Origin of the sequence: Paraburkholderia nodosa (assembly GCF_001718195.1) — a bacterium.
Lineage (GTDB): Bacteria > Pseudomonadota > Gammaproteobacteria > Burkholderiales > Burkholderiaceae > Paraburkholderia > Paraburkholderia nodosa_A.
The window spans coordinates 1-113,033 of sequence record NZ_MCNV01000015.1 but is presented as its reverse complement, the minus strand read 5'-3'; the positions used below and the strand labels follow the sequence as shown (position 1 = coordinate 113,033).

Here is a 113,033-nt window from a genome sequence, read left to right as displayed (position 1 = left end):
GGCTCTTCAACGGGTTGCTGATCACGCGCCTGCATGTCCCGGACCAGCTCGCGACACTCGGCACGCTCTTCCTGCTTGCAGGCCTGCAACTGATTCCCACCGGCGGCCGCTCGCTTGCGAGCGGCACGATCCTGCCCGACGGCACCGAAGCGAGCGGCACGTTCCCCGATGCGTTCCTCGCGCTAGGCCGCGCACGCCTCCTCGATGTGGTGCCGGTGCCTGTCATCGTGCTGCTCGTGCTGACTGCGCTCGTCTCATTCGTCATGGGCTCCACGCGCTGGGGCCGGGTGGTCTATGCGATCGGCGGCAACGAGACGGCGGCCCGGCTGGCCGGTGCGCCAACGGCCCGCTACCGGCTCGCGGCTTATGTCGCTTCCGCGACGATCGCCTCGCTCGGCGGGCTGCTCATCGCCGCGCGCGTGGGCCGAGGCGACGTGAGCGCGGGGCATTCGTTGCTGCTCGATGCGGTGGCGGCAGCGCTGGTTGGCTATGCGGTATGGGGCGCGAAGCGGCCCAATGTTCCGGGCACGGTGATCGGCGCGGTGTTCGTCGGCGTGCTGCTCAACGGGCTCACGATGCTCAACGCCCCGTATTACCTCCAGGACTTTATCAAGGGCGCATTGCTGGTCGTGGCGCTGGCGTTCACGTTCAGCATCGGGCGCCGGGCGGAAGGGCGCAACTGAAGCCGGCAGACGCCCGGCAATTTCGTGGTTAGCGAGTTACACAATCTGATCGAGCGGAGCAAATCATGGCAGAGACACTGGCAGGCAGCGAGACACTGGGCGCCGCTCCCGTAACGGAGGCCGCGCATGTGATTGCTACGGAAAACGAAGCGATCGCTGTCGCAACGGAGCTGGCCGCGCGGCTGGCCGTTGGCGCGGCGCAGCGCGACAGCGAGCGGCGCCTGCCGCACGAGGAGATCGAGTGGTTTTCGCGCTCGGGGCTGTGGGGCATTACGGTGCCCAAAGCGTATGGCGGCGCTGGCGTGTCCAACGTCACGCTCACGGAGGTCGTCAAGATCATTGCGGCTGCGGACCCGTCGCTCGGGCAACTGCCGCAGAATCACTTCGGCCTCGTCGATGTGATCGCCCTGACGGGCACCGAGGAGCAAAAGCGCGAGCTGTTCGGCGAAGTCATCGCCGGCAAGCGCTTTGGCAACGGCTTCTCGGAAAAGGGCACGAAACACGTGCTCGACCTGAAGACGCGCGTGCGCCGCGACGGCGATCACTACGTCGTGGACGGCACCAAGTTCTATTCGACGGGCGCCCTGTTCGCGCATTACGTTCCCGTGCTCGGGCTCGACGAGGACCGCAGGGGCTGGCTCGCCTATATTCCGCGCGGCACGCCAGGGCTCAGCGTGGTCGACGATTGGTCCGGTTTCGGCCAGCGCACCACCGCGAGCGGCACCGTGACGCTAGAGAACGTGCGCGTGCCGGCAAGGCTCGTGTTGCCCGCGCATCGCGTGTCGGAGCAGCCCACGCTCAACGGTCCGCTCTCGCAGATCATCCAGGCCGCCATCGACGCAGGCATTGCCCGCGCGGCGATCGAAGACACGGTCGCGTTCGTGCGCTCTCGCTCACGGCCGTGGGTCGATAGCGGCGTCGAGCGCGCAAGCGACGACCCCCTGACGATCCGCGAGGTCGGCAATCTGCATATCCAGCTGCATGCCGCCGAGGCCTTGCTCGAGCGTGCGGCGCGTGTACTCGACGAACTCGCCGCAAAGGGCGAGACGACGGAGGACGACGTGGCGCGCGCCTCGGTCGCCGTGGGCGAGGCGAAGGTGCTCACGACACAAGTCGCGCTGCTGGCCGGCGAGAAGCTGTTCGAACTGGCCGGCACGCAGTCGACGCTGGACGTGCACAACCTCGACCGCCACTGGCGCAACGCACGAACGCACACGCTGCACGATCCGGTGCGCTGGAAGTATCACCTTGTTGGCAATTACTACCTCAACGGCGTCAAGCCGGCACGTCACGCCTGGAACTGACCCTATCGCACAAACGGGAACGTCATGAAGACATCGATTCAACGGCTCATTCGCAACAGAGCGCTGGCGCTCTGCACGGCGGGCCTGTTCGGCACGCTCACGGCGCAGGCGGCCACCCTGGCGGGCGCCCCGGCGCCGTTCGACAAAGGCGGCGTCAAGATCGCGCTCGTTAATTATCTTTCGGAGGGCGACTTCTTCCAGGCCTACGAGGCGGGCGCGCAGAAGCAGGCGAAGGCGCTCGGCATCGACCTGCGCATTTACGAAGGGCGCCAGGACGCGGCCGAGCAGCGCGACCAGATCCAGCAGGCGATCAATCTGGGCGTGTCCGCGATCATCGTCAATCACGGCTTGCCCGAGTCGCTCAAGGACGTCGTGCAGCAGGCGCTCGACAAGGGCATCAAGGTCGTCGCTTTCGACGTCAATCTGACGAACCCCAAGGTCCCGCAAATCGAGCAGAGCGACAGCGACCTCGCTTCGCTGCTGCTCGCTCAGGCCGTCAAGGACAATGGCAACGCGTTTTCCGCGGGCTACGTGTACGTAGCGGGCTTTGCGCCGCTCGACCGGCGCGACGCCGTCTGGCAGGCGTTCAAGCACGAGCATCCCGGCATCCAGGAAAAGGCGCGCTGGGGCACCGTGGACAATCCGATTGCGCAGTCGGTTGCCAATCAGGCGGCTGCCGCCTACCGCGCGCATCCGGATATTCGCGTGGTCATTGCCCCCTATGACGAATTTGCGCGCGGCGCCAATCTCGCGGCGAATGAATCGAACGTGGCGAGCAAGGTGCGGATCTACAGCGCGGACATCTCGACTGCCGACATCGAGGCGATTCGCGCGCCGAACAGCGCGTGGGTCGCCACCGCGGCGACCAACCCCGCCGTGGTGGGCGCCGTGTCGGTGCGCGCCGCGGCGCTCGACGTGGCCGGGCAGCCGCTCGACCATCACATCCTCGTGAAGCCCACGCTCGTCACGCGCGACGATCTTGTAAAGAACGATATCCACACCATTGCGGAACTGGGGGCGAAATTCCCGGCATTCCGGGCCAGCGACGCGGCGACGGCGAACTGGATTCCCGTCGATCAGTAACCCTGATGGCGGCGCGGGCTGAGCACCCGGCGAGTTGCGCCGGGTTCCATTCCCTTCACTCCGCTGCTTTCGAGTCAATGCGGCGCGCGAGAATATTCGTGCCGACGAACCGCGCAATGACCCGCGCCACATCGGCGGGCGCTTCGAGCGGCGACAAGTGTCCCGTTCCGGGCAGGATGTGCAACGCCGCGTGCGGGATGCGCGGCAGCAGTTCCGCCTGCAGCGTCGCCACGCGATCGACCTGGTCGAGTTCTCCTGAAATGACGATGGTCGGCACGTTGACGGATGCCACCGCCTCGGTGATGTCTTCGCCCATGGCTACGTTCGGCCAGGCCGCCTTGGCCTGCGGCGCGGCCTTCAGGCTGTCCTCGATGACTTGCTCGCGGCGGGTGGCGTCGAGCGATTTCGCGGTCAGCACGTGGTCGATGACGTATTCGACCGATGCGCGCGATTGATACGCGCCGGTCAACGTCGCGCGCTGCTCGTCCGACAGGACCATCGGCGACGGCGGCGAAGGCGCCACGAGCACGAGACCTTCGAGCCCGCCCGGCCGGCGCGATGCGATCAGTTGCGCGACCTTGCCGCCCATTGAATGGCCGACAAGCACGTAGCGCTGCAGGCCCAGCGCCTCGATGACACCCTCGGCATCTGCGGCGAGATCGGCGATGCGGTAGCCGTCAGCCGGCGCCTCGGAATCGCCCCAGCCGCGGTGATCGGTGGCTACGATCCGATACCGGTCGGACAGTTCGCTCGCTACATCGTCCCATGTGCGCGACGAGCCGCCGTAGTAGTGCAGGCACACCAGCGCCAGCTCGCCGCTGCCTTGCTCCTTGACGTGAATCCGTGTGCCGTTCGACTTGATTTCCATTGCCAGGCTCCTTCCCGATTGGGTGATGGATGCATGGTAGATTCAATCCTTGGGTTCGATAATTGCCGTTGCAGTGTCGTCAGTCGATAATCGGATTATCGAATTGGAGGAACCAATGGACCGACTGACGAGCCTTGGCGTCTTTGTCGCCGCCGTAGAGGAGGGTAGCCTCGCCGCGGCGGCGCGGCGCTTCGGGCTGTCGGCCGCGATGGCCGGCAAGCACGTGAGCGCAATCGAGGCCGAACTGAATGCGCGGCTGCTTCAGCGAACGACCCGGCGCCTGAGCCTGACCGATGTCGGCCGCACCTACTACGAGCGCTGCAAGCGGATTCTCGAAGCGTTCGACGAAGCGAATCGGGAGGCAAGCGATTCGCAGGGCACGGCGCGCGGCGTGCTGCGCGTCGCCGCGCCGGTGACGTTCGGCGCGATGCATCTGGGCGGAGTCGTCGCGCGCTATCTGGAGGATCATCCGGACGTGAATGTGGAGGTGCTGCTGGGGGACCGCTACGTGGATCTCATCGATGCGGGCGTCGATGTCGCGATCCGGATCGGACGGCTGCAGGAACCGGGACTCGTAATGCGCCGGCTCGCAGCGTGCCGGATGGTCGTGTGTGCGTCGCCCGCGTATCTCGAGCGCCATGGCACGCCGCGCACTCCCGACGAGTTGCGGCGCGCGCAGCGCCTCGCCTTCAGCGAGGCGGTGTCGGTGGGCGACTGGACGTTGCTCGATGCGCGCCACCGCGCACACGTCATCGACGGGCCGTGCCGGCTGGCGGCCAACAATACGCAGATGCTGCTCGGCGCGGCGCTGGCGGGTGCCGGCATCGCCTATGGTCCGACCTTCGTGTTCGGCGAGCACCTCAGGCGCGGCGAACTGGTGGCGCTGCTGCCGGACTATCGCGCGACGGAACTGGCGATTCAGGCGGTGTATCCGGGCGTGCGGCGCATACCGCTCAAGGTGCGCCGGTTCGTCGATTACCTCGCCGAGACGTTTGGCGACGAACCGCCGTGGGATCGCAAGGCGGTGCCTTAGGCGAGCAGTATCGAATGGCATGTGCCGGCCGCGGTTGAATGGAGTTGTCGCCTGGCCGACAATCTTTCGGGGAGTTCGCACGCATCATGAGGACTCTCTGGAGTTCACCAAACCAACCAAGGAGCGTCGACATGGCTTCACCCTGTGTCAATGTCAAGAACGACGTGTCACCCGCCGAATGGGAGGCGCGCGTCAATCTGGCAGCTGCTTATCGCCTCACAGCGTTGTTCGGCTGGGACGATCTGGTGTTTACCCACATCTCGGCGCGCGTGCCCGGCCCGGAGCATCATTTCCTGATCAACCCGTACGGCATGATGTTCGAGGAAATCACGGCGTCCTCGCTGGTGAAGATCGACCTCGATGGCCGCAAGGTGAGCGAGTCGCCGTACGACATCAATCCCGCTGGCTTCACGATCCATAGCGCCGTGCATGCGGCGCGTGACGACGCGCATTGCGTGATGCACACGCATTCGATCAACGGCGTGGCCGTGTCGGCCCAGGAGGCGGGACTGTTGCCGCTCTCGCAGCAGTCGCTCGGGGTGTTGGCGTCGCTCGGGTACCACGACTATGAAGGCCTTGCGCTGAACGAAGCCGAAAAACCGCGTCTGGTTCGAGACCTCGGCGACAAAATGTATCTGATGTTGCGTAACCACGGGCTGCTGACCGTCGGAAGCACGCCGGCGGACGCCTTTGTCGCGATGTACTTCTTCGAGGCGGCCTGCATGATCCAGGTGCGCGCGCAGTCGGGCGGCGCAAAGCTCACGCCAATCGCGCAGCCCATTCTCGACGGCTTCAGGCAGCAGATCGTGGCAGTGACGCGGGGCGTCATGCCAGGGGCGCTCGTCTGGCCCGGTCTGCTGCGCCGGCTCGATCGAGCCTATCCGGGGTATGCGGACTGACGTTCGAGGCGACGCGATGCCCGATCACGCCCTCGATTGACGGCATTGCGATGGGCCGGTTAGGCTCGGGACCATGCGCCCATCCAAAGTCGATCTGAATCTCTTCGTCGTGTTCGAGGCCGTCTATCGAACGCGCAACCTTACGCGTGCGGCGGAGTTGCTCTTCATCACCCAGCCCGCCGTGAGCAACGCGCTGGCGCGCATGCGCAAGGCATTCGACGATCCGCTGTTCGTGAGCACGCCGGCGGGCATGATGCCCACGCCCGTTTCCGAAAACATCATCGGGCGCGTGCGCGAGGCACTGCAGTTGCTCGATTCGAGCACCCATGCCGGTGAACGCTTCGATCCGGCCTCGTCGCAGCGAACCTTCCGGCTCAGCATGAACGATCTGACCGAGACCATGCTGCTTCCTGCGCTGGAAGAGGTGTTGCAGCGTCTTGCGCCCGGCATCCGCATCGAGAGCTACTTCACGACGCGCCGCGATGTGCCGGAAGCGCTGGCGAGCGGCGCGGTCCACCTGGCGATCGACGCGCCGCTCATCGACGATCCGTACCTGGAGCAGGAACCGATGGGCCGCGACCGTTACGCGTGCATGCTGCGCGAGGGCCATCCGTTCGCGAAGAAGAAGCTCACGATCGACGACTACCTGCGCTTCGGCCATATCCATGTGTCCAGCCGCCGGCAGGGACCTGGTCTCGTCGACACCGAACTCAACAAGCTGGGACTTCGGCGCACCATCCAGACCCGCGTTCAGCATTATCTCGTCGCGCCCCTGATCGCGATGCGCACCGATCTCGTCCTGACTGCGCCGCTCATGTTGCTCAAGCGCTATGACGCACGCATCCTGGCGCTGCCGTTCGATCTCCCCGATCTCGAGACGCATGGCTACTGGCACCGCAGCGTCACGACCGATCCGGCCCATCGCTGGCTGCGCGAGCAGATTGGCCGTCTCATGCGCAAGCAGCGTCCATAGGTGTCACGAATCGTTATGGCGCGGTATCACCAGAATAAATTTCCTGAATAGCCAGTGTCCCGGTATCGTTTGCGTCATGTCCAGACGAGGTTGGCATGGCGGAACTCTACCTGGTACGGCACGGGCAGGCGTCATTCGGCGCCGAAAACTATGACGAGCTTTCCTCTTCCGGCGTTACCCAGTCGCGCTGGCTGGGCGAATATTGCGCGCAGGCGGCCCTGACGTTCGATCGCGTCGTGACCGGTACGATGCGGCGGCACGCGCAAACCGCCGACGCCTTGCTCACCGCGATGGGCGGCGCGACAGTGGAAGTCGTGCAGGACGCGGATCTGAACGAGTACGATTTTCACGCCCTCTTTTCCGCGCTCGGCGAGAGCGGACTCGCGCCCGGCCTGCTCGCCGAAGGCTCGATGAAGTCCTTCTACAAGGGGCTCAAGCAGGTCTTGCAGCTTTGGTCCGAAGACAAGCTGCCCGGACGCATTCCCGAGACCTGGGGGCAGTTTCAGGCGCGCTGCGAGCGTGCGCGTCTCGCCATTCAGCGCAGCGGCGGCAAGCGCATTCTGGTGGTGAGTTCGGGCGGACCGATCGCGGTGTTTGCCCAGCAGGTTCTGCAGGCGCCGGCTGCGGCCGCCATCGCGCTCAACATGCAGATCCGCAACAGCAGCGTGAGCCAGTACGTCTTCAATGACAGCGCGATGTCGCTGGTCACCTTCAACACCTTGCCGCATCTCGAACAGGCCGAGAGGCGCGAACTCGTCACCTATGGCTGATTCGAATCCGGATTCCCGCTCCATGATGAATGCAAGTCTTCAGTTCGATGTCGATGCACTCGCGCGCTATCTGACCGCGCACGTGCCCGGCTTTCAGGGGCCGATGGTCGTCGAGAAGTTCGCCGGCGGACAATCGAACCCCACGTTTCTTCTCGAGGCGCAAAGCGGCCGCTATGTGCTGCGGCGTCAGCCGCCCGGCGAACTGCTCAAGTCCGCGCATGCCGTGGACCGCGAATTCCGCGTGCTGAGCGCGCTCGGCGATACATCGGTTCCTGTTGCGCGGGCCTTGCATCTTTGCGAGGACCGCGACGTGATCGGCAGCCTGTTCTACGTGATGAGTTTCGAAGAGGGCGAAATCTATTGGGATCCAGCGTTGCCCGCGCTGCCCGTTGGAGAGCGCGGCGCCCTGTACGACGCGCTGATCGGCACGATGGCGGCTTTGCACGATGTGGACGTCGAGGCTGTTGGCCTCGCCGACTACGGCCGCGCGGGCAACTACTTCTCACGACAGATCGAAGTCTGGACGAAGCAATATCGTGCGGCGCAGACCGACGACCTCGACGGCATGGAAGCGCTGATCGACTGGCTGCCGGCGCATTGTCCGGCCGAAGCGGGCAAGCCTTCGCTCGTGCACGGCGACTTTCGCATCGACAACCTCATCTTCCACCGCGGCACGCCGAAGGTTCGCGCCGTGCTCGACTGGGAACTCTCCACGCTCGGCAATCCGCTCGCCGACCTCGCGTACTTCTGCATGTGCCTGCGGCTGCCGCCGAAAGGCCATATCGGCGGTCTTGCTGGCGTGGACCGGGCGGCGCTTGGGGTGCCGGACGAGGCCGCGATCGTCGAGCGGTATTGCGGCTTGCGGGGAATCGGATCGATCGGGAACTGGAATTTTTATCTCGCGTTCAGCTTCTTCCGGCTCGCTGCGATCGCGCAGGGCGTGAAGAAGCGCGCGCTGGGCGGCAACGCATCGCATGAGAGGGCGCGCCAGGTCGGTGAAATGGCCGGCGCGCTCGCGAAGATGGGCGTCGACGTCACCTGACGCCTGGCGTTCGACGCGGATACGCGAATACATTGAGGAGACAATTGTGACTACTAATTTGTTCGATCTGAACGGAAAAATTGCGTTGGTGACTGGCGCGAGCCGTGGCATTGGCGAAGAGATTGCGAAGCTGCTGGCGGAGCAGGGCGCCCATGTGATCGTGTCGAGCCGCAAGCTCGACGATTGCGAAGCCGTGGCGCGCGGCATCCGGGAAGCGGGCGGCAGCGCCGAGGCGTATCCGTGCCACGTGGGGCGTCTCGACGACATTCAAGGCGTTTTCCAGCACATTCGCTCGAAACATGGCCGGCTGGACATCCTCGTGAACAACGCGGCGGCGAACCCATACTTCGGCCACATTCTCGACACCGATCTTTCGTCGTTCGAAAAGACGGTGGAGGTCAATCTGCGTGGCTACTTCTTCATGTCGGTCGAGGCGGGCAAGCTGATGCGCGAGCACGGCGGCGGCGCGATCGTTAACACGGCTTCCGTCAACGCGCTGCAGCCAGGCGACAAACAGGGCATCTACTCGATCACCAAGGCCGCTGTAGTCAACATGACGCGGGCATTCGCCAAGGAGTGCGGGCCGCTCGGCATTCGCGTGAATGCGCTGCTACCGGGTCTTACCAAAACGAAATTTTCCGGAGCCTTGTTCGCAGACCAGGCCATGTACGAAAGCTGGATGACGAAGATTCCGCTGCGCCGCCATGCGGAGCCGCGCGAGATGGCCGGCACCGTGCTCTATCTCGTCTCCGACGCGGCGAGCTATACCAACGGCGAGTGCATCGTCGTGGACGGCGGCCTGACGGTTTGACGATGGGAGCGGCGCGCGTCATCGACCTACGCGCCGCATGACATTCACCACGATTCAAGGAAAAGCAAGATGGACTTTGCCTATAGCCCGAAAGTCGAAGCGCTGCGCACGCAGTTGCGCGCGTTCATGGACACGCATATCGTGCCGCGCATCCACCAATGGCATGAAGAAGTGAGCGCGGGGCAGTACCCCGTTTCCTTCATGGAAGACCTGAAGGAGAAGGCGCGTGCCGAAGGCCTCTGGAACCTGTTCCTGCCGCATCTGCGCGACGACGAGCCAGGCACGCGGTTGACCAATCTCGAGTACGCGCCGCTGGCCGAGATCATGGGGCGCGTGTCGTGGGCATCCGAAGTGTTCAACTGCAATGCGCCGGACACGGGCAACATGGAGTTGCTCCATATGTTCGCCACGCCCGCGCAGCGCAAGAAGTGGCTCGAGCCGCTGCTCGAAGGCAAGATCCGCTCGGCGTTTGCGATGACGGAGCCCGCAGTGGCGTCCTCGGACGCGACCAATATCACCACGTCGATTCGACTCGACGGCGACGACTATGTGATCGACGGCCGCAAATGGTTCATCACGAACGCGGCGCACCCGAACTGCCAGTTGTTCATCGTCATGGGCAAAACCGACCCGGAGGCGCCCGCGCACCGTCAGCAAAGCATGATTCTCGTGCCGCGCGACACGCCGGGCGTGAAGATCATCCGCAATATCACGGTGGTCAATCACACGGCGCCCGAAGGCCACTGCGAGATCGAATTCAAGGGCGTGCGCGTGCCGCGTTCGAATCTGCTCGGCGAAGAAGGCAGCGGCTTCGCGCTCGCCCAGGCGCGTCTGGGACCGGGGCGCATTCACCACTGCATGCGTTCGATCGGCGCCGCCGAACTTGCGCTTGAACTGATGATCGAACGCGCGCAGGCGCGCACGGCGTTCGGCAAGAAGCTCTATCAGCACGGCTCGGTTGGCGAGTGGATCGCGAAGTCACGCATCGAAATCGATCAGGCAAGGCTCTTCGTGCTGAAGGCGGCCTGGATGATCGACAACGTGGGTGCGAAGGAGGCGCGCAAGGAAATCGCCATGATCAAGGCACTCGTGCCGAGCGTGCACACGGCCGTATGCGAGCGCGCGATGCAGACCTTCGGCGCGATGGGGCTGAGCCCTGATACGCCGCTGGCGGATAGCTGGACCTGGGGGCGTGCATTGAAGTTCGCGGATGGCCCGGATGAGGTGCATCTCCAGAGCATTGCGCGCATGGAGATCAAGGCGCGGCCGTATGAGCCGGGCCATGAAAGTCCTTACCTGACGCGTTAGCGAGGGGGCTCGCGATCGCGTTGGGACGCGCCCAGCAGCGATCGCGTTTCCTCAGCAATTGACCGTTGCTGTGACTGAACTCATCCAGTTAGACACCCGGGCGCCTACGTAGGGCGATCACTCGATTTCAGCGCGCGCGCTGCGCTCGAGGTGCGCTTCGCCTTCAGCGATCAAGTCGGCGCCCATCTCCAGCACCTCGGCGAGCCTGAACAGCAACTGTTCGCGCCACGCCTCCTCCTCGTCGGCAGACGGGGAAGGCTTCGCGAGGCTTTCGATCAGCGAGTTGGCCGTTTCGACGAAGGGCAACCCACGGCGATAACTCAGGACGGCCACCCTCGCGTCATCTGTCGCGCCCTGCAGCGCGTGCAAATACGCATCGGTATGTTGCGTCGGTGGCAACTGCATTGCCGCGGTGAGCTGGTCAATGCGTGACTGCCCATGTGAGCCGAGGTTCAGCGCGCGCTGCTGAAGGTTCGCATACTGCTCACGCAGTTCGGTTTCACTGAGCATTGGGGGATCCGCTGGTTCCATGTTCATGGGCGCCATTTTACGGTAGGACCATGGAGTCGCTTGCGCAGCGGCCCGATGACCGGATCGGACCCTGAGCCGACGTAGACCGCTCCCAGAACCGGGCATCGAATCCGAGCAAAGCCGACATTCAGTCAATTAGAGCGTCTACTTCAGTCTTCTACAACCAGTAGGCGGCTCGTACGCCCGCTAGCTCTGTTCCCGATACCGGTCGTGCTGCCTTCGGGCCGGCCGCGTGTCCGAAAGCGTGTGGCATTCGTTGCCGTTCTCCCGCCGCTTTTCAGGCGTGATCGCTGCGTTTTCTGAATTCCTCGCCGACGATACGCATGCTTTCCGCGACTGCGGGATATCCGCGATAGGGAATGACGTTTAGCAGCGTTTCGACGATTTCCGCCTGCGTCGCTCCCGCCGTCAGCGCCGCATTCGCATGGACCCGCAGCGGCGTCTCCGTCGCTTTGCTTCCCACCGCGGCGAGCGCCGAGCATGCGGCAAGCTCGCGCGTCTTCGCGTCGAGCTCGGTACGGCTGAAGATGTCGCCGTAGGAGTGCTCGACGATCGCGCGGCCGATATCCGGGGCCAGGTCGTTGAAGCTGTTGACCACGGCCTCGCCCGCCTGGGCAGAAGTCGTGGCGAGTGTCGCCAATCCGCGTTCGCTGCGAGCCTTGCGAGTTTCGGAGACGATGGCACTCGCGCGTACCCGGCCGCCTGCTCGTTCTTTCTCTTTCTGCTCCGGCTTCGTGAAGACGGCGTTCGCAACCCCAAAGGCATTTAAAGCGCTCGGGAACCCGGCATAGACGGCCAGTTGCATCAGGGCTTCGGTGATCTCGGTGCGGGACAGGCCCGACTTGAGCCCGGCTTCGATATGAAGGTGGAGCAGATCGCTGCGATTGCCAGCTGCCGCGAGCATCGAGATGATCGCGATCTGTCTTGCCTTTGGATCGAGTCCCTCGCGAACGAAGATCTCACCGAACACGAACTCGACCGCCCAGCGGGAGAGCTCGGGTGAAGTGCCTTCCAGCTTTTCCATGTACTCATCAGGATTAGCCATCAAGTCGTCGAGCACCTCGAGACCCCGCTGATATCGCGCAGTGCCATCGTCGGACACTGGGGCTATCGGATCGAAAGCCAGACCGCGCTCCAGAAAGATCTCGCGAACGATGCCCACGGCGTTGATCGAGACCGGAAACCCCAGGATGGCAATCGCCTGGAACAGCATTTCGACCAGTTCTGCCGGCTCTCCGCCGGTATTGAGGAAGCCGGTCATGTGATATTTCAGCTGCGGCTGCACGCTGCCATGGGCCATCAGCGCGGCAACGGTGGCGATCTGGCGAAGGCGCAGATCCAGCCCCGGCCGCGACAGGATGTCTCCATAGGCAAATTCAACCGTGAATCGTGCCAAATCCGGGGCAACCTGCGCCAGACGGTGGACCGGGATATCATAGCCCGCGCGACCGATCCTCTTCAGCACCTCGATACCCCGGGAATGACGTTCTGCACTGGTTTCGCCAGCGGAAGCACCCAACAAGGCCGTCATGCCTGTCTGAGCCGTAGATCCATTCGTCGGTGTTTCGCCTTCGGCCGCTGCCAGCGTTCCGGCTGCGGCGATCCTCTGCAGAAAGTCCCTGCGCTTGCACGTATCCATGTCTGATTTGCTCCTTCTCGAAGTCAGTGGAACGAAGCATACGGGCAGGAAGATGCAATGGGCCAAGACCAAATTCGTGATACCTTTTCTGCATGAGGATACGAATCGATCTACGCCAGTTGGAGTGCTTCGTTGCAGTGGCGGAGGAAGGCACCTTCCGCGCCGCGGCCGAACGACTGCACATGTCACAACCGCCTCTAAGCCGCCAGATCAAACAGCTCGAGAGCGAACTCGGGGTGACGTTGCTCAATCGCGATTCGGCGGGCGCGGAACTTACGACGGCGGGCAGCGCATTTCTGAAGGGGGCAAGGAAGACGCTGCTTCAAGCCGCAGAGGCGATCGAAACCGCACGACGGCATTCGAAGGGAACGCCCCGGCAGTTCAGGGTCGGTTATACCAAGGTCTTCGACCCGGAGGTCTTTCCTTCCCTCGAGCCTGCCTTCAAGAAAGCGGTTCCTGGCGGGTCGCTGGCTTTCGTTGCCGCCATTTCCGTCGAGCTTATCCGGCGCCTGCAGCGTGGCGCGCTCGATGTCGCCTTGATCGGACTGCCCAGCGCAACAGGGGAGCTTGTGGTTGAACCGCTGCACAAAGAGCCGCTGGTCGCGGTAATCCCCGTGCGGCATCCGCTCGCGCGGCACAAAGTTCTGTCGATCGCGCAGTTGAATGACCAACCCCTGTTCTGGCCGCAGCGCCGAACAAATCCCGGATTCTTCGATCACTACGAGGAAGTGTTCGCGAAGCTCGGACATGCGCCGAGCCGCAGACTGACGGAACCCGCGGATCACCACCTCCTGCTGGCCGAAGTGGCAAGCGGACGGGGCATCGGCTTCATACCGAAGTCGATGACGAAGGTGCGGCGCGCCGGTGCGACTTTCAGGCCGCTCAAGGAAGGGGAATTCTGGATCGGATTCGGCCTCGCCTACAGGAATGCGCAACACGCATCAGAGTTGGATGCGTTGTTACGCATCGTGCGGCGCAAAATGGCGTTGCTCCCTTAGGGCATGGAATAGCCACGGCCGTGCCGTTCGTCCTGTGTCGCTTCTGGCGCTGGGACGGCGCCCAGTGGACCGTCTGGGAAAACCGTGTGCCGGATAAGGAAGACGTCGTGTGCTGGTGCGCCGAGCGCTTCTAGCGAGTAGAGAGAGCTCTCGCGAACGTCTGCTTCGCGGTGAAGTGCACCTGGCGATCGAGTGTCCGGAACTGGCGGCGGATTCAACCGTTTCGCATGCGTGCAACTAATGCGACCAGGCGAGCACTCATTTCCTTGGCCGGCAAGTGTGCGAGCCAGCCGTGACCAGGAAGCAGCCATTCGAAACGATACATGGCGAGCTTGCCGAGCGATTCGGTGAGCTCGGCCCATGAGTACCAGCACGCGTCCCTGAATGCGACGAGGTCCTGCTCGCGTGGGCTCCAGGCGAGCGAATCACCGGAGCAGAGAATGCGATCGTCGAGGAGATACACGACGCTACCCCGCGTGTGACCGGGCACGGGGACTGCCTGTACGCCGGCCGCAATGGTCGGCGCCGACACGTCGTCGAGTAGATCGGTTGCATAGGGGGCAGCCGAACTGTCCTCCCGGTGAATCCAGACGCGCGCGCCGAATCGACGCGCGTATTTGTCCGCGTCTGCGACGTCGTCGCGATGCGACAAAAGAATGTGTGCGATGCCACCGGCGTCGTCGAACCATTTGACGAGCTCGGCCGTGTAGCGCGGTGAGTCGATCAGCAGATTGCCGTCAACGCGCGAGGCAAAATACGAATGTGCACCAAACGATGAGCGTGAGTTGAATCCACAGCGCCACACGCCTGATGTGATTTGCTGCGGAAAGATCACCGCGTTCGGACGAAGCTGCTTCGTTTCGCTGCGTACCGATGCCGTTGGGCATACGAACGCCGCCCGCCAGGCAGCAAGCTGCTCTTCCGGCGTGCCTGGCTGGCGAACGAAGATACTTTTGTCGTTTCGCTCGACGATCAGCCCAGGCGCGACATGACGCGATGCACCGCAATTGATGCACGCTGTGTCGATGTACCACTCCCCTGGGGCGGAGTCGGTATTACGTGGTGGCTTCATTCGATGCTCGGGTCCTGACAACGCATGGCAAGCTCACAGTCCCATCATAGACCTTTCAACCACAAGGACACGACCGGAGCAACGGGAGGAAGTCGGAGCCGCGACCTTTGTAGCGCTTCACCTCTTGACTAACCGTTATTGCACGGTATTGGGGCCGCCTGCGAAGGTGCCAGAGGGCGACCCTGCTGTCTTGCTTGCTGCTCGCTCTCAGAAAAGAAACACCCGCCCTTGCGGACCAACGACTTCATCTCTTCGCTTACCGAAATGCCTGCCGGATTCCCAACGCAATCATGAGCCCACCACATGTGAGGTCGATCCATGACTTCGCGCGTCGATACGCCGTCGCAATCGCCGCGTGCGATAGGACGAGCGCGACTGCTCCGTACCAGCACGTCGCTGTTGCACCGACGGTAGCAAGCATCGCGAAAAACGTCGGCATGGGAACGTGCGTGGGCACCGCTGAGGAAAACACCGCCGCATAAAAGGCGATGGACTTCGGGTTCGCGATATTTGTCGCGATACCTTGCAGGAACGCGGCACGAAACAGAGGCGCCTTCGTTGGGTGACGTGTTTCGGAGGGGGTTGCCCGTGCCGACACAATGAGCCGCACCCCGAACCAGATCAGATAGGCCGCGCCAGCAAGCCTGATACCGACAGCGAGCCACGGGAAAATAGCGAACACCATGCCGATACCAAGAATGGCGCAAGTCGCCCAGAACAGATTCACCGTCACGATCCCGGCGACAAGCGCGAGCGCGTCGGAGCGTCTGCCGGCTACCGCCTTCTGAGTGATTGCGACGAAGTTCGGCCCAGGTATGACGACAGCTGCCGCATAGACGGAAAAGACTGTCGCAATAGCAGACGAAATAACCATTTGTAGCCTCAGTGAATTGGCCAGCCAGTATTCTGAAGCAATTCACGACTGCCCGCTGTTGGCCGCATGGGCTGCGGAACATCAAGGGGAGTCAATCTGGGCCATAGAGGATGCCACGCACCATAAACACGCCGCATTCAACGCATTGAAAGTGCGGTTCGCCGTCCAGCCCGTGCCCATACGACCTGAACCGACATACGTGAATTCTGCCTTTCCATTTCCTTTCACGACTAGCCGGTGCGGATGCGCGCGCAATGCGCGTCAGCGTTGCCGGTCTGCTCGCATCTACATGGCTCATTCATCAGTTCCTGCGAGTTCACCCTTGCCCGACCAGGGAAGTGTGTAGCCCTATAGGACGGCGCAGAATGCGCTTCGACTTATGAATTCCCTGTGGCGAGCTTAGGGAATGATTCTTAAGGCTTCCTTATCTTGCAGTCGTGACAATGTCCCCTGGCTCCAGCGGATGACTCGCCGATGCCATTGACATGCTGGCTGACGCGAGCGCCTACGCGACAGGTTTGCTAGCGATATCGCGCACCGGCTTTTCAGGCGCCGGCGTGCGCGACTGGGTGACATCGTGTTGTTCTCTTCGGCGTCTGTCCGTCTCACGCAGTTAAACAGCGAGGGCGATTTGCTCGCGCAGCCAGCGATGCGCGGGGTCGCGATGCGAGCGCTCGTGCCAGAGCATGCACATTTCGTAGCCGGGTACCTCGACAGGCGGTTCGACCACGCGCAGTGCCGTGCTTGCGCGCACCAGCCGCCACGGCAGCATCGCTACCAGGTCGCTGCGTTCGAGTACGGAAATGACAAAGAGGAAGTGCGGAACGGAGAGCACGACGCGCCGCGTGAGTCCGGCTTGTGAAAGCGTTTCGTCGGTGATGCCGCGAAATCCGCCGCCATCGGGCGAGACGATGACGTGCTCCAGTGCGCAGAACTGCTTGACGCCCGGACGGAGCTTGAGGCGCGGATGGTCCGCGCGGCCCGCGAGCACGTAGCGCTCGGTGAAGAGCGCGCGTCGGCGCAGGTTCTCGGGTGCGTCGCTGGTGGTGTGGAAGGCCAGATCGATTTCGCCCTGCGCCGCCTGCTTCGCGACGCGCGCCGGCGCGAGTTCCACCACGGCAAGGCGCGTATGCGGCGCGGCCTCGCGCAAGCCGCGCAGCGCCGGCAACGCGATGGTGGACTCGCCATAGTCGCTCGCGGCCACGCACCAGGTATCGTGGGCGCTGGCGGGATCGAACGGGCTCTCGGGCGCAATGGCGCGCTCGAGCGACTCGAGTGCCTCGCGCAGGGGTTCGCGCAAGGCGAGCGCGCGTGCCGTAGGCTGCATGCCGCGTGGGCCTGGCAGCAGCAGTGGATCGCCCAATATCTCGCGCAGCCGCGCGAGATGCACGCTAACCGACGGTTGTGAGAAGTTCAGGCGCCGCGCCGCGCGCGTGACGTTGTGCTCGGCGAGCAGCACGTCGAGCGTGACGAGCAGGTTGAGGTCGAGGCTGCGCAAATTAGCGGACATAATGGCTGGTATTCTCGTTATTCATTTTCACTATAGCAGCCGGGCAACTAAGCTGGGTTCGTACCACATCACGGAGCCCTCCCCATGAATATCCTGCTCGTCTATGCGCATCCCGAGCCGAAGTCGCTCAACGGCGCGCTCAGAGATTTCACCGTGCGGCGTCTCGAGGCGGCGGGGCACGCCGTTCAGGTGTCCGACCTCTATGCCATGAACTGGAAAGCGGCGCTCGACGCTCAGGACAGCGTCGAACGCCGGAGCGACACGCCGTTTGATCCGTCGCTCGATTCGAAGCACGCTTTCGAGAACGGCCTCCAGACCGGGGACATCGCGCAGGAGCAGGCCAAACTCGTGTGGGCCGATACGCTCATCCTGCAATTTCCGCTCTGGTGGTTCTCCATGCCTGCCATCCTCAAGGGCTGGGTGGAGCGTGTTTTCGCGTACGGCTTCGCCTATGGCGTGGGCGAGCACTCCGACGTGCGCTGGGGCGACCGCTACGGCGAAGGAACGCTGGCCGGCAAGCGCGCGATGCTCGTCGTGACGATGGGCGGCTGGGCGTCGCACTACGGGCCTCGGGGCGTGAACGGCCCGATCGACGACATTCTGTTTCCGATCCATCATGGCGTGCTCTATTACCCGGGCTACGACGTGCTGCCGCCGTTTCTCGTGTATCGCACGGGGCGCATGGACGAGGAGCGCTATGCGCAAACACGCGACGCGCTCGGCGCTCGCCTGGATGCGCTGGCGCAGACCGAACCGATCGCGTTCCGCAAGCAAAATGGCGGTGCGTATGACATTCCGGCACTCACGCTGCGTGAGGACGTTGCGCCGGAACGCACGGGGTTTGCCGCGCACGTTGCGTAAGAGGATGGGGCGGCGTTCGCGGGCCCCGCGTTCAATCGGAAAACGATCCCCTGGCGCCCCATGCGCCGGTCGTAGCTGGCGGGCGTCATGACCACGGTGCCCGGTGGCGCCGCCTAGTAGGGCATCCCGCCAGTGGCGGCAGACAGGCCCAAACGCCCGCGAGCGCGAGACGCCTCGATGCGGAACCGGCCGTTGAACGTAATTGACGCTCACCTCTCGGACTCATCGTATTTTACCTCACGCATCCATCGTTCGAATTCCTAAAAGCTGACCGCCAGCCCGAACGACACGCCGCGCACGTTGTGGCCAAACACATAGCGGACCATCGCCCGCGTTCGGGTAATGATGACGGGATACGCGCTGCTGTCGAGTTCCAGGCCCACGCCCAGCGAAGTGAGTTCGTTGAAGCCGAGCACCCCGGCGCTGTCACCGAAGTAATGCGAGTAGGCGAACTCCAGCACGTAGCGCACCGGCTTGTCGAGCGCGTGCCAACCTGTCGGCGCGCGCCAGCGCGTCCAGAGGCTCACTTGCTGTGCCATCGCAGAACCCTGAACGGCTTCAGAACTCCCGCCGAAGCTGCGCAGGTAGATATCGGTCGCGCGTAGTTCTGCATCGATTTCGTAGTTTTCTCGGTAGTGCTCATAGTCGAGCATGAGCGAGCCGCCGTAGCCATACGCGTCCAGATAGCCGTTATTGAGGAACTGGAGATTGCTGTCCGTGACATGGTTGAACAGCGTTTGTCCGATTCGCAGATCGCTGGAAACACGGCCAATCGTGCCGTTTATGATCGGGCGAAACACGAGTTCGTTGGTGATGCGGAAGTCCCAGCCAAGCCCCACCGTGCCGCTGAAGGTATTCCACCTGGTGGGCACAGCGCGTGTCTCGGTTCCGTCGGTCGCGATGAACGTCGGGTCGTAGCGGCTATAGGCGATCGTGCCTTCCATGTACAACGGAAACGACCGGCTCAGCGTGAAACCACCGCCTAGCTGTGTTTGCCCGAAGCCCGGGTTGCCGGTGGTGCCGTTGTTGATCGAAAGCGAGCTGGTGGTGACGTCCGGCACCGTGGTGTAGGTCATGATGGACAGCACGGCGTCCGCATGCTGCTTGATGTTGCCGCCTATCACGGTCTGGTTCGACAGCTGGCCCGGTACGTTCTGCGCGTGCGCATGCCACGGCAGCACTGCGGCGAGCATCGCCACGCCAGTCTTCACTAGCGCGATGCGCAGTTGCAGCCAACGGACGGTGGTGTTCGTCATGTTCGATCCTGCCGGGTCCCGATGCCCGATTGGGTCTGATTGCACCTGCTCGAATTCGCTTAAAGCCTTCTCACACCCGATTGCGCATGGCGTGAGGCCGCCTTCACGCCGACCAGTCCGCGCAGTAGCAGGCCGCCCAGAAGCAGGCGCCGCCCCGGTTCCAGCAGAATTTCGCGTGCGTTCGGGGCATGGTCCGCGCTCGTTGACGCATCGTTCATGGCGTATTCCTCTTGAGTGCGGTTGCGCCGCGCCGTGCGAAACGCTCGACTATCTGCAGCATCAGACACGCGTAAGCGGTGACGGCGAGAAAGAGCGCCATGCGCACGGCAAATGCGCGGTACACGTCCTTGCCCGCCACGCTGTCCTCGACCGACTGACCCAGCAGAATGATCATGGTGACGAGACTGTTCAGCCAGAAGCCGGACGAGTAACGCGTAGGGCGGATGCGATATAGCTTGCGCGCCACGAGCAGACCGAACAGCAGCATCCAGAGATAGAACATCCAGATATTCACGAAGAGCCTGAGCGCAAACCAGAACGCGACGGCGAGCAGTCCGCCGAGCGCCGTGGAGCCGAGCAGTTCGCGCGCTGCGCTGCGTGCCGACGTGGTGCAGGTTTGCCTGCCGAGGCTCACGGACTTCATGATGATCGGCATGTAGCTCGCGGGGTCGTTCATCGCCAGCAGCCAGGCGGGCATGACCACGAGCGCGGCCTGCAGGGCGATGCGCGACGCTGCGTCCGGCGGCATGACGCGCGCGGCGGGTTTGGCGCCCGCACCCGCGGCGCCGGGCTCGGGAAAGAGCGCGTGACTCAGGACCGAGACGAGCACCGCGAGCAGCAGTCCCTTTACGAGCGCGCCGACCACTGTGGCCGCGAGTTGCTGGTCGGCCACGCCTGCCGCGCTGATCATCGTGAGGCCTGCCGCGAGGAATGTCGCCACGAGATTGTTGCCGCCACGCAGGCCGGCGCGGAACGCCAGGAAGAGACAGAGGCCGACGAGCAACACGCCCCCGAACGCGTAATAGCGCAGAACGGGGACGAGCAGCACGCCGCTGCCCGTCGTGAGCGCAACGACTACGGCGAGAGCGAGCGCCGCCTTGAGCGAAAGCGGCCGGTTCTGCGTCGCCAGCAGAAAGACGGCGAGCACCGGCGCGATCACCGGAATCGGAAAGTCGAGCGCGAAGCTGATGGCAAGCGTGAGCGCCGTGCCGGAGGCCACGCGTAGCGCGCGGCGGCCGGGAAGCGATGGGCTCGTTTGCATGGGCGCCCCTCAGTAGACGTAGGAGAGCCAGCTCATCGCGCGCAGGAACACGCGGCCGAGCGGATTGAGCGGGTTGCCGGCGCTCGGAAACGCCATCACTTCGGCCTGCCCGCCCACGCGAACGTTACGCAGCCGTGCGCGCTCGTCACTGTCGAACTCGACGATCACGGGAAAGCGTTGCGCGGGCCGCAGCCAATCGCGGCTATTCTGCACGGTCGGCAAGGTGCCGGGCGGTGTGCTCTGTCCCACGCTCACGCCATAGCCGATGCTGCGGATGCGTCCGGCGAACACTTCGCCCGGCAGCGCGTCCAGCGCGATGGCGACGGGCGTGCCCGCATGGAGCCGGCCAAGATTGTTCTCCGTCATGTCCGCGCTGACCCAGACATCGCGAATGGCGATCAGCGTCATGACCGGATTGCCCGCGGCCGCGAACTGGCCGACTTCCGTGCGCAGGTCGGTGATGACCCCGGCCGAGCGCGCGCGAATACGCGTGTTGGCGAGATCGAGTTCGGCCTTTTCGAGCGCGCCCGCCGCGCTGCGCAACTGGGCGTTCTCTGCTTCGTTGCCGCCTTGCTGTTCGCGTGCGCGTTCGACTTCGGCCCGGGCCGCTTCGACCTGACTTTGCGCCTGCTCGTGCGTCGCGCGCGCCACTTCGAGCCGCCGCAGCGAGACCGTGCCCTCGTCTTCGCGGTACAGCCGTTCGAGCCGGTCGCTGTCCTGGCGCGCCTTGACCTCGTTGGCGAGCGCCGCGCGCAATGAGGCTTGCGCCGACTCGACGCCTGCCGTGCTCGCGCCGATTTGCCGCCGCGTCGATTCGAGGTCGGCGCGCGCGCGGTCGGCGGCAATACGGTATTGCTCGCTGTCGATTTCGAACAGCACGTCGCCTGCGTTGACCTCCTGGTTGTTGTGCACGAGCACGCGCGTCACGCGTCCCGACACTTCTGCCGCAACGGGCACGACGTAGGCAGCGATGCGCGCCTGCTGCGTATAAGGCGTGAAGCGATCGGCAAGCAGATACCAGATCAGGCTGACGACAATCAGGATGACAATCCACTTGAGCGCCTTGCCGGAGGGGTCGGAAGCCGGCTGCGTCTCGCGCGGGTTCGAAGGTTCGGACGCGCTGCTCATCGTGTCGGACCGCCCTGTCGGTTGCCGGCACCCTGCGCGGCAGCGGGCGACGCCGGTTCGTCGAGCAGGTCGCCCCAGTCCGTGCGTCGCTGCATCTGGGCGCGGGTCGCGGGATCGATGAGCGGCTGATCGAGATCCCAGCCGCCGTCCACGGCCTTGTACAGCGCAATCAGGCTGCTCACGGCGTTGCCGCGATTGACGACGAACGCGTCTTGCTGCGCGGAGAGTGCGCGCTGCGCGTCGAGCACGCGCTGGAAGTCCGAGTACCCTTCGCGATAGATCGTATTGGCGAGCGTGAGCGAGCGCTGCGCCGCGCCTTGCGCGTCGTGCAGGATCGTGTCGCGCTGCAGCGCCGCGTTCAGCGCCGTTGCGGCGTCGTCGGCTTCGCGCGCCGCGTCGCGCACGGTGTCCTGATACGCGACGATCAATTGCTGCAGACGGGCGTCCTGCACGCGCACGTTGTTCGTGATGAGGCCGTGATCGAACAGGTTCCATGTGATGCTCGGGCCGCCCGCCACGCCAAGCGTGCTCGGCGCGCCCGCAAGCGAACTGGCGCTCCAGGCGAGTGAGCCAACGAGCGAAATGGACGGATACAGGTCGGCCTTCGCCACGCCGATCAACGCAGATTGCGCGGCCATCTGCTGCTCCGCGGCGCGTACGTCCGGCCGGCGCAGCAACAGCTTCGCGGGCACGTCCTCCAGCACCGCACGGTCGACGAGCGGGACGAAGCCTGCCTTGGCCGGCTGCACGTCGAGCTCCGGCAGCGGGCCGGGGGGGCGCCCGAGGAGCACGCTAAGCGCGTGACGCGCCACCGCGATCTGGCTTTCGAACACGGGAACGCTGCTCAGCGTGCCGAGATACTGGGTTTTCGCCTGCTCGAGATCGAGCTCGTCGGTTTCGCCGCTCTTGAAGAGCTTTTGCGTGATCTCGTAGCTGCGCTTTTGCAGTTGCGCGTTTTCGCGCGCAATGCGCAGGCGCGCTTCGGTCGTGCGCAGCGTGAAATAGGTGTCCGCGACCTGCGCGTGAACGAGCACGAGCGCGTCCTCGCGGTTGTCCCGGGCGGCGAAGAACGAGGCATCGGCCGATTCGATCGCGCGGCTGAAGCGCCCCCAGAAGTCCAGCTCCCAGCCGATGCTGAAGCCAAGACCGTACTGAAAGTACGCACCCGAACGCGGGTCGAAACCGTCGTGGCGTTTGCGCGCCGAGGCCAGCACGTCGGCGTTGGCCTGCTGCACCTGCGGGTAACGCCCTGCGAGCGCGATGCCGAGTTGGGCGCGCGCCTCGATCACGCGCAAGGCGGCGATCTTCAGGTCGCCGTTGTTCGCGTCGGCCGCGGCAATCAGCTGTTCGAGATTTTCGTCTCCGAATACACGCCACCATTGCCGCGCGTCGGGTTGCGCGTTGGCTTGTGCCGCGATCGACGTGACCTGCTCGATCGACGCGCTGCTCCAGTGTTCGCTCCAGCTTTCGCGTTGCGGCTGAAAATCGGGGCCCACGCGCATGCACGCGCCCATTAGCGTGCTCAGGCAGCAGGCGCCGAGCGGGAGCCAGTAAGGGCGCTCGCAGAGGATCACAGGGCGGCCTCGCGGCTCAAGCCTGCTGTTCTTCTCGTGCGTGCTCGGCTTGCGGCTGGTCTTTCACCCAGCGCCAGAACAGTTGATAGCCGACGGCGAGCATCACCGGGCCGATGAAAAGGCCGACTACGCCGCCCGTGACCATGCCGCCAATCGCGCCGATCAGCACCACGGGCATCGGCACGGCCACGCCGCGGCCAAGCAGCAGCGGCTTGAGTACATTGTCGGCGAGACCGGCGACGAACTCGTAAACGGCGAAGACGATGGTCGCCGTGCTCACGCCCTGCGTCATGATCACGAAGATAATGACGGGCACGGTAATGAGGGTGGCGGGCAGCTGCATGATGCCGATCAGCAGCACGGCCAGCGCGAGCAGGCCTGCGCCGGGAATGCCCATCACGATAAAGCCGACGCCGATCAACACCATCTGGATGAACGCGATGCCCACCACGCCCTGGGCGACGGCGCGAATCGTGGCAGTGCAAAGGTCGGCGATTTGCGGGCCGTTTTCCGGGCCGGAAACGCGCGACGCGATCTGCACCATACTGCGATAGCCTGACTCGCCGTGGGCCATGAGAATGCCCGCAACGATCAGGGCTACGAAGAAAATCAGCAGCGCGGCGCCAAGCCCGGTGATCGTGCCGAGCAGCGCAAGGCCAGCCGCCTTCAGTTGCGGCGCGAACCGCTGCACGAGACCGGCGATGTCGGTCGACGCCTGCATCCAGAAGTCGTATACGCGCTGACCGACGATTGGCCAGTGAGCGATCGAGTCGGCGGGAGGCGGGATATGAAACGTGCCGCCCTTCGCGACGCTCATGGCATGTTCGATCGAATCGGCGACGGCGACACCGAGCAGCCAGGTGGGTGCGAGGATCACGGCGAACGCCAGGAGAATGATGAGCGTGGCGATGAGTCCATCCTTGTGAGGGAAGCTGCGCTGCAGCTTCGTTTGCAGCGGATAGAGCGTGACCGCGAGAATCACGGACCACACCATGAGGTCGAGGAACGGGGCGAAGATGCGAAAGCAAAACATCGCCAGGACGGCAATGAGCGCGGCGCGAATCAGGACATCGAGCAAATCCCGGGACTGCGCCTTCGGCGTTGATCTAGTGGGCAGCAGCATCGTTTGTGTCTCCTCGCTGACCGGGCGTGCAATCCAGACGCGCCCAGGCTCCTATCGCGTTCCGGCGAGGCCCGCCGGAATTCCAGGTAGTACGAGAAACTGTCCGCCGACGTTGCGCTCCTTCCTGGCATGACCCCGTGACAGGGAGCACGACTCTACGATGTTTGCAGTCGCCTGTGAGTTGTGCGGAGCGCGTCGTCGAATTGAGTCTATTACACGCACTGAAAAGGGACAATGAACGCGCGGCCCGCTTTGGACCGGCGAAAAAAGTGGTTAGCAGTGCGCTGAAAATGGCGTCATGCGCGGGTTGCGTTTCTGATTCTGATTCTTGTTTGCAGGCCTCAATGCCCCGGACCACTCGAAGGCTCGCAACTGAGAATGAGTCGATCGCCGTCGCCCGCACCGGGAGCCAGTGCGGCGTTGTGGAATTCATGACCGCCGCAGCGCCACTCGGCGAGATAGTCATTGCGACAGCCGTCTGACTGCGCGGCGACCATCGACACCGGATAGCTGCAGGTTCGCAAACCGTCACAGTGCGCGGCGAGATCGCGCGTGACATTGCCGTGTGGCGCGCCGCAGTTGCTGCCGTAAGTGCCGGAGACGATAGCAATCGTCGCTTGATTCGCGGCGCTCGCCGCAGACGGGATAACGAGCCCTCCAAGGCTGACGGCGCCCCATGCGAGCGTGAGGGCGATTGCGGTTGCCTTCATGATGCACCTCCCAGGCCGGCGTTGCGCATGAGCGCTGGCGCGGCCCACCCATCCATGTTTACAGAGTAGTGCGGTAGCGCCGGAGGGCAAGATAGTGCCCGGCGATGGTGCGGGGCTTCGTTGCAGTGCACCAGCAGCAGTCACCTGAAGCACACGATTGGTGGCGCGCAGTCGGTCGCCGTTTCGCGAGCTACGCGCGCTGCGTGGGCCGTGAAACCCGCGCCAGCCGGGCGTTATGCGGGGCGCGCGGTTTGCATGTGGGGCGGGTGGCATACCTATTGCTTTGTCGCTACCGGAGCCAATGACGGCTCCAATGAATTGCATCATCGTCCCGCGGTGCGCGGGATCATTCGATCGTGCGGGGCAACGGCGTCCCGAAGCGGCACTCCACGGCACAGCGTGCGTGGCGGGTGCGCTTCGGGACGCTTTTTTTATGCGCGTCGCACAAACGCCGTGGTTCTGACAAACACCTGGCGATGCGATTTGGACAACTAAAGATGACCATGCGGGAACCGATACCTGACATCTCTGCGGAAATCGTCGGCGAACTGATCAATCTGGCCGGGCGCCAGCGCATGCTCTCGCAGCGCGTGGTCCTGCATGCGCTGCTCGGCTTGCGCGGCGACACGGCCGCGCTCGTCGTCGCGCGCGACTGCCTCGACACGTTCGCGGCTTCGCACACGCGGCTAGTAGACGGTGACGATCATTTTCCCGGCGTGTTCTCGACGGCGTTGCGCGAACTCTACTTCGGCGCGCGCAAGGCCGACGAGCGTATACGCGCGTTCATGCAACTCGCTGCCCACGCGTGCGCGTGCCTCGAGCGCTCAGTCCAATTCGCAGCGGCCGATAGCGGGTGCGAGGCAGCCGTGACGGAACTCACCGCTGCCGCCACGCCGCTGCTCGAACTGTTGCAAGCGCTGACCCAGGCGTACCAGGACGAACTGCGTAGTGTGGAAGCCGCCGCGGCGAAGCGCCAGGCCGGCATTGTCGACGAACTCGCTGCCATTTCACTGCGCGCGAACATCGTCGCGCTCAATGCACGGGTGGCTGCCGCTCGCGCCGGCCAGTTCGGCCGCGAATTCGCGGTGATCACGGCGGAACTCGCGCACGTAATAGGCGAAATGGACAGGCTCGTGCAGGGCGTGGTCGGCAAGCCCGAAACGCACAATAGCGCGCCCGAAAGACATTCTGGATTGCGAAATCAACGGATGCATGCCCGCCTGGCGGGTTGAGATCCACTATTGGGGAGAACCTCGTGAAAGACCTGGTAAGTTCGCTCAAGAGCGGTAACTGGCGCGCGCTCGTCGCGTGCTTCCTGTACTTCGACACCGGCTTCACGGTGTGGGTGATGTTCGGCCCGCTCGCGCCGTTCATCCAGAAGGACATTGCGATGACGCCGGGCGAACTGGGCCTGCTCGTGGCCGTGCCGGTGCTCGGCGCGGCGATTCTGCGCGTGACGCTCGGCAATCTCTATCAGGCCTACGACGGCCGCCGTGTCGCGCTGATGGGCATCGCGCTTTCCGCCATCCCCGCCGCCGTGCTGCTGATGATGCCGGGCACGCCGTCCTATACCTTGCTGCTCGTGCTCGGCGTGCTGCTCGGCGTGGGCGGCGCGAGCTTCGCCGTGGCGCTGCCCATGGCGGGCAGCAACTATCCGCCGAAGGTGCAGGGCCTCGTGCTCGGCCTCGCCGCGGCCGGCAATATTGGCGCCGTGCTCGACGGCTTCCTCTTCCCGGGCCTCGCGAGCCACTATGGATGGGCGCGCGCCACGGGCGCGGCGCTCCCGCTGCTCGCGCTCGCCGCGACGGCAGTGATCTTCTGGGCTCGCGATCTCGGCCAGAAGTCCGGCAGCGCGCCGCAGGCGTTGCGCTCGTTCGGCATCACGCTCGCCGGGTTGATCGCGCTCGTGCTTGCCGTGCATGCAGGCTTGTTCGGCGCGGGCAAGACCGGTGTTCTGCTGCTGCCGGTGCTCGGCGCGCTGCTCGCCATCGCCGTGTTGCCGCGCCACTATCGCGCGGTACTGACCGAAGGCGACACGTGGGTCGTGATGCTCGTGTACAGCATCACGTTCGGCGGCTTCGTCGGCATGTCGTCCTATGTCTCGACGCTGCTGATTTCGCTCTACCAGGTGCCCAAGCTCGAAGCCGGCGTGATGATGTCGCTGCTCGCGCTGACGGGTGCGATGGTGCGCCCGCTCGGCGGCCTGATCGCGGATCGCATTTCGGGCGTGCGCGCACTCGTGGTGCTGCTTGCCGCGATCTCGGTGTGCGACTTCGCATTCGCGCTGTGGATGCCGCCGTTCGCCGCGGGCATTGCGCTGCTCGCCTTCACCTACGTGTGCTTCGGTCTCGGCAACGGCGCGACGTTCCAGCTCGTCCCGCGCCGCTGGCAGGGCCGCACCGGGCTGATGTCGGGCATCATCGGCGCGGCGGGGGGAATCGGCGGCTTCTATCTGCCGGTCATCATGGGCATTGCCAAGGAGAGCACCGGCAGCTACCAGATGGGCTTCGCGACGTTCGGCCTGATCGCGGCGGCCGCATTCGGACTCGTGGTGCTGCATCGCGCACGCTGGCTCGAATGGGCGCTGCCCCAGGAGCCGGCGATGGCCCAGGCCGTCGTGCAGGGCGCCCAGGCGAGCGCAAGCAACTGAGAACTGGGTCGTTAGCAGGATGCGGCCCGCGCGTGAGCGACGGGCCGCCAACGCGTTTACGCGCGTCGACGCAGCTCTTCGATACTCGATTCGTGCGAATGCACGCCGAACGACGCAGGCGAAATCGCGAACGAAGCCGCCTCGCCAATCGCGTTGCCGACGAGGATGATGGCGGGGCTGCCGAGGCCTGCTGCACGAGCATGCGCTGCGATCGTGCCGAGCGTGCCCGTGACGCGCCGCTCGTTCGCGCTGCCCGCCCACTGCACGACGGCGGCGGGCGTCGTTGTGGGCAGCGCGCCCACGAGCGTTGCGCACAGGGACTCGATGCGGCTCATGCCCATATAGATGGCGAGCGTCATGCCCGTCGCGGCGAGCGCCTGCCAGTCCGGTTCGCTGTGGTCGCGCAGATGCGCAGTCACGAAGATCACGCCCTGGCAATGATCGCGATGCGTGAGCGACACGCGGAGTCCCGCCGCTGCCGCGAACGCCGAGGACACCCCGTTCACGATTTCCACCCTCACGCCCGCCCGGCGCAGCGCCGCGAGTTCTTCCCCTGCGCGGCCGAACAGCAGCGCGTCGCCGCCTTTCACCCGCACTACGTGCAAGCCGCGGCGCGCGTAGCGCTGCATCAGCCGCTCGATGAAGGCCTGTGGCGTGGACCGGCAGCCGCCGCGCTTGCCCACGCGGATCACGCGGGCCTGCGGCGCGAGCGTGACGATTTCCGGACTCACGAGATCGTCGAGCAGCACGACGTCGGCGCTCGCGAGCACCTTCGCCGCCTTCAGGGTGAGCAGGTCGAGATCGCCCGGACCTGCGCTCACCAGCGTGACCTTGCCTTCGTTGCCCGTCATCATCGTCGTCTTCCTTTGTATTGGCGCACCGCATGGGCAGCGCCATAAGACAAATGGCGTCCGCTCGCCGCTTGCGACGAGGGGACGCCATTGTCCGGTGTGTTCGAGTCGAGGCGCGAAGCGCGGCCTCAGGTTGCATGCCCGGCAACGTTGCCGGGCGCTCGGGCGCACGCAAGTTCCAGACCAATTTACGCGCGCTCGCGCCGCCCGTCCGTGGGCGCCGGCCACAATCGACGACGCCGCAACCTGCACGCCCAGGGCGCACAGTCAATGTGCTGCAGGGCACCAATCTTGTGCTGGCCTGCATCACGATGCGCGCGCGGGCGTTGTGGCGGACGCCCCGCTCACCAGCCGCCGAACTCCGCCGGACGGGGCGTTTGCACGGAATGCGCGCAGATTGGCACAGTGCTTGCGTATTGCTTCGCAGCAAGTGCCACGCGAATCAATGAGGATTCGGCCGCAAGCAGTAGCGCGGCGCACAAGGGTTTCGTATTCAGGACAACGGCGTCCCCCGAATCTGGCTTCGCGCAAGCTGGAATCGCGGGACGCCTTTTTTATTGGCAGGGGCTCAGCATGGTGCAAGCAACGAACGAAGTGAACAGCTCGGCCGCGATGGAGATCGTCGTCGTCGGCCACGGCATGGTGGGCCACAAATTTCTCGAGTGCATCCTTGCGGACGGCGCGCCCAACGCGCGCGTGACCGTGCTCTGCGAGGAACCGCGCCCCGCGTACGACCGCGTGCACCTCTCCGAATTCTTCGCAGGCAAGTCGGCGGGCGATCTCTCGCTCGTAGCGCCCGGCTTCTTCGATCGCGAGAATGTGCGTCTCGTGCTGAACGCGAAGGCGGTGTCGATCGATCGCGAAGCGCACACCATCGAGGTGTCCAACGGCGAGACGCTTTCGTATGACAAGCTCGTGCTGGCCACCGGCTCCTCGGCGTTCGTGCCGCCCATTGCGGGCAACGATCGCGCCGATTGCTTCGTCTACCGAACCATTGACGATCTCGAAGCGATGCAGGCGCGCGGCGCGAGCGCGAAGTCGGGTGTAGTGGTGGGCGGCGGTCTGCTCGGTCTCGAATGCGCAAAGGCCCTGCGCGACCTGGGCCTCGAGACGCACGTGGTGGAATTCGCGCCGCGCCTGATGGCGGTGCAGGTCGACGACGACGGCGGCCGCATGCTGCGCGGCAAGATCGAAGAACTCGGCGTGAGCGTGCACACGCAGAAGAACACGCTGGCGATCGTGGACGGTAAAACGGCGGACGGCGCAACGGCCGCCAACCGCATGCAGTTCGCCGACGGCACGCACCTCGATGCCGACATGATCGTGTTTTCGGCCGGCATTCGCCCGCGCGACGAAATCGCCCGCGCCTGCGGCCTCGAAATCGGCGCGCGCGGCGGCATCGTGATCGACGACCAGTGCCGTACGAGCGACGCGAACATCTACGCCATCGGCGAATGTGCCCTCTGGCAGGGGCAGATCTTCGGCCTCGTCGCCCCCGGTTACGACATGGCGCGCATCGCCGCCAGGGCGCTGACGGGCGAGGCATCGAGCTTCGCGGGCGCCGACATGAGCACCAAGCTCAAGCTGATGGGCGTGGACGTGGCGAGCATCGGCGACGCGCACGGCAAGACGCCCGGCAGCCGTTCCTACCGCTACGCCGACGAGCGCCGCCAGGTCTACAAGAAGATCGTCGTGTCCGATTGCGGCAAGAAGCTGCTCGGCGCGGTGATGGTGGGCGACGCGAGCGAATACGGCACGCTGCTGCAGATGATGCTCAACGGCATCGAGTTGCCCGAGTCGCCCGAATTCATGATCCTGCCGCAGGCCGACGGCAAGGCCAAGCCCGCGATCGGCGTGGAAGCGCTGCCCGACGCCGCACAGATCTGCTCGTGCAACAACGTGTCGAAGGCGCAAATCTGCGCGGCCGTCCAGGAAGGCGCGACGACCATCGCCGCGGTGAAGGGGGCGTGCAACGCTGGCACGTCGTGCGGCGGCTGCGTGCCGCTCGTCACGCAGATCATGAAGTCGGAGATGAAGCGCCAGGGGCTCGCCGTCAATAATCACCTTTGCGAGCACTTCCACTATTCGCGCCAGGAGCTGTATCACCTCGTGCGCGTGGAAGGCATCAAGACCTTCGGCGAACTGCTCGCGAAGCATGGCAAAGGCCTGGGCTGCGATATCTGCAAGCCGGCCGTGGCCGGGATTCTGGCGTCCTGCTGGAACGAATTCGTGCTGAAGAAGGAGCACGCGAGCCTGCAGGATTCGAACGACTACTACCTCGCCAACATTCAGCGCGACGGCACGTATTCGGTGGTGCCGCGCATGCCGGGCGGCGAGGTCACGCCGGAGGGCCTCATCGCCGTGGGTCAGGTGGCGAAGAAGTACGGCCTGTACACGAAGATCACGGGCGGCCAGCGCGTGGACCTCTTTGGTGCGCGCGTCGAGCAGTTGCCTTTCGTCTGGGAAGAACTGATCGCCGCCGGCTTCGAATCGGGGCACGCATACGGCAAGGCCCTGCGCACCGTGAAGTCGTGCGTGGGCTCGACGTGGTGCCGCTACGGCGTGGGCGACTCGGTGGGCTTCGCGATCGAACTCGAGAACCGCTACAAGGGTCTACGCGCGCCGCACAAGATCAAGTTCGGCGTCTCGGGCTGCACGCGCGAATGCGCGGAGGCGCAAGGCAAGGACGTCGGCATCATCGCCACCGAGAAGGGCTGGAACCTCTACGTGTGCGGCAACGGCGGCATGAAGCCGCGCCATGCGGAACTGCTCGCCGCCGATCTCGATCAGGCTACCCTGGTGCGCTACGTCGATCGTTTCCTCATGTTCTACGTGCGCACGGCCGACCGCCTGCAGCGTACGAGCGTGTGGCGCGACAACCTCGAAGGCGGCCTCGACTATCTGATCGACGTGGTCGTGCACGACAAGCTGGGACTCGGCGCCGAACTCGAAGCGGAAATGCAGCTCGTGGTGGACACCTACGAATGCGAATGGAAGAAGGCCGTGACCGATCCTGAAACGCGTCGCCGCTTTCGCCACTTCGTCAATAGCGATGCGGGCGACCAGCACGTCACCTTCATCGAAGAGCGCGGCCAGATTCGTCCGGCTACGCCCGAGGAGCGCACGCAGGTCCCGCAAGCGGCGCCGCGATACGAGCGACATGAGGCGCTGTCCGGCATTCCCGTCGTCGTCGAAGCCGTCTGATTCCCTTTCATCGAACCGAGGAGTACGAAATGAGCAACGAACATAGTCAAGGCAACTGGGTTCCCGTCTGCACGCTCGACGACATCGTGCCGAACACCGGCGTGTGTGCGCTCGTTAAAGGCGAGCAGGTCGCCGTGTTTCATGTCGACGACGGCGACGCGCGCGTGTACGCCATCGGCAACTACGATCCGAACTCGCACGCGGCCGTGCTCTCCCGCGGGCTCGTGGGCAGCTTTGGCGAGCGCGTCGTGGTGGCCTCGCCCATCTACAAGCATCACTTCGATCTGTCCACTGGCGAGTGCATCGAAGCGCCGCAGCATTCGGTCAATGCGTTTCCCGCGCGCGTGGAAAACGGTCAGGTGTGGATTGCCGCCTGACTGGCCAGGTGCCGACTGAAATGACAAACGCGCGGCGCGCAGGATGCGCCGTGCGCCCCGAATCCGTTTCAAGCTGATATCGATCGACCGCATGAGCAGCGAGAGCGTAAAGAGCGTTTGCCCGTACTGCGGCGTAGGCTGCGGGATGGTCCTGCACGTCGAGGACGGCCAGGTCGCGAAGATTTCTGGCGACGCCGAGCATCCGACCAACTTCGGCCGCCTCTGCACGAAGGGTTCGTCGGCGCACGTGGCGCTGCGCAAGTCGGGGCGCCTCGAGCGTGCCTTCGTGCGCCACGCCCGCGACGAGGACCCGGTGCCGCTGCCGCTCGCGCAGGCGATCGCCGATACGGCGCGCCGGCTGCGCTCGACGCTTGATGCGCACGGCCCCGACGCGCTCTCGTTCTACGTTTCCGGGCAGATGTCGATCGAGGCGCAGTACCTCGTGAACAAGCTCGCCAAAGGCTTCGTGCGCACCAACAATATCGAGTCGAACTCGCGCCTGTGCATGGCGAGCGCGGGCAGCGGCTACAAGCTCTCGCTCGGCGCGGACGGGCCGCCGGGTTCCTATCAGGACTTCGACCGCGCCGACCTCTTCTTCGTGATCGGCGCGAACATGGCGGACTGTCATCCGATCCTGTTCCTGCGCATGATGGAGCGCGTGAAGGCGGGCGCGAAGCTCATCGTCGTGGACCCGCGCCGCACGGCGACCGCCGAGAAGGCGTCGCTGTTCCTGCAGATCGCGCCGGGCACCGATCTCGCGCTGCTCAATGGCCTGCTGCACCTGCTGCACAGGAACGGCCACACCGATGCGGACTTCATTGCACAGCACACCGAAGGATGGGACGCGATGCCCGCGTTCCTCGACGACTACACGCCGGAAAAGGTCGCCGAAATCACGGGTCTCGCCGTCGACGACATTCGCCGCGCTGCGCAGATGATTGGCGAGGCGCCCGAGTGGATGAGCTGCTGGACCATGGGCCTGAACCAGAGCACGCACGGCACATGGAGCACCAACGCGATCTGCAACCTGCATCTCGCGACGGGCAAAATTTGCCGCCCCGGCAGCGGTCCGTTCTCGCTCACGGGACAGCCCAACGCCATGGGCGGGCGCGAGATGGGCTACATGGGACCCGGCTTGCCCGGTCAGCGCACGGTGCTCGCGCAAGAAGACCGCGCGTTCGTCGAAGCGGCGTGGGGCGTGGCGCCCGGCACGCTGCCCGTGAAAGTGGGTGGCGGCACCGTCGACATGTTTTCGCGCATGGCCGCGGGCGAGATCAAGGCGTGCTGGATCATCTGCACGAACCCGGTGGCGAGCGTTGCGAACCGCCAAACGGTGGTGGCGGGCCTGAGGGCTGCCGAACTGGTGATCGCCCAGGACGCTTTTCTGGACACCGAAACGAATCAGTACGCCGACGTGCTGTTGCCCGGCGCGCTCTGGGCCGAGGCCGAGGGCGTGATGATCAACTCCGAGCGCAACATGACGCTCATGCAGCAGGCCGTCGAGCCGCCGGGCGAGGCGCTGCCCGACTGGCAGATCATCGCGCGCGTGGCCTGCGCGATGGGATTTGCGCAGGCGTTCAGCTACGCGAGCGCCGCCGAGGTGTTCGACGAAATCACGCGCTTCGCGAACCCGAAGACGGGCTACGACCTGCGCGGCGCGAGCTACGCGAAATTGCGCGAAACGCCGCTGCAATGGCCCATCGCGCCGGATACCGCGAGCGATCGCAACCCGCTGCGCTATGTGAACGACGGCGTGAGCCAGACGCTCAAGGAAAACGCCGACGGCACGCGTCCCCACATCGCATTCGCCACGCCGCACGGCAAGGGCGTGTTCTTCGCGCGTCCGCATGTTGCGCCTGCCGAACTGCCCGATGGCACGTTCCCGGTCGTATTCAACACGGGTCGCCTGCAGCACCAGTGGCACACCATGACGAAGACCGGCAAGGTGCCGATGCTCAACAAGCTCAACCCGGGCCCGTTCGTCGAGATTCATCCCGAGGATGCCGCCGCGCTCGGCATTGCCGCGAAGGACCGCGTGGAAGTGCGCTCGCGCCGCGGCCGCGTGGTGTTGCCCGCCGTGGTGACCGAGCGTGTGCGTCCCGGCAACTGCTTCGCGCCGATGCACTGGAACGACGTGTATGGCGAGGAGCTTTGCGTGAACGCGGTCACGAGCGACGCGATCGACCCGATTTCCCAGCAGCCCGAACTGAAATTCTGCGCGGTCGCGCTCTCGCGCGTCGGCCCGCCATCCGCGCCGCGCGAGACCGCGCGCGTACCGGATGGCACCGATGCCGCCGTTGCGTCGGGCGCGTTCGACGCCAGCGCGCCGAAAACCGCCAACCCGTCTCAGGAACTCGACATGTCCCGTATCGATGCCTTTTCGACGCTACTCGGTCTCGACGACGTCGCTGCGCCGCAGCTGGACGACGCGCAACGCCAGTATCTCGCGGGCTTTGTCGGCGGCCTGCGCGCGTTGCGGGCGGCCGAGCCCGTTGGCGTGCCCATGCTGCCCGCGCACGCGCCGTTTCCCGCCGACACACGCGTGTGGCTGGACGGACTGCTGGCGGGCCTCTTCAGCCGCGGCGAGCCTGTCGCGCGCACGGCTGCGCTCGCCGTGCCGGGTGCACCGGAAGAAAAGCCGCATGGCGTGCGCATCGCCCATACGCGCCCCAAGGTCGTGCTGCTGTGGGCCTCGCAGACGGGCAACGTCGAATCGCTCGTCGAGCAATACGCGACGCAGCTGATGGAATCGGGCTTCGAGATTCGCACGGCCTGCATGGCCGATTACCCGCTCGGGAGCCTCGCCAAGGTGCAATACGTCCTCCTGATGACGAGCACGTTCGGCGACGGCGACGCGCCCGACAACGGTGCGGCCTTCTGGAGTGCGCTCGCGGCGGACAACGCGCCGCGCCTCGGCTCGCTGCGCTTTTCCGTGCTCGCCTTCGGCGACCGCAACTACGACGCGTTCTGCGGCCACGGGCGCAAGCTCGACGCGCGCCTCGAGGCGCTGGGCGCCACGCGTCTCATGGAGCGCGTGGATTGCGACAGCGAATACCAGAGCGCCGCCGACGCCTGGCTCGAGCGCATTGTCGTGCGCATCAAGCAGGAGGACGCGGCGCTGCACGCGGTGCCCGCCGACGGTTCGATTCCCGAGGTGCTGCCAGGCTGTGCGGCGACGAAGGCACGCCCGGCCGCCTCGAAGCTGCTGAAGAACGTGCGCCTGAACATGAAGGGCGCGACGAAGGACACGCGCTACTTCTCGCTCGCAACGGGCGAGGCGGGCCTCGACTACGAAGCGGGCGACGCGCTCGGCGTGTGGCCCACCAACTGTCCCGCGCTCGTCGACGAGTTGCTGGACCTCACGCGCCTCGCCGCCGACACGCCGGTCGCCGTGAGCGGCCACGGCGAGATGCGCCTCGGCGAGGCGCTCGGCAAGTACTACGAGATCGCGCGCCCGAGCCCCGATGCGCTCGCGTTCATTGCGGCGCGCACGCGCTCGCGGGGCCTCGCCGAGATGCTCGACGATTCACGCAAGGGCGATCTGCGCAACTGGCTGTGGGGCCAGCAGCTCGCCGACGTGCTCCACGAATATCCCGTCGACATGAGCGCGCCCGAACTGCTCGGCATGCTCAAGCGCCTGCAGCCGCGGCTCTATTCGATTTCGTCGAGCCCGAAAGCCCATGCCGGCGAAGTGCATCTGACCGTTTCGGCCGTGCGCTACAACAACGGCCGCCGCGAGCGCAAGGGCGTGGCCTCGACCTTCCTCGCGGACCGCGCGCAGGAGGGCAGCGTCCCGGTGTTCGTGCAGAAGAGCACGCATTTCCGGCCGCCGCGCAACGGCGACGCGCCGATGATCATGGTCGGCCCCGGCACGGGCGTCGCTCCCTTCCGCGCCTTCCTGCACGAGCGGCAGGCGCGCGGCGACACGGGCCGCAACTGGCTCTTCTTCGGCGAGCAGCACGCAGCCACCGACTTCTACTACCGCGACGAACTCGAGCAAATGCGCAAGGACGGCCACCTCGACCGGCTCGACCTCGCGTTTTCGCGCGACCAGAGCGAGAAGGTCTATGTGCAGGACCGCATGCGCGAGCAGGGCGCGCAGCTATGGGGATGGCTGCAGGAAGGGGCGCACCTCTACGTGTGCGGCGATGCGAGCCGCATGGCGAAGGACGTGGATACGGCGCTCAGGGAGGTAGTGGCGGACCATGGCGGCATGAGCGCGGAGGCCGCGCACGACTACGTCAGTGCACTCGGGCGGGACAAGCGTTACCTGCGCGACGTCTATTGAAGGGGCGCGGCGCGGCTTCGGACCGGCGCTGCACGCTCGCCACGCTGCTGCCTTCGGCGGTGCTGCGCGAGCATCGCGGGCTCGTCACGCTGCCGGTCACGCCGGCGTTGCCACAGCGCACCGTCGCGCTGCTCAAGCGGCGGCGGGCATCGAGCACGCTCGCCGCCAACGCGTTTTCGGACGTGCTGCTCGCGTCGATTTCACAGGAAGGCCTGGGCGAAGCCTGAGGCGGCTTTGGGTTTCCTCGTCGGCTCAGGGTTGGTCGGACGAAAGCAGGTTGTGGAAGAAGTCCACGGCGTGCTGGCGCGTCGACATGGTCCCGAGCGTGGCTGCCGGGTCGAGCCCAGAGCGCCGCGCCGTGCCGCTCACGAGACTCTTTTGCAGGTCGTTGAGCGGGCGGGCGAGATTGGTGGCGATGAACCCGGAAGCGGGCGGCGCGGCGATGGCCGGCAGGTCGGTGCGCGGCGCGTCCAGCGTGAGCAGCGGAGCGAGCGTGGGCGCGGCGGCCACGCGCTGGCTCGCGAGCATGTCGGCGGGCGCGATGCCGAGCCAGTCGCGCAGTGTGGCGAGAATCGACGTGTGGTCGTAGGGTGTGGCGCCCGGTGAGCGGAACACGGTGCCCGGTGCGATATACGGCGACACCACGACCGCCGGCACGCGTACGCCGAAGCTGTCGAAGGCGAAGTTCTGGTCGCCGGGATTGCTCGCGGCATCGGGCGCTACGGCGTTGGCGGGCGGCAGCACGTGGTCGTAGGTGCCCCCGTGCTCGTCGTAGGTGATCACCAGCAGCGTTTCGGGCCATGCGGGCGACGTGCTCAACGCGTGCCAGATGTCGTAGAGAAAGCTCTCGCCCGCATAGACGTCGTGTGGCGGGTGCTGGTCGTTGGGGTCGAGCAGAAAGCGCGGCTCGATGAACGAATACTGCGGCAGCGTGTTGTTCTCGCAGTCGGAGACGAAGTTGCTGAAGCGCTGGAAGTTGGCCTTATATTTCGCATCCCATAACGTTGGGAACATGGTGAGCGTGAGCGACGGCGCGACGAGGGCGGCGCTATACACGGCCCAGCTCGTGCCCATGTCGCCCAGCACGTTGAAGATGGTGCGCACTTGCCAGTCGAACGGGTCGGGCGGCGCACCGTTGTCGACGTGGCCGTTCGACGTGCCCGCGTGGGCGAAGGCGCGGTTCGGCCAGGTCTGGCTCGGCACGGGAGCGAACCAGGCGTCGCAGACGGCGTATTCGCGCGCGAGCGTCGAGAGCACCTTCAGCTGATCCGGGCTGTGGCACTGCATGACCTGGCTCGCGTCCGTCGTCGCGGTCGTTTCGTAGTCTTGCACGAAGCCCGACATGGGCGTCGCGCCTGCCGCGTTGCCGAGCAGTTGCACGCGCACGTTCGCGAACGTTTCCTGCGGATCGGGGTCGGGCAGCGTGGCCGTCGAGGCCGGCATGGTGGCGGCGATGGTGCCGCCGGCCTTCGTCGGGTTGCTCAGGCCCATCGTGAGCCCATCGAATGGCCGTTCCGCGCTGGCCGCGGGCAGGAAATGGGTGGGGCTGCTGCCGTTCGTGTACAAGCCGCCAAGCATTGTGTCGAACGATCGGTTCTCGAACATCACGACAACGACGTGCTTGATGTTCTGCAGGGACATGGGCTCTCTCCGTCACGCGGGTTTGACGAAGAATAGTGGTGCAGGCGGGTGGATTCGGCAAGGTTCGGCAACCCTGAGAAAACGGCCGACGCCTTGGGGGTGCCTTCGGGCGTACCAGCTGCACCCCGCGACCGCCGCCGGCCGATCCAGCGGGGCGCCCATCCCTGTGGGATAATGACGAGTTCTGCCCAGAGCGCAGCTCAAGAGGTTGTTCGCAAGGGCGTGCGTGGGGCCCTCAATCCCGTGGCCCGCTTCCTTTCTGCGATTTTTCTTCTACAGCCACAATGCCCGCATACCGTTCCAAAACCTCCACCGCCGGCCGCAACATGGCAGGTGCGCGCTCCCTCTGGCGCGCCACCGGCATGAAAGACGAGGACTTTGCCAAGCCGATCATCGCGGTCGTCAACTCGTTCACCCAGTTCGTTCCCGGCCACGTGCACCTGAAAGACCTCGGCCAGCTCGTTGCGCGCGAAATCGAAGCCGCGGGCGGCGTGGCCAAGGAATTCAACACGATCGCCGTCGATGACGGTATCGCCATGGGCCACGACGGCATGCTGTATTCGCTGCCGAGCCGCGACATCATCGCGGATTCGGTCGAATACATGGTCAACGCGCACTGCGCCGACGCCATGGTCTGCATCTCGAACTGCGACAAGATCACCCCGGGCATGCTCATGGCCGCCATGCGCCTGAACATCCCCGTGATCTTCGTCTCGGGCGGTCCGATGGAAGCGGGCAAGACGCGCCTCGCGAACCCGGTCACGAAGGCCATCGAAGTCAAGAAGCTCGACCTGATCGACGCCATGGTGATCGCGGCCGACACCAAATACTCCGACGCCGAAGTGGCCGAAGTCGAGCGCTCCGCCTGCCCGACCTGCGGTTCGTGCTCGGGCATGTTCACGGCCAACTCGATGAACTGCCTGACCGAGGCGCTGGGCCTCTCGCTGCCGGGCAACGGCACCGTGGTCGCCACGCACGCGGACCGCGAACAGCTCTTCAAGCGCGCCGGCCGCCGCATCGTCGAACTCGCGCACCAGTACTACGAGCAGGAAGACGAGCGCGTGCTGCCGCGCTCGGTGGGCTTCAAGGCGTTCGAAAACGCCATGACGCTCGACATCGCCATGGGCGGCTCGACCAACACCATCCTCCACCTGCTGGCGATTGCGCAGGAAGCGGGCATCGAGTTCGGCATGGCCGACATCGACCGCCTTTCGCGCGTCGTGCCGCAGCTCTGCAAGGTCGCGCCGAACACGAATAAGTACCACATCGAAGACGTGCACCGCGCCGGCGGCATCATGGCGATCCTGGGCGAACTCGAGCGCGCCGGCAAGCTGCACACCGACGTGCCGACCGTGCACACGCCGACGCTCGGCGACGCGCTCGCGCAATGGGATATCACGCGCACCCAGGACGAGGCGGTCAAGACGTTCTACATGGCTGGCCCGGCCGGCGTTCCGTCGCAGGTCGCATTCAGCCAGAACACGCGCTGGCCGAGCCTCGACTCGGACCGCGCCGAAGGCTGCATCCGCTCGTACGAGCACGCGTTCTCGAAGGAAGGCGGCCTCGCCGTGCTGACCGGCAACATCGCGCTCGACGGCTGCGTGGTGAAGACCGCGGGCGTGGACGACAGCATCCTCGTGTTCGAAGGCACGGCTCACGTGACCGAATCGCAGGACGAAGCGGTGGAAAACATCCTCGCCGACAAGGTCAAGGCCGGCGACGTGGTGATCGTGCGCTATGAAGGGCCGAAGGGCGGCCCCGGCATGCAGGAAATGCTCTACCCGACGAGCTACATCAAGTCGAAGGGCCTCGGCAAGGCGTGCGCACTGCTGACCGACGGCCGCTTCTCGGGCGGCACTTCGGGCCTCTCGATCGGCCATTGCTCGCCGGAAGCGGCGGCAGGCGGCGCGATCGGCCTCGTGCGCGACGGCGACAAGATCCGCATCGACATTCCGAACCGCACGATCAACGTGCTGGTCTCGGACGACGAACTCGCGCGCCGCCGCGAAGAGCAGAACGCCAAGGGCTGGAAGCCGGCGAAGGCGCGTCCGCGCAAGGTGTCGGCGGCGCTGAAGGCCTACGCCAAGCTCGTGATGTCGGCAGACAAGGGCGCCGTGCGCGATCTTTCGCTGCTGGATGATTGAGATTGCAACGGGCTTCGCGCCCGTCGATCGGCAGATCAGTAAAGCCGCTCCCCGGAGCGGTTTTTTTTGGCTGGCGCATCACGGATTCGCGGGAAAGGGCCAGGGCGCCGAGGTTCGGTCAAGCCCGGGACTGGACCGTACGTTTGCCTGAAGTTTTCATAACGTTTACGGAGAACTTACCGATCGTGCCCTCGTTTGAAAAATTCTGTAACGCTTCGTAATACTGTGATATGTTTCATGACCTCGACGGCTGGTCGAATCCTCGCAAGAACGTTCGTACCGGTCGTCGAATGACTGTTACTGTTCCGTGACGTCCCGTGTATCGAAGATCGGTGAGTGAGGCAATTTTTTCTAAGGACTGCGATGTATCTGCGCAGCACATTCCACCCTCCAGCATTCGGATCATCATCGGGCGCAAATCGCAACGCCGTCACGGCTGCATCGGTTGCCTCCGCGTTTGAGCCATTCACGAAAACGGATCGCGGTCAATGACACCGATTCCCGAGTTTTTCCAACTCTTGTCCAGGGCTATTCCTGGGAGACGTCCCGATGCCCTGTTCCGGAAGGGGCGCGTGCTCATGTACGCACTGCTTCATCCGTTTGCAGCTCGCGTCTGGTTGAGTGCGCTGGCGGCAAACTCCCTGCTTGCCGAGATTGTCGTCCGTAATCGTCGCTATCTTGAACGCCCCTTTCGCCGCTTCGTCCAGGCGGACATGCGTGCCTGCGCGCGTGCCGAGCTACTGTGCGGACATTTTCGGGTCGTACGGGAACGCTTCGGCGACGATCTGGTGCGCAGCCTCTACCTGAATTCGGAAGACGTGACCTTGGCGTCGAGCGGAAGGTACGCCATCGTCGTGAGCGAGCCGGTACGTTGTTGGCGCGAAGGGTTGCTGAGCGTCGCCTGGCGCGACGTGGTCGATCGCGTCGATCTTGCGTGGGCGACAATCAGTTTCGAGTGGCACGCCGAAGCGGGGAAAATCGGGGCGCTTATCGGCGGCCTGCAAGGACCTTCCGGCGCGGCCAGGGAGCGGGTGCGTGAGGCCACGCGCGAATGCCATGGATTGCGGCCCAAGGCTGCTGTCATGGAGGCTGTCTGCGAATTGTCCAGGATGGCAGGGGTGGACGTGCTGACTGGCGTGACGAAGAAGACGCACGTTACCGACTCCAGGCGGGCTCAGATACACGCGGACTATGATGGCTTCTGGCAGGAATTGGGTGGCGTCGAACGCAATGGGCGATATGTACTGCCGCTTCGCCTGCATCACCGCGACGTCAGCGAGGTTCCGTCGAACCGGCGTGCTGCATTCCGCAGGCGACAGACGCTGATTGCAGATTTACTCGCGCAGATCCCTCGGGCGATGGATGCTGGCCTGATTGAAGAGGTCATGCCGCCGCATCTGGGTCAACCAGATTCGAACAAGCAACTGCTGGATCTTGCTGTGGCTCTGGCAACCGATCGTTGCGACCTGGAGCCGGGCCCTGCTCTCGGAGAGAGCGATCCGACGCGGGACGATCGGCCAGTCGAGCAGAAACTCGCCGCCTGATATCGGCCGTCACAATCAACCGGGCAAAAAAAATCGAGCCTCCCACAGTAGTGTGGGAGGCTCGATTCGTTTGGTGGCACGTCCCCCGCGCAATGCACGGGGGGCGGGGTCCATCCCTTACTTCGCAGCGGCTGCGAGTACGGCGTTGAACGTCGCGCTCGGGCGCATGACTTCAGCGAGCTTCGCGAAGTCAGGCTTGTAGTAGCCGCCGATATCGACCGGCTTGCCCTGAACCGCGGCCAGCTCGCCCACGATCTTCTGCTCGTTCTCGGCCAATGCCTTCGCCAGCGGCGCGAAGTGTGCCGCGAGTTCCGCGTCATCCTTCTGTGCGGCCAGCTCTTGCGCCCAGTACATCGAGAGATAGAACTGGCTGCCGCGGTTGTCCAGCTCGCCGGTCTTCGGCGACGGGCCCTTGTTGTTGTCGAGCAGCTTGCCGGTGGCGGCGTCGAGCGTCTTCGCGAGCAGCTTGGCACGCGCGTTGTTCGTCTTGATGCCGAGGTCTTCCAGCGAAACGGCCAGCGCAAGGAATTCGCCGAGCGAGTCCCAGCGCAGGTGGTCTTCCTGAACCAGCTGCTGCACGTGCTTCGGAGCCGAGCCGCCGGCGCCCGTTTCGTACATGCCGCCGCCCGCCATCAGCGGAACGATCGAGAGCATCTTCGCCGAGGTGCCCAGTTCCATGATCGGGAACAGGTCGGTGAGGTAGTCGCGCAGGATGTTGCCCGTGACCGAGATCGTGTCCAGGCCGCGGATCACGCGCTCGAGCGTGTAACGCATCGCGCGGACTTGCGACATGATCTGGATGTCGAGGCCGGTCAGATCGTAATCCTTCAGGTACGTTTCGACCTTCTTGATCACTTCGTTTTCGTGCGGACGGTACGGGTCGAGCCAGAACACGGCCGGCGTGTTCGAGTTCTTCGCGCGCGTGACGGCAAGCTTGACCCAGTCGCGGATCGGCTCGTCCTTCACGAGGCACATACGCCAGATGTCGCCTTGCTCGACGGGCTGCGTGAGCGCTTCGAGCACTTCGCCCGTGGCGTTGTCGACGATGCGCGCCGTGCCGTCCTGCGGGATTTCGAACGTCTTGTCGTGCGAACCGTACTCTTCAGCCTTCTGCGCCATCAGGCCGACGTTCGGCACCGTGCCCATCGTGCGCGGGTCGAATGCGCCGTTGGTCTTGCAGAAGTTGATGATTTCCTGGTAGATGCGCGCGAACGTGCTTTCCGGAATCAGACACTTCGTGTCGGCCGGGCGGCCGTCGGCGCCCCACATCTTGCCGCCTGCGCGGATCATCGCGGGCATCGAAGCGTCGACGATCACGTCGTTCGGTGCGTGCAGGTTCGAGATGCCCTTGGCCGAGTCGACCATGGCGAGCGCCGGACGGTGCTCGTGGCATGCGTGCATGTCGCGGATGACTTCTTCGCGCTGCGATTCCGGCAGCTTTTCGATCTTCGTGTAGAGATCGACGAGGCCGTTGTTCACGTTCACGCCGAGTTCTTCGAAGAGCTTGGCGTGCTTGGCGAACGCGTCCTTGTAGAACACGCGCACGGCGTGGCCGAACACGATGGGGTGCGAAACCTTCATCATGGTCGCCTTCACGTGCAGCGAGAGCATGACGCCGGTCTTGCGCGCGTCTTCCATCTGGTCTTCGTAGAAGGCCAGCAGGTGCTTCTTGCTCATGAACATGCTGTCGACGATTTCGCCGGCTTGCAGCTTGACCTTCGGCTTGAGCACGATGGTTTCGCCGGCCTTCGTCACGAGCTCCATGCGGACTTCGCGGTCCTTGTCGTTCGTGATCGACTTTTCGCCGTGGTAGAAGTCGCCGTGCTTCATGTGCGCGACGTGGGTGCGCGAAGCCATGCTCCACTCGCCCATGCTGTGCGGGTGCTTCTTCGCGTAGTTCTTGACCGCGAGCGGTGCGCGGCGGTCCGAGTTGCCTTCGCGCAGCACCGGGTTCACAGCCGAGCCGAGGCACTTCGAATAGCGCTTCTGGATAGCCTTTTCTTCGTCGGTCTTCGGATCTTCGGGGAAGTCGGGGACCTTGTAGCCCTTGCCCTGGAGTTCCTTGATCGCGGCGACGAGCTGCGGCACCGATGCGCTGATGTTCGGCAGCTTGATGATGTTCGTTTCCGGCAACTGCGTGAGACGGCCCAGTTCGGCCAGATTGTCCGGCACGCGCTGTTCTTCCGTGAGGAATTCCGGGAACTCGCCGAGGATACGGCCCGCAACGGAGATATCGCTGGTCTCGACGTTCACGCCGGCCGGCGCAGCGAAGGTGCGGATGATCGGCAGAAACGCGCTGGTGGCGAGCAGCGGCGCTTCATCGGTCAGGGTATAGATGATGGTGGGTTGCTGGGTACTCATCGGCTTCTTGGCGGGGTTCAAAAACGGGGTGATAACACCACCGGCTGCGCGCAGTCGGCGAAACACCTGGATTTTGCCTCAATTTGCAGCGGGCTGGGGACCTGGCGTGCCTATATTTCATATCGTGGAAAGCGCTTGCGCAATGTTAATTGACCAGAAAGTCGGCGCGTTTGCCTTGATCGGCTGGCCCTGCGCCGAAAACGTTTCCGTGCCGGAGCCCCGTTCTATAAGGCTTTGCAAGGTGAGACCGACGATTCGGAGATGGCTCTCCGGTTTTGTGGATCGTACCCTTGATTGACTGTCAAGCTGGTAAAGACCCTTGTGAAAAGAGAAGTGAATCGGGGAGTCTTATATAAGAATTTTGTCCTGCGGGCCTCGCCGAAGTCTCTGAAAACGGTTGCCTTGCTAATCAATTCGTGGTTTCATTGCTGCCATGTTCGATCACTGCCTTTACTTCAATTCGTCGGCGCTCGCGCGGTTGGTCGAGCGCGAGTGGAGTGCCGCTTATGCGCCGTTCGGCCTCACACCCGCGCAAGGCTTCGTGCTGCGCGTCGTGCTGGCGAAGCCCGGGTGCCTCGCGAGCGATGTCGCACAAACGCTCGGCATCGCGCGGCCCACTGCGACGCGCCTCGTCGACAACCTGTGCGAGAAGGACTTGCTCGAGCGCCGCCAGGGCGAGGCCGATGGCCGCGAATGGGGACTCTTTCCCACGGCGGGCGGCACGGCGCTCGACGGCCCGATCAACGGCGCGAGCGCCGACGTGGCGCGGCGCCTGCGTGCGCAAGTCGGCCCGGACCTCTTCGAGTCCACGGTCGCCGGCATGCGCAAGATACGCAAGGGACTTGCGTAATGCGTTCGCGCCTTTTTTAAACCTCGAATGATTGTCTTGCTAATCAATAAGGAGAAGAGCGATGAGCGAAGCGGCGCTAAAAGGGACAGGGGAAGAAGCCTGGCGTTGGGCAATCGGCGTGACGATCGCCGCGCTGGCAGTGGGTGGCGTGGTGGCGGCGATTCTCGCGATGCCGCGCGCCGTCCAGGCGAACAACCGCGCGTGCATAACGGCCTACGCCAACGATCTGCACGCGGATCTCGCGGCGTTCGCGCAAGACCCGGCGTGGCAGGCGCAATACGTCGAGGCAATCACGGCGTGCTCGCGTTGAACGGGCACGCCGCGCGCCGCGACGTTACTTGCGGTTCAGGAACGCGAGCAGGTCGGCGTTGACCTGCCCGGCCATCGTCGTACACATGCCGTGCGGGCCGCCCGGGTAAATCTTGAGCGTCGCGTCCTTGACGATCTTCGCGGAAAGCTTGCCCGCGTCGTCTATCGGCACGATCTGGTCGTCGTCGCCGTGCAGGATCAGCGTGGGCACGTCGATCTTCTTGAGATCTTCCGTGTAGTCGACCTCGGAGAACTCATGCACGCAGTCATGCAGCGCGAGGATGCCGCCCCACATGCCCTGCTGCCAGAACGAGTCGATCACGCCCTGCGAGACCTTCGCGCCGCTGCGGTTGTAGCCGTAGAACGGCACGGCCAGGTCCCTGAAGAACTGTGAGCGGTCGTCGATCACGCCCTTGCGGATGCCGTCGAACACCTCCTTGGGCAGACCGCCCGGATTCTTCTCGCTCTTGATCATGATGGGCGGCACCGCGCCGATCAGCACCGCGCCCGAGACGCGCTTCGTGCCGTGGCGGCCGATGTAGCGCGCGACTTCGCCGCCGCCCGTGGAATGGCCAACGAGCGTGGCGTCCTGCACATCGAGCTTGTCGAGCAGGTCGGCCAGATCGTCGGCCCAGGTGTCCATGTCGTTGCCCTTGGCGGGCTGATCGGAGCGGCCGTGGCCGCGGCGGTCGTGCGCGATCGTGCGAAAGCCGTTTTGCACCAGAAAGAGCATTTGAGCGTCCCAGGCGTCGGCGGTAAGCGGCCAGCCGTGGGAGAACACGACGGGCTTGCCGCTGCCCCAATCCTTGTAATAGATCGACGTGCCATCGCGGGTGGTGAAGGTGCTCATGGAAACTCTCCAGTTTCTTTTACAGCATCACAAAGCAGGCAGACGCCGACGCATTGGCGCGCGGTCGCGCTTCGCGCGGCGGTTCGTGGCGGCGTCCAGGGATGGGCAATGCGGGTGGAACGTGCCGGTGCCTGCGCGTCATGCAACGAGGCAGGGAGGACACGTGGGCCAGTATAGAGAGAACCTATGCGCGATGACGTGAAGTTGCGCGCGCCTCGCTGGTGCCGGCAACGATCACATGCGTGTCGTTGGCGCGGCAATCGGGCTTCCTGGCGGGTTGGCCAGTCTGGTCTAGTCGTCTTCCGTCGTCCACCGCACCGACGCGCTGCACCGTTTGAAACTGCGTCGAACGGCGATACGCGATAATCGCCCTTTATCGACTCTCGCCTGACTCGTATGTCGACGCCTGAACCGGTCGCTTCCGGCCAATCCTGGTGGGGCGTGCTCGTCCTGGCGCTTTCGGCCTTCATTTTCAACACGACCGAATTCGTGCCGGTTGCGTTGCTCAGCGCCATTGGGGACAGCCTGCACATGAAGCCGACCGACGTCGGCCTCATGCTGACGATCTACGCGTGGACGGTGGCCGTGGCGTCGCTGCCCTTGATGCTGCTGACACGCAACGTCGAACGCCGCAAGCTGCTGACCTGGATATTCGCGCTCTTCGTCGTCAGCCACATCGTGACCGGCGTAGCGTGGAACTTCACGGTGCTGATGGTGGGCCGAATCGGTATTGCCTTTGCACACGCCATCTTCTGGTCGATTTCCGTCTCGCTGGTGGTGAGGCTCGCGCCGCCCGGCAACAAGAGCCGGGCGCTCGCCATGCTCGGCATGGGAACCTCGATCGCCATGGTGGCGGGCATTCCGCTTGGGCGCGTGATCGGCGAGACGCTCGGCTGGCGGCAGACCTTCTTCGTCATTGCGGGCGCGGCGGCGTTTGCGCTACTCATGCTGCGCGTGATGCTGCCCTTGCTGCCGAGCCAGCAAACGGGCTCGTTCAGCAGCGTGCCCGTGCTGTTCAGAAAGCCGATGCTGGCCTCGCTGTATCTGCTCACGATACTCGTCGTGACCGCGCACTTCACGTCGTACACGTATATCGAGCCCTTCATTCACTCCGTGGGCCACGAAAGCAGTCAACGCATCACCTATATCCTGATTCTGTTCGGCAGTGCCGGTATTCCCGCGGCCATCTTCTTTAACCGGCTTTATCCGCGCGATCCGGCTCAGTTCCTCCAGGTGGCTGTGATCGCCGTGTGTGCGTGCCTGCTCGTGCAGTTTCCCGCCGTGCTGAGCATCATCACGTTGTCCGTTCACACGCTGGTGTGGGGCGGCGCGATCGTTTCCTTCGGCCTTGCCATGCAGGCATGGGTGCTCAAGCTCGCGCCCGAGGCCGCGGACCTCGCGGTCTCGATCTATTCCGGCCTCTATAACGTGGGGATCGGCGCGGGCGCGCTGCTCGGCAACCATATTGCCAATGGCTTCGGCGTGTCGTGGCTCGGCAGTTTCGGCGGCGTGGTGGGTGGTCTTGGGGCTGGAGTATGCTGGTTCGCATTGCGCATGTATGCGCGGGCGCATCCATCCGCGCACTGATACACCGCGTGCGGCGACGAACTCGCGCGCCAACGCTTTCGCGAGGCGTTCACAGTGGCGTCACGGACGGCGTCTCGCCTTCTACGGGAGGAAACGTCAGCTCCACGGCAAAGCCGCCGCCGGCGGGAAACGCAAAGTTCACGCGCCCGCCGTGTGCCTTCATCACCGCCTGCACGATGGCGAGCCCGAGGCCCGAGCCCGTCGCGCGCTCCGCGCCTTCCTGGCCGATGCGCTCGAACGGACGCAACGCGGCGTCCCAGTGTTCGCGTGCGATGCCTTGACCGTTGTCGGTCACGGTTAGCGTGACGGCCGCCGGCGAGGTGCTCACGATGACGACGATATCGTCCGCCTTGCCGTGCAGCAGCGCGTTGTGCAGCACGTTCGACAGCGCTTCCTGCAGGCTCACGGGGTCGCCCGCGATCCAGACCTGCGGCGCGCTGCTTTCGAATGCCACTTTCACGTCGCGTTCGTCGGCGAGCGGAATGGTGCGGCCCAACACTTCTCTGGCGAGCTTCGCGAGGTCCAGGCGCTGCAACGGGACCACTTCCGTGCGATGAATCACCATCGCGTGATTGAGCAACTGGCCGGTGAGCCGGCCCACGTCCGAGCAGGTTGCGCGCAACGCTTCGAGCCGCGCGGCATGGCGCGCGGGATCGGACTCGGTGCTGAGCAATTCGATCTGCGCGTCGAGCCGCGCGATCGGCGTGCGCATCTGGTGCGCGGCGTCGGCGATAAAGCGCTGCATGGCCGTCATGCGTTCGGCGAGCCGGCCGATCAGCCCGTTGATGGCGCCGATCAGCGCGTTGATTTCGCTCGGCGTGTCGTGCGCCACGGGCCGCAGGTCGGCCGGGTCGCGCGCGGCGATGATCTGCTCGATCTGCGCAAGCGGACGCAAGCCGCGCCGGATCGCAAGGCCGCTCGCGCCGATGGCGAGCACGCTCATCAGCAAAATGAGCGTCCAGACCTTGAGGCTCATGTCGTTCGTGAGTTGCTGGCGGGCATGGGTGGTCTGCGCGACCGTGACGAGGGCCCAGCCGGGCGGCCGCGCGTCCGGCATGTAGCGCCCGATGGTCGCCGTGCGCACTCGCTCTCCCTGGTAGCGGGCGTTCGCGAATGTCGGACCCTGGTGCGCGTTCATCGCGCTCTTCGTATCGGCCGGACCGGGAAGATCGCCATAGCCCGCGACGACGAGGCCGCGCGCGTCGACCACTTTGTAGTAGACGACGTCATAGCGCGAGAGCGTGGAGAGCGCGGCCACCGGCGGATTGAGCGCGAGCACGCCGCCCTGCACGTAGAGGTTTTCGGCGACCTGGATGGTTGCGCCCGCAAGCAGCTGATCGTAGGCGCGCTCGGACGCGACGCCCGCGTAATAGCGCGCGATGCCCGCGAGCGCCGCCGCGCCCGACGCCACGACGAGCGCGATGAAGAGCAGCGTGCGCCCGAGCAGCGTTTTCGGGAACCAGTCAAAGCGCGGCAATTTGATATCCCATGCCGCGCGCCGTGCGGATTTCGACCGAACTGCCCTGCAGCTTCTTGCGCACGCGCGTGACGTATTGTTCGACGGCGTTCGCGCTCGGCTCGTTGCCGTAGCTGAACAACTGATTCAGCAGTTCTTCTTTCGGGAAGATGCGTTGCGGACGGCTGGCGAGGATTTCGAGCAGCGCGAACTCCTGGCGCGAAAGCGAAAGCGGTTTGCCGTCGAGTTCGGCAAGCCGGCTGCTGCGGTCGATGGCGAGACCGCCCAGCTTCACCACATCGTTCGCGTGCCCGCTGTTGCGGCGCAGGAGCGCCTGCACGCGCGCTTCGAGTTCGCGGTAGTCGAACGGTTTGACGAGGTAGTCGTCGGCGCCGAGGCCGAGGCCGCTCACGCGGTCGTCGATGGCCGAGCGTGCGGTGAGCAGCAGCACCGGCGTGGTCGAGCCCGACGCACGCAGATGGCGCAGAATCTCGAAGCCGTCCATGGCGGGAAGCATCACGTCGAGCACGACCAGATCGAAACGCTCCACGCCGAGCAGGCTGTTCGCCGTCGCGCCGTTCGCTTCGAGGTCCACCGCGTGACCGAGGCGCGTGAGGCGGCTGCGGACCGCCGCGCCGATTTCCGCGTCGTCCTCTACCACCAGAATGCGCATGATGCCGTTCCTGCCGAAATCTTCATGGGTGCGATTGCGGGTTTTCCCCGAGGTCTACTGTGTGTGTTTCTCAGCATTTTCTCAGACTCGCCCGGTAATCTCGCGAACCATGGAAGATAGCGCGACGTGATTACGACACGAACCAACGGAGACGGCAAGATGCGCGTGAAGTCGCCGCGGCCTTCACCGCGTCGGCGCGCGCTCGTTGCGGCCGGGCTTGGCGCGGCTGCCGTTGCCGCGGGGCTCGCGCCTGCCTGGGTCCGGGCCACACCGCGCACGGTGCGCATTTCCAAGGGCTATGGCCTGCTGTATCTGCCGCTGCTCGTGATGGAAAAGGCGCGCCTGTTCGAGCGCCATGCGGCCCGCCAGGGGCTCGCGGACGTGAGCGTGGAGTGGGTGAGGCTCGACGGCGGCAATTCGGTCGACGACGCCATGATGGCCGGCACGCTCGACTTCGCCGCCGTGGGTGCGCCCGGCTTCATCGAACTGTGGGCGCGGGCGCGCGGCATACCGAACGTCGAGGTGATCGGCATCAGCGGCCTTTCGGCCACGGCGCTCTCGCTCAACACGAACCGGCCGCAGATTGCGACGCTGCGCGACTTCACGGCCGCCGACCGCATTGCGGTGCCCGGTATTCGCACCTCGCTTTCGGCCGTGGTGCTGCAGATGGTGGCGAGCAAGCTGCTAGGGCCGCAGCACTTCGCGCAGCTCGATTCGATCACCGTCGGCTTGCCGCATCCGCAGGCCATGCAGTCGCTGATCCGACGCGAGGGCGGCATCACCGCGCATTTCGCGTCGCCGCCATTTTCGACGCTCGAATTGCAGCAGCCTGGCATCCACCGCGTGGTCAATTCGGTCGACGTGCTCGGGCCGCTCACGCTCGACGTGGTGTTCGCGCCCAAGCGCCTCGTCGATACCGAGCCTGCGCTGGCAAAGGCGTTCCTTCACGCGCTCGACGAGGCGAACCGGATGATTTCGCAGGACAAGGCGGCCGCGGCGCAGATCTATGTCGATTCGTCGGGCTTCGGCGCGTCGCGCGAGCACGTGGTGCAGACGCTCTGCGCGCCGGAGTCGCGCTTTTCGGTCTGGCCCGAGCAGTTGATGGAGTACGTGGATTTTCTGTACATGGTGGGCACGATCAAGGCGAAGCCGCGCACATGGAACGACATGTTCGTGGCGATGCTCGGGGATTTCCGTCCGTCCTAGACATACGCATAGACACAAATAAACGTAGGAGAACAGAGTGAATACAGACTCAACCGTCGATCAACCATCCGTCGAAGAGCGGGATGTCATGTCGAAGATCGCGCGCCGCCTCATGCCGATCCTCGTCGTGATGTTTCTGATTTCGTTCATCGACCGCCAAAACGTCGGCTTCGCGAAGCTGCAGATGGTGCACAGCCTCAACATGACCGAAACGGCGTTCGGCCTTGCGTCGTCGCTGTTCTTTATCGGCTATCTGCTGTTCGAAGTGCCCAGCACGCTCGCGCTGCACCGCTTCGGCGCGCGCGTGTGGCTCGCGCGCATCATGCTCACCTGGGGCGTGATCACGGTGCTGATGGGCTTCACCACCTCGATGCAGGTGTTCTGCGGCCTGCGCCTCGCGCTGGGCGTCGCCGAAGCCGGCTTCTATCCCGGCGTGATCTACTACCTCACGCTGTGGTTTCCGCAAAGCTATCGTGCGCGTGTGCTCGGCATCTTCACGCTGGGCAGCGCGCTCGCCAATATGCTGGGCTCGCTCGTGGGCGGCTGGCTGCTGAGTCTCAATGGCGTATGGGGCCTCGCCGGCTGGCAGTGGGTGTTCATCGCCACGGGCCTGCCCGCCGTGCTGGTCGGCATCGCCGTGTTCAGGCTGCTGCCGGCGTCGTACCAGGAAGCGCGCTTTCTGCACGATCGCGAAAAGCAGATCGTGGCGGCCGCGCACGAGCGGGAGAAGCCCGAGCACGCCGAACACTCGCAGCCCTGGAAGGCGCTGCTCGATCCGCGCGTGATGCTGTTCGCGGCAACCTATATGCTGATGTCGACGTCGCTCTACGGCGTGACCTACTGGCTGCCCACGCTCGTGAAGTCGTTTGGCGTGTCGAGCAGCGTGAACGGGCTGTTGAGCATGCTGCCGTGGGCGCTGGCAGTGCTGCTGCTGCTGTGGCTGCCATCGAAGCTGCGCCGCGCGAAAAGCATTCTGCGCGCGATGGCGATCGTCGCGGCGCTAGGCACGCTGGGTTTCCTGCTGAGTCTCCTGCTGCCTTCCACACCGCTGCGCTTCATCGCGCTCGTGTTCGGCGGCGCGTGCATTCCGCTGCTGTACCCGTGCTTCTGGTCGATGCCGCCGCGCTACTTCACCGGCGCGCGGGCTGCCGCAAGCGTGGCGGCGATCAACTCGATCGGCAATCTCGGCGGCTTCTTCGGCCAGAACCTCATGCCGCTGGCGGGCAAGCTCACGGGTACCGCATTCGGTCCGATGATCGTGCCGATCGTGTGCCTCGCGGTGCTCGGTCTCGGCGTCGTGGTGGCGTGGGGACGTTCAGGGCGCGCCATCGAGGGCGTGCCGGCTTGACGCGGGCCACTCGTCGCGTTCATCGGGCCGGAAAGCGATCGCGATTGTATTTCTCGCCGTAACAGTGAATTCAATCTATGGGCATAGACTTTCGATAGGGCACCCCTAAAATCCACTGTCATATGTGAGCGTATTGCGACGCTCGATCATGAGAGGGATTCATGCAGCAGATTTTCAAGGGGACGGCCAGACTTGCGGACGTGGCAAGCCGGTCTTGGCCCAGGGTCGCCGTATCGCTGGTCGCCGCGTGCACGGTGCTGGCGGGTTGCGCGTCGGCCAGCGACGTCACCACGGCGGACAAGTCGGGCACGTTCGTCGTTTCGGCTTCCGCAACGGGCGGCCGACTCGCGTGGGCCCGCGCCCACAAGCGCGCGGTGAGCGAAGCGAACGACTACTGCGAGAGCCGCGGCATGCAGACGAGTCTCGGCATGGAGCACACCGAAGGCATCGAGGCGCTGCAGCAGCAGGCCTCCGTCATCCGCTTCGAATGTCATCCCAAGCTTTGAGGCCCGCGCCTCAGCGAATCACGAACGTTTCCCTGCGAGCCCCGTACCACTTCGTGACTTCGGAGTGCGCGGTCAATCTGGATGACTTCAGAATCGGGCTCGTGACGCGATACAGCCGGTCCGGGTCGGGCCCATACATGTAGAGATAGCCGTCGTTGCCGTCGATGTGAATTTCGGTTTCGCCGAGTTCGCCGGCATCGGCGCGCTTGATGGCGCCAGCCAGCCGCTGTTCGAGCGCATGAATCTGCGGGCGGTCTTTCGGGTAGTAGTCGAAATGGACCATCATGGCCGGCCCCGGCGGCTTCTGCGCCGGTTGTGCGGCGGCGCTCCCCGCGGCGAGTGCGATGCCCAGCAGCGTGGCGAGTGTTTTCCGGATTTTCGACATGGGGATGGCGTCCGCGAGCGAAGCTGCGATGTTCGCATAACGAAGGGGCGGCGTGGGGCGGCGGTGCCTCGCGGCGGTGCGCTCACAACAGCGGCAGCGTGAGCCGAATGTGCTCGGCGAACGCCGCCGTGAGGAGCGACGGCCGCTTGCGTCCGAACTTGATCGTAATGCCCACGGCCGGCAAGGGCGGCAGCGCGGGATCGCCATTGAGAATCGCCAGATCCGCCGGAACGGCCGTTTGTGTCATGACGGCGAAGGCCTGGCCCGAACGCACGAGCGCGGTGAGACCGGCGAGGCTGCTGCTCGCATACGCGACGCGGTAGGCGCGGCCCATCCTCTCCAACGCTTCACAGGCTGCGATGTGATCGAGGGTGTCCGGATCGGAGAGCGCGAGCGGCAGCGGATCGACATGGGCGGAATCGAGTCCGGGCGAGCCGATCCAGACCAGCTGCTCGCGGCGAATGATCTCGTCGTGCGGGCCGCTTGCGTTGGCGGACCCGATGGCGGTCAAAGGCAGCGATACCAGGGCGAGATCGACCGCACGCTTGTCGAGCTGTTCGAGAAGGCGCGGCGTGGGAACGCATACGACTTCCACGAGCGCATTTGGATGCTGGCCCGAAAACCGGCGCAGCAAGGAGGGCAGAAATACGGCCGCATAGTCGTCCGGGCAGCCGAAGCGCAGGGTGCCCGACAAGCCCGTGCCGCACAGGTCGGCCATGGCCTCGTCGTGCAGGCGCAGAATGCGCTGGGCGTGCACCAGCAGGCGCTCGCCGGGGCTCGTCAGCGCAACGCCGCGGCCGGTGCGCTGAAGCAACGGCTGATCGACGATCTCCTCGAGCCGCTTGATCTGCTGACTCAGCGCCGACTGGGTGCGGCCCACGCGTTCGGCCGCGCGGCTTATCGAGCGCACCTCGGCGATAACCGAGAACGAACGCAGCAGATCGATTTCCAGCGGTCGGCTCACGATATTAGACCCTCTTCTAGCTTGCATAAGAACTATTCGATTCAATAAAACCAGAGCGCCGCCTAGACTGCAAGGAAAACCCGCAAAACCCGCTACCCGACGAGGAGAAGCCCGTGTCCAGGAACGACGACGAACAGTTTTGGCGCAACGCGAGACAGCATCTGATCCGCTATGGCGGCACGTTCGAGCCGATGATCATCGAGCGCGCCCAGGGCAGCTTCGTCTACGACGCGGACGACCGGCCGATTCTCGACTTCACTTCGGGACAGATGAGCGCGGTGCTCGGTCACAGCCACCCGGAAATCGTCTCGGTCGTCAACGAATACGCGGGCAAGCTGGACCACCTGTTCAGCGGCATGCTCTCGCGGCCCGTGGTCGAACTGGCCACGCGTCTCGCCGACGTCACGCCCGCCGGGCTCGACCGGGCGCTGCTGCTGAGCACCGGCGCGGAGTCGAACGAGGCCGCCATCCGCATGGCGAAGCTCGTCACGGGCAAATTCGAAATCGTGGGCTTTGCGCAGTCGTGGCACGGCATGACGGGCGGCGCGGCTTCGGCCACCTATAGCGCAGGGCGCAAGGGCGTCGGCCCCGCAGCGGTGGGCTCCTATGCGATTCCCGCGCCGTTCACGTACCGGCCGCGCTTCGAGCGCAACGGGCAATACGATTACCTCGCGGAACTCGACTACGCGTTCGATCTCATCGACCGCCAGTCGAGCGGCAATCTTGCGGCCTTCATCGCGGAGCCGATCCTGAGTTCGGGCGGCATCATCGAACTGCCGCCCGGCTATATGGCCGCGCTCAAGCGCAAATGCGAAGAGCGCGGCATGCTGCTGATTCTGGACGAGGCGCAAACGGGCGTCGGGCGCACCGGTACGATGTTCGCGTGCGAGCACGACGGCGTGACGCCCGACATTCTCACGCTATCGAAAACACTCGGCGCCGGATTGCCGCTCGCGGCCGTGGTCACGTCCGCGCAGATCGAGGAAGCCGCGCACGAACGGGGCTTCCTGTTCTACACGACGCATGTGTCCGATCCGCTTCCTGCTGCGGTCGGCCTGCGGGTGCTGGACGTCGTGGCGCGCGACGGACTCGTTGCGCGCGCAAATATCATGGGCGGCCGTTTGAGGCGCGGGCTGCTGGATCTGATGGAGCGCTTCGAATGCATCGGCGACATTCGGGGGCGCGGGCTGCTGCTCGGCCTCGAGATCGTCAAGGACCGCCGCACGAAGGAGCCCGCCGACGGCCTTGGCGCGAAAATCACGCGCGAGTGCATGAAGCTCGGGCTCAGCATGAACATCGTGCAGTTGCCGGGCATGGGCGGCGTGTTTCGCATTGCACCGCCGCTGACCGTGAGCGAGCAGGAGATCGATCTCGGCGTGGAGTTGCTGGGGCAGGCGATCGAGCGCTCCCTCTGAGGACCAGGGTCGTCGCGGCTAGGCCTTGCCGCGCGACCCGGCCGTGCTCACTTGAGGCTTCGCGAGCGCACGTGCGACGAGCGGCGTGGACATGACGATGGACGTGCGCGTCTCGCCGTAGAGATTGATGCGCTGGATCAGGCGCTCCAGGTCGGCCACGCTCGTCGCGACGAGGCGAATGACATAGGAGTCCGCACCGGTCACGTGATGGCATTCGAGCACCTCGGCAATCGTGCCGAGCAGCTTGAGAAACTTCGCTTTCGCGGATTGGGGCACCGTGATGCCGATCAGGGCCGAGATCGGATAGCCGGCGGCGGCCGGATTCACGCGCGCCGTGTAGCCTTCGATCACGCCGGTCTCTTCGAGACGTCTCACGCGCTCCGTGACCGCAGGCACCGAGAGATGCACCTGGCGCGCAAGCTCGGTGTAGGTCGTGCGGCCGTTTTCCTGCAGCAGCGCCAGTACTTTCCAGTCCAGATCGTCCATCATGGCGAAATGTTTAAGGTGAAAGGCCGATTTTCCCTTAAATCCCGGCTTCTGCGGATACTCTTCGCGGTCTACGATAGTCCCCTATAGAACACGCATTGCGGAGAGAGGGGACATGTTGTTCGTCAAAGCCGTGGCGATGGGGTTTTGCATCGCCGCACCGGTCGGGGCCATCGGCATGCTGTGCATCCAGCGCAGCCTGAGCCGCGGTTTTTACTCCGGCTTCGCAACCGGCATTGGCGCTGCGTGCGCCGATGCGTTTTATGGCTTGCTCGGCGCGCTCGGCGTGGCCGGTATCGTCACGGCGCTGCCGATGCTGACGGTGGTCTTGAAGTCGGCGGGCGGGGCATTTCTGGTGTGGATGGCGTGGACCATCGCACGCGCGTCGTCGACCGCGCCGGCCGCCGTACAGGAGACGCAGCGCAGCCCTGTCGCGCGGGATTTCCTCACGACGTTTGCACTGACGCTCTCGAACCCTCTGACCATTTTTTCGTTCATTGCCGCGTTTGCCTCGCTCGGGCCATTACCGCCCATGCCAGGCGAGCAGGGGGCGCCGGGAGGGTTTTCGATGGCGCTGATGGTGACTATGGTGACGGGCGTGTTCGCGGGCTCGGCCGTGTGGTGGCTGTTCCTGAGCGGCGTGACGTCCGCGTTGCGTACGAAGCTGCCACTCGCGTTCACGCGGGGCATCTCCCTTTTTTCCGCCGTGGCGATTGCCGCGTTTGGCGTGGTTCAGATGGTGACCGGTCTCGTGCGGCTCGCTTAAGACGTCGTTTCGAAACGTTCGAGGGCTTGCGCCACTTCCTCGATGTAGGCGTCCGTCATTGCGCAGTCCGCGAGCGCCTGCCTGAGCCGGAACACATATTCCGCGTTGCTGCCGAGCGGCCCATGCGCTTGGGCTATCGCACGCGCGGCAGTCGCGGGGCTCGAATCAGCCTCGTATTGTCGCGGGCAGGTGTTCGCCACGAAGGCGAGGGCGTGCCGCGTCTCGCCCGTCGTGAGCGTCACCGAGGTCCAGGCGGGCGTGTAGGCGCCCGTCAGCATCTCGCGGGTCCAGAGGATGTGCAACTCTTCGTCGAGCGTGGCCGCATCGAGCCGCAGCACCACGCCTTGGGTATGGCCGCCGCGCTCCAGCGCGAGCATGCGGCCGGGGCACTGCGGCGTGCCGCGCCCGCCGAACAGGCGGATGCAAAAGCTCCTGCGCCAGCCGTGCAGCGTGGCGTGCGCGCGCCGGTCGAAGTGCGAGAGCGGATTCCACATGAGCGAACCGTAGCCGAACACCCAGACCTCTTCGCCGGCGGGGCGCTTCGCCATCGTTTCGGCGAGCGACTGGGCGATCTGGGCTTGCGTCCAGAGAATTTCCGGCGGGAGATGGCTGAAACTCTCGAGAAACGCGCCGGAGCGAATGGCGTCCCTGTTTAGCATGGCGTTGACGGGTCGGTGGAGGCTACGTGACCAAGTATGCGGTCGGCGCGGGTGGGGATAAAGTGGCTGGAGCGCGATGCTGCGTTCAACTGAGGGCGACAATCGGGGCGGGGCGCTCTTGTCCCCTCCGCACTTCCCCCAGGATCGCGCCGCCAGGCGCGTGCGGGTTATGAAGTGCTGCTCGCGTTGAGCGACTATAGCGCGTCGAACGAAGAGCGCCTGCTCGATACGGTATTGAGCCGCCGCCCCGAAGGCGTGCTGCTAACGGGACTACGCAAGCGGCCGCGCTCATGCCCGGCGCGGTCGCTTGAATCCAGCGCTCAATGCCCCAGACCGCTCGCCGCGATCTGCTGCTCGACGTACTGCGCGAACAGCGAATGCGTGTGCGTGGTCGGGTGAAGGTCGTCGGCGAACATATAGGTTTGGTCCGCATGGGCCGAGACGTAGGTGACGGGCGAGCAGAGCAGCGAGGTGTTGTCCGGCGTTTTCGAAGGGTCGCACGCCTGGGCCGTGTTGGACACGGTAAACCCGTTCGTCTGGAAGTTCGCGACGAGCTGCGTGATCCAGGTGTAGGAATCGATTTCGATGACCTTGCCTTGCAGGCCATCCGTCTGCAACGCGCCGTTCAATGTCGAGTTGAAGAGCTGCGATAGCTGGGTCAGGTTCGCGCCGCCGTCGGCCGAGGTGATGCCCTTGGGCGAGAGGCCGACGTTCGGCACGTTGATCACCACGACATGTGTGGCGCCGGCCTGCACGATCTGCCCGACGACTTGTGCGAGCGTCGTGGCGGCAGTCTGCACGACGGTATTGGCTGTCGGCGGGTTGCCGGCGCGCAGCACGTCGTTCGCGCCTGCCCACACCAGCACGAGCTGACCGGAGTTGAAGGTGCCGTGAGCGGAGATATAGCTCGACACCTGCTGATTGACCGGCATTTCGATGTTGCCGATCACGTCCGAGAGGAAGTCGTACTGGTTCGCCGGCGTGGCGACCGTCGAGCCGCCCTCTGCGTAGCCGAAGCCGCCTTGCGCGCTCAGCTTGTGATCGAGGCCGACCGTGTATGCGGCGTTCAGGGTGTCCCCATAATATTGCGCGACGTCCTGGGACCAGACCTGACCGGGGTTGGTCGTGAACCGCCCGCCGCCTGCGGCGCTCGCAAGCGGCGCGTAGGTCCCGACGTCGGAAAGACTGTCGCCGAACGAGACGACTTGCAGCTTGACGCCGCCAGCCGGCGTGCTCGTGCCGGGGTTCGAGCCGCTACCGCCTCCTCCGCCACCGCCGCCGCCGCAAGCCGCGAGCAGGTAAATCAGTCCGGCGGAAATTGCCACCCGGATCCGGGTATCGATCGTTGCCATTGTGCCCCCTTACCGCTTGACGCGATTGCACCCGCGACCGGATAGGGCGGGCCTAAGTGGGCTAGCAAAAACAATGCGCGCAGCCTACAAATAGCTGACTGGAAGGCGCGTGAGGCGTTACAGAGCCAGCATTTCGAGCCGGTTGCCGCCCAGCGCCTTCGCGCTGTAGAGCGCGGCGTCGGCGGCAGCCAGCAGGTCGGAGAGCGTGGACGCTTCCTGACCATGTTGCGCCAGGCCGATGCTCACCGTGGCGCGTATGGCGATGCCATCGACCTTGTTCATGGGTGTTTGAGCGAAACGCCTGGCGATCGCTTCGCCCACCGCTTTGGCGCGCACGCGGTCATGGCCTGGCAGCAGGGCGGCGAACTCTTCACCGCCTATGCGCGCGAGGATCGCCTCGGGTCCCACGGCGCTGCGGGCAATGTCCGCGAACGTCTTGAGGACTTCGTCGCCGGTCTTGTGGCCGTAGCGATCGTTGATGGTCTTGAAGTGGTCGAGATCGAAGGCAAGCAGCGAAACCGGCTGACGCGCCCCGGGCTGACGCGTCCCGATCTCGTTCATCACGCGCTCGCCTTCTTCGAAGAAGCAGCGGCGGTTGCCAAGGCGGGTCAGGTAGTCCGTTTGAGACTCGCGCAACAACTGCCCATGCGTTTCTTCGCGTACCAGCTTGATCAGGGCCATGGGCAGAATGATCGAATACAGCACGCCTTCATACATCGTGATCTTGCTGACGAGCGCGACGAAGCCGCCCCCATAGCGGCTGCCCAGCAACGGCAGGACAAACGTCCTGAACAGGTAAAAGAGTGCGTGGACTCCGGTGACGAACGTCGCGACGTGGCGCGATTGGCCCCCTTTCATGCCGTCGCCGCGCAGCAGCTCGCGCGAGGTCATGGCGCTTACCAGTGCAATAGGAAACGCGCTCGCGTAGTACCACATGGCCTGCGGATGCCGTGCGCCCCATGTGGCCCATGTCAGTGCGATCAACGCGAGCAGGGCGAACGAGGCCGCCCGGTAGTGCCGCCCGTTCAGCGTCGCGACGCCATGCAGGACCAGCAGATAGCCGGCCATCATGACGAGGTTGCTCAGAGCGGCGCCCCAAACCCCTGGCAGATCGGCGCGCACGAGCACCGCGGCGCAGCCGGCTGCGAGGGTCGCGTAGCCCCCGGCCAGGACCCGCAATGCCTTGCTGCGCGCGGGATGCGTACGATGCTCCCAGAGCGTCATCAGGGAACTGGCTAGCAGGGTCCCGATCAGGAGGAAGTAGATGGTAAGTAGATCGACGTGCATCGCTGGCGTGAGGCTTCTACACCGGTACATCGCGGCGAACGCGCATTTTACGCCGAAACCTAATAGTGCGATGCCCGGTCCCTGATTGTCCGTTACGTGCCCCTGGCGGTGCCCCAGCGGCTTCACGCGTCGCGCCACGCCTCGATGCGTTCTGTATCGAGCCCGAACGGGTCGTGCGCGCGGCTCACTTGCGCAGGAGTGCGATGGAGTTTTTTGTTGTGCTCTGAGTGCTTTGGCCTTTTCTTGTTTTCGCGGCATGCCGACGCGAAAACAAGAAAAGGCCAAAACAGAAAAAGGCGAAAAACCAACAAGGCTAAGGATAATCCTGCATGGCAAGCCAATGCCGAATCATCCTTGCCTGATCGGCATCGAGCGACTTGAGCACCTGCTCAGCGGGCTCCCGCCGCAACGCCTCAACCACAGGCGCCAGCGCAGCATCGCAAAGATGCCAGATCCCCAGCGGCTGGTCCGGACTAGCGACCACATCCGCTTCGGCAATCATGCCGCCATCAATCACGGGCGCACGCCCCACATTCAACTCGTTGAAATCCGCGCTCACATGCGCGGGACGGTCGTCAGGCCATGCCCCACGCGTTTGCCAGAATGGCTGCGTAGTCCACCGCTGTTCGAGCGCGTAGACATCGCGCCCGGTGCGCGCGAAGCGCATGAACAACTGCTCGATGCGCTGCTGATGAAAGCGCAGCGCGAGCGGCGCTCGCTCGGGCCGTGCGAGTAGCGTATGGATCACCGCGGGCGCCTGCAACGCGGAGGTCAGCGACTGGAACACGCCGTTGCCCGCGAGTGGATCGACGGCCATGGCTGCGTCGCCCACGCGCAGCCAGTTGTGGCCGCCAGTACGGCCGCACAGCGTGGCAGTGCTGCTGCGAGCGTAGAGGCGCGCGTCGGTCGCGGCGTCGCCCGCGAAGAAGTCGCTGGCAAGCGGCGAATGCCGCATGCGCTCGCAAAATGTGAGCAGTTCATCGCGCTGCGGCAGTTCGGGGTTCGTGACGTCCAGCGTCAATTGCCAGTAGCAGCGGCCGTCGCCCAGACGCGCCATCCATGCCCATCCGCCAGGCAGGCTTTCCACCGCGGTGGCTGATGCGCCCCCGCGGCCCTTCCATACGTTCAGCAGGCTCACGGTTTGCGGGCCGCGCGTGGCGTCGCGCAACAGCGGCGCGAGGCGCCCGCGCGCTTCGACCAGAAAGTCCGCGCGTAGCGTGAGCGGTCCGTCGGCGGTTTCGATCATGAGATCGTGACCCGCCGATGAGGAATGCAGCGAGCGCACATTCGCCTCGATCACGTCCACGCCCGCGCTGCACAGGTCCTCGCGCAGGGCCGCATCGAATACGCGCCGGTCCACGAGAAATTCTGCGTCGAGCGTTTGCAACGCGCCGTTCCAGAGCGTGGTGCGCACGCACGGTCCTTCGCCGCAACTGGCTGCGCGATGCAGGCCCGCACGGCGCAGCGCTTCGATTGCACGTGCCGACAAGGCTTCGGCCGCGTCGAAGCGGCGCCAGTCGCTTACCACCTCCACGCGATAATCGAGCCCCGCGAGCGCACGCGCAACGGCTGCGCCCGCTGGCCCCGCGCCAAGCACGACGATGCTGGCGGCATTCATGACGCGCGCGCTCGCGAAGGCACACACGCGTGTACGCTCGCAAACATGATGTGCGTGGCGGCATGAAGGTGAGGGAGGTAACCGTGCATGCTGTCCCCCGTGGAATCATGGCGCATCGCTTTGCGACCCCTGCGCTGCGCTCGAAAGGAGTGAAACCTAATCTGGCATAGATGCCGCGATAAAGCTATCCGGTCAAAGGAGGATTTCAGTAGCGGAAATCCCGCATTCCGATGCGCAATGCGTATGAACGATCGTGCGCTGTAATTGCTTTGCGAATTGGCGATGCATGCCGGATAGCGGCACGCATTGATCGTCTGTATTCCTCACAAGGATGCTTCGGTGTAACGAGGCAAAGCGGGGCAGCGCGTGGTTGTGGCTAGCGCGGCGGCGCTGCGGACGTATTTGCAGGAATGCCATCCTGCCATGCGCTCCAGTGCGCGACGATGGTCTGCACGAGAGGATGTCCCGCGCGATAGAGATTTTCCAACGCGATGGCGAAGCCGCCCTGGCTCGCATAGTTGAGCAGATTCGCCGCGTTCGATTCTCCTGCATACGGACGATCGAAGTCCGAGCCCGCGCGCAGCACGGCCACACGATCGAGGTCCACGCGTTGCGCACGCGCCGCGCGGCTCAGTGCTTCGAACGTGGCGTTGTCCTCCTGCTGCGTCATGCAGTAAACGCCTTGGCCACCCGTCAACTGGCGCGTGAACTCGCTCGCCCTCGCGCCGAGCGCCTTGCCCGACCACCAGGTATCGTCGGCGACCGAATCGCAGCGGATCACCGTAGGCGGCCGGTTCGCGGGAGCGTAAGCATATTTCGCGCGCGCGGCCTGGGCCTGCGCGCTATCGGCGAGCGTCACGTCGCGCGAGATCGCCCAGGCGGCCGAGGTGAGCCTCGGATTCAAGTGGAACACTTCGGTGCGGTAATCGAGTGCGGGCTTGTCGTCAGGGCCTTTCGTATTGATGCCGAGATAGCCGGTGCGCCAGCCGCGCGGGCGGCCGTCGCCGTCGATCTCCCACTGCAGGCCGAAATCGACGAGCCAGTCCGACCAGGCCGCCGAGCCGATCGTGCCGTGCCCGGGGTTCACACCCGCAATGCCCGCGATGAGGAAGTAGGTCTTGCGCAGGTCGAACTGCGGCGCGAAGGCGAGGGCCATCATCGAAGCGGCGGCATTCGCATGGCCCATGCCGGTCGTCATCACGCAGACATCGTCGGCATTGCATTGCACAGCGGGATAGTCGGGCGAGAGGCCCGCGATTGTCACGGACTCCCAGGGACCGAGGCGCTCGAGCCATGTCTTCGCTTCGGGTGCGAACATCGTCACGATCATGACTTTCACCGGGCGTCCGTGTGCGGCGGCGCCCGCTTGTGCGAAGGCCGCGGGTTGCGCAGAAAGCGTTCCGGTGTTCTGTTGCCCTGGACGTGGCTGCGATGCACAGGCAGCGAGCGCCAGCGCGGCGCAGAGGAACGTGAGGCGGGTTCGCATTGCGCAACTCCTTTTCCTTATACGCGTAACAGGCGGCACGATTGATCGGGCGAATGTTCAGGAAAATACGCTCGACTATGACAGTTTTGCGAAGACGCGGCGCCTCGCAGGGCGCTGTTGCCCTTGTGCGCCACGCAAAGCGCATTTTCGCGCCAAGTTCCTATACTTCGACTAACGCGCCCGACGAGGCAGCCTCGCCAACACGAAGCGACAAGGCCGCGCGGCCCCCGGGCCCGCATGCGGCAGCATCAGGAGGGAGACATGGGACAATCCGCATCCGCATCCGCGGCGCACGGGCACCTTGGCGACTCCGGCCCGCATCGTCCGGCGCTTCCCGCGCTCGCGCTGGCCGCGCTCGGCGTGGTCTACGGCGACATCGGCACGAGCCCGCTCTACACGCTCGCCACCGTGTTCGATCCCGGCAACGGCCTTGCCGTCAATGCTTTCAACATCGTAGGTATCGTCTCGCTGATTTTCTGGTCGCTCATGATCGTCGTTTCGCTCAAGTACGTTGCGCTCATCCTGCGCGCGAACAATCACGGCGAGGGCGGCATCATGGCGCTGCTCGCACTCGCAGCTTCCTCGGTGGCGTCACGGCCGCATCTGCGTGCCACGCTGCTCGTGATCGGCGTGATGGGCGCGGCGCTCTTCTTCGGTGACAGCGTGATCACGCCGGCCATCTCGGTGCTGAGCGCCGTAGAAGGCCTCGAAGTGGCCGAACCCGGGCTCAAGACCTACGTGATTCCGGTGACGCTTACGGCGATCATCGTCCTGTTCGTCACGCAAAAGCACGGCACGGGTGGCATCGGCGCCGTGTTCGGTCCGGTGATGGTGCTGTGGTTCATCGTGATCGCTGCGGCGGGTGTGGCCAACATCGCCTCCGCGCCGGCCGTGCTGTTCGCGCTCGATCCGCGCGAGGGCATCGCGTTTTGCCTGCATCACCGCTGGCTCGCCTTCGTCGCGCTAGGCGCGGTCGTGCTCTCGCTCACGGGCGCCGAAGCGCTCTATGCCGACATGGGCCACTTCGGCAAACAGCCTATTCGCCTCACGTGGTTCGGCCTGGTGTTTCCCGCGCTCGCGCTCAATTACCTCGGGCAGGGCGCGCTGCTGCTGGCCAACCCAGGCGCCGTGCAAAACCCGTTCTACCGGCTTTTCCCGCAATGGTCGATCGTGCCGATGATCGTGCTTGCGACCGTCGCCACCGTCATCGCTTCGCAGGCCGTGATTTCGGGCACGTATTCCATGGCGATGCAGGCCATGCAACTCTCCTTCCTGCCGCGCATGAATATCGTGCACACCTCGGAGCGCGAAATCGGGCAGATCTACGTGCCCGGCATCAACTGGATCCTGCTCGTCGCCGTGGTCGCGGCGGTGGTGGGCTTCCGTTCGTCGACGGCGCTTGGCTCCGCTTACGGCATCGCCGTGACAGGCACCATGCTTATCACGACATTCCTCACGTTCTTCGTCGTGCGTTACGCGTGGCACTACAACTGGCTGCTGTGCGTGTTCGCCACGGCGTTCTTCTTCGTGATCGACGCCATGTTCTTCTCGGCCAACCTGCTCAAGATCGTGGACGGCGGCTGGTTCCCGCTCGTGATCGGCGCACTGATGTTCACGGTCATGGCGACCTGGGGCAAGGGCTGGGAAATGATGGCGGCCGAGGCGCGCGTGCGCGCCGGCAAGAAGCCCCTCAAGCCTTATCTCGCGACGCTGCTCGAGAGCTCCCCGGTGCGCGTGGGCGGCACGGCGATCTTCCTCACGCCGAACGCCGACGCGGTACCGCACGCGCTCGTCAACAACTTGCGGCACAACCGGGTGTTGCACGAACGCGTAGTATTCCTGAGCGTGAAAACGAAGGACGTGCCATGGGTGGCCGAGAGCGAGCGCGTGATGGTCGAACTGCTATGTCCGGGCTGCTACTGCGTCGTCATCAATTACGGATTCAAGGACGAGGTGGACTTGCCATGCACGCTCGCCGCCTACAAGTCCGCGGATTTGACGTTCGATCTCGACGAGACGTCGTGGTTCCTCAGCCGCGCCGTGGTGGTGCCGAAGCGCGGCCATGGCATGTCGCTCTGGCGTGAGCGCCTTTTCGCGGTGATGCTGCACAACGTCGGGAATATCGCCGCGTTCTTCAAGCTTCCAGCCAATCGTGTGATCGAGGTCGGTGCACGCGTCGAGATCTAGGCGGCTCGACGCGCCTGGGTTGTAGCGCAAACGCGTGGCAGGCTGTCGCGCTGACGGACACTCAGGCGTAGGATGATCGGAATCGCATCGTGGTCATGTGGCAGCGAGCCGGTTGCAAGCGGCTCGCCGCATGACCGAAGGAGGGCCATCATGAGACGCCTCTATTTCCTCGCTCCCGACACCACCACGGCGCAGGCGATCGTCGACGATCTGCTGCGCGCGCGCATCACGTGGCGTCATATCCATGTGCTCGCCAATCATAGTGTGGGGCTCGAGCGCTTGCCCGAGGCCTCGCTGCTGCAGCGCAGCGACGTCGTGCATGCGCTGGAGCGCGGCGTGATGTTCGGCGCGGCGACCGGCGCCGTCGTCGGTCTCGTCGCGCTGATGTTTCCGCCCGCGAATTTCGATATCACGGGCGGGGTCGTCGTCGCGCTGACCCTCGCGGGCATGATATTCGGCGCGTGGGTGGCCGGCATGATCGGCGTGGACGAACCGAATACCCGGCTCGCGCGCTTTAATGGGCCGATCGAGGACGGCCAACTGCTGGTCATGGCCGATGTGCCCGGCTCGCGCGAAGCGGAGATCGAGGCGAACATCGCCCAGCACGTTCCGCGCGCCGATGTGGAAGGCGCGGAAGCGACGACGCCCATCTTCCCCTGAAAGCGCCGGGGCTTGAGTGCGAATCACGGCAACGGGGTAGGCCTGGGCGCTTGCCCGCCGCTTGTCGTCCAATCGCGACCCATTTCATCTGCCTTGTCGCGCCTTTTTAGGGCCGCAGCTCTCTACCTCGGACCGCCCAGGTTGAGCCGCGCCGCCCGCGCGACGCCCACGCCCGGCGCCCGCCGCCGGGCCCGCCATTCCTTCGCCAAATCCGCATTTTGACCGGCTTACGCCCGCGACAAGGCAAAATACGGGTTTTGAGCCCGAGCCGGGCTCGAGTTTCCCCTGCCGGCCGCCTCCTTCCAGGCATCGATCGGGCCTCGTTGCGAGCCCGGCAGGTCGGCTCGCCTTGTCTGCGAGCCCTCAAGCGATATTGGAGTCGTCTACATGCCCGAATCGAATCTGTCTTTCTTCGGCCGCCTTTCGGTCGCGCTGGGATCGTTCTTCGCGATCCTTGGCGACGGCGAGCTCGCCGCCAACGTGCGCCGTCTGCGCGAAGGCGGGTTCGCGGCCGCCGCCGCTGCGCCTGCCGCGGCTCCGGTCGCGAAGCCGGCCCCCGCGCCCGCACCTGCACCCACCGTCATCAAGGAAGCTACGCCCGACGCCGCGCTCCAGTTGCTCGGCCTGCTCCAGCGCAACGCGCGCTTCGTCGATTTCGTCGAGGAAGACATTGCCGGTTATGCCGATGCGGATATCGGCGCCGCCGCCCGCATCGTCCACGAAGGCTGCCGCGCCACGCTGCGCGACCACTTTTCGATCCGCCCGGTGCGCAGCGAGTCCGAAGGCTCGCGCGTGACGCTGCCGGCCGGCTTCGACGCCGCCGCCGTGCGGCTCACCGGTAACGTGGTGGGGGAGGCGCCGTTCAGCGGCAGCCTCACGCATCGCGGCTGGCGCGTCGAGGAGGTCAAGCTGCCGCAACTCGTCAAGACGCATGACGCGCGCATCATCGCGCCGGCGGAGGTGGAGCTGTGAGCGATCCGCGTTATTCGATTGGCGTCGACCTGGGCACAACGCATTGCGCGCTGTCCTACGTCGACCTCAGCGCCAGCGATGGCGAAAAGACCCAGCAGGGCGTGCTGAACGTGACCCAGCTGACGGCGCCGGGCACGCTGGAATCGCCCGACCTGCTGCCTTCGTTTCTCTACTTGCCGCATGCGGGCGAGCTGACGCCGGGCGACCTCACGCTGCCGTGGACCACTACGCGCGAGTACGCCGTTGGCGAGCTCGCGCGCAGCCGTGGCGCGGGCACGCCGATCCGCCTCGTCTCGAGCGCGAAGAGCTGGTTGTGCCACCCCGGCGTGGATCGCCGCGCGGCCATTCTGCCCAACGACGCGCCGCCCGAAGTCACGCGCGTGTCGCCGCTCGAAAGCTCGGTGCGCTATCTCACGCACCTGCGCGAGGCCTGGGATCACGCACATCCGGAGGCGCCGTTCGGCGAGCAGGAGATCACTGTCACGATTCCCGCCTCGTTCGACCCTGCCGCGCGCGAGCTGACGGCCGAGGCGGCGCAAGCGGCGGGCTACGCCAACATGACGCTGCTGGAAGAGCCCCAGGCGGCGCTCTATAGCTGGATCCAGAAAAGCGGCGGCGCGTGGCGCAAGGAAGTGAAGGTCGGCGACATCATCCTCGTCGTGGACGTGGGCGGCGGCACGACCGACCTTTCGCTGATCGCCGTGGTCGAGCGCGAAGGCAATCTCGAACTGCACCGCGTGGCCGTGGGCGAGCACATTCTGCTCGGCGGCGACAACATGGACCTCGCACTCGCGCACGTCGTCGCGCGCAAGCTCGCGACCCAGGGCACGCAGGCCGATCCGTGGCAGCTTCGTGCGCTGACCTATGCGTGCCGCTCGGCGAAGGAAACGCTGCTGAGCGACGCCTCCGTCGATACGGTACCGATCGTCGTGCCGAGCCGCGGTTCGAAGCTGATCGGCGGTTCGATCCGCACGGAACTCACGCGCACCGAACTCACGCAGATCATTCTCGAAGGCTTCTTCCCGCAGGTGGACGCCGCCGCGCGTCCCGCCGTGCGCACGCGCGTCGGTCTCACGCAGCTTGGCCTGCCGTATGCGCAGGACGCGGGCGTCACGCGCCATCTCGCGGCCTTCCTCGGCCGCCAGGTGCAGGCGCTCGCGGAACTCGAAGGCTTTGGCGCGCCGCCCGCAGGCGCGACCTTCCTGCATCCCACGGCGGTCCTGTTCAACGGCGGCGTGTTCAAGTCGGCGCTGCTCTCGCAACGCGTGCTCGATATCCTCAACGGCTGGCTCGCGGCCGAGGGTGCTGCCCCCGCGCGTCTGCTCGGCGGTGCCGATCTCGACCTCGCGGTGGCGCGCGGCGCGGCCTACTACGGCTACGTGAAGCGCGGCAAGGGCGTGCGCATTCGCGGCGGCACGGCGCGCGCGTATTACGTGGCCGTCGAATCGGCCATGCCGGCGGTGCCGGGGCTCGAGCCGCCGGTGTCGGCGCTCTGCGTCGCGCCGTTCGGCATGGAAGAGGGCACCGAGGCGGCGCTGCCGCCGCAGGAGTTCGGCCTCGTCGTGGGCGAGCCGGTGCACTTCCGTTTCTTCGGCTCTTCGGTGCGGCGCCTGGATCAGGTCGGCACGATGCTCGACTACTGGTCGCCCGAAGAATTGCAGGAGCTGGAGGAAATCCAGGCCACGCTGCCGACCGAAGGCCGCACGCCCGGCGAAGTCGTGCCCGTGAAGCTGCACGCGCGCGTGACGGAGGCGGGCACGCTGGAGCTCGAAGCCATGCCGAGCGGCACGAACGAGCGCTGGAAGGTCGAGTTCGACGTGCGTGGCGGAGCAGGCGACTGAGCCCGATGAAGCAATACGTCGTCGGCATCGACCTGGGGACGAGCAATACGGTCGTGGCGTACGTGGAGGCTGGCGGCGACGCCATCCACGTGTTCGACGTCGAGCAGCTCACCGGCCTCGGGGAAGTGGGCGCGGAAAAGATGCTGCCTTCCGCGCGCTATCACCCGGCGGCAGGCGAGCTTGCGGCAGGCGATCTGCGTTTGCCGTGGCGCGCACCGACGCCCGGCGACGACGCCGTCATCGGCCGCCTCGCGCGCACGCTCGGCGCGCAGGTGCCCGGCCGGCTCGTAGCGAGCGCGAAAAGCTGGCTCTCGCACGCCGCGGTGGACCGCCTCGCGCCGATCCTGCCGTGGGGCGCGCCCGAGGACGTCGCCAAGGTCTCGCCGGTGGTCGCGAGCGCGAGCTATCTCGCGCACGTGCGCGCCGCGTGGAACCATCGTTTCCCGCATGCGCCGCTCGAAGATCAGGACGTGGTGCTCACCGTGCCTGCCTCGTTCGACGACGGCGCGCGCGCGCTCACGCTCGAAGCGGCGCGCATGGCGCAATTGCCCGCGCTGCGTCTGCTCGAAGAACCGCAGGCCGCGTTCTACGACTGGCTGTATCACCATCGCACGACGCTCGATGCGGAGCTGGGCGCGTCGCGCCTCGTGCTCGTGTGCGACGTGGGCGGCGGCACGACCGACCTCACGCTCATCAAGGTGCAGTTCGAGGGCGGCGAGCCGCAGCTCACGCGCATTGGCGTGGGCAATCATCTGATGCTCGGCGGCGACAACATGGATCTCGCGCTCGCGCATCTGGCCGAGAGCCGACTCGCGAACGCACCAACGCGCCTGAGCGCGGCGAGCCTTTCGCAGCTCGTGGAACGCTGCCGCGTCGCGAAGGAGCAGTTGCTCGACACGAGCGCGCCCGAGTCCGTGCCGATCACGCTGCTCGGCGCGGGCGCGCGGCTCGTGGGCGGCGCGCGCACCACGCAGCTCGGCCGCGAGGAAGTCGCGCAGATCGTGGTGGACGGCTTCTTCCCCATGGGCACTGCCGGCGACCTGCCGCGCCGCTCGCGCGCGGCGATCGTCGAGTTCGGCTTGCCCTATGCCGCCGATCCGGGCATCACGCGCCATATCGCAGCGTTCTTGCAGCGCTTCGCGGCGCAGTCGCGCGAGGCGCTGGGTTTGTCTGGCGCTGCCGGTGAACCGGAAGCCGCGCTGCCCATGCCCGACGCGCTGCTGCTCAACGGCGGCGTGTTCCGCGCCCGCTTGCTCGCGCAGCGTCTGGCCGATACGCTCGGCACGTGGCGCGGCGAGCCGCTCAACGTGCTGCAGAACGATCAGCCCGACGTGGCCGTCGCGCGCGGCGCGGTCGCCTATGCGCTTGCGAGGGCAGGCAACGCGCCTCGTATCGGCGGCGGCTCGCCGCGCAGTTACTTTCTCGTTCTCGATGAAGGCGCGGGAGCCGATGCCGCTCCGCGTGGCGTGTGCGTCCTGCCACGCGGCACGGAGGAAGGCCACGAGCTGCATCTGGACGACCGCACGTTCGCATTGCAACTGGGCCAGCCGGTGCAGTTCCACCTTGCATCGACGGTGGCCGACACCGCGTGGCAACCCGGCGAGCTGGCCGACCTCGCGGCGGCCGACTTCGTGCGCCTGCCGCCGCTCGCAACCGTGGTGCCCGCGGGTGGCAATGCAAAGACGGCACGCGAGCGCCCCGTCAAGCTCACGACCGCGCTCACCGAAATCGGCACCCTGGAGATGCACTGCATCGCCACCGACGATGCTTCGCAGCGCTGGCTGCTCGAATTTGCGCTGCGCCGCGCGGAGCACGAGGGCGGTGCAGGCGCGGCAATCGGCGAGTCGCGCCATGCGTGCCTCGACGAAGCGATCGAGGCGATCGAGCGCGTGTTCGGCGCGCGTTCCGCCAAGGTCGACCCGAAGGAAGTGAAGCGCTTGCGCGCGCATCTCGAAGAGCGGCTCGGGCCGCGCCAGAACTGGGACGGACCGCTGCTGCGCGAGCTGTTCGGCGCGCTCTGGGAACGCGCGGGCAAGCGGCGGCGCTCCGCCGATCACGAACGCCTGTGGCTCAATCTCGCCGGCTTCTGTCTGCGTCCGGGCTTCGGCTATCCGCTGGACGAATGGCGCGTCGAGCAGCTCTGGTCGCTCTTCGACGACGGCATCCAGTTCGTAGGCGAAGGCCAGGTGTGGTCGGAGTGGTGGACGCTCTGGCGGCGCGCGGCGGGCGGCCTGAACGAGGCGCAGCAGGACGAGGTGCTGGCGGCGATGACGTACCTCGAAGAGGCGGCCGGCGCGAAGCGCCACAAGCTGCCCTTCGACGCCGCGAAGCTGGGCGTGCCGGACATGATCCGGCTCTATGCGTCGCTCGAGCAGATTGCGGCCGAGCGCAAGATCGAGATCGGCGAGCGGCTGTTGCAGCGGCTCCAGAAGCCTACCGAGAATCATCAGACGTGGTGGGCCGTGGGCCGCATCGGCGCGCGCCAGCCGTTCTACGGCAGCGCGCACGGCGTGGTGCCGCCGCACACCGCAGCGCTTTGGCTCGATGCGATTCTCGCGCTCGACTGGAAGAAGATCGAACCGGCGATGTTCGCCGCCGCGCAAATCGCGCGCATGACGGGCGACCGTTCGCGCGACCTGCCCCCCGAGCTGCGCGAGACCGTGGTGCGCCGGATGGAGTCGGCGAACGCGCCGCCCACGTGGGTCACGATGGTGCGCGAAGTCGTCGCGCTCGATACGGCCGACACGGGCCGGGTGTTCGGCGAGGCGCTGCCGGCGGGGCTGAAGCTGATCGCGGGCTGAGCGCGGGCTGAGCGCGGACTGAGCGATGCGTGACTTCTGCAGGAAGCCCGGCGCGCGTATGATCGAACGCCTGATTCCAACAGAAACACAGCGGACTGATCTGCCCATGAATTCTCCTGCCGATGCTTCCTCGCCGCGCGCATTGCGCGCGCTCTCGCCGATCGAGGCGCGTATCGTCGGCGTGCTGGTCGAAAAGCAGCACACGGTGCCCGACACCTATCCGCTCTCGCTCAACGCACTCACGCTCGGCTGCAACCAGAAGACCGCGCGCACGCCGGTCATGAACGTGAGCGAAGCCGAAGTGCTGGCCGCCATCGAAGACCTCAAGCTGTTGAGCCTGGTGTTCGAAGGCAGCAGCAGCCGCGTGCCGCGCTTCGAGCACAATCTGAACCGCGTGCTCGGCGTGCCGAGCCAGGCCGTTGCGCTCCTGACGGTGCTGCTGCTGCGCGGCGCACAGACGGCCGCGGAATTGCGCCTGAACTCGTCGCGCCTGCACGGGTTCGCCGACGTCTCTTCGGTCGAAGGCTTCCTCGAAGAATTGGCCGAACGCGAGCCGCCGCTCGTCGTGAAGCTGCCGCGCGCGCCGGGCGAGCGCGAAAGCCGCTGGATGCATCTGATGTGCGGCGAGGTCAACACGGCAAGTTTCGTCGCCGCGGGGACCATCGCTCCCGGGGCGCGCGAGGAAGCCGGCGAGAGCGTCTCGCTCGCGGACTTCGAAGCAGTACGCGCCGAACAGCAGCGTCTCGCCGATGAAGTCGCGCGCCTGCAAACGCTCGTCGCTCGCATGGCCGCCGAGCTGGGCATGTCGCTCGACTGAGCGCCTTCGCCTCCGTCGCGCCATGGACGCCGCCGCATCCTCCGCCCGGCGCCTGCGCCAGGTGCGCGACCTGCCATGCCCGCGCGGCTTGCCGCTCATCGGCAATCTGCATCAGCTGAATGCGCCCAAACTGCATCGTGTGCTCGAACAGTGGGCGGAGGAACCTTCGATGATCGAGGAAATCACGGCGTTCGCGATGGTGCCGAATCGCATGCCGGTGCGGCTGGAATTGCGGCCGACGGTTGAGTCGCCTCGACCACAGGCGAGCTATCAACCGGGCCGTGACTGAAGTCTCAACCCTGCGTGATGAAGGTATGGACGTGGGTGTTGAAGAGGTCGGGGTGCGTGCCGTTCATGCCGTGCGTGGCGCCCTTGATCGTGACGCGGCGCGCGAACTCGATCCACTCGTCCAGCGCTTCGACGTTGTTGCGGAACATGAGCGGGCTGCGCTGGCCGTCGATCAGCAGTGTGCGGCACTTGATCTCGCCCGCGGCGCGCGGCGCATACGGCGGCAGCGGGTCCTGCAACTGCTTGGGCAGTGTCGTGGCGTTGGCGATGGCCATCTGGCGAAACGCCGCCGAGCCTTTCTTCCACGCGCCCGGCACGCTCACGGAGTCGACGAACAACTCGAGCCCCGCTTCGACTTCGCCGGCATGGATGAGGTCGGCCGCGCGCGTGCGCAGTGCATTGGTGGCAGGGGGCAGCGCGGCTTCGTCGTCGTCCACGCGCGAGAGCGGGCCGCCCGGGTCGGCCAGCACCAGCGTGCGCACGAGGCGCGGATAGCGGCGCGCCAGATGCCACGCCACGCAGCCGCCCCGCGAATGACCCACGAGGTGCACCGATTCGAGACCCAGCGCGGCGATGAAATCGGCCAACTCGGTGACGTGGCTCTCCCAGCCGAAATCGCCCTGGATACAGGCGTCGGCCGCGGGCCAGTAATGGCTCAGGCTCGGCGCGATGCAGCGAAAATGCTCCGACAGGCCGTTGAGCTGCGGCATCCAGTAGCGGTAATCGCAGAGCGATCCGTGGACGAACAGCAGCGGCTCGCCATCGCCGCGCTCCAGGAACGGCAGGGCAATGCCCGAGTGCAACGTCGCGTACGACAGGTCGGGCACAGCAAGTAGGGAGGGATCGATGCGTTGGTTCAAGGAGTGGCTCCGAGCGTATGAGCGTCACTTTGCCGCAACCGAACGATTAAGGGAAACTCAATAAACTGAAGGAATCGATAAGCTTTTCTGATTCTAAAAAGGGACGTAACGCTGCGAGGCCCGTCGCGCGGGGTTGTTCTCTTTCAGCGGTGAAAGCAAGCGGGTGCGCCCGCGCTGCCGGCGGCCTGGAGCGCGGCGGCAGGATCGTGGTTTGTAGCGGCGCCGACCGCGTTCGCGGCGGGGAATTTACGCCTTCGGCGCCACGAGATTGGCGTCACGCGCGAGCAGCCAGCGTCCGCTCGCGTCCTTGCGCACCAGCGTGAGCGTGTAGCCTGCACGGCGTATGGGCTGGGGCGCGCCCGGCGGCGTAATGGCGATATCGATGCGATTGCGCAGAAAGGCCCAATCGCCCAGCACCTGCAGTTCCACGATCTCAGCCGTGCCCTCTATGCGCATGTCTTGCTGCGCTTGCGAGGCCGCCGCGAACTCGGCCTTGCCGAACGGCTCCTGGCCGGGCACCGTGAACACCACGTCGTCGGTCATCAGGCTCAGGACTTTGGCCGTGTCGCCGGCGCGGCTGGCCTCCATCCAGGTTTGCACCAGCTCTCGAATGGCACGTTCGTCATCGGTCATCGTGGACTCCCTCGTCGTTCAGTTCGACGATTCTAGAATGCGGCGCGCGACGCATCAGAATGCACTGCGATAAGCAAACAGGCCCGGCAAGCCGCCAGTCATGACGAAGAGGACGTTCTCGCCGCGTGCAAGGCGCCCCGATCGCGCGGCGTGCACGAGACCCGCGAACGCCTTGCCGCCGTACACGGGGTCGATCAGCAGGCCTTCTTTCGAAGCGACGAGACGCACGGCCTCGCGCATCGCGTCGGTTGGAATGCCGTAGCCTTCGCCGAGCTGGGCTTCGTCGATCACGATCGAGCGGCCCTCGATGCGCCGCGCCTGATCGATCAGCTCGAGCGTCTTGCCGGCCTTTTCGAACGTTGCGGCGTGGGCCTGCCCGGCCTTCGCCAGCACGGTGTACGCAAGCACGAGGCTCGGATCGATGCCCAAGGCCGCGAAGCCGGCGGCGAGCCCTGCGTGCATGCCGCCGCTGCCGTTCGGCACGACGACGCGTGCGAAGCTCAAACCCTGTGCATGGGCCTGCGTCATGATTTCCGCGGCGCACGCCGCGTACCCCAGACATCCGACCGGGCTCGATCCGCCCAGCGGGCACACGTAGACCTTGCGGCCCTGGGCGCGCAGCTCGTCGGCGCGGGCCTGGGCGAACTCCAGTGCGTTGGCCGTGCCGGGCAGGTCGTGCACGCGTGCGCCGAGCAGGTCGTCGAGCAGGATGTTGCCGTTCTCCAGATACTCGAAATCCGCGCGCGGCACGGCCCGCGTGAGCACGAGTTCGCACTGCAGGCCCGCTTGCGCCGCCGCAGCCGCCGTCAAGCGCGCATGGTTCGACTGGCGCGCGCCCACAGTGATGATGGTGTCCGCGCCCGCAGCCAGCGCTTCGCCCATCAGGAACTCCAGCTTGCGCAGCTTGTTGCCGCCGCCGCCGAGGCCAGTCAGATCGTCCCGCTTGACATAGACATTGACGCCCCCCAGTTCGTGGCTTAGCCGCGGCAAGGGCTGGATCGGCGTGGGTCCTTCCAGCAGTGCGCGGCGAGCATGCCGCGAAAGATCGAGCTGATAGGGGGACGCGGCATGCGTCGTGGCATTCGTTACGGTAGTCATCGGGCTCTCGCTGTTTCGCACTCAGGAATGGGAGCGTGGCTGGCGGCATTTGCGTTTGCCAGGCGTCGAATAGTAACCGGGGTACTTCTCGAATAATGCGCAACGCCTCAGGGTTCTCACGTCCACGTAATTCCGTATTGCGTCGCAGCAAGGAGGTTTTTAGACTGATTCTTATCCAGGCAATCGTCGGAGACGATATTCCCACCACGGGAGGCTTCAATGAATATTTTTCAATCGCCGAGCCAACCATCGAGTCCGAAGCTGCACGTATTTGAACAGGAAGGCGGCTGGCACTGGGGTATCACCATAGAGCGTTCGGCAGGCGGCGGGTTCAAGGTCATCGCGTACAGCGAGAAGACTTTCCGCGCCGAAGACGAAGCGCAGTCCGACGGCGACCGCGCCCTCGTCAATCTCGCCGAACTGGTTTGAGCCGCGCGCCGCGCGGCTTCGTGTTTTTACGTCTGCGGCACCTTTCCTCGCATCCTTCCACGTTTGCGGCCCGCGCTCCCCGCGCTGCGCCGGAATCGATGTTTCTTTTCGTCTGATCGCTTTGCCTGCATGTGGGCGGGCCGCGTCCATCGGCCTCACCGACCGATCGTGCGACGTTTGCTAAAAATCAGCGCGCAATCTCATGCGCCCCGGTATCTTGAAAAATTGCCCGAGTGGGCTTTCAGACCGTTTCTGAGCGCAGTCACCCCCTTGATGAATTCACCCGCGCCGCGCACCTCGCCGACACTTGCGCCCGATCTGCAACTGGGCGAACCCATGACCGATACGATGCATGCCGAATTCGTCGCGCTGGTCGACGCGCTCGCGTGCGCGAGCGACGAAACCTGGCTCGGCGCGTTCGACGCGTGGGCGGCGCATACGAAGCAGCATTTCGCGCAGGAAGAGGCATGGATGGAGGAGATGAACTTTGGTCCGCGCCATTGCCATGGGAGCCAGCATCGGCACGTCCTGAACGTGGCCCGCGAGGTGCGCAGGCAAGTCGCCGACGAGGGACGCTTCGACAGCGGGCGGCAACTGGTGAGCGAACTACGCGAATGGTTCGCCTGGCACGTGAAGTCGATGGACGCGCTCATGGTCGAAGCCCTGCGCGAACGCGGCATCGCAACGGCCGATCAGGCCGATCAAACCGATTAACCCGTCTGAATCACATTCCAATCGTTCGGTTCATGCAAGCAGATATCGTAATCGTGGGCGCCGGGCCGGTGGGGCTGTGTCTCGCGCGCGCGCTCAGTGGTGTTGGCCTCAAGATCGTCATCGTCGAGCAGCAGTGCCTCGCCGACATCAGCGAACCGCAGTTCGACGGACGCGAGATCGCGCTGACCCAGAAGTCGGTGCGCGCGATGCGCAGGTTCGGGCTTTGGGATCTCATCGACCCGCACGCGCGTGCGCCGCTTCGCAGCGCGAGGGTATTCAATGGTCCCTCGCCGGGGGCGCTCGAGATCGGGCACGACCTGAGCGGCCACACGGAACTGGGCTGGCTGGTCTCCAACCATCTGATTCGCAAGGCCGCCTACGAGGCGCTGCGGCAAAGCGCGGCGGAGCATGGCGACGTGACGCTGCTCGCGGCGCAAAAGGTCAGTGCTGTGAAAGCCGATGACGCTCTGGCGAACGTGACACTGGAGAGCGGTGAAACGCTCTCGGCGAAGTTGATCGTCGCGGCGGACAGCCGCTTCTCGCCTACGCGCAAGATGATGGGCATTGCTGCCAACATGCACGATTTCGGCAAGGCTATGCTGGTTTGCCGCATGACGCACGAAGCGCCTCACGAGCACGCCGCGTGGGAATGGTTCGGCTACGATCAGACGCTCGCGTTGCTGCCCATGAACGCGGAGCGCTCGACGAACGCGCATCAGTCGTCGGTCGTGCTCACGCTACCCATGGGACAGGTCAACGAGACCGCCGCGCTTGCGCCCGTCGCGTTCGCGCGGCATATCGAAGATCGCTTCATGCACAGGTTGGGCGCGATGAGGCTGGCGAGCACGCGGCATGTGTATCCGCTCGTGGCCGTTTATCCGGAGCGCTTCGTCGGCAGACGCTTCGCGGCCGTGGGCGACGCCGCGGTGGGCATGCATCCGGTGACCGCGCATGGATTCAATTTCGGTCTGCTCGGCGTGGAAACATTAGGTAACCGAATCATCGAGGCGCACAAAAGCGGCTTCGATATCTGGGCTCCCTCGGTTTTGCAGCGCTATGAAACCCAGCACCGCCGCGCGACGAAGCCGCTCTATCTCGCGACCCGGTTCATCACTGACGTCTATACGAACAACACCGCGCCCGCGAAACTGGCGCGCGAGTTCATGCTGCGCGCGGCTTCGAAACTGATGCCGTTCAGGAAGGCCATCGCGGCTTCTCTGACCGGCTGACTTCACGCCCCCTCGCGCACATCGACCGCAACGATGCGTTCGAGGGCGGGCACCGCGTTCGCCACGCCACTCGTAGCACCTTTGGCGCCAAACATCAAACAGTAAATGGCGCCGGATTGGTGACAAGCTGTTCGATCATGTTCGTTGCGTGCGCAACAAATCGCTGATTGTCGCGTCTCACCCTCTCCATGCGTTAGCCGTTTGCCGACTCGCGCCCGTCTGCGCCTTGGCCAGCGCGCATTTGCGGCTTGCCAGGACTTATCCGGTCGCCGGGACTGCATTGATTAGACGATTCGTCCTAGTGAAAACGAGGATGCCTTTGACGCGAGTTAGCCTTGCGCACCCAAAAATTATGCTACAGAATCCTCAAAAAATCCCACAGACGCTTTGTGGCATACAAACGGCGAGCCGAACATGACGTACGGTTCACCTCGGAGACACCAAATGAAGGAACTGACGGCCCCGAACATCGGAGCGAGGTCCGAAACCGGCTGGTACCGCAGCTGGTTTCTGCTACTCCTCGTTCTGATCTATGCGTCGAGTTTTGTCGACCGGATCATCATCGCGGTCGTCGGCCAGTCGATGAAGATCGAGATGAACCTGAGCGACCTGCAACTCGGGCTGCTGAACGGGCTCGCGTTCTCGATCTTCTATTCGCTGTTGGGCCTGCCGATCGCGCGTCTCGCCGAGCGTTTCAACCGTGTCGTGCTGATCGCGCTTTCTATTGGTGCCTGGTCGGTCATGACGGCGCTGTGCGGTACTGCCGGCGCGTACTGGCAATTGCTGCTCTACCGACTTGGGGTGGGCATTGGCGAGGCCGGCAGCACACCCACCGCGCACTCGCTGATTTCCGACCAGTTTGGCCCGCGCCGCCGCGCGAGCGCGCTCTCCATCTATGCGTTCGGGCCGCCCATCGGCGTGCTTGCCGGCGCGCTAGGCGGCGGCTTGATGGTGCAGCACATGGGCTGGCGCCCGGTGTTCTTCGTGGTCGGCCTCCCGGGACTCATCTTCGGTCTGCTTGCCTGGGTCACGCTGCGCGAACCGAAGCGCGGCGGGGCGGAGGAGGGCGGTGCGCACGCTGCGGCCCCCGTGCCGCCGCTGCGCGATGTGCTCGCCGTTCTGTTCAAGAGCCGCGCCTTCGTGCACATGCTGCTCGGCACCGTGATCGGCGGGTTCGCGCAGTACGGCGTCAACCTGTTCATCCCCGTCTATCTGAACCGCGTGTACGGCCTGAGCTTCGCGCAGGCCGGGCTGATCTTCGGCCTCATGATCGGTGTGGGCGGTTTGCTCGGCAACCCGCTGGGCGGCCTGCTCGCCGACTCGCTGGGCGTGAAGAATCGGCGCTGGTATGCCTGGGTGCCCGCGCTCGGCACGGCGATCGGCTTTCCGCTCGTGGCATTCGCCCTCACCCTCGGGCAATGGCACGCCGCGGTGGCACTGATCTTCTGCGCCACGATCATGCTGAGCATGTGGAATGGCCCGACCTTCGCCGTCGTGCACGGCATCGTCGAACCGCGCATGCGCGCCACCGCGTCGGCCTGTGTGTTCCTGCTCATGAATCTGGTGGGTCAGGGTTTGGGTCCGACCACTGTAGGATTCCTGAGCGATCACCTTGCGGCACGCCTGTTCACGCAAGGCCAGTTCAAGCTGGTTTGCGCGGCTGGCGGCGCACACGGCCTGCATGGCGCAGTTGCCGCAGGTCAGGGAGCCTTCGCGTCGGCCTGTCACGATGCTTCGGCTCACGGCATTCGTTACGCGATGCTGGCGGTCAGCGTGGCGCTCGGATGGTCGGCTGTCCATTACTTCCTGGCCTCGCGCCACCTCTCTCGCAGCAAGTAGTTCGAAGCCGGCGCCAGCCGATGGGAATACACCAGCAATAAAAGCGGGTGCAAAAGCCCGCAATTTCAGGAGATCGTCAAGTGAAGAAGAAGGTTTTGGCGGGCGCGATAGCGGCCGTGATGGCGGGTGGCGCGCACGCGCAAAGCAGCGTGACGCTGTACGGGATTATCGACAATGGCCTCACCTATGTGAGCAACGCGGGCGGTCATTCGCTCTGGAAAATGGATGACGGCATCAACCAGGCGTCGCGCTGGGGCTTGAAAGGCGTGGAGGATCTGGGGGGCGGACTGAAGGCGATCTTCACGCTGGAGAACGGCTTTTCGCTGAACACCGGCGCCGCGGGCCACGGCGGCGCGTTGTTCGGACGCCGCGCTTTCGTGGGACTGTCGAGCGACAGGTTCGGTACGCTGATCGCCGGCTACGATTACGACTTCATTTACGACTACATCTCCTATTACACGAACGTCGCGCAGTTCGCGCCTTCGTATGCGTTCCACGGCGCCTACGACATTGACCGCCTCGCGGGCGAGCCGGTGAGCAACATGGTGCGCTACGAAACGCCTAACTGGCATGGCTTCGGCGCGGGCGTGATGTATGGCTTCAGCAATATCGCAGGCGCTTTCGGCGGCACGCCGACCGGTAACCCGCGCGTGATTAGCGGCGGCATCAAGTACAGCCCGACCGGCACGTTCAACGCACCGTACTCGATGGCTGCCGTGATCACAAAGACGGACGGCGGCAACGCAACGCGCGGCGTCGGCACGATGGCGCAGGTTGCGCTCGACGCGGAGTCGATCTACACGGTTGCCGTTGGCGGCATGGTGAACCTGAACGATGCGTGGTCGGTCAATGGGTTGTACACGTACACGTACACGAATGCGTCGAAGAGCCCGCGTGGTGTCGTCACGGTGAACGCCTACGAGGTCGGCACGAGCTACAGGATCTCGCCGATGCTCACGGTGGGCGGCGGGTTCACTTATGTAGACCAGCACCGCCTTGGCAAATACGACCTCTACAGCGCCGGCGTGGACTATCACCTTTCGAAACGCACCGACGTCTACATGTTCGGCGTATTCCAGCATGCGTTCGCGGGGCAGAAGTTCGCGGACAGCTTCCTCGTTTCGACGCCGTACTCGGTTCCGGGAGCAGGCGGCTCGCTGTACGGTAACCTCGCATCGACCACGGCCAACCAGCTGGCTATGCAGATCGGTATTCGACACACTTTCTAATCGTTTCGCGACGCGCCGGTAGCTGGATTGAGTTTCCGGGTGCCGGCGCTTTTTTAAGGAATCCTACTCGACAGTTCGGCCGGTTCAAACCGTTTGTCTACATGCCCGCCGGGACCTCATGGACCTGGCGGGCATTCGCGCGCGAAGCCCTGGGGGCGCCAAGCCGGGGTAAGGAGAATGCCACTCTCTTGCGCGGATTGAGTTGCTGTCCGCGCGCACGGATGCCCTCCGGCGACTCGATCATTCCCTTTTCATTGGGGTAACACACAGTTGGGCGTTTGGTATACCTGACGGTATCATATGGATTTTAAACGCCATCGGCAGTTGCAAGCCGCCGATATGGCCCTTCGAACCCACTGTCAGCCATTCAATGAGTCTGCCACCCAAACTGAGCCGGTCCGCCGAAATCAAGGCGCTCCTGGAATCGGAAATCGAGCGAGGCGAACTCGTGCCGGGCGCCGCGCTCGACGAGCGCGCGCTCGCCGCGCGCTTCAATGTGTCGCGCACGCCCATTCGCGAGGCGCTGCAGCAGCTTGCCGCGCAGCAGTATGTGCAGATCGTGCCGCGCCAGGGCGTGTTCGTGACAAAGATGACGGTCCCGCAGCTGCGGAACATGCTTGAACTGCTGCACGAGCTGGAAGCCGTTTCGGCGCGCCTGGCCGCCCGCCGCATGAACGACGAGCAGCGCGTGGAACTGCAGCGCACGATCGACGAAGGCGTGGAAGCGCTGAACCAGAGCGACGCCCGCCGTTTTGCGCGCAGCAATGCCGAATTCCACGAGGTGATCTGTCAGGCCTGCCACAACGACTACCTGGCCGAGCAGATCCGGGCGATCCGCCGCCTGATTTCACGCTATCGCCCCAAGCTGTTTCTGGCGCCGAGCCGCCGGGAGAAGGTGATCGCCGACCACCAGCGCCTCGCGCAAGCGCTGCTTTCGGGCGACGAGGCGACCGCCGAGGAAGTCATGGCGCAGCATTCGCCGGGCGGCGACGCGGGCTTCTCGGAGTTCCTCGCCACCTTGCCGGCCGAGTTCTTCAACGACGCGCCGATGAGCCACGCGCGCGAAACGGCTTCGGCCGAGGCCGGGTCGCTCGACGCCGAGCAGCACGAAGAGTGAAAGCGTGGCCCGTTCGGCCGGGTGCCGTAGCGGCCGCCGTGCGCGTACGCGCGGCGGCTGCGGGACAGCGGTTGCGTCACAGATCGCCGAAGCGGCCGTTCTCCGCCGCGAGCTTTTCCAGGAGCGGTGCGGGCTTCCACCAGTAACCATACTCCTCATGGAGCCGCTGGATGTCGCGATAGACGTTCGCCAGGCCGATCTGGTCTGCGTAGTACATCGGGCCGCCGCGGTGCGCGGGAAAGCCGTAGCCCGTCACGTAAACTACGTCGATGTCGCTCGCACGCAGCGCGATACCCTGTTCCAGCAGCCTCGCGCCTTCGTTGATCATGCCGTACACGCAGCGCTTGACGACTTCCCCGGCGGATATCGGGCGGCGGGTAATGCCCATGCGTTCCGATTCCTCTACGATGAAGCGCTCCAGTTCTTCGTCGCGCTGCGGCTCGCGGCTGCCCGCCTCGTAGCGATACCAGCCCTTGCCGCTTTTCTGGCCGAGCCGGCCCATTTCCACGAGCTTCATGATGAGATCGTTCCAGCGGCGGTCGGTGGGACGTGTCGCCATCTGCGCCTTGCGCGTCTGGTAGCCCACGTCGTTGCCGGCCATGTCGTGCACGGCGAAGATGCCCATCGCGTAGCCGAACGCCTTGAGCGCCGCATCCACTTCGTGCGGCAGCGCGCCGTCTTCGACAAGAAAGTGCGCTTCGCGGTTGTAGTTGCGAAAGAGCGCATTGCCGATAAAGCCCGGATAGATGCGCGAGAGCACCGACACTTTGCCCATGCGGCGGCCCAGATCCATGAGCGTGGCGATCACGTCGTCGGCGGTTTGCGCGGCGCGCACGACTTCGAGCAGGCGCATGACGTGCGCGGGGCTGAAGAAGTGCGCGCCCACCACGTCGGCGGGGCGCTTCGTAACGGCGGCGATCTCGTCGATGTCGAGGCCCGAGGTGTTGGTGGCGAGGACGGCGCCCGGCTTCGCGTGCACGTCCAGCTCGCGGAAGATGCCCTGCTTGAGCGCGAGGTCTTCGAATACGGCCTCGATCACGATGTCGGCGTTCTTCACGTCGGCGATCGAGAGGGAGCCCGTGATGCGCGCGAGACGCTCGTCGCGCACGGCGGCGTCGAGCTTGCCGCGCTTCACGCTGTTTTCGTAGTTGTCGCGAATGCGGGCGAGGCCGCGCGCGAGGCTTTCCTCGTTCGCGTCGATCAGCGTCACGGGGATGCCCGCGGCGGCCAGCGCCATCGCAATGCCGCCACCCATCGTGCCTGCGCCGATCACGGCGGCCTGCGCGACCGGGCGCGGCGCAGCGTCGCCGACCGGGATTTGCGCGGCTGTCTTCTCGGCAGCCTTCACGTGCGCGAGCGCCGCTTCGCGCGCGACCGCTTCCTGCGGATTCAGTTCGTTTGATGCATTCATGATTCGTTGCGCCTCACGCTGTCGTTATGCCGTGGTCTTGCGGGTGTCGGGGCGCTCGAGCGGCTTCGCCTTGCCATCCACGAACGCCTGCAGGCGCTTCGCGGTTTCGGGCGAGCGCGCCATATTCGAGCTCATGTATTCAAGGAAGAGGCCGTCCTCGTGCGAAAGATCGTTCACGCGCGGCAGCAGGTTGGTGATGCGCCAGTTCGTATCGGGCGCGTTCTGGGCGATTTTCGCGGCCAGCTCCTTCGCCTTGGCGAGCGCTTCGCCCGGCGGCGTGAGATACGTGATGACGTGCTCGCGTAAGCCTTCTTCGGCCGAGAGCAGGCGCCCCGTGAGCATGAGGTCGGCCATGACCGTGTAGCCGATCACGCGCTGAATGCGCACCGTGCCGCCGCCGCCCACGAAGATGCCGCGCTGGCCTTCGGGCAGGCCGAAGAACGCTGTCGAGTCGCCCACGCGCACGTGGGCCGCCGTCGCGAGCTCGAGGCCGCCACCCACCACGGCGCCGTGCAGCGCCGCGACGAAAGGAATCGGTCCGCGCGCAATGATGTCGAACACTTCGTGCCATGAGTGGCGGCGGCGCTTGCGCGGGGCCGCGGTCTCACCGGTTGCGCGCGCAAGCGCTTCGCGCAGGTCAAGACCCGCGCTGAAATTGCCGCCGTGCCCGAACAGCACGCCAACGTCGGCTTCTTCGCCCGCGCGCATGACGGCGGCGCGCAGTTGGGCGATCACGTCTTCGTTGATCGCGTTGCGCTTGTCAGGGCGGTTCAGGCCGATCAGGGCGACCGGGCCGTCGAGTTCATAAGTAACCAGGATTTTGCTCATTCTGGATTCCGCTTGAATTGCGTGGAAAGTGTTAGAGGTCGAGCATGAGGCGGCCGCTCTTGCAACGCGACACGCAAACCTGCATGACCTTGCCGCTGGCCTTGTCCGCCTCGGAGAGATAGACGTCGCGATGCTCGATCTCGCCGCTGCTCACTTTGGTCGTGCACAGTCCGCAGTAGCCGGCGCGGCAGTCATACATCACGTCGGCGCCGTTTTCGATCAGCGTATCGAGCAGAGACTTGTCGGCGGCCACCGTGAAGCATTTGCCCGATGACTTCAGTTCGACTTCGAATGCGGCGTCGCCTTCGTGCGCCACGGCCTCGGCAAAAAGTTCGTAGTGCAGATCACATTCATGCCAGCCGCGCTGGCGCGCCGCTGAAAGCACCGCTTCGATCATGCCCGCCGGTCCGCACACGTAGATCGGCTGGTTCACCTGAGCGCCGTCGAGCAACGCGTCGACCGAGAGGCGCGTGGCCGGATTGTCGTCGGCGTGCAGCACGAGCCTTTTGCCCGCGAGCGCGCGGAGTTCATCGACGAAGGGCAGCGCCTCGCGCGTGCGGCCGCTGAAATGCAGCTCGAATTCGCGTTGCTGTGCGGCGAGGGCGCTGGCCATCGAGACGATCGGCGTGATGCCGATTCCGCCCGCGACGAGCAGCACGCGCGGCGGCGCGGCGAGCCGGAAATGGTTGACCGGCGCGCGCACGTTGAGCGTGGCGCCCACTTCCAGCGCATGCATGTGGCGCGAGCCGCCGCGGCCTTCGTCCTCGCGGCGGATGCCGAGCCGGTAGGCCGGAACGCCACCGCGAGGATCGACGGACGGATCGAGATGGATCAGCGAATACGAACGCCACTGCGGTACGCCGCCCGTCGGGGACGGGATCTCGACCTGAAGGTGCGCGCCAGGCTCGAAGCCGGGCAGCGACGCGCCGTCGGCCGCTTCGAGCGTATACGACTTGATGAGCGAAGTCGGGGTGTCGATCGCCGCGACGCGCAGCGTGAGCAGCAGGGGAGCAAGCATCGAAATCATTCCGGAGATACGGTGTTATGCGGGTGTAATGCGGTCGGTTACGTAGGATTGCATACGATTACGTGGCATCGGTCAGCGAACGCCAGTCCGAACCGACCGGCAGCACGCCGCCGATCGAGATCGCGCGCGAGTAGTCGAGTTCGGGGTTGTCGGCGAGCGTGGGCGTCTTGCCGGCCATGAACTCGCGTGCCGACTTGAGCAGCAGCCCGCGCACGCGCAGCACGGCGCCGTCGGCGGAGCAGAGTTGCTCGGTGGTGCGGTCCGCAATCGGGCCCTGGCCGAGGAACATCGCGAAGTCTTCGGTCCCCAGGTGCTGGTGAAAGCCGGTGGCGTGGCCGCGCTTCATGAGGTCGCGGTTCTGCCCGAAGCCGGTTTCGCGCGTTCCCGGTGGCAGCGGCGGGAAGTTCCACACATCCGGCGTAGCCGACATCACCGTCATGCCGAGCTCGCGCGTAGGGTTGAAGTGCACGAACCAGGCGCGGTGCGTGACGTCATCCACGGGCGTGGAGAAGAACACCGTGCTCGGCCCGTTCGAGTCCGGCGCGCAGATGATGCCGTACCACGGCATCACGAAATTGTTGACGCGTGCATAGACCTTTTCGTCGGGCAAATCGCGTAGCGCGGCGTAGCGATAGCCGTATGGCCGGTCCTCGAACTCGAGACGTGGCGCGAGCGCTTTCGTCATGTGCATGCGTTCGTTGCCGCCACCAGCCGTGATCTGCGTGGTCGATTCGTGCAGCACGCCCACGTGCGACGAATCCATCGACGCCTCGACGCCCTGCACCCAGTTGGTCGGCACTTCGACGCAGGTGACCGAGCGCTGCCCGGCGGGCAGCTGAGTGAACGGCAGGTCGGGGAAGCGCGGCGGCCCGGCGTTCTCGCCGCCCTTGCCGAGCCATATCCAGACGATGCCGCCGCGCTCCTCCACGCTGTACTGACTCGTCTTCACGCGCTTGCAGAACTGCGCCTGGTCGCCGACCTGGTTCGGCGCTTCGACCACCTGGCCTTCCACGTTCACCTTCCAGCCGTGGAAAATGCAGCGCAAGCCGTTATTCTCGTTGCGCGCCATCATCATCGAGGTCTTGCGGTGCGGGCAAAGCTCGTCGATCACGCCGGCCTTGCCGTCGGTGCCGCGAAACGCCACGTAGTTCGAGCCAAGCAGGCGAACCAGCACGGGCGCGCCATCCGCTTCGAGCTTCGCCGACGGCACGGCAGGGATCCAGTAATGCTGGCGGATCATCTCGCCCATCGGCGCGCCGTTTTCGACGCGCGTGAGCAGATCGTTTTCTTCAGCGGTCATGGCCATGTTCAGGCCTCCTGATAGTGGCGGAACGCACGCGGATAGACGCGCTGGCAATTGCACTCGAACACGTTCCTGCGTTGTTCCTCGGTGAGCCACTCGATGCTTTCGATCACCGGCTTCATGTCGTCGTAGTCGCGGCCCGAGATCGGGTCGCGCGCGCTGCCCGTGCCCGGCTTTTCGGTTCCGAACAGCACGTTGTCGGTGCCGGCCACCTTGAGCAGCAGCTCGATCGAATCTTTCGAGTAGTTGCAGGTGTCGAAGTAGAGCTTGCGCAGTTGTTCGTCGAAAGTCTGTGGATGATTGCGGCGCACGGCCCACGAACGGAAGCGGCCCATCTGGTAGGGAATCGCGCCGCCGCCGTGGCCCACCACGATCTTCAGGTTCGGGAACTTCTGGAACACGTCCGATTCGAGCAGCGAAATGACCGCGATGTTTTCTTCGTTGATGAACTTCAGCGTGTACGACTCGCGCGGGCTGCAACTGCCGGCCGAGTGGATCAGTGCGGGCACGTCGAGCGCCGTCATCGTTTCATAGAGCGGATACCAGAACGGATCGCCGAGGCCGGCCGGCGCGGGGCCCTCGCCTTCGGTCGGATCGGGGTTCAGCAGCGTGCCGACGAAGCCCAGTTCATTCACGCAGCGCTTCAGTTCGGCCACGCATTTTTCGGCGGGCGATTCGTTCATGAACTGCGGCAGGCCGGCCACGCCACGGAAGCGGTCCGGGAACATGTCGACGAAGCGCTTGATCAGGTCGTTGCAGTGACGCGTCCACAGCTCGGTCACGCGCGCCGGCTTCACCGAATGCATTTGCAGGTAGGGGCGCGGCGAGATGAACTGAACGTCGGTGCCGACGGCGTCCATGCTGCGCACGAGTTCCTCGGCCTGCTTGCGCACCGCTTCGTCCGGGATGTTCGGGTTGGTCGACGGGTTGGCGCGTCCGCCAACGAGCTCCGCCATGTAGCGGAAGCTTTGCGGTGGCATGACGACGTGGGCGTGGGAGTCGATGATCACGTTGGAACCTTTTTCAATGAATGGAGGGATGCGCTGCGTTGCTTGACGTTGGTGGTGGAGGCCGCGCGTTCAGGGCGCGACGGCCATTGCTTCGAGCTGAAGAGCCATGCCGTGCTGCAGGTCGTGCACGACGATATGGCGTGCGGGCCGCTGCGCCGGGTCGGGCCAGAAGGCGAGCCAGTGCGCGTTGATGTGTTCGCGCACGCTATCGTCTTTCACATAGACGGTGAGTTTCACGACGTCCGCGAGCGTCGCACCGCCTGCGTCGAGAAAGCGCTCGAGGTTGTCGAACGCGAGGCGGGCCTGGTCGGCGGGGCCGGCGGCGAGCTTGCCGGTGGCCGGGTCCTTGCCGGCGATCGCCGACGAGCACAGCACGTTGGCCACGCGGGCGCCCACCGGAATCGGGGCGTTATGCGAGAGGCCTGGGACGTCGATGGAGCGGGGCATGGTGTCTCCGTATGGATTATTCAGGATGACTGGATATCTCAGTCGGTGCCGAAGTCGAAGAAGTGGCGTGGCACGGCGGCGAGGAATTCGGAAAAGCCGGTCGTGCCCGCGGGAACGTGACGCCGCATCACCTCGGCGGCTTTCGCTTCGTCGCCGGCCTGGATGGCGCGCGCGATCTCGAAGTGCTCCTGGAGCGAGCGGCTGATCTGGCTGCGGTTGCGCAGGTCGGCCACGCGGTAGCGCGCCGACTGGCGGCGCGCGGCGCGAATCTGGTCGGCGAGGCACTCGTTGCGGCTGCCTTCGTAGATCGTGTCGTGAAAAAGCGCATTGGCGCGTGCGTACTCGCCGGCGTCGCCTTCCACTGCGGCCTGCTGGCACGCCATCAGCGCGCGGTCGAGCGCCTCGCGCAGGGTGTCGCTCGCGCGCCTTGCGCAAAAGCGTGCGCACAGCGCCTCCAGTTCCCCGATGTACTCCAGCATCGAGCGCACCTTGGCGATCGACAGCCGCGCCACGGTCATGCCCTGGCGCGGCGAGATCACCACGAGCTCGCGCGCCGCGAGATGCTGAAGCGCTTCGCGCACCGGCGTGCGCGACACGTTGAAGCGCGCAGCGAGCGCACGCTCGTCGATCGGCATGCCCGGCGCGAGCTGGCCAGTTTCGATCTCGGCCTGAAGCGTCTCGCGAATGTCGTTCGCGAGACTCGCTCGCATACGGGGCGCGGCTGCCGGATGGGCGGGCGCTGCGCCGTCGCGTTCGGCGGTCAGGTCGGCTACAGGTTTCATGGAAAGGACGGTCGTTGGGGTTCGGATGGCTTAAATATACCAATATGATGTTGTGGCATTCAAGTCGGCGTTTTTCTTATACGGTCGCGCCGTTTGCTGGATGTACGTCGAGCGACAATTAAAAGACATTAAAATCAATGAGATGCCGTTTGATAGGTGGCCCGGGTGGGTGCTGTTAGGGGAAAACACTAACCTGGTAAATGTGCTTCTGGTGTATTGAGAAAGCGGTTGTGGTATGCCAGAATGGCTCTCAATCGAACTGATCCTGGTTTGCCAGTGCCGGGATCGCAATCAAGAAGAGGCATGACCTGATGAGTAAGTCACTCTCCGAAGCAGGCGGCGTGTTGTCCGTCGAACGCGTGCTCAAGCCGCGCTCGATCGCGATCGTCGGTGCTTCCGCCGATCCCCGCTCGTTCGGCAACTTCGTGCTGCAGAACCTGGAGCGTTTCGGCTTTGCGGGCGCGATCCATCTCGTGTCGCGCAGCAGCGAGGAAATCAACGGCCGCCCGTGCGTGAAGAGCGTGGACGCGCTGCCCGAAGGCATCGACCTCGTGGTGCTGTGCATTCCGGAAGCCGGTGTGCTCGACGCCGTCTACACGCTGGGCGCGCGCGGCGCGGGCGCGGCGGTGATCTTCGCTTCGGGCTACGCCGAAGCAGGCGAGGAAGGCCGTGCGAAACAGCAGGCGCTCACTGAGGCCGCGAACGCCGCGGGCATCGCGCTGATCGGCCCGAACTGCATGGGCTTCACCAATTTCCAGGCCGGCGTGCCGGTCACTTTCGAGGCGCTCGCGCCATATCCGTGCGCGGGTCGCAAGGGCGTTGGCGTGGTGGCGCAAAGCGGCGCGATGGCCGCGAACCTGCGCGACGCCTTCATGGGCCGCGGCCAGCCGATCACGGCGGCCGTTTCGACCGGCAACGAAGCCGTGCTTGGCATCGAGGACTATCTCGCGTGGTTCATCGCCGACCCGCAGACGACTGCGATCGCCGTGTATGCGGAGCAGGTGCGCCGCCCGCAGACTTTCCTCGCGCTGGCGCGCGAAGCGCGTGCGGCAGGCAAGCCGATCGTGATGCTGATGCCGGGCAAGAGCGCGCGAGCGCGCGAAGCGGCACAGTCGCACACCGGCGCGCTCGCAGGCGACCATGCCACGGCGAGCGTGCTACTCGCGCGCGAAGGCGTGGTGGTGGTCGATTCGCTCGATGAACTGTTCGACACCACGACGATCCTCGCGCGCTTCCCGGTGCCGCCCGCAGCGGGTACGGCGGTCATGACGGCATCGGGCGCGGTGAAGAACATTACGCTCGACTTCGCCGACGACATCGGTCTGAACCTGCCGCCGCTCACCGAGCCGACGCTCGGGAAGCTCACCGAACTGCTGCCGGACTTCGCCGTGGCCGACAACCCGCTCGACTACACGACGATCGGCGTGCGCAACCCAGGCCTGATCGGCGAACTGATCGACACGGTGCTCGCCGACCCGAACATCGGCAGCCTCGTCCTCTCGATCATGGGCGGCCCTCCCATCGCGCAGCGCGACAAGGCCGACCACCTCGTGCCCGCGCTCGCGCGCGCCACCAAGCCCGCGGTGCTTGCGGTAATGGGCGACAACAACGTGCTGGAGCCGTTCTTCATCGAAGCGATTGCCGCGAGCGGCGTGCCGTTCTTCCGTTCGCCGGACCGCGCGCTGCGCGCCTGCGCACGCGTGGCGGCCTACGGCGAATCGCTGCAGCGAGCGCAGCGCGCGCAAACGGCGCAGCCAGCCGCGATCGCGCTGCCGGGCGCCGTGCCGGCGAACGGTATTTATGCCGAATATCAGGGCAAGCAATGGCTTGCCGCAGCGGGTCTGCCGGTGCCGCCGGGGCGACTCGCGAAGACGATCGACGAAGCGCAGAAGATTGCGGATGAAATCGGCTATCCGGTCGTGCTCAAGGCGCAGGCGAGCGAACTGCCGCACAAGAGCGACGTGGGCGGCGTGGTGGTCGGTCTCGCCGATGCGGCCTCGCTGCGCGCCGGCTGGGACAAGCTGCACGCGAGCGTGGCTTCGCATCGCCCCGAGCTGCGGCTCGACGGTGCGCTTGTCGAAGCGATGGGCCCGCGCGGTCTCGAACTCGTGGTGGGCGCCAGGCGTGACGCCGAATGGGGCCCCGTCGTGCTGGTCGGCCTGGGCGGCATCTGGATCGAAGCGCTCAGGGACGTGCGCCTGATTCCCGCCGACATGGCCGAAACCGACATCGTGGTCGAGCTGCGCCGCCTGAAGGCCGCCGCGCTGCTCGACGGCGTGCGCGGCGCCGAAGGTGTGGACGTGGCCGCCATCGCGAAGGCCGTGGCCGCGATCGGTGCGCAGATGCGCGCGAACCCGCAGATCACCGAGATCGATGTGAATCCGCTCGTTGCCTACCCGGACCGCGTGCTCGCGCTCGATGCACTCGTCGTGTGCGGTTCGCAGGGCGCAAACAGCGGCGCACATCACTAATAAGGACAATGAATCAATGAGACTGGAATTCTCCGCAGAGGACGAGGCGTTTCGCGCCGAGGTGCGCGAGTTCGTCAAGAAGAACCTTTCGCCCGCACTCAAGCGCAAGGCTGAACTGGGCCTGCGCATCGAGCGCGCCGATTATGTCGAGTGGTACACGCATCTGTACGAGCGCGGCTGGATCACGCCGTCGTGGCCGAAGGAGGCCGGTGGCCCTGGCTGGACGCCGCTGCAACGCTATATCTTCGACGAGGAAACGCTCGTTGGCGGCGCGCCGCGCATCATCGCGAGCGGCATCAACATGCTGGGCCCTGTGCTCAATGCGTTCGGAACGCCCGAGCAGAAAGAGCGCTACCTGCCCGCAATCCGCCGCAGCGAAACGTGGTGGGCGCAGGGCTTCTCGGAGCCGGGTGCGGGCTCTGACCTCGCCAGCGTGCGCACCACCGCCGTGCTTTCCAGAGACAGCGACGGCGATCACTTCGTCGTGAATGGCCACAAGGTCTGGACTTCGTACGCGCACTGGTGCGAGATGATGTTCGCGCTGGTGCGCACCGACCCGACCGCCAAGCCGCAGGAAGGCATTTCGTTCCTGCTGATCGACATGAAGTCGCCGGGCGTGGAGCTGCGCCCCATTCGCATGCTCGAAGGCGGCACCGACCTCAACGAGGTCTATCTCGACAACGTGCGCGTGCCGGTCGAGAACCTCGTCGGCGAGATCAACAAGGGCTGGTCGTACGGCAAGTATCTGCTCGGCCACGAACGCACCGGCATTGCGGGCATCGGCTCCTGCAAGCAGCAGCTCGCGCGCGTCAAGCAGCTTGGCAAGCAGCAGGGCCCCGCCGGCGATCCGCTATTCGAGGCGCGCGTGAGCCGCTTCGAAATCGAGTTGATGGCGCTCGAATTCACGGGCCTGCGCATGCTGAGCGCAAACCAGCAGAGCCCCGTGCCGGCGGTAGAGGCGTCAATGCTCAAGGTGCGCGGCACCGAGCTGCGCCAGGCGATCTACGCGCTGCTCGCGGAAGTCGCAGGGCCCGACGGCATTCCGTTCGACGAAGCCGCGCTGCTCGACCAGGCGGGCCACGAGCCGCCGAGCCCGGAAGAGACCGTTGCCGTCGCGGCCAACTACTTCGATGCACGCAAGCTGTCGATCTACGGCGGCACGAACGAAGTGCAGCGCAACCTGATCAGCCGCGCGTTCTTCAATGCCTGAAGCGGGACACGAATAAACATGGACTTTTCTCTGACTGAAGATCAAGTCGCGCTGCAAGACGCGGTACGCCGCTTCTGCGACGGCGAGTTTCCCGCGCACCGGCGCGGCGACGCCGAAGACGCGGCGCTTGCGGCACACCGCCGCCAGGGCTTCGCCGAACTCGGCATCACGGGCCTCATCATCGACGCCGGACAGGGCGGCAGCGGCTACGGCGCGGTGGAAACGATGCTCGTCGCGCAGCAACTCGGCCGCGCGTTGGGCGGTGCAGGCTGGCTGTCGAGCGGCTTGCCGGCGGCTGCGCTGATCGGCGCGGCGGCCAGCGCGCAGCAGCGCTCGCAATGGCTCGAAGCGGCCGCGTGCGGCGAGAAGGTGCTTGCGCTCGCGGTGGGCGAAGCCGATGCGCGCTACGAGCTTGCGCGCATCGCGGTGCGCGCGAAGGAAACGGGCGACGGCTGGCGCATCGACGGCACCAAGACACTCGTGTTCGACGGCGCGATCGCCGACGCATTCGTGGTAGCCGTGCGCACCTCGGGCGAGCGCGGCGACATGCATGGCCTGTCGCTTTTCCTCGTCGACGCCAAAGCGCAAGGCATCACGCTGCGCCGCTTTGCGACGATCGACGCACGCGAAGCGGCCCACGTGAGCTTCGCCAACGTGATCGTGACCAAAGCCGACCTGATCGGCGAGGCCGGCGAAGCGCACGCGCTCATCGAAGCCGCGCTCGACCGCGCGAACGCGGCGCTGTGCGCAGAGTCGGTCGGTGCGCTGGAAGCGCTGCTCGAACTGACCGCCGAGCACCTGAATACGCGCTCGCAATTCGGTGCGCCGTTGGCGAAGTTTCAGGCGCTGCAACACCGCGTGGCCGACATGCTGATCGCGCTCGAACAGGGCAAGTCGATGGCGTGCGCGGCGGCCATGGCCGTCGATGAAAACGACCCGGCGCGCCGTGGCCGCTTTGTTTCCGCCGTCAAGGCCTTTATCGGCGATGTGTGCAAGAACGCGGGCGAATGGGCGATTCAGCTGCATGGCGCGATGGGCATGACGCAAGAGTGCCGCGCGGGCCACTACGCAAAGCGCATGTTCGCGATCAACATGACCTACGGTGACGCCACCTGGCATCTGAACCGCTTTACGGTGCAACGACTCGATAAGGAATCCGAATGACTCTGAACGGACAAGCCTGTATCGTCGGCGCCTATGAGCACCCCACGCGCAAAGCGGACGACCTTTCCGTCGCGCGCCTGCACGCCGACGTCGCGAAGGGCGCGCTGGAAGACGCGGGCCTGACGAAAGACGACATCGACGGCTACTTCTGCGCGGGGGATGCGCCCGGCCTCGGCACGACGACCATGGCCGAATACCTCGGCCTGAAGCTGCGCCACGTCGATTCGACCGAATGCGGCGGGTCCGCGCCGATCCTGCACGTCGCGCACGCGGCGCAAGCGATTGCGGCCGGCCGCTGCAATATCGCGCTGATCACGCTTGCGGGCCGCCCACGTGCGGCGGGCGCAGCGCTTTCGCTCAAGGTGCCGGACCCGGACGCGCCCGAAGTGCAGTTCGAGCTGCCGTTCGGCCCGGCCACACAGAATCTGTACGGCATGGTCGCGAAGCGCCATATGTACGAGTACGGCACCACGAGCGAGCAACTCGCGTGGATCAAGGTCGCGGCGTCCCACCACGCGCAGCACAACCCCAACGCGATGCTGCGCAACGTCGTGACCGTCGAAGACGTCGTGAACTCGCCGATGGTCGCTGACCCGCTGCATCGTCTGGACTGCTGCGTGATGAGCGATGGCGGCGGCGCGCTCATCGTGGCGCGTCCCGAGATCGCGAAGCAGTTGAAGCGCCCGCTCGTGAAGGTGCGCGGTACGGGCGAAGCGCCCAAGCACGCTGGCGGCGGCAAGATCGACCTCACGTGGTCGGCGGCGAAGTGGTCCGGCGCGGCAGCGTTCGCCGAAGCAGGTTTGACGCCCGCCGACATCAAGTATGCGTCGCTCTACGACAGCTTCACGATCACCGTGCTCATGCAGCTCGAAGACCTCGGCTTCTGCAAGAAGGGCGAGGGCGGCAGGTTCGTGCAGGACGGCGGCCTGATTTCGGGCGTGGGCAAGCTGCCTTTCAATACCGACGGCGGTGGCCTGTGCAACAACCACCCCGCGAACCGGGGCGGTGTCACGAAGGTGATCGAGGCCGTGCGCCAGTTGCGCGGCGAAGCGCACCCCGCCGTGCAGGTGCCGAACTGCGATATCGCACTGGCGAACGGAATCGGCGGCGCACTGGCTTCGCGTCATACGGCCGCAACGCTCATTTTGGAACGGGCTTAACGATGAGTACGACTAATCAGAACCCTGCTACGGAAAAGGCGGCCAAGGCCGCCGCGGCCACCGGCCGGCGCCGCATTTCGCCGCCGCGCGTATTGCCCGAGGCGATGCCTTTCTGGGAAGCGGCGAAGGATGGGCGCCTGCTCGTCAAGCGCTGCGCCGACTGCGGCGAGACGCACTACTACCCGCGCGACATCTGCCCGCATTGCCTGAGCGCGAACACGGAGTGGGTCGAGTCGAAGGGCAAAGGCGCGATCTACTCGTGCAGCACGATGGGCAAGGAAGAGGCGCGCTACACGCTGGCCTATGTGACGCTCGACGAAGGCGTACACATGCTCAGCAATATCGTCGACTGCGACCCGGCCACGCTCGCCATCGGCCAGCGCGTGCAGGTCGTGTTCGAGCCGAGCGATGGCGGCTATCCGGTTCCGATGTTCACTCCGGCCTGAGGAAAAACGCCCATGAGCGCAGAAAACAAGGACACCCAGCACGACCAGGGTGCGGCCACCGCCCGTAAAGGCGCGCTGTCACGCTTCACGATCATCGACGCCTCGCGGGTGCGAGCGGGCCCGACCGCCATGCGTCTTTTCGCGGACATGGGCGCACGCGTCATCAAGCTCGAAATCCCGCCCGGAGCGCTAGGTGGCGACGACATGATCGGCGGCCGCGACCACAATCGCGCCGATTATGAAAACCTGCATCGCAACAAGGAAAGCCTCACGCTGAACATGAAGGACCCCGCGGGCCGCGGGATTCTCCGCGAGCTGGTACGCCGCGCCGACGTGTTCATCGAAAACTTCCGCCCCGACGTGAAGGACCGCCTCGGCATTGGCCCGGACGCGCTGCGAGCGATCAATCCGCGCCTCGTCTACGCGAGCATCTCGGGCTTCGGCCAGGACGGTCCCTATGCGAACTGGCCGGGTTTCGATTCGATCGCGCAGGGCATGGGCGGCCTCATGAGCGTGACGGGCAAGCCGGGCGAAGGCCCGATGCGCGTGGGCATCCCAATCGCGGACCTGTGCGCGGGCCACTTCTGCGCGATGGCGATTCTCACCGCGCTACTGGAGCGTGACGCGTCGGGCGAAGGCCAGTGGGTGCAAACCTCGCTGCTGGAGGCACAGCTCGCAATGCTCGATTTTCAGGCCGCACAGTGGCTCGTGGACAAAAAGGTGCCGCAGCAGGTAGGCAACGAGCATCCGCTCACGGTGCCGACCGGCGTGTTCGAAACGAAGGACGGTTACCTGAATCTCGCTGCCATCGGCCAGACGATGTGGACACGGTTGTGCGAGGCGCTCGGCCTCGAACATCTGGCGCGCGCCGCGGGCTTCGATTCCGATCCGGCGCGCGTGGCCAACCGCGACGCCGTGAACCGCGCTGTGGGCGAAGTCTTCAAGACTCGGACGACGAAAGAATGGACTGCAGTGCTGATTAAATCGGGCGTGCCTTGCGGCCCGATTCACCGCATCGACGAGGTGTTCGAGGACCCGCAGGTCAAGCATCTCGGCATGGCGTGGCCGGTCGAGTTGCCGGGCAAAGGCGAGGTCGCCTTTGTGGGCCAGCCGTTCCGGCTCTCGCGCTATCCGCGCGAAGCGTCGCCGCGGCTTGCGCCCGAGCAGGGCGAGCATACGCAGGCCATCTTGCGCGAACTCGGTTACGCGGACGAACAGATCGAACAATGGCGCGCGGCATTCGTGGTCTGAGCGCGCGCCGGCAAAGCAATAACGCACAGGAGAAGGAGACGAAATGGCACGTTTGGTAGCGGCATTCGGCTCGTCGCACAGCATCATGCTGGTGTCGCAGCGCGAAGACTGGCAGCACGGCTTTCGCGCGGTGGACCCGAAGAATCCGCATTACTACGACAAGGCGGGCAATCACGTTACGTACGGCGACCTGCTGGAACGCGCACCGGCCGACGCCGAGGCGATGGTCACGCCCGAGCGCATGGGCGAGCGCTACGACCGGTCGGAAGCGGCGATGGATGAATTGCGTGAGCGTATTCGCGCAGCCCGGCTCGATGTGCTGATCGTGGTGGGTGACGATCAGACCGAGTTGTTTCGTACCACGAATAACCCGGCATTCGCCATCTACTATGGCGAGACCATCCGCAACGCAAAGCGCGAGACGAGCCCGAACGACAGTTGGTACGCCCGCGCCCGCACCATGCGCCAGGAGCCGGATGCCGACGTGCACTATCCCGTCAAGTCGGAGATGGCACGCTGGATGATTCGTGAACTCTGCGAGCGCGACTTCGACATGGCGGCGATGGACGGTCTGGAGCGCGGCCAGTACGAGGGCCACGCGTTCTCGTTCATTCACCGCCGCTATCTGCAGGGCCTCGACTTGCCTGTCATTCCGGTGATCGTCAATACCTTCGATCCGCCGAACCAGCCCACGCCGCGCCGCTGCATTCAGCTTGGCGCCGCGCTGCGCGAGCTGATCGAGGCATACCCCGAAGACCTGAGGGTGGGCGTGCTCGCGTCGGGCGGCCTCTCGCACTTCGTGGTGGACGAGGCGCTCGACAACGGCATTATCGAAGCGATCCACCGCAAGGACAGCGCGTGGCTTGCCGCGCTCGATCCGAAGCAGCTACAGGCGGGTAGTTCGGAAATCCGCAACTGGATCATCGCGGTCGAGGCGGTCAAGTCGCTCGACCTCGAATGGGTTTCGTACACGCCGGGCTATCGCAGCCCCGCGCTCACCGGCACGGGTCTTTGCTTCGCCGCGTGGCGCACGCTGGACTGATCCGCTTCATTTGCGCAAGACCTTCACGGAAGACTAGAACATGGCTGACCAAAATGTACAGCGCCTGCGGCGGCTCGACTGCTGCGCCGTCTCGGACGCGCTCGACAAACTCAAACTGACCGGCGTGGTGAGCGGGTTGCCGCAGCGCTCGGGCCAGGGCCGCATTGCGGGCCGCGCGATCACCGTCAAGCTCGGCACCGGTGACGCGCCGCCCGGACCGCCCGTGCACCTCGGATGTACCGCAATCGAACAGGCCGACGCCGACAACGTGATCGTGGTCGAGCAGCGCAGCGGCGTGGAAGCCGGCTGCTGGGGCGGCCTGCTCTCGCTCGCCGCGAAGGTGCGCCAGGTCGCCGGCGTCGTGGCCGACGGGCCCGTGCGCGATATCGACGAGGCCATCGGCTACGAATTGCCCGTGTTCAGCCGCGCCACCACGGCGCGCACGGCACGCGGCCGCGTGGTCGAAAAGGGCACCAATGTGCCGGTTCAGATCGGCGAGGTGCAGGTGGAGGCAGGCGACTACGTCGTGGCCGACAACAGCGCCGTGATCTTCATTCGCGCTGCCGATATCGGCCTCGTGCTGGACACCGCGGAGACGATTGTGGCGAAGGAGGCCGCGATGGCAAAAGCGATTCTTGCAGGCGTCCCAGTCGGCAGGGTCATGGGCGGCAACTACGAACACATGCTCGCCTGAGCGCATATTCACAATTCACGCAAGCGATCCAGAACCATGACGACGAACGACAGCCGCAACGTGGAGCGCGCCGGCAAGCTCGACACCGCCACGCTCTCCGACGCGCTCGACAAGCTCGGCATCAACGGCCAGTGCTACAAGATCAAGGCGCGCAGCACGGACTTCCGCCTCGCGGGACGCGCATGGACGCTCAAGTACGGTCCCGCCGCCAACCCGCCGGGCACGGTGGGCGACTATATCGACGACGTCCCGGAAGGCGCGGTCATCGTGCTCGATAACGGCGGACGCGAAGATGCGACCGTGTGGGGCGACATTCTCACCGAGATCGCGCATCGCCGTGGCATTGCGGGCACTGTGATCAACGGCATCTGCCGCGACGTTTCGCTGTGCCTGAAGCTCGGTTATCCGGTGTTCAGCCGCGATCACTGGATGCGCACCGGCAAGGACCGCGTGCAGGTCGAGGCGACCAATATTCCCGTCAACATGGGCGAGGCGCGCGTGCAGCCCGGTGACATCCTGCGCGGCGACGCCGATGGCGTGCTCGCGATTCCGCGCGAGCACGAAGACGCTGTCCTCGATGCCGCGGAGGCGATCCATCATGCCGAGGAAGCGATTCGAGAGGCGTGCCGCGGCGGTATGCGTCTGGACGAAGCGCGCAAGCAGTTCAAGTACCACCAGTTGCAAACGCGGGAGCAAAAGGTATGAAAGAACACGATTCGGCAACCACTATCCGCACTTCAATCGAACGCGTCGAGGCACGCGTGGTCGACGCGGCCCGCCAGGTGCCCGCAGCCACGCTGCACGAAGCCGGCGGCAAGATCGGCGCGCTGCCCGCTGCGATCAAGCCTGTCTCGCCTGGCTTCAGGATCTGCGGCACGGCAGTCACCGTGCATTCGCCGGGCGGCGACAACCTCTGGCTGCACCGCGCCATTCTGCTTGCTCAGCCGGGCGACGTGCTGGTGGTCTACACGAACGGCGTGTACGAACACGGCTACTGGGGCGAGGTGATGACGACAGCCGCGAAGGTGCGCGGTCTTGCGGGGCTCGTGATTGACGGCGCGGTGCGCGACGCCGACCTGCTGGAGTCGATCGGCTTCCCGGTGTTCTCGCGCGGGCTGTCCATTCGCGGCACGGGCAAGGACTTTGGCGCGATCGGCTGGATCAACGAGCCGGTGATGATCGGAAACGTCACGGTTTGTGCGGGCGACCTGATCGTCGGCGACCGCGACGGTGTGGTGGCCGTTCCGCGTGCCCGCGCGGCAGAAGTGGTGGAGAAGGGCGTGCAGCGCGAAGCCGACGAAGCCGCGATCTGCAAGCGCATCGAGGGAGGCGAAACTACCATGCAGATCTACAACTTCCACTGAGGCTGACGATGACCTCGAAACCCGCTCATTCAGCAGGTCAGGCGCCGGAACTCACCGTCGCCGGGAAGATCGCGACCATCACGCTGCGCCGCCCCGAGATGGCGAACCGCCTCGAATTCGAAGACCTCGCCACATTGCGCGGTTTCATTCGCGAAGTGAACGCGCAACGCGAGGTGCTCGTGCTGCGGCTGTGCGCCGAAGGCAAGCACTTTTGCGCCGGGTTCGACATTGGCAGCGTGGCCGACGAGAACGCGGGGGCGAGTTTCGAGGCGCTCGCCAACGAACTCGAAGAGGCGCGGCCTGTGACGATCGCCGCGATCAACGGCGGCGTTTATGGCGGTGCGACCGATCTGGCGCTCGCGTGTGACTTCCGCGTCGGCGTCGAAAGCAGCCAGATGTTCGTGCCTGCGGCCCGGCTCGGCCTGCTGTTCTATCGCGGTGGTTTGCGGCGCTACGTGTCGCGGCTCGGACTGAACGTGGCGAAGAAGCTGCTGTTGTGCGCCACGACCCTCGATGCCGGACAGATGCGGGCTTGCGGTTTTCTCGACACAGTCGTTGCGCGTGCAATGTTATTCGACGAAGTCGAGCGCCTGAGCGGCGAACTGGCGGCAATGGCGCCGCTCGCTCTGCTGGGTATGAAGAAGCACCTGAATCGGATCGCGAGTGGCACGCTCGACGAAGACGAATTCCAGCGCGACGTGAAAGAAGCGGATGCCTCGCGCGATCTATGCGAAGGTTCGCTCGCCTGGAAGGAGAAACGAAAGCCGGTATTTCGCGGCGAGTGAGCCGCGAGCGGCAAAACACGAGCACCCCCGCGAAGCTATACGAAAAGGACGGCATTCATGGAAATCGAAGATAACCCGGCTCTCGCGCGTCTGTACGGCGTGAACGGCGCACCGCCGATCACGACCACGCTGGGCGCCACGTTTCTCTCGCTGAGCGACAATGCGCTCGAGGCCGAGTACGAGGGCGCCCTGTCGTTTCGCAACCCGGCGGGGCAAGTGCAGGGCGGCATGCTGTGTGCCATGCTCGACGACGTGACGGCAACGCTGGTTACCTCCACGCTCGCCGAAGGCGAGCACTGCGCGACGCTCAGCCTGAACACTTCATTCCTGAGGGCCGCAAGGCCCGGGAAGCTGACCGGCCGCGCAAACCTCGTGCGCAGGGGGCGCGGCGTATGCAACGTGCACGGCGAACTCTGGCAGGAAGACAAGCTCATCGCCACGGCAACGGCAGTGTGCATGATCGTCGCACGGTAAGTGCCGCCGCGCGCGGGGCAGGGTGGCGCTTTGTTGAGTCTGATTCGTTATCCTTATAAAAAAATACAAACATGACGTTGAATCGCAAGCTCCTGTCGATGATCGCCGTGCTGTGGATCGGCCTCGTATTGATCGGCGGCTTTGGTGCATGGCAAATGCGCTCGACCATGCTGGACGACCGGCGTGATCAGTTGAAATCGCTCGTGCAGCAGGCCGAAACGCTCGTCAAGCACTACCACCGCCTCGCACAGCAAGGGGTGCTCAGCGACTCCGACGCACGCAAGCAGGCGCTCGCCGCGCTAGCGGGGCTGCGCTACGGCAAGGACGGCTATTTCGCGGTCATCGACTCGCATCTCGTGATCGTGATGAACCCGTTCCTGCAGCAAATGACCGGCAAGGACGTGAGCCGCATGATGGACGGGGCCGGTCAGCCGCTGTTCCCGAAGCTCGTGGCCGCGGGCAACCAGCCAGGTGGTGGCTTTGCCGACTATGTTGGCCGCAAGAACGCAGCACTGGTCGAAGAAGCCGCGGCTGCTGCGCACTCGTTGCGCGATCAGGCCGCGAGCTTGCGCGAGGCGATTGCGCGCTTCGTGCTGCCTGCACAAGGATAGGCAGCATGACTGTAGCCATCCGGGTGGCGGCCGATGTGTTCGCGACTGAACCGATGTCACTGCCTGCGGGGCGGATCAGTGATGCCAGAAGAGGGGCTCCTGGCGAGAGCGGCTGTCGCCTGCCTGCGCATACTGGCTTTCCCCTGGCCATGTACGGCGATTGCGCTTGCCGGCGGCCGGCTGGTGCTCGGTGCCGGCGAGCGTGAGCAGGTGCCTCGCTTCGCGGCTCGATGCGTCTACTTCCACCGCATGCCCCGCGTCTTGCCGCACACAAGCCCATTGGCGCTCGTGCTCGCATTGCCGCGCCTCGCCGATCAACGCGTCGCGCTGCTGCTCGCGCGTGACGAGTTCGGCCTGCATCTGCTGCGCTTCAGGGTTGCCGGGCTCGACGGCGAGCGCACTCGTGAGCGCCCTGCGTGCGGGCCAGAGGTTGTTCTTGTCGAGACTCAGACGCGCGCTGGCCAGATTGCTCGCGACCTCGGGATGCGCACTCGCATAGCGCGGCGCGGCGAGCGGATGCGAGACCGCCGGCGTATTCCGCTGGGCAACGCGGCGCTGCGCCGCGTTCGCATGCGGCAGGACGGCGGGTGGCCGATTAGTCACTGCGGCGACACTGCGGCTGCTGCCGTGAGTGCCCCGCGTGCCCTTCGACCCGCTCACGGCCCCCTGGACCACCTGTACGCCGAGCTTCGGCTCCCATTCGCCGCGATGCAGGAACGCGTAGCCGGTGAGCGCGATCGCGAGCGCGCCGAGACCCGCCCAGGCATAGCGCGGCAACCGCTTACGCTCGGCGACGTGTTCCTCGTCGATCGAAGGGTACTCGCCGTCGTAGGGCCGATTGGCGCCAAGGGCCAGGTTTGCACGCAGGCGCTCGGCTACCCCGTGCGCGCGTTCGTCCGGCAAGCCTTCGTCAGCGCCTGCGATGCGCGCGGCAGCGGCCTGTTGATTCGCTCCGCATTGGGGGCAGAGTGCAAGCGGCGCATTGAACCTGGTCCCACAGTAGGGGCATTCCGACGGATCGGAGTCGTCGTGACCAGGGGTGTTGAGCATGGGAGGAGCGCGCTTTCGCTTCGATTGACGAATTGCCGCAAAACCGGTGCCTGATGTACGCACTCACTTGAATATGGGCCACTTCGCCGCGGAGATCAATCGGCGGATTCCGCCAGTTTGGCGGATACGGACAGGCGAAACGGCGGCGAGGGCGCCTTTGCCTTATCCCTTCACGCAGCCGATGACCGTGGCGATTGCAGTGGCATCCAGCGTCAAGCCGATGTGCCCCACGCCGGGTACGATCGTGACCGGCACGTGTGCGCCCGCTTCCTCGAACGCCGCCGCGTATTCGCTGGCGTGAAAAACCTCGTCGTCGGCGCCGGCCAGCACGTGCACCGGCTGCCGCGCGCCGCGTATGTCCGCGCGGTAGTCGTCGTGCGGGCGGAAATTCTGCATCAGGTTGAACGAATACTGCGGCGTGACCTCGTCTCGGACCTCGGGCGCGAGCGCATAGGCGATCGTCGGCAGATGATTGAAGACGCGGATGCGCAAGCCGTTAAGCATAGCGAGCACGATGAGGCGAGGTATGCCGACCGAGACCCAGCCGCCGACCTCGTTGCGCGTGGTGCGCGCCTTGTGGTGCAGGAAGGGTGCGAGCAGCACGTAACGCTCGAACAGGCGCTGACGTGTACCGCCCGCAAAGCGCAGCGCAAAGCCGCCGCCGGACGAGAAGCCGATCAGCGTCCTGGGCAGCGCTGCCAGCTCGCCCGGCAGTGCGGCGAGCAGATCTTCGAGATCGTCTTCCAACTGACCGATGTAGGCAATCGTGCCCTTGCGCCCCGATTCACCGTGGCCACGCATATCGGGCACGCAGGCCGCGTAGCCCGCGGCGGCGAACTGGCGCGCAAGCGGGTGGAGACTCGCGCTGCTTGCCGACGATCCATGGATGAGCACGACACACGCTTGTGGCGCGCCCGCCTGCGGCAGGTAGGCACGCCAGGCGAGCGACGCACCGTCTCGCGCCGGATAACGGCGCACCGCAGGAAGGTCGGAAAAGTCGACTTCCTTGAACGGCGCGTTGATCGATTCGAGCGGCTCGGGCTGCCTCGGGCCGCCCTTGGCGAGCGCGACGGCCGCGGCGGCGATGGCAGCGAGCGGAACGGCTTGCGAAGCGGCAAAGGCGCTGAGAGCCACGGGTGGACCTCGTGTACGTTATGGGTTGATGGTCTTGCCGGCAGTGATGATAGCCGACTTGCCGCCCATATCATCGGGTCTCCGAAACATTATGCGCTCCGGATTGCGACGCAGCGCGCTCAGATAAACAGCGAAATGATGCCGCCCAGTGTGATGCCCGCCGCGATCCAGCGCCCAAGCGTATAGGTGTGGTTCGGGTCGGCGGGCGCGTCGGGACGCTCGAGGCCTAGCGCGCCATAGACGAGCGACTTCACGGGCTGCGCGTTGCCCGGCGTCGATGTCGTGTCGGTTGCGTCGCTAGTGTCGGTGGCATCGCCGGTATCGCTCGTGTCGCTCGCATCAGTTGTATCGGTTGCATCGCTCGTGTCGGCCGCTGCGTCGCCGCTGTCCGCGCTATCGTCGGTCCATGCAGCCGCATAGCCTTGCGGCGAAATCTGCACGGCCTCGTCCTGCGATGTGGACGGCGCGACATTCGTCGATGCGTGGCTCGACTGCGTGCCGTCCTGTTCTGCCTGGTCTGAAGCCGCGCCCGCACGGAGTGTGCTCGTGTTGGCGCTACCGTTGGCGAACTGTGTCGCCGCCCCGATTTGCATGGTCGACTCCTTTCGACTTTCTTATGCCTGCAATAATCGCAGGTCCAGCGCTGAAGCGACTCACGAATAACGCCGAAAAATTCGCGATATTCCGCGGCCAATTCTTTTGCAGAGCCTGCGACAATATCGGTATCCGTAACGTCGTGCGCGTATTACCGCGCGACGTCTGCGTGATCCTCCCCACCCGCAAGAAGAAGCACGCCTCGACGTCGAATGTGGATGAAGTCTCTGCGCCTCACAAATCCGTTCACGTTCGCGAAGAGGCGAGCTTGAAGCGCCCGTCACGCCGCGAGATTTTCGAGGCGCTTTATCGCACGCACTATCTGCAAGTCCACACGCGCCTGCCCGATGCGCTCGAGCGCGATCAAAACGACGATTATTCGCAAAGCGGCGCGCAGATCGCGTGGGAGATCTGGCAGGCCGCGCACTCGCACGCCATCGAGCTTGCGGCGCAGCAATGCGAGCGTCGTCAGAATCAGCACGCTCATCAGGATCACAAAGCAATCTGCCGGATTTGTGCGTGCGATATTCGCGCTCTGCAGACGGATGCAGAGCGCGACGAGGATGTGACGTAAGGAACGTGCCGCTTTAACCTAGACGGGGACGGAAGCGACGAGGCGCAGGCGGTTCGCGGAACGCTTTGGATCGAGGGCGCGCGTGACTTCGGCGAGCGTGTCGCGCATGGTTTCGCGCATGGTGCCCGAAAGTTCGCCCAGTGCTGCTGCGGCGCGGCCCCGCGTGGCGGAGGCGGCTGCCGGGGCATCGGATTCCGTCGTGCGGCTCGCGCGTGCGGCACGCGTCATGCCGGCGCGCGCGGGCGGCATGCAAATGCAGCAGGCGGTGGGCTTGTGTGCGTCGCGCACGTGGCGCACGAAGCGGCCGTGGCAAACGGTGCAGCTCGACAGCGTGAGCAGGCCGCCTTCGAAGAAGCGCAGCAGCGTCCATGCCCGCGTGAAGCTCAGCACGCGCTCGGTTTCGGCGCTCTCGCAATGCTCGAGATAAAGGCGGTATGCACGCGTGAGGGCATCGAGCCGGCTGCATTTCGCTCTATCCGTAAGAAACAGATAGATGTTGTAGAAGAGCGACGCATGAATGTTCGGCAGCCATGTGAAATACCAGTCTGCCGAAAACGGCAACATGCCCTTGGGCGGCGAAGCATTCTTGAGTTCCCGATAAAGCCTGATCAAACGATTGCGCGAAAGCGTCAGTTCTTTTTCGAGCACAGGCATGCGTGCGCCCAGCTGGATCAGCTCGATTGCGCGCAGCACTTCACGCGCTTCTTCGGTCACACTGCCTTTGTACATGACGTGGTACTCCCAGGGGCAGCCGACGACCGCCACGGTGGTCCAGGCGAATGCCTGAATTCACGGGCGATTATAAAAGCGCGACAAAGAGCGTCAAGGATAATATTTGGAAAGAATCTGGAATATCTATAAAGAAAATGGCCTGTGCAGCCGATATTCAGGTGTGGATTGAAATGAGAAATAACCGCGCATTACCACGGTAATTACCTGTTCGGTGTGAATAGAAAGGTACGGTAAGAATATAAGTACAAACCGGCGGAAAATATCAGTGCGCAATGCACCATGGATCGGAAAAAATTATTACCGCGTTTTGCGCTTTTACCTTTTCAGGCGCATCTGCCGGTAAACTGCGGCCTTTCCGAACGCATGCGACGTGCGACGTTGCAGCGGCCCGCGCGAACTGCGGGTTCCCTACATAAGCTGCCAACCGATGAATTTGTCTTTCTCCGCCTACACTTCTTCGTTCGCGCAGGCGCGTAAGCGTTTGCCTGTGGCCGCGACCGGCAACTTCAACCGCAGTGGCGGCGGCGCGCTCGACAACCCGCCGCGCCGCGCGCTGCTCAAGGGCACGGTGAGCCTGCTCGCGCTGAGCGGTTGCGCGAGCACGTTGTTGAGTGCGTGCGGCGGCGAATACACGGGAGGCGACGGCGCGCAGGATGCGCCCACGCCGGTGATCGGCTCCGTCGCGAACTTCCGTGATCTGGGCGGCGCTGCGCCTGGCTACTCGACGAGCGACGGCGCGCACGTGCGCCGCGCCTTGATTTACCGCTCCGACGCGCTCACGCCGAGCGCCGCCGACGCCGCGACGCTCGAGCGCATGGCGCTGTCCAACATCTACGATCTGCGCACGCCTGCTGAGATCGACGCGGCGCCCGACGTAACGCCCAGCACCGCCAGTTACCTCGCGCTGAATGTGCTGGGCACGCTCGAGCCGCCGTCGTTCGGGGGCATGCTGGCCGGCGAACTCGATGCGGCGATGCAAATGCATTGGCGCACGCTCGTGACAGGCCGCACGCAATGCTCGATCTACGGCGCGCTGCTCGAACACATCGCGGACGCACCGGGGCCGCTGCTAATCACGGGTGGCACAGGCGTGGACGTGGCGGGCTGGGCGTGCGCCCTGTTGCTGCTGATCGCAAACGTGCCGCTCGAAATCATCGTGAAGGATTTCATGCTGACCGATGCGTGGCGCTCGACGGGTGTGGATTCGACCAATCTCACGCCGCCCGTGCAGGCCAGCTATCTGCAGGCCGCGTTCGACGCGGTGCAGGGCAGCTACGGCGACCTCAACCGGTATCTCACCGCGGGTCTCGGCCTTGCGTCTGACACGGTGAATCGTCTGCGCGGCCGGCTCGTGGTCTGAGCGGCGCGCAGCGCTGAATCAACAGGTAATCCGAGCGGGCTACACAGCGGAGCGTGCATCGGCCGGCAGCGCGATACGCACGCGCAGCCCGCCTTCGGGGTGATTGGTCAGCTCGCAGCGGCCACCCTGATTGCGCGTGAGGCGCGTCACGATGGCGAGACCCAGCCCGCAATGGCCTTCGCCGCCGCGCGCTTCGTCAAGGCGTACGAAGGGTTTGAGCGCTGCGGCCACGCGCTCGGGCGGGATGCCGGGGCCATGATCGCGCACTTCGATGATCCACTGCGTGCCTTCGCGGCGCGTGGCGATTTCCACGGGCGGCACGCCGTGTTGGAGCGCATTGTCGACGAGATTCGACACGAGCCGGTCGAGCAGCGTGCGCGGCAGCCTGAACGCCGAGCCCGCGCGCAGATCGAGCCTGAAGAGCGCATCGTCGTCATCGCCTGCATCGGAAAAGAACTGCTCGCGCAGCAGCGCATCGACATCCACCTCGGGACCCGATTCGGGCCGCTGGCGGGCAAATTCCAGGAACTGCTGGACGATATCGTTCAGCGAATCGACTTCGCGGATGAGCTGTTCGCGCTCGCGCTCGGAGCCCATCATGCTTGCACGCAGCTTCAGGCGCGTGAGCGGCGACTTCAGATCGTGGGCGACGCCCGCGAGCATGACGGCCTGATCGTCGTCGGCTTCGTTGAGCTGCTTCATCATGCCGTTGAATGAGCCGATCAGTTCGCGCAATTCGCGCGGCCCGTGCTGCTTGACGGGCGCGGGACGATGGCCGGTGCCGAATGCGCGCGCGGCTTGGGCCACGAGCGAAAGCGGCCGTTGCATCTGCCACATGGCGAGTAGCGCGAGCAGCAGCGAAATGGCGAGCATCGAACCGAACAGCGGCAGCAGGTTTCGCGGTGGCGGCAGATCGACGGGCGCGACGATCCAGGTGGATTGCCCCGCGAAACGCACCCATAGGGCTTCGCGATGGCGCAGGTCGGCGAGAATCTCGGTGCCGGGCGGCAAATCGCGCAGGAGTTGCTTGCGCAAGTCGGCAAGCGGCTCGCGTTTGGGCACTTCGAGCCGTACATCGGCGGGCATGTTCCAGGTGGGCACGAGATGCACGCGCAGGGCTGGCGCGAGGTCCATCTCGTTAGGGGGCATGCTGGGTGCCGCGCTCGTCGCCGTACCGGGCGCCGCGCTGGTTGCCGCGTGCAGCATGAGCAGCAGACCGCGCTCGAAGCCTTCCACTTCGTGGCGGCGCGGCTGCGGCGCGAACACGATGAACCAGCATGCCTGAATGGCGAACAGCAGGAGCGCGGACATCAGCGCCATGCGTCCGAACAGCGTATTCAACGGATTGTTCATGCAATTACGCGTTCAGGCTGCGGCCGCTGTCGTCTGCTGGGGGGTTGCCTGCGTCGCCTTCGATGCCGACCCCGCTCTGCGGCACGAACACGTAGCCTTTGCCTCGCAGGGTCTGCACGTAGCGCGGCTGTGCGGGATTGTCTTCGATCACGCGGCGCAGGCGCCAGACCGGTACATCGAGGCTGCGCTCGTTAAATTCGAGGCCGTCTGCGTGGAGCAGGTCGTGAATCAGCACGCGTGAAAGCACGCGATACGGATGCTCCGTGAAAATCTTCAGGAGGACGAACTCACTGCTGCGCAACGGCACGCGCTTGCCGTCGCGTTCGAGCGTGCGCGCCATGAAATCGAGCTCGAAGTCGCCGAAGCGGTAGCGTTCGCGCGCCACGGGTGCGCCCGCGGGGCCGTTGCCGCGCCTGCGCAGCACGGTCTGGATACGCAGCAGCAATTCCTGCGGATCGAAGGGCTTGGCGACGTAGTCGTCCGCGCCCAGCGTGAGACCCGCAATGCGGTCGCCCACCGCGCCGCGTGCGGAGGCGAAGATCACCGGAATGTTGTCGCCCTGCGCGCGCAAGGCGGCGAGGGCGCGCAAGCCGTCCGTGCGCGGCATCATGACGTCGAGCACGACGACCGATGGCCGCTCGCGTTCCAGCCGAGCGCCGAGATGCGTGCCGTCGTGGAGGACCGAGGCCTCGAAACCATTGGCCCGAAGAAAGCTGGAGAGGAGATCGCGCACGACCGGATCGTCGTCGACGATGAGAACGTGTGGACTCATCGCCGTATTTTATTTGATATCGACAACCGGCAGAACAGCGCGCGACCGCAGATTTCTTCCCGTAGCTTACATGGCGTGTTACTTCATGGCGACGGCGCCTGGCTCGATCGCTGCCTGCGTAGCGTGCGCGGATTCCGTCGACGCGACGGATGCGCAGTTGAGTGCGCTCGCCTGGTCCGCCGGCTTCGTGGCTGCTTCATTGGCCGCGGGGCTCGCGGGCTGTGCGGCCGGCGCGTCGATGGATGCCATGCCTGCCGCTTTGGCGAACGCCGAGTTCGCGCCAGCCATTTTCGCGGTCATCGCCGAAACGTCACCCGTCGGGGCGACATCCTTTTGGGGCAGGCCATGCGCGTGTGCCTGCGCTTGCGCTTGCGCGAGTCGCGTCTGGCGCGCGTCGGCGGCCACGCCGCTCGGCATCTTTTGCAGGTGCAGCGACGCATCGGCTTCGGCACCCGCGACCTTCGCGCCCGCCTTCTTCACACTTTTCGTGCTGTCCGCAGAGGGCGCGGCCGCTGCGCTATCGTCCTTCGGCGCGGGCGGGATGCCGTGCATTTCGAGCACGGCGTCTTGTGCCGACGGGGCGAGGTGCTGGTCGACGACGCCTTCCTTCACGCGGCGCGCGGCAGCCTGCTTGCCATGCTTGAGATCGCCTTCGAGTTCGGCGATGCGGCGGTCGTACCAGTCCGTCACGCACGCCTTGTCCTTGCAGTTGTGCTGGCGCCATTGCCACTGGCTCACGCGGTCGGCTTCGAGCGCGGTGGTGTCGGTGCTCGCGTCGAACGCGCTGCGATAGAGCGCGGCGAGTTTGTCGTCGAGCGCGGAGAGCGTCGGATCGTTGCAGACGAGCCGCTCGGAGGCGGACGCGTTATGCGGGCAGTGAAAGCTTGCAGCGTGCGCGAACGGCGAGCCAGCGAGCGACGCGAACAGCGCGATCGCAGCAGCGTTCAGGCCGCGCTTGAAGAAGTGGGCGCGACGGATTTTCGGTTCTCGGTTCATGGCAGCCATGATGACGTTGAAATAACAGGAGAAAGACAGGAACAGCATGTGGCTCGTCCGGCGTCGCAAAGGCGCGAGGCGCCGCAGTGAGAACCGCAGTGAGAACGATAGCGCGGCGGTGAATCCGCAATGTCTCGCTCAGCGGGGAGAATGCAGGAGCGCTTACGAAACATTACACGCGCAGCCGCCCGCGGTCATGACCGAAGGTCGTTGAGCGCTTGTGGTGCGCGCCTCTGCGTTGAAACGGCGCACACGAGTGCCGTTCAACGCCTTACCAGGCGGGAGGTATTTGAAGAAGTGGAAAGTGGCATTCAACATTGACCGATGTCCCGGCCATCGCGCGCATCGCTTTGCACCGATCATGCGTGGCGAGTCCTGCAGGGAATGTGTCATGTTCCGCGCAGCCCATTAACGCATCGGGTATCCGCTCCCATGCCACATGAAATCGTGTCATACGTCAGCCGTGCGAGGGCGCGCACGGTGAAACTCGGCGCCGCGTGCGCCGCGGCGCTTGCGCTCAACGGCTGTGCATGGACGCTCATCACCGCGGCCGATGCGACCGGCTCCGTGATCCAGGCGGGTTACGCAGTCGCGTCGAATTACTCCTCGCCTAAATTCGTGTCGGGCCGGCCGGTCAATCTCAGTTCGATTTGCATCGAGAACAATCCCATGGTCACGTCGGGAGACTTCGTGCCATCGCTGCAGCTCGTGCTCGCGCAGCGCGGCGTGACTTCGGACGTCTACGGCGCCGGAACCGAGCCGGTGAGTTGCGAAGGACGCCTCGTGTATAACGCATCGATCGAATTCGGCAAGCCGACGTTCAGCGACGAAAGCCGGGCCTATCTTTCGACGATCAATCTGACGATCTTCATGCACAATCATATTGCCGTTACGGGGCGTTACGAAGTGCACGGCCTTGGCACCGACCGCTATTCGAGCGCGGCGGTGAAGCTCAAGGGGCTGTTGGACAGCATGGTGGTCGACCAGACGCAATTGGGCAATTCATTCCAGTCCGCTTCGCGCGACCAGTAAAACGGGTGTCCCACGCGAGGCGTGGGAAAGGATTGGTAAGGCTGCGGGCCTGTACCGGCTCGTTCTCGTCCCTTACGATTTACGCATGGCAAATAATATCTTTCTCGTCGACGACGATCCGGTCGTGCGCGACGTCACGGCCGAATATCTGCAGATGCGCGGCTTTACTGTCACGACGCTGCCTTCCGTGCGCGCGATGCAGGAGCGGCTGCGCTCCGAGCGGCCGCAGGTTGTCGTGCTCGATATCATGATGCCGGAAGTGGATGGCATCAGCGCGCTGCGCGCTTTGCGCGAAAGCGGCGACGACTTGCCGGTCATCATGCTCACCGCGCGTAACGAAGTGATCGACCGCGTGCTGGGCCTCGAATTCGGCGCCGACGACTACGTGGGCAAGCCGTTCGATCCGGGCGAGCTGGTGGCGCGCATTCGTTCAGTGATGCGCCGGCGCAGCATATCGAATCTCACAGGCGCGCCGGAGAGCCGGGAATCGTTTCGCTTCGGCCCTTTTGAACTCGATTTTCGTTCGCGCGAGTTGTATCGCGACGAAGTTCGCATGCCGCTGCGTTCCAGTGAATTCGCGTTTCTCAAGCTATTCGTCAATCACTCGATGACGATTCTTTCGCGTGAGCGCATTATTGAAATCGTGTATGGGGAGGCGGGGCGGTATCGGAACCGCAGTCTCGATGTCGCGATCTGGCGTTTGCGGCGGCTCATTGAAACCGATCCTTCCGAGCCGCGGTATCTTCAGACCGTTTGGGGCCATGGGTATGTGTTTGTGCCGGACGGTGAGGTGGGTTTTGCCGAGCGGTTTGGTGAACATGCTGCTCGGGAGCCGGCCGGTGAAGGCGGCAGTGAATATGCCGATGAGTTTGAAGGTGAAATGCCTGATGATGAGGAGGACTGAGCGGATTTTTTGTGCTTTTCTTTAAACCGTTGGCCTTTTCTTGTTTTCGCGGTGGTATGCATGCGTTGCCCCTGTGCGGGGCAAAGAAAGCCGCTCAAACCGCTAATGTCTGCCACAGTTCACATCGCACCACTAATGGTGAATGGCTCCGGAGCGTCTGTCACCTCGCGCCTTCAAAGGTAGTGACAAGGCGCTCATCCTTCCGGCGGCGCTGCGCGCGCCGAAGGGCATAACCCAACACCAGCGGGGCGCGTGCATTCTCGCGAACCTTGGCAATACCCCTTGGTTTCCCATGCAGACCCGACCGCAGTGCGCGCAGCGAGCAGCGGGATGAATGACTACCTTGTCACTCACTTGGGTGGTGCGAGGCGACAGACGCTCCGGAGCCATTCACCATTAGTGGTGCGATGTGAACCGTGGCAGGCGCTAGCGGTGTGAGCGGCTTTCTTTGCCTACTTTCTTTGCCGCCGTGTATGGACCGGAAACATGGGTAACAGGTGTGCGGGGACATGGGTAACACATGATCCGCTCATTCGGGATGGTCCAGGTTGATGGTTCCGAAATGATGATGCAGGAAAAACAGGTCATAGCGGTTGCCGCTTCCTGCGCTGGGGCGCACCGCAACCGGCAGCTTGTGCAGCGCATTTGAAACCTTGAAACACCGGCACCGGAAACGGAGTTCTCCATTCCACCCCACGCGTACCACCGTGTCGTCGCTGCGATATTCGATCGGCGGCAGTGTCTCCGGATACCGGTGCGCACTG

General features: G+C 65.1%; 102 protein-coding genes and 1 pseudogene (1 of these 103 running past the window's edge). 58 read left to right on the top strand and 45 right to left on the bottom strand.

Features of this window, described 5'->3' with window-relative positions:
• From BFD71_RS24020 to BFD71_RS24010, 3 genes are all read left to right on the top strand, one after another.
• Nucleotides 1–683 carry the 3' portion of an ABC transporter permease gene (locus BFD71_RS24020; protein WP_069266812.1) on the top strand. It extends 376 nt beyond the left edge of the window, so the window shows 683 of its 1,059 coding nt (coding positions 377–1,059); its start codon lies off the left edge, out of view; it ends in the stop codon at nucleotides 681–683.
• A gap of 65 nt (nucleotides 684–748) precedes the next feature.
• Nucleotides 749–1,987, top strand: a complete 1,239-nt coding sequence (locus BFD71_RS24015; protein WP_069266811.1) for an SfnB family sulfur acquisition oxidoreductase — start codon at nucleotides 749–751, stop codon at nucleotides 1,985–1,987.
• A gap of 24 nt (nucleotides 1,988–2,011) precedes the next feature.
• The gene (locus BFD71_RS24010; RefSeq protein WP_069266810.1) at nucleotides 2,012–3,070 is read left to right on the top strand and encodes a substrate-binding domain-containing protein; all 1,059 of its coding nucleotides are present in this window, start codon (nucleotides 2,012–2,014) and stop codon (nucleotides 3,068–3,070) included.
• Between the two features lie 55 nt (nucleotides 3,071–3,125).
• Here BFD71_RS24010 and BFD71_RS24005 read toward each other — a convergent pair whose 3' ends face one another.
• Nucleotides 3,126–3,938: an alpha/beta fold hydrolase gene (locus BFD71_RS24005; protein ID WP_069266809.1), complete on the bottom strand. Its 813-nt coding sequence runs from the start codon at nucleotides 3,936–3,938 to the stop codon at nucleotides 3,126–3,128.
• A 115-nt stretch (nucleotides 3,939–4,053) separates the two neighbouring features.
• On the opposite strand from BFD71_RS24005, the gene BFD71_RS24000 reads away from it, so the two are divergent.
• From BFD71_RS24000 to BFD71_RS23970, 7 genes are all read left to right on the top strand, one after another.
• Nucleotides 4,054–4,971: a LysR family transcriptional regulator gene (locus tag BFD71_RS24000; protein WP_069266808.1), complete on the top strand. Its 918-nt coding sequence runs from the start codon at nucleotides 4,054–4,056 to the stop codon at nucleotides 4,969–4,971.
• Between the two features lie 131 nt (nucleotides 4,972–5,102).
• Entirely contained in the window at nucleotides 5,103–5,870 is a 768-nt protein-coding gene (locus tag BFD71_RS23995; RefSeq protein ID WP_069266807.1) for a class II aldolase/adducin family protein, read from the top strand.
• A 73-nt stretch (nucleotides 5,871–5,943) separates the two neighbouring features.
• Nucleotides 5,944–6,843 (top strand): LysR family transcriptional regulator, encoded by a 900-nt coding sequence (locus tag BFD71_RS23990; RefSeq protein WP_069266806.1) that lies wholly within the window; start codon nucleotides 5,944–5,946, stop codon nucleotides 6,841–6,843.
• Between the two features lie 95 nt (nucleotides 6,844–6,938).
• Nucleotides 6,939–7,613 carry a histidine phosphatase family protein gene (locus BFD71_RS23985; RefSeq protein WP_069266805.1) on the top strand — a complete coding sequence of 225 codons (675 nt, stop codon included), beginning with the start codon at nucleotides 6,939–6,941 and terminating at the stop codon, nucleotides 7,611–7,613.
• Between the two features lie 22 nt (nucleotides 7,614–7,635).
• The gene (locus BFD71_RS23980; RefSeq protein ID WP_069266892.1) at nucleotides 7,636–8,655 is read left to right on the top strand and encodes a phosphotransferase; all 1,020 of its coding nucleotides are present in this window, start codon (nucleotides 7,636–7,638) and stop codon (nucleotides 8,653–8,655) included.
• A gap of 46 nt (nucleotides 8,656–8,701) precedes the next feature.
• The gene (locus BFD71_RS23975; protein ID WP_069266804.1) at nucleotides 8,702–9,466 is read left to right on the top strand and encodes an SDR family oxidoreductase; all 765 of its coding nucleotides are present in this window, start codon (nucleotides 8,702–8,704) and stop codon (nucleotides 9,464–9,466) included.
• 69 nt (nucleotides 9,467–9,535) lie between these two features.
• Nucleotides 9,536–10,774, top strand: a complete 1,239-nt coding sequence (locus BFD71_RS23970; RefSeq protein WP_069266803.1) for an acyl-CoA dehydrogenase family protein — start codon at nucleotides 9,536–9,538, stop codon at nucleotides 10,772–10,774.
• A gap of 117 nt (nucleotides 10,775–10,891) precedes the next feature.
• On the opposite strand, the gene BFD71_RS23965 is transcribed toward BFD71_RS23970, so the two are convergent.
• Both BFD71_RS23965 and BFD71_RS23960 read right to left on the bottom strand, forming a co-directional pair.
• Nucleotides 10,892–11,320: a hypothetical protein gene (locus tag BFD71_RS23965; RefSeq protein WP_176732950.1), complete on the bottom strand. Its 429-nt coding sequence runs from the start codon at nucleotides 11,318–11,320 to the stop codon at nucleotides 10,892–10,894.
• 262 nt (nucleotides 11,321–11,582) lie between these two features.
• A complete protein-coding gene (locus BFD71_RS23960) occupies nucleotides 11,583–12,944 on the bottom strand; it encodes a carboxymuconolactone decarboxylase family protein (protein ID WP_256094899.1) in 1,362 nt (453 codons plus the stop codon).
• 119 nt (nucleotides 12,945–13,063) lie between these two features.
• On the opposite strand from BFD71_RS23960, the gene BFD71_RS23955 reads away from it, so the two are divergent.
• Nucleotides 13,064–13,942 (top strand): LysR family transcriptional regulator, encoded by an 879-nt coding sequence (locus tag BFD71_RS23955; RefSeq protein WP_256094898.1) that lies wholly within the window; start codon nucleotides 13,064–13,066, stop codon nucleotides 13,940–13,942.
• A 214-nt stretch (nucleotides 13,943–14,156) separates the two neighbouring features.
• Here BFD71_RS23955 and BFD71_RS23950 read toward each other — a convergent pair whose 3' ends face one another.
• The 3 genes from BFD71_RS23950 to BFD71_RS23940 form a co-directional block, all read right to left on the bottom strand.
• Complete coding sequence (locus BFD71_RS23950) at nucleotides 14,157–15,014, bottom strand: MBL fold metallo-hydrolase (protein ID WP_069266800.1); 858 nt, start codon at nucleotides 15,012–15,014, stop codon at nucleotides 14,157–14,159.
• Nucleotides 15,015–15,270: 256 nt separating this feature from the next.
• Nucleotides 15,271–15,888: a LysE family translocator gene (locus tag BFD71_RS23945; protein WP_069266799.1), complete on the bottom strand. Its 618-nt coding sequence runs from the start codon at nucleotides 15,886–15,888 to the stop codon at nucleotides 15,271–15,273.
• 613 nt (nucleotides 15,889–16,501) lie between these two features.
• A complete protein-coding gene (locus BFD71_RS23940) occupies nucleotides 16,502–17,398 on the bottom strand; it encodes a LysR family transcriptional regulator (RefSeq protein ID WP_069266798.1) in 897 nt (298 codons plus the stop codon).
• 84 nt (nucleotides 17,399–17,482) lie between these two features.
• Here BFD71_RS23940 and BFD71_RS23935 point away from each other — a divergent pair, with 84 nt between their 5' ends.
• Nucleotides 17,483–18,259 carry an NAD(P)H-dependent oxidoreductase gene (locus BFD71_RS23935; protein WP_069266797.1) on the top strand — a complete coding sequence of 259 codons (777 nt, stop codon included), beginning with the start codon at nucleotides 17,483–17,485 and terminating at the stop codon, nucleotides 18,257–18,259.
• A gap of 260 nt (nucleotides 18,260–18,519) precedes the next feature.
• Here the strand turns inward: BFD71_RS23935 and BFD71_RS23930 are convergent, their stop codons facing one another.
• The 7 genes from BFD71_RS23930 to BFD71_RS23905 form a co-directional block, all read right to left on the bottom strand.
• Complete coding sequence (locus tag BFD71_RS23930) at nucleotides 18,520–19,452, bottom strand: hypothetical protein (protein WP_083245448.1); 933 nt, start codon at nucleotides 19,450–19,452, stop codon at nucleotides 18,520–18,522.
• A 122-nt stretch (nucleotides 19,453–19,574) separates the two neighbouring features.
• Entirely contained in the window at nucleotides 19,575–19,733 is a 159-nt protein-coding gene (locus tag BFD71_RS41540; protein ID WP_176732949.1) for a hypothetical protein, read from the bottom strand.
• A complete protein-coding gene (locus BFD71_RS23925; RefSeq protein WP_069266795.1) occupies nucleotides 19,730–20,776 on the bottom strand; it encodes a DUF2955 domain-containing protein in 1,047 nt (348 codons plus the stop codon). Before BFD71_RS23925 ends, BFD71_RS41540 begins: the two co-directional genes overlap by 4 nt.
• A 9-nt stretch (nucleotides 20,777–20,785) precedes the next feature.
• A complete protein-coding gene (locus BFD71_RS23920; RefSeq protein WP_069266794.1) occupies nucleotides 20,786–21,904 on the bottom strand; it encodes an HlyD family secretion protein in 1,119 nt (372 codons plus the stop codon).
• Nucleotides 21,901–23,418: a TolC family protein gene (locus tag BFD71_RS23915; protein WP_069266793.1), complete on the bottom strand. Its 1,518-nt coding sequence runs from the start codon at nucleotides 23,416–23,418 to the stop codon at nucleotides 21,901–21,903. Before BFD71_RS23915 ends, BFD71_RS23920 begins: the two co-directional genes overlap by 4 nt.
• A gap of 76 nt (nucleotides 23,419–23,494) precedes the next feature.
• Nucleotides 23,495–24,601, bottom strand: a complete 1,107-nt coding sequence (locus tag BFD71_RS23910; RefSeq protein ID WP_069266792.1) for an AI-2E family transporter — start codon at nucleotides 24,599–24,601, stop codon at nucleotides 23,495–23,497.
• A 341-nt stretch (nucleotides 24,602–24,942) separates the two neighbouring features.
• Nucleotides 24,943–25,311 carry a hypothetical protein gene (locus tag BFD71_RS23905; RefSeq protein ID WP_256094897.1) on the bottom strand — a complete coding sequence of 123 codons (369 nt, stop codon included), beginning with the start codon at nucleotides 25,309–25,311 and terminating at the stop codon, nucleotides 24,943–24,945.
• A 497-nt stretch (nucleotides 25,312–25,808) separates the two neighbouring features.
• Between BFD71_RS23905 and BFD71_RS23900 the strand changes: the two genes are divergently transcribed.
• Both BFD71_RS23900 and BFD71_RS23895 read left to right on the top strand, forming a co-directional pair.
• Nucleotides 25,809–26,543, top strand: coding sequence for a type IV pili methyl-accepting chemotaxis transducer N-terminal domain-containing protein (locus BFD71_RS23900; protein ID WP_069266791.1), 735 nt, complete (start codon nucleotides 25,809–25,811; stop codon nucleotides 26,541–26,543).
• 23 nt (nucleotides 26,544–26,566) lie between these two features.
• A complete protein-coding gene (locus BFD71_RS23895; protein ID WP_069266790.1) occupies nucleotides 26,567–27,961 on the top strand; it encodes an MFS transporter in 1,395 nt (464 codons plus the stop codon).
• Nucleotides 27,962–28,017: 56 nt separating this feature from the next.
• On the opposite strand, the gene cobA is transcribed toward BFD71_RS23895, so the two are convergent.
• Nucleotides 28,018–28,812, bottom strand: coding sequence for a uroporphyrinogen-III C-methyltransferase (gene cobA, locus BFD71_RS23890; protein ID WP_069266889.1), 795 nt, complete (start codon nucleotides 28,810–28,812; stop codon nucleotides 28,018–28,020).
• A gap of 612 nt (nucleotides 28,813–29,424) precedes the next feature.
• Between cobA and nirB the strand changes: the two genes are divergently transcribed.
• From nirB to BFD71_RS23870, 4 genes are all read left to right on the top strand, one after another.
• A complete protein-coding gene (gene nirB, locus BFD71_RS23885; RefSeq protein ID WP_083245447.1) occupies nucleotides 29,425–32,016 on the top strand; it encodes a nitrite reductase large subunit NirB in 2,592 nt (863 codons plus the stop codon).
• Between the two features lie 29 nt (nucleotides 32,017–32,045).
• Nucleotides 32,046–32,393: a nitrite reductase small subunit NirD gene (gene nirD / locus BFD71_RS23880; RefSeq protein WP_069266789.1), complete on the top strand. Its 348-nt coding sequence runs from the start codon at nucleotides 32,046–32,048 to the stop codon at nucleotides 32,391–32,393.
• Between the two features lie 91 nt (nucleotides 32,394–32,484).
• Complete coding sequence (locus tag BFD71_RS23875) at nucleotides 32,485–36,681, top strand: bifunctional nitrate reductase/sulfite reductase flavoprotein subunit alpha (protein WP_069266888.1); 4,197 nt, start codon at nucleotides 32,485–32,487, stop codon at nucleotides 36,679–36,681.
• Complete coding sequence (locus BFD71_RS23870) at nucleotides 36,678–36,908, top strand: hypothetical protein (RefSeq protein ID WP_069266788.1); 231 nt, start codon at nucleotides 36,678–36,680, stop codon at nucleotides 36,906–36,908. The genes BFD71_RS23875 and BFD71_RS23870 overlap by 4 nt, the downstream gene beginning before the upstream one ends.
• A 25-nt stretch (nucleotides 36,909–36,933) precedes the next feature.
• On the opposite strand, the gene BFD71_RS23865 is transcribed toward BFD71_RS23870, so the two are convergent.
• On the bottom strand, nucleotides 36,934–38,322 hold the full coding sequence (locus BFD71_RS23865; RefSeq protein WP_069266787.1) for an alkaline phosphatase family protein: 1,389 nt from the start codon (nucleotides 38,320–38,322) through the stop codon (nucleotides 36,934–36,936).
• Between the two features lie 284 nt (nucleotides 38,323–38,606).
• Here BFD71_RS23865 and ilvD point away from each other — a divergent pair, with 284 nt between their 5' ends.
• On the top strand, nucleotides 38,607–40,466 hold the full coding sequence (gene ilvD, locus BFD71_RS23860; protein ID WP_069266786.1) for a dihydroxy-acid dehydratase: 1,860 nt from the start codon (nucleotides 38,607–38,609) through the stop codon (nucleotides 40,464–40,466).
• A 488-nt stretch (nucleotides 40,467–40,954) separates the two neighbouring features.
• Nucleotides 40,955–42,010 carry a VirK/YbjX family protein gene (locus BFD71_RS23855; RefSeq protein ID WP_069266785.1) on the top strand — a complete coding sequence of 352 codons (1,056 nt, stop codon included), beginning with the start codon at nucleotides 40,955–40,957 and terminating at the stop codon, nucleotides 42,008–42,010.
• A gap of 117 nt (nucleotides 42,011–42,127) precedes the next feature.
• On the opposite strand, the gene BFD71_RS23850 is transcribed toward BFD71_RS23855, so the two are convergent.
• On the bottom strand, nucleotides 42,128–44,371 hold the full coding sequence (locus BFD71_RS23850; protein WP_069266784.1) for an NADP-dependent isocitrate dehydrogenase: 2,244 nt from the start codon (nucleotides 44,369–44,371) through the stop codon (nucleotides 42,128–42,130).
• A gap of 433 nt (nucleotides 44,372–44,804) precedes the next feature.
• On the opposite strand from BFD71_RS23850, the gene BFD71_RS23845 reads away from it, so the two are divergent.
• Entirely contained in the window at nucleotides 44,805–45,221 is a 417-nt protein-coding gene (locus BFD71_RS23845) for a MarR family winged helix-turn-helix transcriptional regulator (protein WP_069266783.1), read from the top strand.
• 61 nt (nucleotides 45,222–45,282) lie between these two features.
• Nucleotides 45,283–45,531 carry a hypothetical protein gene (locus BFD71_RS23840; RefSeq protein WP_069266782.1) on the top strand — a complete coding sequence of 83 codons (249 nt, stop codon included), beginning with the start codon at nucleotides 45,283–45,285 and terminating at the stop codon, nucleotides 45,529–45,531.
• 24 nt (nucleotides 45,532–45,555) lie between these two features.
• Here BFD71_RS23840 and BFD71_RS23835 read toward each other — a convergent pair whose 3' ends face one another.
• A complete protein-coding gene (locus BFD71_RS23835) occupies nucleotides 45,556–46,380 on the bottom strand; it encodes an alpha/beta fold hydrolase (RefSeq protein WP_069266781.1) in 825 nt (274 codons plus the stop codon).
• Nucleotides 46,381–46,776: 396 nt separating this feature from the next.
• Between BFD71_RS23835 and BFD71_RS23830 the strand changes: the two genes are divergently transcribed.
• Entirely contained in the window at nucleotides 46,777–47,967 is a 1,191-nt protein-coding gene (locus tag BFD71_RS23830; protein WP_069266780.1) for a sugar transporter, read from the top strand.
• Nucleotides 47,968–48,016: 49 nt separating this feature from the next.
• On the opposite strand, the gene BFD71_RS23825 is transcribed toward BFD71_RS23830, so the two are convergent.
• The gene (locus tag BFD71_RS23825) at nucleotides 48,017–49,444 is read right to left on the bottom strand and encodes a sensor histidine kinase (protein WP_069266779.1); all 1,428 of its coding nucleotides are present in this window, start codon (nucleotides 49,442–49,444) and stop codon (nucleotides 48,017–48,019) included.
• Nucleotides 49,431–50,096, bottom strand: a complete 666-nt coding sequence (locus BFD71_RS23820) for a response regulator transcription factor (RefSeq protein WP_069266778.1) — start codon at nucleotides 50,094–50,096, stop codon at nucleotides 49,431–49,433. Before BFD71_RS23820 ends, BFD71_RS23825 begins: the two co-directional genes overlap by 14 nt.
• A 159-nt stretch (nucleotides 50,097–50,255) precedes the next feature.
• Between BFD71_RS23820 and BFD71_RS23815 the strand changes: the two genes are divergently transcribed.
• The 3 genes from BFD71_RS23815 to BFD71_RS23805 all read left to right on the top strand — a co-directional run bounded on the left by BFD71_RS23815 (nucleotide 50,256) and on the right by BFD71_RS23805 (nucleotide 53,156).
• Nucleotides 50,256–51,302 (top strand): ABC transporter substrate-binding protein, encoded by a 1,047-nt coding sequence (locus BFD71_RS23815; RefSeq protein WP_069266777.1) that lies wholly within the window; start codon nucleotides 50,256–50,258, stop codon nucleotides 51,300–51,302.
• A gap of 88 nt (nucleotides 51,303–51,390) precedes the next feature.
• Nucleotides 51,391–52,650 carry an MFS transporter gene (locus BFD71_RS23810; protein WP_368729387.1) on the top strand — a complete coding sequence of 420 codons (1,260 nt, stop codon included), beginning with the start codon at nucleotides 51,391–51,393 and terminating at the stop codon, nucleotides 52,648–52,650.
• A gap of 161 nt (nucleotides 52,651–52,811) precedes the next feature.
• Nucleotides 52,812–53,156 (top strand): hypothetical protein, encoded by a 345-nt coding sequence (locus BFD71_RS23805; RefSeq protein ID WP_069266775.1) that lies wholly within the window; start codon nucleotides 52,812–52,814, stop codon nucleotides 53,154–53,156.
• Nucleotides 53,157–53,166: 10 nt separating this feature from the next.
• Here the strand turns inward: BFD71_RS23805 and BFD71_RS23800 are convergent, their stop codons facing one another.
• Together BFD71_RS23800 and BFD71_RS23795 are read right to left on the bottom strand one after the other, a co-directional pair.
• Complete coding sequence (locus tag BFD71_RS23800; RefSeq protein WP_256094896.1) at nucleotides 53,167–53,541, bottom strand: hypothetical protein; 375 nt, start codon at nucleotides 53,539–53,541, stop codon at nucleotides 53,167–53,169.
• A gap of 82 nt (nucleotides 53,542–53,623) precedes the next feature.
• Nucleotides 53,624–54,532, bottom strand: a complete 909-nt coding sequence (locus tag BFD71_RS23795; protein WP_176732947.1) for a LysR family transcriptional regulator — start codon at nucleotides 54,530–54,532, stop codon at nucleotides 53,624–53,626.
• A gap of 86 nt (nucleotides 54,533–54,618) precedes the next feature.
• Here BFD71_RS23795 and BFD71_RS23790 point away from each other — a divergent pair, with 86 nt between their 5' ends.
• A complete protein-coding gene (locus BFD71_RS23790) occupies nucleotides 54,619–55,920 on the top strand; it encodes an aspartate aminotransferase family protein (RefSeq protein WP_069266773.1) in 1,302 nt (433 codons plus the stop codon).
• Between the two features lie 18 nt (nucleotides 55,921–55,938).
• Here BFD71_RS23790 and BFD71_RS23785 read toward each other — a convergent pair whose 3' ends face one another.
• Nucleotides 55,939–56,406, bottom strand: coding sequence for an Lrp/AsnC family transcriptional regulator (locus tag BFD71_RS23785; RefSeq protein WP_069266886.1), 468 nt, complete (start codon nucleotides 56,404–56,406; stop codon nucleotides 55,939–55,941).
• A gap of 115 nt (nucleotides 56,407–56,521) precedes the next feature.
• On the opposite strand from BFD71_RS23785, the gene BFD71_RS23780 reads away from it, so the two are divergent.
• On the top strand, nucleotides 56,522–57,172 hold the full coding sequence (locus BFD71_RS23780; RefSeq protein ID WP_069266772.1) for a LysE/ArgO family amino acid transporter: 651 nt from the start codon (nucleotides 56,522–56,524) through the stop codon (nucleotides 57,170–57,172).
• Here the strand turns inward: BFD71_RS23780 and BFD71_RS23775 are convergent.
• From BFD71_RS23775 to BFD71_RS23750, 5 genes are all read right to left on the bottom strand, one after another.
• Nucleotides 57,169–57,831, bottom strand: coding sequence for a gamma-glutamylcyclotransferase (locus BFD71_RS23775; protein WP_069266771.1), 663 nt, complete (start codon nucleotides 57,829–57,831; stop codon nucleotides 57,169–57,171). The two genes, BFD71_RS23780 and BFD71_RS23775, sit on opposite strands and share 4 nt — an antisense overlap.
• Before the next feature lie 320 nt (nucleotides 57,832–58,151).
• Nucleotides 58,152–59,183: an SGNH/GDSL hydrolase family protein gene (locus BFD71_RS23770; protein WP_069266770.1), complete on the bottom strand. Its 1,032-nt coding sequence runs from the start codon at nucleotides 59,181–59,183 to the stop codon at nucleotides 58,152–58,154.
• A gap of 117 nt (nucleotides 59,184–59,300) precedes the next feature.
• The gene (locus BFD71_RS23765; protein WP_069266769.1) at nucleotides 59,301–60,470 is read right to left on the bottom strand and encodes a GGDEF domain-containing protein; all 1,170 of its coding nucleotides are present in this window, start codon (nucleotides 60,468–60,470) and stop codon (nucleotides 59,301–59,303) included.
• Between the two features lie 313 nt (nucleotides 60,471–60,783).
• Nucleotides 60,784–62,088 (bottom strand): flavin-dependent monooxygenase QhpG, encoded by a 1,305-nt coding sequence (qhpG, locus tag BFD71_RS23755; protein ID WP_069266885.1) that lies wholly within the window; start codon nucleotides 62,086–62,088, stop codon nucleotides 60,784–60,786.
• A gap of 376 nt (nucleotides 62,089–62,464) precedes the next feature.
• Nucleotides 62,465–63,574, bottom strand: a complete 1,110-nt coding sequence (locus tag BFD71_RS23750; protein ID WP_069266767.1) for a purine-nucleoside phosphorylase — start codon at nucleotides 63,572–63,574, stop codon at nucleotides 62,465–62,467.
• A 261-nt stretch (nucleotides 63,575–63,835) separates the two neighbouring features.
• Here BFD71_RS23750 and BFD71_RS23745 point away from each other — a divergent pair, with 261 nt between their 5' ends.
• The 7 genes from BFD71_RS23745 to BFD71_RS23715 all read left to right on the top strand — a co-directional run bounded on the left by BFD71_RS23745 (nucleotide 63,836) and on the right by BFD71_RS23715 (nucleotide 73,141).
• Nucleotides 63,836–65,761 (top strand): potassium transporter Kup, encoded by a 1,926-nt coding sequence (locus BFD71_RS23745; protein ID WP_069266766.1) that lies wholly within the window; start codon nucleotides 63,836–63,838, stop codon nucleotides 65,759–65,761.
• Between the two features lie 150 nt (nucleotides 65,762–65,911).
• Complete coding sequence (locus BFD71_RS23740; protein ID WP_069266765.1) at nucleotides 65,912–66,421, top strand: DUF1269 domain-containing protein; 510 nt, start codon at nucleotides 65,912–65,914, stop codon at nucleotides 66,419–66,421.
• 387 nt (nucleotides 66,422–66,808) lie between these two features.
• The gene (locus BFD71_RS23735) at nucleotides 66,809–67,393 is read left to right on the top strand and encodes a DUF2760 domain-containing protein (protein ID WP_069266764.1); all 585 of its coding nucleotides are present in this window, start codon (nucleotides 66,809–66,811) and stop codon (nucleotides 67,391–67,393) included.
• Nucleotides 67,390–69,234, top strand: coding sequence for an Hsp70 family protein (locus tag BFD71_RS23730; protein WP_069266763.1), 1,845 nt, complete (start codon nucleotides 67,390–67,392; stop codon nucleotides 69,232–69,234). Before BFD71_RS23735 ends, BFD71_RS23730 begins: the two co-directional genes overlap by 4 nt.
• A gap of 5 nt (nucleotides 69,235–69,239) precedes the next feature.
• Nucleotides 69,240–72,035, top strand: a complete 2,796-nt coding sequence (locus tag BFD71_RS23725) for an Hsp70 family protein (RefSeq protein WP_069266762.1) — start codon at nucleotides 69,240–69,242, stop codon at nucleotides 72,033–72,035.
• A 106-nt stretch (nucleotides 72,036–72,141) separates the two neighbouring features.
• Complete coding sequence (locus BFD71_RS23720) at nucleotides 72,142–72,852, top strand: YceH family protein (protein ID WP_069266884.1); 711 nt, start codon at nucleotides 72,142–72,144, stop codon at nucleotides 72,850–72,852.
• Between the two features lie 22 nt (nucleotides 72,853–72,874).
• A complete protein-coding gene (locus tag BFD71_RS23715) occupies nucleotides 72,875–73,141 on the top strand; it encodes a hypothetical protein (RefSeq protein ID WP_069266761.1) in 267 nt (88 codons plus the stop codon).
• A gap of 4 nt (nucleotides 73,142–73,145) precedes the next feature.
• On the opposite strand, the gene BFD71_RS23710 is transcribed toward BFD71_RS23715, so the two are convergent.
• The 3 genes from BFD71_RS23710 to BFD71_RS23700 form a co-directional block, all read right to left on the bottom strand.
• On the bottom strand, nucleotides 73,146–74,000 hold the full coding sequence (locus BFD71_RS23710; protein ID WP_069266760.1) for an alpha/beta fold hydrolase: 855 nt from the start codon (nucleotides 73,998–74,000) through the stop codon (nucleotides 73,146–73,148).
• A gap of 246 nt (nucleotides 74,001–74,246) precedes the next feature.
• Nucleotides 74,247–74,633 (bottom strand): SgcJ/EcaC family oxidoreductase, encoded by a 387-nt coding sequence (locus BFD71_RS23705; RefSeq protein ID WP_069266759.1) that lies wholly within the window; start codon nucleotides 74,631–74,633, stop codon nucleotides 74,247–74,249.
• A 54-nt stretch (nucleotides 74,634–74,687) separates the two neighbouring features.
• The gene (locus BFD71_RS23700; RefSeq protein ID WP_069266758.1) at nucleotides 74,688–75,731 is read right to left on the bottom strand and encodes a D-cysteine desulfhydrase family protein; all 1,044 of its coding nucleotides are present in this window, start codon (nucleotides 75,729–75,731) and stop codon (nucleotides 74,688–74,690) included.
• A gap of 219 nt (nucleotides 75,732–75,950) precedes the next feature.
• Between BFD71_RS23700 and BFD71_RS23695 the strand changes: the two genes are divergently transcribed.
• The 6 genes from BFD71_RS23695 to BFD71_RS23670 all read left to right on the top strand — a co-directional run bounded on the left by BFD71_RS23695 (nucleotide 75,951) and on the right by BFD71_RS23670 (nucleotide 82,288).
• A complete protein-coding gene (locus BFD71_RS23695) occupies nucleotides 75,951–76,160 on the top strand; it encodes a hypothetical protein (protein WP_069266757.1) in 210 nt (69 codons plus the stop codon).
• A gap of 273 nt (nucleotides 76,161–76,433) precedes the next feature.
• Nucleotides 76,434–76,874 (top strand): hemerythrin domain-containing protein, encoded by a 441-nt coding sequence (locus BFD71_RS23690; protein WP_069266756.1) that lies wholly within the window; start codon nucleotides 76,434–76,436, stop codon nucleotides 76,872–76,874.
• Nucleotides 76,775–78,103, top strand: a complete 1,329-nt coding sequence (gene ubiM, locus BFD71_RS23685; RefSeq protein ID WP_141710780.1) for a 5-demethoxyubiquinol-8 5-hydroxylase UbiM — start codon at nucleotides 76,775–76,777, stop codon at nucleotides 78,101–78,103. The genes BFD71_RS23690 and ubiM overlap by 100 nt, the downstream gene beginning before the upstream one ends.
• A 444-nt stretch (nucleotides 78,104–78,547) precedes the next feature.
• Nucleotides 78,548–79,942: a spinster family MFS transporter gene (locus BFD71_RS23680; protein WP_069266754.1), complete on the top strand. Its 1,395-nt coding sequence runs from the start codon at nucleotides 78,548–78,550 to the stop codon at nucleotides 79,940–79,942.
• A gap of 80 nt (nucleotides 79,943–80,022) precedes the next feature.
• On the top strand, nucleotides 80,023–81,171 hold the full coding sequence (locus tag BFD71_RS23675) for a porin (protein ID WP_069266753.1): 1,149 nt from the start codon (nucleotides 80,023–80,025) through the stop codon (nucleotides 81,169–81,171).
• Between the two features lie 202 nt (nucleotides 81,172–81,373).
• The gene (locus BFD71_RS23670; RefSeq protein WP_256094895.1) at nucleotides 81,374–82,288 is read left to right on the top strand and encodes a GntR family transcriptional regulator; all 915 of its coding nucleotides are present in this window, start codon (nucleotides 81,374–81,376) and stop codon (nucleotides 82,286–82,288) included.
• A 76-nt stretch (nucleotides 82,289–82,364) separates the two neighbouring features.
• Here the strand turns inward: BFD71_RS23670 and BFD71_RS23665 are convergent, their stop codons facing one another.
• The 7 genes from BFD71_RS23665 to BFD71_RS23635 all read right to left on the bottom strand — a co-directional run bounded on the left by BFD71_RS23665 (nucleotide 82,365) and on the right by BFD71_RS23635 (nucleotide 89,096).
• Nucleotides 82,365–83,699 (bottom strand): 3-hydroxyacyl-CoA dehydrogenase, encoded by a 1,335-nt coding sequence (locus BFD71_RS23665; protein WP_069266751.1) that lies wholly within the window; start codon nucleotides 83,697–83,699, stop codon nucleotides 82,365–82,367.
• A gap of 24 nt (nucleotides 83,700–83,723) precedes the next feature.
• Nucleotides 83,724–84,527, bottom strand: coding sequence for a crotonase/enoyl-CoA hydratase family protein (locus BFD71_RS23660; RefSeq protein WP_069266750.1), 804 nt, complete (start codon nucleotides 84,525–84,527; stop codon nucleotides 83,724–83,726).
• A gap of 31 nt (nucleotides 84,528–84,558) precedes the next feature.
• Nucleotides 84,559–85,545 carry a PDR/VanB family oxidoreductase gene (locus BFD71_RS23655; RefSeq protein ID WP_069266883.1) on the bottom strand — a complete coding sequence of 329 codons (987 nt, stop codon included), beginning with the start codon at nucleotides 85,543–85,545 and terminating at the stop codon, nucleotides 84,559–84,561.
• Between the two features lie 67 nt (nucleotides 85,546–85,612).
• Nucleotides 85,613–86,860 carry an aromatic ring-hydroxylating dioxygenase subunit alpha gene (locus BFD71_RS23650; protein ID WP_069266749.1) on the bottom strand — a complete coding sequence of 416 codons (1,248 nt, stop codon included), beginning with the start codon at nucleotides 86,858–86,860 and terminating at the stop codon, nucleotides 85,613–85,615.
• A 2-nt stretch (nucleotides 86,861–86,862) separates the two neighbouring features.
• Complete coding sequence (locus tag BFD71_RS23645) at nucleotides 86,863–87,867, bottom strand: amidohydrolase family protein (protein ID WP_069266748.1); 1,005 nt, start codon at nucleotides 87,865–87,867, stop codon at nucleotides 86,863–86,865.
• 69 nt (nucleotides 87,868–87,936) lie between these two features.
• Entirely contained in the window at nucleotides 87,937–88,314 is a 378-nt protein-coding gene (locus BFD71_RS23640) for a RidA family protein (protein WP_069266747.1), read from the bottom strand.
• Nucleotides 88,315–88,352: 38 nt separating this feature from the next.
• Entirely contained in the window at nucleotides 88,353–89,096 is a 744-nt protein-coding gene (locus BFD71_RS23635; protein WP_256094894.1) for a GntR family transcriptional regulator, read from the bottom strand.
• A gap of 311 nt (nucleotides 89,097–89,407) precedes the next feature.
• On the opposite strand from BFD71_RS23635, the gene BFD71_RS23630 reads away from it, so the two are divergent.
• From BFD71_RS23630 to BFD71_RS23570, 13 genes are all read left to right on the top strand, one after another.
• Nucleotides 89,408–91,567 (top strand): acetate--CoA ligase family protein, encoded by a 2,160-nt coding sequence (locus BFD71_RS23630; RefSeq protein ID WP_069266746.1) that lies wholly within the window; start codon nucleotides 89,408–89,410, stop codon nucleotides 91,565–91,567.
• A gap of 16 nt (nucleotides 91,568–91,583) precedes the next feature.
• Entirely contained in the window at nucleotides 91,584–92,777 is a 1,194-nt protein-coding gene (locus BFD71_RS23625) for an acyl-CoA dehydrogenase family protein (RefSeq protein ID WP_069266745.1), read from the top strand.
• 18 nt (nucleotides 92,778–92,795) lie between these two features.
• A complete protein-coding gene (locus BFD71_RS23620) occupies nucleotides 92,796–93,941 on the top strand; it encodes an acyl-CoA dehydrogenase family protein (protein WP_069266744.1) in 1,146 nt (381 codons plus the stop codon).
• A complete protein-coding gene (locus BFD71_RS23615) occupies nucleotides 93,938–95,101 on the top strand; it encodes a thiolase domain-containing protein (RefSeq protein ID WP_069266743.1) in 1,164 nt (387 codons plus the stop codon). Before BFD71_RS23620 ends, BFD71_RS23615 begins: the two co-directional genes overlap by 4 nt.
• A gap of 2 nt (nucleotides 95,102–95,103) precedes the next feature.
• Nucleotides 95,104–95,547, top strand: a complete 444-nt coding sequence (locus tag BFD71_RS23610) for a Zn-ribbon domain-containing OB-fold protein (RefSeq protein WP_083245431.1) — start codon at nucleotides 95,104–95,106, stop codon at nucleotides 95,545–95,547.
• Between the two features lie 12 nt (nucleotides 95,548–95,559).
• On the top strand, nucleotides 95,560–96,798 hold the full coding sequence (locus BFD71_RS23605) for a CaiB/BaiF CoA transferase family protein (RefSeq protein WP_069266742.1): 1,239 nt from the start codon (nucleotides 95,560–95,562) through the stop codon (nucleotides 96,796–96,798).
• Between the two features lie 43 nt (nucleotides 96,799–96,841).
• On the top strand, nucleotides 96,842–97,840 hold the full coding sequence (locus BFD71_RS23600; RefSeq protein WP_069266741.1) for a protocatechuate 3,4-dioxygenase: 999 nt from the start codon (nucleotides 96,842–96,844) through the stop codon (nucleotides 97,838–97,840).
• Between the two features lie 40 nt (nucleotides 97,841–97,880).
• Nucleotides 97,881–98,534 carry an RraA family protein gene (locus BFD71_RS23595; protein ID WP_069266740.1) on the top strand — a complete coding sequence of 218 codons (654 nt, stop codon included), beginning with the start codon at nucleotides 97,881–97,883 and terminating at the stop codon, nucleotides 98,532–98,534.
• 36 nt (nucleotides 98,535–98,570) lie between these two features.
• Nucleotides 98,571–99,239 carry an RraA family protein gene (locus BFD71_RS23590; RefSeq protein WP_069266739.1) on the top strand — a complete coding sequence of 223 codons (669 nt, stop codon included), beginning with the start codon at nucleotides 98,571–98,573 and terminating at the stop codon, nucleotides 99,237–99,239.
• Nucleotides 99,236–99,898 carry a 4-carboxy-4-hydroxy-2-oxoadipate aldolase/oxaloacetate decarboxylase gene (locus BFD71_RS23585; RefSeq protein ID WP_069266738.1) on the top strand — a complete coding sequence of 221 codons (663 nt, stop codon included), beginning with the start codon at nucleotides 99,236–99,238 and terminating at the stop codon, nucleotides 99,896–99,898. The genes BFD71_RS23590 and BFD71_RS23585 overlap by 4 nt, the downstream gene beginning before the upstream one ends.
• 8 nt (nucleotides 99,899–99,906) lie before the next feature.
• Nucleotides 99,907–100,683: an enoyl-CoA hydratase/isomerase family protein gene (locus BFD71_RS23580; RefSeq protein ID WP_069266737.1), complete on the top strand. Its 777-nt coding sequence runs from the start codon at nucleotides 99,907–99,909 to the stop codon at nucleotides 100,681–100,683.
• Nucleotides 100,684–100,740: 57 nt separating this feature from the next.
• Nucleotides 100,741–101,157, top strand: a complete 417-nt coding sequence (locus BFD71_RS23575) for a PaaI family thioesterase (protein ID WP_069266736.1) — start codon at nucleotides 100,741–100,743, stop codon at nucleotides 101,155–101,157.
• A 71-nt stretch (nucleotides 101,158–101,228) separates the two neighbouring features.
• On the top strand, nucleotides 101,229–101,768 hold the full coding sequence (locus BFD71_RS23570) for a cache domain-containing protein (protein ID WP_069266735.1): 540 nt from the start codon (nucleotides 101,229–101,231) through the stop codon (nucleotides 101,766–101,768).
• 75 nt (nucleotides 101,769–101,843) lie between these two features.
• Here BFD71_RS23570 and BFD71_RS23565 read toward each other — a convergent pair whose 3' ends face one another.
• The 3 genes from BFD71_RS23565 to BFD71_RS23555 all read right to left on the bottom strand — a co-directional run bounded on the left by BFD71_RS23565 (nucleotide 101,844) and on the right by BFD71_RS23555 (nucleotide 104,545).
• The gene (locus tag BFD71_RS23565; RefSeq protein WP_069266734.1) at nucleotides 101,844–102,818 is read right to left on the bottom strand and encodes a hypothetical protein; all 975 of its coding nucleotides are present in this window, start codon (nucleotides 102,816–102,818) and stop codon (nucleotides 101,844–101,846) included.
• Between the two features lie 162 nt (nucleotides 102,819–102,980).
• Nucleotides 102,981–103,952: an alpha/beta hydrolase gene (locus tag BFD71_RS23560; protein ID WP_069266733.1), complete on the bottom strand. Its 972-nt coding sequence runs from the start codon at nucleotides 103,950–103,952 to the stop codon at nucleotides 102,981–102,983.
• Nucleotides 103,953–104,071: 119 nt separating this feature from the next.
• Nucleotides 104,072–104,545, bottom strand: coding sequence for a hypothetical protein (locus tag BFD71_RS23555; RefSeq protein ID WP_083245430.1), 474 nt, complete (start codon nucleotides 104,543–104,545; stop codon nucleotides 104,072–104,074).
• Between BFD71_RS23555 and BFD71_RS23550 the strand changes: the two genes are divergently transcribed.
• Nucleotides 104,524–105,120, top strand: coding sequence for a hypothetical protein (locus BFD71_RS23550; RefSeq protein WP_141710779.1), 597 nt, complete (start codon nucleotides 104,524–104,526; stop codon nucleotides 105,118–105,120). The two genes, BFD71_RS23555 and BFD71_RS23550, sit on opposite strands and share 22 nt — an antisense overlap.
• 18 nt (nucleotides 105,121–105,138) lie before the next feature.
• On the opposite strand, the gene flhC is transcribed toward BFD71_RS23550, so the two are convergent.
• Nucleotides 105,139–105,849: a flagellar transcriptional regulator FlhC gene (gene flhC / locus BFD71_RS23545; RefSeq protein ID WP_069266731.1), complete on the bottom strand. Its 711-nt coding sequence runs from the start codon at nucleotides 105,847–105,849 to the stop codon at nucleotides 105,139–105,141.
• A gap of 430 nt (nucleotides 105,850–106,279) precedes the next feature.
• Between flhC and BFD71_RS23540 the strand changes: the two genes are divergently transcribed.
• Nucleotides 106,280–107,212: a tyrosine-protein phosphatase gene (locus tag BFD71_RS23540; protein WP_083245429.1), complete on the top strand. Its 933-nt coding sequence runs from the start codon at nucleotides 106,280–106,282 to the stop codon at nucleotides 107,210–107,212.
• Between the two features lie 39 nt (nucleotides 107,213–107,251).
• On the opposite strand, the gene BFD71_RS23535 is transcribed toward BFD71_RS23540, so the two are convergent.
• From BFD71_RS23535 to BFD71_RS23525, 3 genes are all read right to left on the bottom strand, one after another.
• A complete protein-coding gene (locus tag BFD71_RS23535) occupies nucleotides 107,252–108,565 on the bottom strand; it encodes an ATP-binding protein (RefSeq protein WP_069266730.1) in 1,314 nt (437 codons plus the stop codon).
• A gap of 4 nt (nucleotides 108,566–108,569) precedes the next feature.
• Complete coding sequence (locus BFD71_RS23530) at nucleotides 108,570–109,337, bottom strand: response regulator (RefSeq protein WP_069266729.1); 768 nt, start codon at nucleotides 109,335–109,337, stop codon at nucleotides 108,570–108,572.
• 78 nt (nucleotides 109,338–109,415) lie between these two features.
• Entirely contained in the window at nucleotides 109,416–110,333 is a 918-nt protein-coding gene (locus BFD71_RS23525; protein ID WP_141710778.1) for a lysozyme inhibitor LprI family protein, read from the bottom strand.
• Nucleotides 110,334–110,813: 480 nt separating this feature from the next.
• Between BFD71_RS23525 and BFD71_RS23520 the strand changes: the two genes are divergently transcribed.
• Complete coding sequence (locus BFD71_RS23520) at nucleotides 110,814–111,365, top strand: hypothetical protein (RefSeq protein ID WP_069266878.1); 552 nt, start codon at nucleotides 110,814–110,816, stop codon at nucleotides 111,363–111,365.
• A gap of 85 nt (nucleotides 111,366–111,450) precedes the next feature.
• A complete protein-coding gene (locus tag BFD71_RS23515) occupies nucleotides 111,451–112,269 on the top strand; it encodes a response regulator (protein ID WP_069266727.1) in 819 nt (272 codons plus the stop codon).
• A 529-nt stretch (nucleotides 112,270–112,798) separates the two neighbouring features.
• On the opposite strand, the pseudogene BFD71_RS23510 reads toward BFD71_RS23515, so the two are convergent.
• Nucleotides 112,799–113,033, bottom strand: a pseudogene (locus BFD71_RS23510) (IS481 family transposase); the annotation flags it as partial.

What these genes read in the sequence shown, in the direction of transcription:
- BFD71_RS23990 (WP_069266806.1), top strand. Translation starts at nt 5,944, where the DNA reads ATGCGCCCATCCAAAGTCGATCTGAATCTCTTCGTCGTGTTCGAGGCC.
- BFD71_RS23720 (WP_069266884.1), top strand. Translation starts at nt 72,142, where the DNA reads ATGAATTCTCCTGCCGATGCTTCCTCGCCGCGCGCATTGCGCGCGCTC.
- nirB (WP_083245447.1), top strand. Translation starts at nt 29,425, where the DNA reads ATGGAGATCGTCGTCGTCGGCCACGGCATGGTGGGCCACAAATTTCTC.
- BFD71_RS23775 (WP_069266771.1), bottom strand. Translation starts at nt 57,831, where the DNA reads ATGCTAAACAGGGACGCCATTCGCTCCGGCGCGTTTCTCGAGAGTTTC.
- BFD71_RS23900 (WP_069266791.1), top strand. Translation starts at nt 25,809, where the DNA reads ATGACCATGCGGGAACCGATACCTGACATCTCTGCGGAAATCGTCGGC.
- BFD71_RS23745 (WP_069266766.1), top strand. Translation starts at nt 63,836, where the DNA reads ATGGGACAATCCGCATCCGCATCCGCGGCGCACGGGCACCTTGGCGAC.
- BFD71_RS23980 (WP_069266892.1), top strand. Translation starts at nt 7,636, where the DNA reads ATGATGAATGCAAGTCTTCAGTTCGATGTCGATGCACTCGCGCGCTAT.
- BFD71_RS23700 (WP_069266758.1), bottom strand. Translation starts at nt 75,731, where the DNA reads ATGACTACCGTAACGAATGCCACGACGCATGCCGCGTCCCCCTATCAG.
- BFD71_RS23725 (WP_069266762.1), top strand. Translation starts at nt 69,240, where the DNA reads ATGAAGCAATACGTCGTCGGCATCGACCTGGGGACGAGCAATACGGTC.
- BFD71_RS23815 (WP_069266777.1), top strand. Translation starts at nt 50,256, where the DNA reads ATGCGCGTGAAGTCGCCGCGGCCTTCACCGCGTCGGCGCGCGCTCGTT.
- BFD71_RS23600 (WP_069266741.1), top strand. Translation starts at nt 96,842, where the DNA reads ATGGCACGTTTGGTAGCGGCATTCGGCTCGTCGCACAGCATCATGCTG.
- ilvD (WP_069266786.1), top strand. Translation starts at nt 38,607, where the DNA reads ATGCCCGCATACCGTTCCAAAACCTCCACCGCCGGCCGCAACATGGCA.
- BFD71_RS23770 (WP_069266770.1), bottom strand. Translation starts at nt 59,183, where the DNA reads ATGGCAACGATCGATACCCGGATCCGGGTGGCAATTTCCGCCGGACTG.
- BFD71_RS23580 (WP_069266737.1), top strand. Translation starts at nt 99,907, where the DNA reads ATGACCTCGAAACCCGCTCATTCAGCAGGTCAGGCGCCGGAACTCACC.
- BFD71_RS23765 (WP_069266769.1), bottom strand. Translation starts at nt 60,470, where the DNA reads ATGCACGTCGATCTACTTACCATCTACTTCCTCCTGATCGGGACCCTG.
- BFD71_RS23785 (WP_069266886.1), bottom strand. Translation starts at nt 56,406, where the DNA reads ATGGACGATCTGGACTGGAAAGTACTGGCGCTGCTGCAGGAAAACGGC.
- BFD71_RS23680 (WP_069266754.1), top strand. Translation starts at nt 78,548, where the DNA reads ATGAAGGAACTGACGGCCCCGAACATCGGAGCGAGGTCCGAAACCGGC.
- BFD71_RS23715 (WP_069266761.1), top strand. Translation starts at nt 72,875, where the DNA reads ATGGACGCCGCCGCATCCTCCGCCCGGCGCCTGCGCCAGGTGCGCGAC.
- BFD71_RS23570 (WP_069266735.1), top strand. Translation starts at nt 101,229, where the DNA reads ATGACGTTGAATCGCAAGCTCCTGTCGATGATCGCCGTGCTGTGGATC.
- BFD71_RS23905 (WP_256094897.1), bottom strand. Translation starts at nt 25,311, where the DNA reads ATGAAGGCAACCGCAATCGCCCTCACGCTCGCATGGGGCGCCGTCAGC.
- BFD71_RS23960 (WP_256094899.1), bottom strand. Translation starts at nt 12,944, where the DNA reads ATGGATACGTGCAAGCGCAGGGACTTTCTGCAGAGGATCGCCGCAGCC.
- BFD71_RS23915 (WP_069266793.1), bottom strand. Translation starts at nt 23,418, where the DNA reads ATGGGCGCGTGCATGCGCGTGGGCCCCGATTTTCAGCCGCAACGCGAA.
- BFD71_RS23615 (WP_069266743.1), top strand. Translation starts at nt 93,938, where the DNA reads ATGACTCTGAACGGACAAGCCTGTATCGTCGGCGCCTATGAGCACCCC.
- BFD71_RS23910 (WP_069266792.1), bottom strand. Translation starts at nt 24,601, where the DNA reads ATGCTGCTGCCCACTAGATCAACGCCGAAGGCGCAGTCCCGGGATTTG.
- BFD71_RS23855 (WP_069266785.1), top strand. Translation starts at nt 40,955, where the DNA reads ATGACACCGATTCCCGAGTTTTTCCAACTCTTGTCCAGGGCTATTCCT.
- BFD71_RS23530 (WP_069266729.1), bottom strand. Translation starts at nt 109,337, where the DNA reads ATGAGTCCACACGTTCTCATCGTCGACGACGATCCGGTCGTGCGCGAT.
- BFD71_RS23555 (WP_083245430.1), bottom strand. Translation starts at nt 104,545, where the DNA reads ATGCAAATCGGGGCGGCGACACAGTTCGCCAACGGTAGCGCCAACACG.
- BFD71_RS23515 (WP_069266727.1), top strand. Translation starts at nt 111,451, where the DNA reads ATGGCAAATAATATCTTTCTCGTCGACGACGATCCGGTCGTGCGCGAC.
- BFD71_RS23865 (WP_069266787.1), bottom strand. Translation starts at nt 38,322, where the DNA reads ATGTCCCTGCAGAACATCAAGCACGTCGTTGTCGTGATGTTCGAGAAC.
- BFD71_RS23690 (WP_069266756.1), top strand. Translation starts at nt 76,434, where the DNA reads ATGAATTCACCCGCGCCGCGCACCTCGCCGACACTTGCGCCCGATCTG.
- BFD71_RS23800 (WP_256094896.1), bottom strand. Translation starts at nt 53,541, where the DNA reads ATGTCGAAAATCCGGAAAACACTCGCCACGCTGCTGGGCATCGCACTC.
- BFD71_RS23830 (WP_069266780.1), top strand. Translation starts at nt 46,777, where the DNA reads ATGTCGACGCCTGAACCGGTCGCTTCCGGCCAATCCTGGTGGGGCGTG.
- BFD71_RS41540 (WP_176732949.1), bottom strand. Translation starts at nt 19,733, where the DNA reads ATGAACGATGCGTCAACGAGCGCGGACCATGCCCCGAACGCACGCGAA.
- BFD71_RS23750 (WP_069266767.1), bottom strand. Translation starts at nt 63,574, where the DNA reads ATGCGAACCCGCCTCACGTTCCTCTGCGCCGCGCTGGCGCTCGCTGCC.
- BFD71_RS23835 (WP_069266781.1), bottom strand. Translation starts at nt 46,380, where the DNA reads ATGAGCACCTTCACCACCCGCGATGGCACGTCGATCTATTACAAGGAT.
- BFD71_RS23625 (WP_069266745.1), top strand. Translation starts at nt 91,584, where the DNA reads ATGAGACTGGAATTCTCCGCAGAGGACGAGGCGTTTCGCGCCGAGGTG.
- BFD71_RS23845 (WP_069266783.1), top strand. Translation starts at nt 44,805, where the DNA reads ATGTTCGATCACTGCCTTTACTTCAATTCGTCGGCGCTCGCGCGGTTG.
- BFD71_RS23740 (WP_069266765.1), top strand. Translation starts at nt 65,912, where the DNA reads ATGAGACGCCTCTATTTCCTCGCTCCCGACACCACCACGGCGCAGGCG.
- BFD71_RS23935 (WP_069266797.1), top strand. Translation starts at nt 17,483, where the DNA reads ATGAATATCCTGCTCGTCTATGCGCATCCCGAGCCGAAGTCGCTCAAC.
- BFD71_RS23940 (WP_069266798.1), bottom strand. Translation starts at nt 17,398, where the DNA reads ATGTCCGCTAATTTGCGCAGCCTCGACCTCAACCTGCTCGTCACGCTC.
- BFD71_RS24005 (WP_069266809.1), bottom strand. Translation starts at nt 3,938, where the DNA reads ATGGAAATCAAGTCGAACGGCACACGGATTCACGTCAAGGAGCAAGGC.
- BFD71_RS23540 (WP_083245429.1), top strand. Translation starts at nt 106,280, where the DNA reads ATGAATTTGTCTTTCTCCGCCTACACTTCTTCGTTCGCGCAGGCGCGT.
- BFD71_RS23630 (WP_069266746.1), top strand. Translation starts at nt 89,408, where the DNA reads ATGAGTAAGTCACTCTCCGAAGCAGGCGGCGTGTTGTCCGTCGAACGC.
- BFD71_RS23605 (WP_069266742.1), top strand. Translation starts at nt 95,560, where the DNA reads ATGAGCGCAGAAAACAAGGACACCCAGCACGACCAGGGTGCGGCCACC.
- BFD71_RS23695 (WP_069266757.1), top strand. Translation starts at nt 75,951, where the DNA reads ATGAATATTTTTCAATCGCCGAGCCAACCATCGAGTCCGAAGCTGCAC.
- cobA (WP_069266889.1), bottom strand. Translation starts at nt 28,812, where the DNA reads ATGACGGGCAACGAAGGCAAGGTCACGCTGGTGAGCGCAGGTCCGGGC.
- BFD71_RS23925 (WP_069266795.1), bottom strand. Translation starts at nt 20,776, where the DNA reads ATGCAAACGAGCCCATCGCTTCCCGGCCGCCGCGCGCTACGCGTGGCC.
- qhpG (WP_069266885.1), bottom strand. Translation starts at nt 62,088, where the DNA reads ATGAATGCCGCCAGCATCGTCGTGCTTGGCGCGGGGCCAGCGGGCGCA.
- BFD71_RS23620 (WP_069266744.1), top strand. Translation starts at nt 92,796, where the DNA reads ATGGACTTTTCTCTGACTGAAGATCAAGTCGCGCTGCAAGACGCGGTA.
- BFD71_RS23875 (WP_069266888.1), top strand. Translation starts at nt 32,485, where the DNA reads ATGAGCAGCGAGAGCGTAAAGAGCGTTTGCCCGTACTGCGGCGTAGGC.
- BFD71_RS23810 (WP_368729387.1), top strand. Translation starts at nt 51,391, where the DNA reads ATGTCGAAGATCGCGCGCCGCCTCATGCCGATCCTCGTCGTGATGTTT.
- BFD71_RS23590 (WP_069266739.1), top strand. Translation starts at nt 98,571, where the DNA reads ATGACGACGAACGACAGCCGCAACGTGGAGCGCGCCGGCAAGCTCGAC.
- BFD71_RS23575 (WP_069266736.1), top strand. Translation starts at nt 100,741, where the DNA reads ATGGAAATCGAAGATAACCCGGCTCTCGCGCGTCTGTACGGCGTGAAC.
- BFD71_RS23525 (WP_141710778.1), bottom strand. Translation starts at nt 110,333, where the DNA reads ATGAACCGAGAACCGAAAATCCGTCGCGCCCACTTCTTCAAGCGCGGC.
- BFD71_RS23920 (WP_069266794.1), bottom strand. Translation starts at nt 21,904, where the DNA reads ATGAGCAGCGCGTCCGAACCTTCGAACCCGCGCGAGACGCAGCCGGCT.
- flhC (WP_069266731.1), bottom strand. Translation starts at nt 105,849, where the DNA reads ATGTACAAAGGCAGTGTGACCGAAGAAGCGCGTGAAGTGCTGCGCGCA.
- BFD71_RS23610 (WP_083245431.1), top strand. Translation starts at nt 95,104, where the DNA reads ATGAGTACGACTAATCAGAACCCTGCTACGGAAAAGGCGGCCAAGGCC.
- BFD71_RS23840 (WP_069266782.1), top strand. Translation starts at nt 45,283, where the DNA reads ATGAGCGAAGCGGCGCTAAAAGGGACAGGGGAAGAAGCCTGGCGTTGG.
- BFD71_RS23585 (WP_069266738.1), top strand. Translation starts at nt 99,236, where the DNA reads ATGAAAGAACACGATTCGGCAACCACTATCCGCACTTCAATCGAACGC.
- BFD71_RS23985 (WP_069266805.1), top strand. Translation starts at nt 6,939, where the DNA reads ATGGCGGAACTCTACCTGGTACGGCACGGGCAGGCGTCATTCGGCGCC.
- ubiM (WP_141710780.1), top strand. Translation starts at nt 76,775, where the DNA reads ATGGTTCGCCTGGCACGTGAAGTCGATGGACGCGCTCATGGTCGAAGC.
- BFD71_RS23995 (WP_069266807.1), top strand. Translation starts at nt 5,103, where the DNA reads ATGGCTTCACCCTGTGTCAATGTCAAGAACGACGTGTCACCCGCCGAA.
- BFD71_RS23640 (WP_069266747.1), bottom strand. Translation starts at nt 88,314, where the DNA reads ATGCCCCGCTCCATCGACGTCCCAGGCCTCTCGCATAACGCCCCGATT.
- BFD71_RS23795 (WP_176732947.1), bottom strand. Translation starts at nt 54,532, where the DNA reads ATGCAAGCTAGAAGAGGGTCTAATATCGTGAGCCGACCGCTGGAAATC.
- BFD71_RS23535 (WP_069266730.1), bottom strand. Translation starts at nt 108,565, where the DNA reads ATGAACAATCCGTTGAATACGCTGTTCGGACGCATGGCGCTGATGTCC.
- nirD (WP_069266789.1), top strand. Translation starts at nt 32,046, where the DNA reads ATGAGCAACGAACATAGTCAAGGCAACTGGGTTCCCGTCTGCACGCTC.
- BFD71_RS23820 (WP_069266778.1), bottom strand. Translation starts at nt 50,096, where the DNA reads ATGCGCATTCTGGTGGTAGAGGACGACGCGGAAATCGGCGCGGCGGTC.
- BFD71_RS23805 (WP_069266775.1), top strand. Translation starts at nt 52,812, where the DNA reads ATGCAGCAGATTTTCAAGGGGACGGCCAGACTTGCGGACGTGGCAAGC.
- BFD71_RS23650 (WP_069266749.1), bottom strand. Translation starts at nt 86,860, where the DNA reads ATGGCCATGACCGCTGAAGAAAACGATCTGCTCACGCGCGTCGAAAAC.
- BFD71_RS23780 (WP_069266772.1), top strand. Translation starts at nt 56,522, where the DNA reads ATGTTGTTCGTCAAAGCCGTGGCGATGGGGTTTTGCATCGCCGCACCG.
- BFD71_RS24015 (WP_069266811.1), top strand. Translation starts at nt 749, where the DNA reads ATGGCAGAGACACTGGCAGGCAGCGAGACACTGGGCGCCGCTCCCGTA.
- BFD71_RS23965 (WP_176732950.1), bottom strand. Translation starts at nt 11,320, where the DNA reads ATGGCGCCCATGAACATGGAACCAGCGGATCCCCCAATGCTCAGTGAA.
- BFD71_RS23735 (WP_069266764.1), top strand. Translation starts at nt 66,809, where the DNA reads ATGCCCGAATCGAATCTGTCTTTCTTCGGCCGCCTTTCGGTCGCGCTG.
- BFD71_RS23930 (WP_083245448.1), bottom strand. Translation starts at nt 19,452, where the DNA reads ATGCTCGCCGCAGTGCTGCCGTGGCATGCGCACGCGCAGAACGTACCG.
- BFD71_RS23655 (WP_069266883.1), bottom strand. Translation starts at nt 85,545, where the DNA reads ATGCTTGCTCCCCTGCTGCTCACGCTGCGCGTCGCGGCGATCGACACC.
- BFD71_RS23945 (WP_069266799.1), bottom strand. Translation starts at nt 15,888, where the DNA reads ATGGTTATTTCGTCTGCTATTGCGACAGTCTTTTCCGTCTATGCGGCA.
- BFD71_RS23595 (WP_069266740.1), top strand. Translation starts at nt 97,881, where the DNA reads ATGGCTGACCAAAATGTACAGCGCCTGCGGCGGCTCGACTGCTGCGCC.
- BFD71_RS23635 (WP_256094894.1), bottom strand. Translation starts at nt 89,096, where the DNA reads ATGAAACCTGTAGCCGACCTGACCGCCGAACGCGACGGCGCAGCGCCC.
- BFD71_RS23950 (WP_069266800.1), bottom strand. Translation starts at nt 15,014, where the DNA reads ATGAAGCCACCACGTAATACCGACTCCGCCCCAGGGGAGTGGTACATC.
- BFD71_RS23565 (WP_069266734.1), bottom strand. Translation starts at nt 102,818, where the DNA reads ATGCTCAACACCCCTGGTCACGACGACTCCGATCCGTCGGAATGCCCC.
- BFD71_RS23705 (WP_069266759.1), bottom strand. Translation starts at nt 74,633, where the DNA reads ATGACCGATGACGAACGTGCCATTCGAGAGCTGGTGCAAACCTGGATG.
- BFD71_RS23660 (WP_069266750.1), bottom strand. Translation starts at nt 84,527, where the DNA reads ATGAGCAAAATCCTGGTTACTTATGAACTCGACGGCCCGGTCGCCCTG.
- BFD71_RS23970 (WP_069266803.1), top strand. Translation starts at nt 9,536, where the DNA reads ATGGACTTTGCCTATAGCCCGAAAGTCGAAGCGCTGCGCACGCAGTTG.
- BFD71_RS24000 (WP_069266808.1), top strand. Translation starts at nt 4,054, where the DNA reads ATGGACCGACTGACGAGCCTTGGCGTCTTTGTCGCCGCCGTAGAGGAG.
- BFD71_RS23850 (WP_069266784.1), bottom strand. Translation starts at nt 44,371, where the DNA reads ATGAGTACCCAGCAACCCACCATCATCTATACCCTGACCGATGAAGCG.
- BFD71_RS24010 (WP_069266810.1), top strand. Translation starts at nt 2,012, where the DNA reads ATGAAGACATCGATTCAACGGCTCATTCGCAACAGAGCGCTGGCGCTC.
- BFD71_RS23665 (WP_069266751.1), bottom strand. Translation starts at nt 83,699, where the DNA reads ATGAATGCATCAAACGAACTGAATCCGCAGGAAGCGGTCGCGCGCGAA.